This is a genomic window from Bacillus sp. FSL K6-0268 (assembly GCF_038005425.1).
In the GTDB taxonomy this organism is placed as follows: Bacteria; Bacillota; Bacilli; order Bacillales; family Bacillaceae_G; genus Bacillus_A; species Bacillus_A thuringiensis_S.
The window spans coordinates 3,065,343-3,172,500 of record NZ_JBBOTF010000001.1; the positions used below are offsets into that span (position 1 = coordinate 3,065,343).

Genomic DNA, 107,158 nt, shown 5'->3' on the forward strand with positions numbered 1-107,158 from the left:
AATTAAATATGAAACACTATCTGCACGACCTTGAAGATTTTCAGAAACCTTATTAAGGTCTTGCTTTGCTTTTTCTGGATCAAAATTACCATTTTGCAATCCGTTTATAACGCCTTGTGCATAAGTTGTTCCGACACGTATTGAACTAAAAACATTATTTACAGTTTGATTAATATTTTTAGCAATATTTTTATATCCCTCGCCATTCACTTGCGGTAACTCTGGAAGTGTTGGTATTTGCGGGATGGTTATATTCGGTAAGTCTGGGAACTTGGATGGATCTGGAAGTGCCAGATTGAAATCCAATGATGGATTCTTTAAGAAATCCGTAATTGCCGCGGCACCATCTAAACCTTTTTGCATTACCATTAAATTATTCTTAATAGTTCCTGGAGCACGTTGCAATGTTTCATCATTTCTCGCAAAGAATTTATCTAAATTCCCTAACGCTTCTTGCCCATCATTCATAACACTCTCTACAACCGGCAACTCTTTTTGCGCCACTTTCACAATATCTTCTGCTCGAGTCGCATCATCTAACGCCTTATCCATGAGTGTATTCATTTCTGGGAACTGCGCTTCTAACTTAAATACAAGATCTTTTACTTTTTCGATACTTGGTAAGTTTGTTTCTAAATCGATTCCAAGGTCATTGAAAATTTTAAAAATCTCACCGTTTGCTGTTTTTACAAAGTTTTTACTAATTTCTTCTGTAATACCTGATGCACCTTTTGCTGTAATCTTCGGTGCAATCGCGTTTACTTTTTCATTCACATAATAATCCAGTTCTGGTTTTTTCGGATTTTCATCCAGAACAGTTGCAATTTTTTCAGAGAAGTCTTTTGGAATCGTAATACTTGCATAATAATCCCCACGCTCAACTCCGTAAATTGCTTGTTTTTCATCTACAAATTTCCAGCCAAGATTTTTGTTTTTCTTAAGGGAGTCTACAATCTCTTTCCCGATATTAATGTCTTTCCCTCTTAAATTAGAACCTGCATCTTGGTTAGAAACTGCAATGGGAACCTCTTTTGTATTTCCATACGGATCCCAAGAAGCTTTAATGTTAAACCATGCATATAACGATGGTAAAATCATTAATCCTAAAACAATAACAATTGCAGCCCAATGTTTGGCTACATTCCGTAAATCTGTCTTATAAATACGCCAAATCTGTTTCATAGAAGTTATCACCTAATTATATATTTTTCCTTCTTTAGAAAATGATACATACATTTTGCAATTATATCACTTTCTACATCGTGTATTAACCAAAAACGTACTATTTTTTCCCATTAACTTTCACTTACTTCATTATATAACGAAGTGAGTGAAAGTATGAATACAAAATGACCAAATCGGTTTTACATTCAATAATAACAAATATATATGAAATGTCATAAAAAATACAAGTGTTTTCTCTTGGAAATACTTGTATTCCTAAAAAAAATCCTCACAGCTTTTATTCTCTGTGAGGATTTCTTCTATTATATATCCAATTGAACCTCTACACCGAAATGATCTGAAATTACATTTCTGTTTGTACCATTAAAAATAACTTTTGAAGAATGAACCTTTTTACTTTGGTTACACAATATTAGATCGATTCGCAAACTATGTTTATTTTCATCCCAACCAGCAATCTCGCCTTGGACGGTCGTTCCTTCATCCTTCTCTATTGCTAATTCATATGTGTCATACAACCCTTTTTGCATCATATACTCATAACCTTCGCCTTTCAATCGAGCATTGTTATTAAAATCTCCCATTAAGAAGGCGAGCTTATTGCTATCTACACGCTCCATCAAACGATCGACTTGACCTTTGAATGACTCTTCTTCATCATTCCACCAACCGAGATGGCAAGAGTAAAACGTTACATCCTTACCATTATAAGCAAGTGTTGTACTTACAATTTTACGCGTTTTCCAATACGTTGTATCCTCGTTTTCTGAAATAAAGAACGTATCTTCTTTTATAATATTATGCTTCGTTATAATCGCTAATCCTTCTTCATACACGTCATAACCAATATGAGAGAAATCCCAAGTAATATTGTAATCTTTTACATGTAGCGCTTTTAACTCTTCTAATAGTAAAAGTCCAAAATTATCTTCTTTCTTGTTACCGCATACATTTTCAGCTTGTATGGACTGACTTACTTCTTGCAATGCGATGACATCGTACTCTTCTTCTTGAATTACTTTAGCAAGGTATTGTATCTTTTCTATTTGATTCTCTTCTTGCCAAGAATGACAGTTTAAAGTTAGCAATTTCATATTATTACGCACCTAACATATCTTGAATGTCTGACTTTAATACGTCAGCTTTCGGACCATATACCGCTTGTACACCTTTATCTTTTACAATAAGCCCTAAAGCACCATTTTGTTTCCACTGTGCTTCTGGTGCAACAACATCTAAGTCTTTTACTGTTACACGTAAGCGTGTCATACAAGCATCTACGTCAGCAATATTTTCTTTTCCACCTAATAAATCGATAACTTTTGTTGCTAATGAACCGTCTTGTACATTTCCTGTTCCTTCTGATGCCTCATCTTCATTATCAATATAGTTACCTGCACGCCCTGGTGTTGGTAAATTGAATTTTTTAATTAAGAAATTAAATAGTGTAAAGTTAAGACCGAAGAACACTAATGAAACAATAACAAAGTTGATTAAGTCTCTTGTTAAACCTGCATTAACCATCATTGGTGTACGAGTAATTAACTCAATAAATCCAAATGCATGAACACGTAAGTTAATTAAATCAGCTAGCGCGAATGCAAGTCCTGTTGTAATAGCATATACAACATATAATACTGGAGCAATAAACATGAACATGAATTCAATTGGTTCTGTTACACCTGTTAAGAATACTGCTAATGCTGCTGATAAAAACATTGGTTTATATTTTGCACGCTTTTCTTTATCAACGTTACGGAACATCGCAAATGCAATCCCCATTAACGCTGCTGTTGAGCCGATAACTTGTCCAGCTTTGAAACGAGCTGGTACAACGTTATTTAATAAATCGTTATATGCCTTCGTATCTCCATTTGCTAATAAATTATTTAAATCTGTAATCCATGCAAGCCATAATGGATCTTGTCCTGCTACAACTTGTCCAACTTTTGAACCAGTTAGCATCGTATATGTTCCGCCTAGCTCTGTATAGTTCATCGGAATCGTTAACATATGGTGTAAACCAAATGGTAATAATAAACGCTCTAACGTTCCATATACAAACGGTGCAACAACTGGTGCACTATCTTTTGAAGCTGCAATCCAGCGACCAAATTCATTTAACCCACTTTGGATGAATGGCCATAGAAGTGATAATACAATCGCAGTAACTGTAGACCAAAGAATTACAACGAATGGCACAAATCGTTTTCCATTAAAGAATGCTAATGCCTGTGGCAGTTTATTATAGTTATAATATTTGTTATATAGATTAGCTCCTAAGAAACCTGTGATAATCCCCACGAAAACTCCCATGTTTAATGCTGGTGCACCAAGTACAGAAGTAAAATAATCTTTTACAAGTAAATCTCCTGCTATTACTGAAGAAACTGTCGCTTTTGAATCCGCTAACATTTGAGCGTTTACGCCAAATATAGCTCCTGTAATTCGGTTTGTTAAGACGAATGCTAATAGTGCTGCAAATGCACCGCCTGCACGATCCTTCGCCCAAGATCCCCCAATTGCTACTGCGAATAAAATGTGTAGATTTGTAATGATTGCCCAACCGATGTCTTCCATTACGCGAGCAATTGTATGAACTGCGTTAACATCCCCAGCAGACATCCCAATTAACTTACCGATGGAAATCATTAAACCGGCTGCTGGCATTACAGCTACAACAACTAATAACGCTTTCCCGAACTTTTGCCAAAAATCAAAAGACGTAATTTTCATCTGTTCTTCCTCCCCTTTATTTATAACAACATAATGATTTAAATTATAATTTCTGTTCCCTTTATGAAAACGATTCCTTATATTACTTTATTTTTATCCTTTACGCAACCGTTTTCATAAATCTATTTTAATAAAAGCGTTTTCACTTTGCAATAGAAATTTATTTTTTTTCATAAAAAAAGATGCTCAAAGAGCATCCTTTTTTATTATGAAATGCGATAAACCCTTGTTTCATAAGGTTTTAAAGCAATTGTTGTTACTTCTTCATGTTCCGCAACTTCATAGTTATTTAAAAGCAAACGTTTGCGTTCTAGTGCAAATGAACCCTCATTATACACAGCTTCCTCTTTTGAGATATTACTAATTACAATGACTTTTTCATCCTGTAACGTACGTGTATATGCATAAATTTGTGGATCGTCTTCTAAAAGTAAATCGTACGTACCATAGTTCAGTACATCGTGCTCTTTTTTCAGGGCAATCATTTTCTTATAGAAATTGAAAATAGACTTTTCTTCATTTTTTTGCTTTTCAACATTAATTTCTTTGTAATTTGGATTCATGCTAAACCAAGGTGTACTTGTTGTGAAACCAGCATTCATCTCATCATTCCACTGCATAGGTGTACGTGAATTATCGCGGCAAGAAGCCCATATAATCTCCATCATATCTTGATGTGGTACGCCCTCTGCAATTTTCTCGCGATATAAATTTTTAATTGCTACATCATCGTAATCTTCAATATTTGGTAACTGAACATTTGTCATACCAATTTCTTGGCCTTGATAAATAAACGGTGTACCGTGCATAAAGAAATACATCGCCCCTAGAGCTGTTGCACTTTCACGCCAATATTGTTTATCATCTCCCCATGTTGAAACGATACGTGGTTTATCGTGATTCTCAATATATAAAGCGTTCCATCCTTTATTTTCTAATCCTTTTTGCCATTTCGTTAATACTTTTTTCAATCCTACAACATCAAGGTCTTTCTTCTTCTCTGCATCCCATAAACTTAAATGTTCAAACTGGAATACCATATTGAACTTACCTTGCTCTTCTCCAACCCAAAGCTCAGCATCTTCAATCTTAACGCCATTTGCTTCACCAACAGTCATAATATCGTACTTAGAGAATGTATTTTCTTTTAGCTCTTCTAATAAAGGTTGAATACCTTTCACATTCATATGTTTATCAAAAGATGGCACATATTTTAACTCTTTTGGATTTGGCATATCCTTAAAGCCTTCTTCTTTTTTAATATGACTGATTGCATCAACGCGGAAACCATCAATACCTTTATCAAGCCACCAATTAACCGTATCATATAGTACTTCGCGAACTTCTTTATTCTCCCAGTTCAAATCTGGTTGTTTACGTGAGAATAGATGTAAATAATATTGTTCTGTTTCTTCATCATATTCCCATGCCGAACCATTAAAAATACTTTCCCAGTTGTTTGGCTCCGCACCATCTTTACCATCATGCCAAATATACCAATCACGCTTCGGATTATCTTTAGATGAACGTGATTCAATAAACCATGGATGTTCATCACTCGTATGATTAATAACTAAATCAATAATAAGCTTCATATCACGCTTATGAACTTCATCTAGTAAAGCATCAAAGTCTGCCATTGTACCAAACTCATCCATAATATCTTGATAATCACTAATATCATAACCATTATCATCATTAGGCGACTTATACATTGGACAAATCCAAATTACATCTATACCTAAGTCTTTTAAATAATCCAGTTTTGCAATAATACCTTGTAAATCTCCAATACCATCACCATTTGAATCCATAAAGCTTCGTGGATAAATTTGATAAGCAACTGCTTCTTTCCACCATGTCTTATTCATAGTCCTTCTCTCCTTTTGCATCCCATCAGAATTTTATGCAAACGTTTTCGTAACACTATCATAACAAAATATGAACAGTTTGCAACTGTTTTCATTGAACTCTATGTAGATTCTTTATTCTTATGCTTTATTTATTTCTCACAAAGGTAAATCTCATTCTCCACCTCTCCTTGTCCACGCGTATTACAGACATTTTTCATATATTAATAAAAAGCTCTGATTATTTTGGAAAGGAGTAAGAAATTGAAGCAAACAAAATTAACAGGTCGTATCGTTGTTCCCACAGATCCTGACTACAATGTAGCCCGAATGAATTTAAATTTAAGTATTCCAAAACTCCCTTGTATTATTGTTTTTTGTCAAAATAACAAGGATATCTGTAACGCCTTAAAATGGGCACGTGAACGTCATATACCATTTCGATTAAGAAGTGGACGTCATAGCTATGAAAATTTTTCTCTTTTAAATAGAGGACTTATTATTGATGTGAGTGAAATGCATCGCATTACTGTTAATACAGAGAAATTAACAGCAACAATTGAGGCTGGTGCAAATCTTGGCACTGTTTATAAAGAACTTTGGAATTACGGTGTTACAATTCCTGCTGGTACAAGTGCAAGCGTTGGAATTGTTGGATTAGCACTTGGCGGTGGTATTGGTATGCTTTCACGCTTATTTGGATTAACATGTGATCAATTAATGGAAGTGGAAATGGTACAAGCGTGTGGAAAATTTGGTGCAAAACCCATTCGTGCAAATGAACAAGAAAACTCTAACCTTTTTTGGGCATGCCGTGGTGGCGGTGGTGGAAACTTCGGAATTATCACTTCCTTAACTTTTCGAGTCCACCCCGTAAAAAATGTATCAATTTTCTCAATTACATGGGAATGGGAAGACTTTATTGCTGCATTTCAAGCGTGGCAAAACTGGGCACCTTATATAGATGAACGTCTCACTTCATCGATCGAATTATTCGCCAAGCAACGAAATAAAATCGAAGCACAAGGCGAGTTTGTCGGTTCTCCCTCTGAACTCCATTCCCTATTATCCCCTCTTCTTGAAACTGGCAGCCCCTCTCTCTTTATAGAAGAAGTTCCTTATATAAAGGCTGTCGAATTTTTTAATGGCGGTAACATCCCTGAAAATTTCAAGCGCTCTGGTTCCTATGTCTATAAACCTATTCCCCTTAAAGGCATTCAACTCATGCAATACTTTCTTTCTCATGCCCCAAATAAAGATGCTAGTATTTGGCATCAATCGCTCATAGGTGCTGTTGAAAATATTTCGCCGAATGAAACGGCTTATTTTCATCGTAAAGCAATTATTGCCCAAGAATACATTACCTCTTGGAAATGCGATGATGAAGAAAATCGAAATATACGCTGGGTTAAAGATTTACGAGAAAGCTTAGATCCTTATACACTAGGTGACTATGTGAACTGGCCCGATATCGACATTAAAAATTGGCAAACTAGTTATTATGGCTCTAACTTTCACAGATTGCGTAAAGTAAAAACTATGTATGATCCTTGTGATGTTTTTCATTTCCAACAAAGTATTCCTCCTTTTCATACGTGAAAAAGAGGATAACATAAAAAAATCATCCAATATACCGTTACCTCACAGTATGTTGGATGATTCAAGTTGATTTTCTATATCGTTTCAAATTCTTGCTCCTACTCATAAACTTTTACTTACAGATTAATTGTATTTCGTATCATTTTCATGCAATGAATGTAATTTAATATTTGGTACTTTATCTTTTTCCATACCTCTATTATAAGAAACAGGAACTTGAAATTCGAATTGCTTTGTCTCATGTTTTTGTAAATAGACTGGTTTCGGTACTGGATAGCTTTTTGAATTCTCGTTTGCATTATCATATAAAACAACTTTTAATGCTTGTGAATGATTACGATAATTTTTTAAAGTAACAATGCACTTCGGTTGGATATTATCTCCATTTTTCTCCATTCTACACTGGCTATCTTCTTTTTTATATTCTATTGCTTCTACCCCTGTTTTTCCTGCATAGTACCATGTTTTATTCAATGTCTGGAGGATTGTATTTAAAATAAACGGCATCATTACAATAAAAATACTAATGCCTACTACTTTTATCTTATTCATTTTTCTAAATGTACTAGACTCCTTTTTTCCTAGCCATTTTAAAAATAATATAAATGCAATTACATGTAGTATGAAAGAAACAATCAATATATTTGAGACTTTATAATCCATATAAACATACGTATGTATCGGAACCTTATAGACATTGAATAGTTTTTCCCCAATTAATTCATTATCATTTGGAATTTTTAATAATAACAAAACCCCTATACTGTAACAAATAGCTACTAATCGATCATACTCAATACGAATCATTCTTTCTCCCCTTCACTTTGTTTTTTATTATCGATTTTAGCTATTATTACCATACTATACAATCTTTTTATAGAGGATAACGTAAAAAAGTTCCTTATAAATATATAAAGAACCTTATTAATATACATTATGAATTAAAAAATCAATATACAATTTTCACATTGAGATTTCTTCAAAATATGTTGGATTGTGTATTGTAATTTTTTTATCTAAAATTGTAACAATGCTATCATTTTTTAATTGTTTTAATACGCTGCTAACTGTCTCTCGAGATGTTCCAGATATTTTGGATATTTCAATTGTTGTAAGTGGACATGAAATTACAATCTTTTCCCCACTCTGTTCTCCTAAATCCTGCATTAAATAATTTAACGTTTGGATAACACGATCTTGTGCATTAGGAATTGTAATATTTTGCACTCGATTTTCATTTAATTTTAATATAGATGATAATTGCTGAACAACGTACATCAATTGCGTTCTGCTGGATTTTACCATATCTTCAAAGATTACCGTTGGAATATAATATACCTCCACATCCGTCATTGCTTCTGCTGTATAGTTATATCCTCTGTCTGTAAACATACCACCATAAGGAAAAATAGAATACCGCTTTACATAGTCATCGTATAATAAGTTCCCATTTTGATTAACCCGCTCTAACTTTACAAAACCATCTAACATGAAGTAAATTCTTTCCCTTGAATCCCCTTCTAAAAATAAAAATTGACCTTTTTTATAAGTTCGCCAATAAACAAACTCTGTTAAGCCTTTCAATTTTTTTTCTGTTAAATGAGCAAATAATTCGAACTGCTTTAAGTCTTTCACTACGTTCCGTCTATTCATAAAATTCCCTCTCTCTTGCTGTATGTTGGAGCGAAAAATCAAGAAAGCGTATTCAATTTGAATTTTATCATAATTAACTTATATATTCAGATTTCATCATGAAAACTTTATGAACAATGAGTACAAAAAATATTGTAACTACTCAGCTTCTTCAAATAAAAAAACAGGCCAAATACATGTTTCCGATTCGAAAACATGAAAAGAAAATACTCCAATCAGAGAAAGAATCTATGCCAAATAGAGAAATTCTCTTATGAAGTCGTGTTATTCCAAGGAACCGTTCTAGTTTCTATGACTTGGTTTATCGCTTGTAAGACCGATTGTTTTTGTTTTTTCATGGTACTCATAAAGCTTCGTATCTGACAAAAAGATTCTGCGCCTTTCTTACTTCGGAAAGTCCCAGACACTTTCTGTTTTACTTTCGTCATCCGAATATCCCGTTCTGCTTGATTGTTATCAAATGGAATGGCTGGATGTTCTAAAAACGCTAGAATTCTGTCAGAATACTTGACGAAGCGATTCCATAAATTTTGAGAAGGCGTCTGCTTTCCTTTCTTCTTTTGTTTCGTGGAAAGAATCTGTTGTTCTTTCAATATGGATTGATACATAATAAACAGATTCTTTTGCGTCGCTTTTGGCATGGTACCTTCGGATTGCTTTTTCATCGTCAACGCTTGCGTTAGAAATTTCTGCATCTGTTGTGCCCATTGTTCTCCAGTACTATCTATAATTCCTTGTAAATCTCGTAAGAGATGGGCATTACATAAAACGTGACGACAATCTGTATACGCATCATACGATTTCCAACCATCATGCATCGCAATTCCAGAAAAAGATGGCAAGATTTCTCCAGCATCCATTGCTTCTTTTCCACGTTTTTGATGAATATGTTGCAATGTCACCTCCGGTGTACTGGCAGTATGTAACCATTGTGTTTTGTTTTCTACACGCATACCAGTTTCATCAAAATGGACAACAGGAGACTGCAGAATCTTTTCCTTTACTTCTTTTATGAATGGCTGCAATTGAGAAGCGAAAGCCTGTGTATGATTTACCAGGGTTCCTTCGCTTATAGAATGTCCAAAACAATCCTGAAAGAATTCTTTTGTTCGCTTCAAAGAAATGCATTGATAATGCGTTAAATAGGGAATCAGTCTTTTTATATTTGGACCATATTGAACAGGACGAGATACTGTCGAAGGAAATTGGGCTTCTTGGATAGAATGGCAATGTGGGCATTCTTTCTGTTCTACTTTATGTTCTGTCACTTCGATCTGAATAGGTGGTAAGTCATACACTTGGCGAATGCGATACCCTTTTACAGGCTCGTGGTTCAAGGAAGTATGACAACAAGTACAATATGTAGGAGAATGTGTAATCGTATGATCTGGAGTCGCTGTCAAACCAAGAGTATGTCCCTTGTGGCCCAACTGGCCACCCGTTTGACGATGAGACGGTTTGCGCAAACTTTTTGTAACGGGCTTACCCAAACCATCTGTAGAAGGTGGCTTATGACTATTTTTGGAGTTTTTTTTTGAAGCATTTTCTAGTTCTTGTATACGTTTTTCTAACTTAGAAAATGTTTCTTCAAATAAAGAAATAACAGCTTCAGGTCCTTTTTTATATGTATCTAAAATAATTTTTCGATCGACCATAAGATTCACCTCCCCTGTTTGATATACTCAGTATTTACAAATGGGAGGCATATGAAACTAGTAAAATTTAAAAAAGACACCGAAAGGTGGCTGAGTAGTTACAAAATATTAATAAATAAAAAGAATGAAGTTATTAACCTCATTCTTTTTTTTACTACTAAGTAGCGTACATAATAATTTAAACATACATGCATACATTCTGTTTTGAAATAATAGTACCAGCTTTTTCTTCTAGTGCTTCATATACTTTTTCTAAAGACGTAATAATTGTTTTTCTTTTTGGATTTGTATTAACAAAATTAATAGCAGCTTCAATTTTTGGAAGCATGCTTCCCGCAGCAAATTGTTGTTCTTCAATATATTCTTCTAATTGATTCACTGTGACATGCTCTAATTTTTTTTGATTCGATTGATTATAATTTACATACACATGATCAACTGCAGTTAAAATAACGAGCGTATCGGCATCTACTAATTCTGCTAATTTCTGCGCAGCGAAATCTTTATCGATAACCGCTTCAGTTCCTTTTAACCCTTCTTCGGAATCAATTACTGGAATTCCACCCCCGCCAACAGCTATCACTATGTTTCCATCTTCCACCAAAGAATTAATCACTTTATGTTCATGAATACTTACAGGCTTCGGTGATGGAACAACACGTCTCCATCCTCTACCAGCATCTTCTTTAAACACTGCTTTTGTTTCATCCATTAATCTTCTGGCCTCTTCTTCTGTATAAAAAGGACCAATTGGTTTAGTTGGATTTTTAAATGCCTCATCTTTTTTGTCCACAACAACGCGCGTTATAACCGTTGCTACATCTTTTTGTATATTCCGTTTTTTTAATGCCTTTTCAATCGCATTTTCCATCCAATATCCAATCATCCCTTGGCTCATTGCCCCACAAGTATCTAATGGCATTGCAGGTGTCTTTTCCGTTTCTGCAGCTTTTTGCTGTAATAAAATATTCCCCACTTGTGGGCCATTTCCATGCGCAATTACTATATCCACATCATTTTCCATTATTTTCACAAGTTGTTCCGCCGTTTTTTCCAACGCTTCTTGCTGCGCTCCCGCAGTAGCTTCTCCAGACTGTATCGCATTTCCCCCTAGTGCAACTACAATTTTTCTTCGTGCCATATTTCAGCCCTCCAGTTCATTTCGCTTTCACAGCGCTTTATAAAGTAATACTGCCTGTAATTAATCCATAAATCGCAAAGAATGCTAAAGCACCAATTGCTACGGATGATGCTAATTCCACTCGAGTAAATATTTGCTTCGAACTCTTTTGCTTTTGAACATTGTAAAAAATAAAAATACCTGGCGCATATAAAGTCATTGTTAATAATAAATACTCTAAACCAGCTGCATAAACTAACCACACACCATAAATACTTGCTATCAAACCAATTATTATATTTTTATTTCGATCTACTTCTTCAGATTTTAAGCTATGCTTCAGTTGATAAAATGCTGAAAAAGCATATGGAATTAAAATGGCTGAAGATGCTAAAGAGAATGCAAAGTTATACGCCTGATCAGAAACGACGAATGTTAACAAGAATATTTGAATTAAACCATTTGTTATCCATAATGAATTTACTGGAGCCTTATTTTTATTTTCTTTTGCGAACCATTTTGGAAATACTCCATCTTTAGCCGCTAAATATGGAATTTCAGAAGCGAGCAAAGTCCAACCTAACCAAGCACCTAATACAGAGATGACCAAACCTAAATTTATAAAGATAGCACCCCATTTTCCAACAACACTTTCAAATAAATAAGCCATAGCTGGATTTTTCAAACCAGCAATATCTGCTTGCTGCATAAGTCCAAGAGACAATAATGTGATTAAAATGTAAATGATGAGTGTACCAATTAAGCCAATAACCGTTGCTTTCCCTACATCACTTCTATTTTTTGCTCGACTGGATAAAACAACCGCCCCTTCTACCCCAATAAATACCCATAGAGTTACAAGCATTGTACTTTTAACTTGGCTGCCAACTGCTCCCCATGAAAAAGAACCAGTTTGCCCCCAAAATCCATCTAAGAATGTATCAATATGAAACGCGAAGATTCCTATGACAATAAATACAAATACAGGTACTAATTTTGCGATTGTAGTTACTAAATTCACAAGTGCTGCTGATTGAACTCCACGTAAAATTAACATGTGAACACACCACAATAATACGCTTGCACCAATAATGGATTCTACATTTTGACCGCCTTCAAAGATCGGGAAGAAATATCCTAATGAAGAAAATAATAATGTACCGTAAGCTACATTCCCAAGCCAAGCAGATAGCCAGTATCCCCACGCACTATTAAATCCCATAAAATCACCAAATCCTGCTTTTGCATAGCTAAAAATACCACCATCTAAATCTGGCCGTTTTACAGTTAGATTTTGAAAAGATAATCCAAGTGCAATCATCCCAATTCCTGTTATAACCCAGCCAATAATAATGGCTCCAGCACCAGCACCTTTTGCCATATCACTCGCTAAATTAAAGGCTCCACCGCCAATCATAGACCCAACTACAAGAGCCGTTAGTGTAAACAACCCTAATTTCTTATCTTCACCCATTCCACTCACCTGTTATGAAGTGACCTTTGTCAATAGTTTTTCACCCATAATATTTTTCTTGATGGCATACAAAAGCTTCAGAAATAAGATCTATCGACAGTTAACCACTCTGTTATTCGTGGATTGGTTACCTCAGGTTAATGGTTCGTCGTTAGGCTCTTATAATCTCACTGCGTGGATCACACCTTTTCAAATTCTAATAAATAGCTTGTTTATCAGAATTTCAGCCATGCCAGAAGAGGTGAGTCATAGATAGCCAGACCTGTAATTCACTATCTCTGAAGCTCATCTATGCCATCAATTGATACCTTTGATTTCTAACTATGAATCAATCAACTTCATATCCTTCCCTCTTTATTTTCGGTGAATTTTACCTGTTTCTAATCCCCATATAAAACACCCCAGTTCTCTTGCGATAGCTGTAACGGCAACATTTCTAGGCTTCCCTTGATATATCATGCGATAATATTTTCTTTGTAACCTTTCTACAGCCTGATCCGCATAAGCAATCACTTCGCTTCGTTGCCCTTTTTGTCTTGCTTTCACTCGCTTCGATTTTAATCCGATTGCTCCTTTTACCAACGCATTTGCACATTCTACAAGAGTAGACCTAACGGTCGAATTTCCTTGTTTTGTAATCGAACGTCGACTGATTTTCTCTCCACTTGAGCTTTCGCTTGGCGTCAATCCTACATAAGCCATAAATGCTTTAGCCGTGGGAAAACGAGTGAAGTCTGCAATTTCCACATGAACAGTCATTGCCGATGTTGTATCTATACCTTTTAAGCATCTTAACTTTGCGATTGGTTCTTCGTACCTTTCACGATGAGATAATTCTTCTAATCTCAAACTGAACCGCTCAATTTTATCGACTAGAACATCATACTGTAATAGGTATTCGCCTAACGTTTCTTTGAATAATCCTTGTAGATCAAGATTCTTTAACCATTTCATATAAGCGATTGTCCAGCTTGATTTCCCTTCATACACATAGCCATGTCTTAAAAGGAATGCTTTTATCTGTTGTTTTATTTTTTTCAAAGATGTTTTAAAATCACCTAACATGCGGATATACTCTTTCACGGCAACATCCTCTTCTTCTGGAACATATACTTCTTTATAGGTGCCATTTGCTAAATTAAGAGCAATCATTTTGGCATCGAATTTATCATTTTTCACCATTTTGTTTTTTGATGAACTGTACATTGTTGTGGGAGCTAAAATATCACAATCAATTCCATTTTGTTCAAGAAGATTATGAAGTGAATACCCTAAACAACCAGCCTCATATCCAGCTTTAATTTTTATATCTTCACCATATTTTGTTTTCAGTTTCTCAACGAATTTTTTTACGAGAGATACATTTGAAGCACATCGTGCTTCTCTTACAATTTCCCCAGTTGTTCCGTGTAGTGCACATAAGCTAAAACTTTCCTTGTGGACATCCATCCCAATATATATTATATTTTCCATAGTGGCCTCCTATTATCATAGGGTATAACCCCATTCATAATGTTTTCATTCATTATTATGGGTTAAAATCCCTGACTTGATAATCTAGGAGGTCACTTCATATTATCTCTCTTTAATTGCAATAACAATACAAAAGCAATAGTGAATGATAGTGTCTAAAGGAGGAGAAAGAAGAAAGGAAGACTCCCTTTCTTCTTTACTCCATGTTTCCTAAAGTAGCTGCCATAACCGCTTTAATTGTATGCATTCTATTTTCAGCTTGATCAAATACTTTTGAATGTTTACTGCGGAATACTTCGTCAGTTACCTCCATTTCTTTCAACCCATATTTCTCGTAAACTTCTTCGCCATACATCGTTTCAACATCATGAAATGCAGGTAAACAATGTAAGAAAATCACGTTTTCATTCCCTGTTTCTTTAATCATTTTCATATTTACTTGATAAGGTCTCAATAACTCGACACGTTCAGCAAATTTTTCTTCTTCCCCCATAGACACCCATACATCTGTATAAATTACATCTGCATTCGCAACAGCTTCTTCCACATTACTTGTTATCATTACCTGTTCATTATATTTTTTTGCTAAATCAATTACTTCTTGTGCAGGCCATAAAGATTCTGGTGTGCAAATACGTACATCCATTCCAACGATTGCTCCACCAACTAGTAAGCTATTAGCAACATTATTTCGTCCATCTCCAACGTAAACGAGCTTCACATTTTTCAACTTCCCTACATGTTCTCTAATTGTTAATAAATCTGCTAGTGTTTGTGTTGGATGCCACATGTCTGTTAATCCATTCCAAACTGGCACACCAGAATTTTGTGCTAAAGATTCTACAGTCTCATGATTAAATCCACGAAACTCAATTCCGTCAAACATACGCCCTAACACTTTTGCTGTATCCTCTACGGATTCTTTTTTCCCAAGCTGAATATCACCTTTCCCTAAATATTCAGGATTCGCCCCTAAATCTGTACTTGCTACTGTAAATGCACAGCGCGTACGAGTGGAGGTTTTTTCAAATAAGAGCGCTACATTCTTATCTTCTAAATAATGATGCGGGATACCATTTTTCTTTTTCTCTTTTAATTCTGCTGCCAAATCTAGAAAATATAACAATTCTTCTTGTGTAAAATCTTTTTCTGCTAGAAAGCTTCTTCCTTTTAAATTTGGTCTAGTCATTAACATACTTCATCCCTACTTTCTCCGTTATTTATACTAAATATCTTTACGAACAATTGGCATACTCATGCAACGTGGACCCCCACGACCACGAGATAATTCCGAACTTAGCACTTCAATTACTTCTATACCGTGCTCCCGTAATAACGTATTGGATACATAGTTGCGATCATATGTAACAACTACACCTGGTGCGATTGCTAATGTGTTCGAGCCATCATTCCATTGTTCACGAGCAGAAGCAATTACATCTCCTCCTCCACATGGAATAAGAACTAATTCACTTAAGCCTAATACCTCTTTTAATGCTTCCATTAAAGAAGTACGATGTGTAATTTTAAGAGTTTCCTCATCTGATCCTTTTTCTAAAATATAAATATTCATATTCCCTTTTGGCCCTTGAATGGCTGGATGAATTGTAAACTTGTCATAATCAACCATTGTAAATACTGTATCTAAATGCATAAATGCTCGGCATTTTGGAATTTCTATTGCTAACACTTTCTTAATTTTATTTTGTCGGCTAAAGAGATTTTTAGCTAAACGTTCAATTGCTTTAGCTGAAGTACGAGCAGACACTCCAATCGCAATTGTTTCTTCATTTAAAATTAGCTCGTCGCCACCTTCAATTGGAAATTTATAATCACGATCTAACCAGATTGGTACATTATGTTTTGCAAATCTTGGGTGATATTTAATGATGTACTCCATGAATAATGATTCACGTCTACGCGCTGGTTCTCTCATCTTATTTATCGTTAAGCCATCGCCCACGCTAGCTGCTGGATCACGAGTAAAATATAAATTAGGCATTGGATCTAAGTAAAACGGATAATGATCTTCCATTAATTCATATAAATGTGTCTTCTTACTTGTTTCAATTTCGTTTTTCCGTACACCGCCCATAATTTTTTGAATTAATTCTTCATTTGAAAAGGAAAGTAAATATTCTTTTAAAGTTTGATGTGCAACATTTACGTCAGCCTGTCCTTCTTTTAAAATACGATCAACAAATTCTTCTCGAAGTTTTTTATCTACTAACGCCTCAGCGGCTAGTTTTTCTAAATAAAGAACTTCAACACCCCGATTGCGTAACGTTTGTGCAAAATAATCATGCTCTTTTTGAATAATTGGTAAGTATGGAATATCATCAAATAATAATTGCTGCAAATAATCTGGCGTCAAGTTTTCCACTTCTTTACCCGGTCGTTTTAATAAAACCGTTTGTAATTCCCCAATTTCTGAAGTAACATGTATCGGATGTTTCATTTGTTGTACCTCCTTTTAAATATGTTTGATGTCTTACAAGTACATAATAAATGCTCTGCACTTTCATCTTTGTGAAAGCATCCACATTATCATTGTGAAATATTAAACAAGTTATTTTTTTAAAATCATACGAATTTGTATTTTTATAACAAACTCTCTCGCTTTTTCAATAAAAAACACATATATTACGCATATATGTTGAATATTCAACTTCCGTATTTAAACAAAAATCCTGTTTTTAATTTTATTAAAAACAGGATTTTTACATCTAAATAATTAAATTTAATCTTTCTTCTATAATCTCCCTATCTGATTTCGACTGTGAAATTATAAGGCATGTATCATTTCCACATATACATCCTATTTTTTCTTTCCAATCTAACTCATCAAATAAAACACCAATAACATGTGCATTACCAGGTAATGTTTTAATAACCATTAATTGATCTACACAATCAATTTTCACAACAACTTCTCGTAATTTTTTCTTTAACTTTATATCAGTTTGTAAATGCTCTTCTGAGAAAACTTTATATATCATTAATCCTTCTTGAGAAGGTACCTTCGTTAAGTTTAACTCACGAATATCGCGAGAAACCGTAGCTTGTGTTACTAATACATCTTTTTTTGCTAACAATTCTACTAATCTTTCTTGCTTATCTATTTCATACTCCTTTACAAATTGTTTAATTAACCGTTGTCTTTTTTCTTTTTTCATAAAAGACACCCCTTTTAATATTATAGCTCGCTATAATTTTCATCCGAAAGGGAGAGAAAAGAATGTTGCGGAAACGTTCATAGTTTAACTGTAAATATTAAATCAAACTAAATAAAAAAGAGAAGAACAGCATTCTGTTCTTCCTTTTACATTGAAAATCGTTCAATTGTTTGTTTCAAATCAGTTGCTTGCTTCTCTAAATCTTTTAATAATTGATCGATTACTATCATATTTTTAGACTGTTGTAGCGTCACACGCGCCACTTCTTGCGAACCAGCTGACGTTTCTTCAGCAATTGCTGCTACAGCTTTTGTTTGTGCTCCTGTTTGATGAATGTGGCTCACTTGTTCATTCATATAACTACTAATTTGCTGAGTTGCATCGGCTACTTCCATAACACTTGATGACATTTCTTTTAAAATTAATTCCGTAGCTTCCCCACGTTTCGCCTCTTCTTTAGCTATTTTCACTTGTTCTGTCATTTTCATTGCAACTTGTTGTACTTCATCTTGCATATTCCGTAATAAATGAGATATGTTTCTTGCAGAATGATCACTTTCATCAGCAAGTTTACGTACTTCTTCCGCAACAACCGCAAAACCTCTTCCATGCTCTCCTGCGCGAGCTGCCTCAATAGAAGCATTTAGTGCTAATAAATTCGTTTGGCTAGCAATCGCACTCACAACAGACACAATATGTTCTACTTGTTTCATTCGTTCTTCTAACTTCTGTACATTTTGCATTGAATCTTCATTTTCTTTTGCCAATGTTTGAATACCTTGAATTAAAGACGTAAAGACACGAGTACTATGCCCTAAAGCTTGAACCATTTCTGAAGACAACGTATCAGACTGCTTCGCTTTTTCTTCTACTTCACTTGCAATAGACGTCGTTGTATCAACAGCAGAAACAATTGCTTGAATTGATGCTGCTGATTGCTCAGCGCCTGAAGAAATCTCTGCAAGAGTCTCAGATACACCTTGCGCTTGTCTCGTTGCTTCTCCTGTTTGTTTTCTAATCTGCTGTACTTGATTGTTTGTATAAGAAAATGTTGTATCAATATTTTTTACCATGCCCCTTAAGTTTCCTAACATCATATTAAATGCAACACTTAAAGATTTAATTTCATCATCTGTCTTCGGTAATGGAACATCTTCACGAATATCACCCTCAGCTGCTTTTCTTGCCGCTTCCTCTAACTTGCGAAGTGGTTTAATTAAAAATACGGCTGCTCCATATGCTAAAATTCCAGACCATACTACCCCTAATAACATAACGATAATATTATATACAGTTTGACTTACATAACTTTGAAAATAATCGTATATCACGTAAATAAAAAATATACTTGTTGAATATGTAATAAAAGCTAAAACTGTAGTGAATAGCATAAGTTGTGTACGTAATCCAAAAGAAAATGTTTTTCTTTCTTTTTCCATCTTCCCTTTCCCCCTCGTATATTAATATTTAAGCCCTATCTCAGGCTTAGTTTTTCTCTCTAATAAGAGTCCAGTAATAAAGAAAATACTTGGACGTCTCAAGATATTTCTAGATAATGGTCTTAGGATCATTTGGGACAATTCTGTATTCCCCTGTGGATTTACCACACGAAAAGAGTGTTTCTCAGTGAACGCGCGGGGCTCCCTACTCGCAGGCTGAGCAGCCTGATCCTCGAACCTAGATGTTAGTAGCTCTAGGGCGGCTTTCGATTCAGGACTAGCTCTTATACACGAGGTTGTTGGTCGGCGTACACACTAGAGATATCTCGAGACGTCCAAGCAATGATTCTAAATCGAAAGGAGGTCTCTTACGTGAGATTATTTGTTGGTCTAGATGTAAGTTCGTTTGATATGAAAGTTTGCTTTTTAAATGGTGAAGGAGAAAAGCTAGATTCTTTTTCAGTCAGTAATGACTTACCAGGTGCACAGGTACTTAAAGAACGATTATTACAGTGCACAACCAATCAAGAGGTTGAAACTTTAAAAATCGGCTTAGAATCTACATCTGTTTACAGTTTTCACCCATCCATGTTTCTCCATCATGACGAAGACTTAAAAAGATTTGGCACAAAGGTATTTCTTCTAAATCCAAAACAAGTCGCAAACTTCAAGAAAAGTTATTCAGACATGAATAAGACTGACGAAATTGATGCCTTTGTCATCGCTGATTATTTACGATTTGGGCGAAATCAAATGTCCATCGTGAAAGAAAGTCAATACGTGGCATTACAGCAATTAACAAGAGCTCGTTATCAACTCGTTAGAATGTTGACAAAGGAGAAACAACATTTTCTACAACACCTAAGTTATAAATGTAATACGTTCTCACAAGAAGTCGATTCTTCTATATTTGGTAACGCCATGATGGAATTGTTCCTTGAAAAATTCAGTCTAGAAGAGCTAGCTGACATGCCTTTAGAGGAACTCGCTGAGTTCCTACAGGAAAAGAGTAAAAATCGATTTGGTGACCCGAAATGTGTCGCATCAACCATTCAAAAGGCTGTTCGCACGTCGTACCGTTTAGATAAGGTGGTAGAAGACTCAATCGATATTCTTTTAGGAACATCAATCGAAATCATTCGTACCTATCAAAGACAAATTAAAGAACTAGAAAAATCTATTAAGCGGATCATGGCTGGATTAACGCAAACATTAGAATCCATTCCTGGAATCGGGCCTATATATGCCGCTGGTATTATCGCTGAAATTGGCCAAATCGAAAGATTTGACGATGAAACCAAAATCGCAAAATATGCCGGGTTATATTGGCGTACATACCAGTCTGGCCGGTTCACCGCTGAAAATACTTCATTATCTCGTAATGGGAATCATTACTTGCGGTATTACTTAGTTGAAGCCGCCAACTCTGTAAGAAAGCATGTATTGGAATACCAAGAATATTACGCAAAAAAGTATAATGAAGTACCAAAACATCAACACAAACGTGCACTCGTTCTAACCGCAAGAAAATTTGTGCGATTGGTGGATGCGCTACTACGTAATCACCAACTCTTTACGCCTGAAAGGTGTGTGAAAGTGTGACATAAAACTTGTCATCGCTACCTTTCAATCAATTCCAGTATTTTACATGCGGTGCTGGTCTAGTTTCGTGATGTCTTTTTTAAGCAATTTGTCCTTTGATAACTTCAAAATATATTATTTTTCAGTTGACATACTACCGCAGGTCTTTTTATAAGCAATATAAATACTACCTATATATTATTATCCATATTTTCATTATAGAAGGATATAGAGATTTTAAAAATCATTATTTCTTTGAATATCAAATTGCACGAAAAAAATAAAGGATTCTGACAATTTATGACTAATAACAGAAATACGGGGCAACATTTGTAAAATATATTTTTAACTGGGGGTTTTGTATGATTCAAGTTCGAAATCTAGTAAAATCATTCGGTTCACTTGATGTGTTAAAAGGAATTGATTTAGAAGTAAAAGAAAAAGAAGTTGTTGTTTTAATTGGTGCCAGTGGTTCTGGTAAAAGTACATTACTTCGCTGTCTTAACTTTTTAGAAATGTACGATGAAGGCGAAATTCACTTACAAGGTGAGCGAATTGATCCAAAGCATTCAAATTTAAATAAAGTCCGTGAAAATGTCGGTATGGTTTTTCAGCACTTTAACCTCTTTCCTCATATGACCTCACTAGAAAACATCATAGAAGCACCTATTCATGTAAAAAAATTAGAGAAAGCAAATGCACAGGATATTGGAAATCAACTTCTCCAAAAAGTCGGCCTTCAAGATAAAGCGGATGTAACTCCTCATCTTCTTTCAGGTGGTCAAAAACAGCGCATTGCCATTGCACGAGCTCTTGCAATGAGCCCTAAGATTATGCTATTTGATGAGCCTACCTCAGCTTTAGACCCTGAACTTGTTGGAGAAGTATTGCAAGTTATGAAAGAACTTGCTGAAGAAGGGATGACAATGGTTATTGTTACTCATGAAATGAATTTCGCAAAAGATGTAGCTGATCGCGTCATCTTTATGGACGATGGAAAGATTGTAGAAGATGCTCCGCCAGCACAATTCTTTTCAGCTCCATCACATGAACGAGCAAAACAATTTTTACGTAACGTTTTATAATGTAACTTCTGTTTCAAACGAAAAGGAATACATTCATACGGTGCACAACTAATCATCCAAATAAAATATTTCAATAACATACTGAAAAACATCCGTATGATCAATATATAGGAGGGGTTTTATGAAAAGAAAACTATTAACCATTGTTGCGAGCATTACACTATGTACATCCTTCATACTAGGAGCTTGTAGCAAAGAAAGTTCTACTACTTCATCAAATGGTGAAAAAGAATTTCGCTATGCGATGAGTGGATTATACAAACCTTTTAACTATAAAGAAAATGACGGCAAACTTGTCGGTTTTGATGTAGAAATCGGTGAAGCTCTTGCTAAAAAGATGAACATGAAGGCTACGCCAGTTACAAACCCATGGGAAACGCTAATTCAAGGTCTTCAAGCGAAGAAATATGATGTAATACTGGGTAGTATGGCAATTACAGAGGAGCGCTTAAAAGCTGTTAGTTTCTCAAATCCGTACTATCGCTCTGGCGCCCAAATTTTTGTAGCTAAAAAGAATACCGCTATCTCTTCTCCAGAAGATTTAAAAGGTAAGAAAATTGGTGTTGTAAAAGCTAGTACCTTTAAAAATCTTGTTGCAAAATATACAGATCAAATCACAGAATATGACAGTGATATTACTGCTCTTATGGATTTAGAGCCTGGGCGTGTTGACGCAGTAATTACGGATCAAATGGTTGGTCTACGTATGATAAAAGAAGGAAAATCGAATATAAAAGAAGCCGGAAAACCATTAAATCTTGATGAAATGGGAATTGCTATTCGCAAAGATAATAAAGAAATGGTTGAGAAAGTAAATAAAGCGTTAGATGAAATCATTAAAGATGGTACGTATGATAAGATCAGTAAAAAATGGTTCGGACGTAATATTCTTGGTGAAGAGGAAAAAACGAAGTAAGTAAGTTAGCCATTCAAAAGATTCATAAACAGTGCCCCACTGATTAAGTGTTCATTTTATGTGGGGCATTTCATTCTCTACTAAAATCTATACAATATGAGGTGAAACGCATGTTTGAAATTTTTATCTCTTCCTATCCCACACTCTTAAAAGCTACTATTGTCACATTACAATTAACATTAACTTCCCTAGTACTCGGTTCATTAATTGGATTATTATTCGCTTTCTTTCGAATCTCTAACAATAAAGTTTTAAATAGTATCGCTCATGTCTACATTGCTATTATTCGTGGTACACCTTTAATTGTTCAAATTGCCATTCTCTATTTTGGAATTACATCTGTTGTTGTTTTCACCCCTTTTTGGGCAGGAGCAATCGCTTTAGCAATTCATAACGGTGCATATATTACGGAAATTTTCCGTGGATCTATTCAATCCGTTGACCGAGGACAATTAGAAGCAGCTCGCTCTTTAGGCATGCCTTATCCTTTAGCTATGCGACGAATTATATTACCACAAGCATTTCGTCTGTCTCTTCCTCCTCTAGGAAACCAATTTATTATCGGATTAAAAGATTCTTCACTTGTTGCTTATGTAGGAATGTCCGAATTATGGGGATCGGGTTTATCAATTGCAGCAGGTAACTTCCAACAATTAGATACTTACATAATCGTTGGTGCATACTATCTCGTACTTGTTCTTCTATTTACTTATTTTGTTAATCTTTTAGAAAAACGATTACAACGAAAAGAAACTAACTCCTTCCAAGTCAATAAAAAGAACAAAAAGGAAGTTTCTTTATAAGAAAAAGCAAGCCTGAGATGGCTTGCTTTTTCACTGCAAAAATATATTAATTTTTACTGATTTATTTTTTTAATACTCTCTTTTTCTTCTATATGTTCCTCACGATATGAAATATTATGAGGGTCTAAGCCATTTCCTAAAGAACCGTAGAAATGCTCTCTATGCGGATCAACTAATTCACTTCCGTGATAATACACACGTGGTGTATTCCAAAGTGCTGCCAATGCTTTTGTCATCGGCATTTCGTGATAACGTTCCGGCCACATTTCTTTAATCTTCTCTTTTACTAACGGATAGTATTTAGAGCTCATAGCAGGGAACAGATGATGTTCTGTATGATATGAGAAATTGAAATGCAAAACGTCTACCCAGCGCGGCACTGTTACTGATAAGCAGTTTGCTAACGGATCATTTACTGGAACAATTGGATTTAAGCGGTGATTTGTTGCGATATATGCCATTACAATAAAGTTAGCAATTAACAACGGAATGACATATGCAAATAACCATTTTCCAGGTCCCATAATAAACAATAAACTAATCCAAACTGTCCAAGGCAAAAGAAGTTGAAGCCATACAGATTTTTGATTGGATGACTTGAACTCTTTTATAAAATGAAAGAACATTCGAGTCGAATGCAATGTAAATTGAATTGTTAGTGACAGAAAACTAAAGAATGAACGTACATGTAGAGGCATACGATATACCCAACTCAAAAACTTACTCTTCTTAAGTTTCTCAAGTGTCGGCCATGCATCCGGATCATTCTCTTCATGCTGTGTATGAACATGATGCGTTGCATTATGCCACTTTCTCCAAAGCTTTGGCCCTGTTGATAATGGCATAAATGCAATCGCTCCTAAGAAGTCACGAAGCCATGCCTTTCTTACAACAGTTCCATGTAAAATTTCATGCCCTAAAAATCCTAGTGAAGCAAAACATAATCCAAGAACAATCGCAATTCCTAGATTCGCCCACACATTCAATTCAAATACACCAATCGATATTAATCCCGACAATGCCACAAGCAAATAAGCCAATCCACCAAATAAACGAGTAGGCACTGGTTTAAATGCTTTTTTCGGCAAATGTGGTGATACACGTGCTGCATACCACCCAAATGTATGAAGCTCCTTCATCCTTTTGCCCCTTTCTTATGCCGCGCCTTGCGCAACTTACATATATCAATTCTTGCTTCCAGATTGATTTTACTAAATGATCCAAAAAGCATGTATTATAAGGAAAATATACTCACTCTATCGTCACTTATTTTTCGCTTTTATTATCAATGAAAAACATTTCTCTTTTTACTCTCTATCAACCTTTCCACATGATGAATCATAACAATAGAATTTCTATATTGTCAACAACTTTTATGACCTAGTAATAAAAGTTGGTTATATTTTTATAATCATACTTTATTTCACTAAAGAAAATGTATATATTACATAAGGATTTATCCACTATCTATAGACATTTTCTTAAACGCCATAGACCCTATCTCATTCAATAAATCTCTATGTAATCAACAAACAGAATCACTTGAATTTAGTTTTATATAAATCCTACTTCTTCATAATGCCCCACCTAATTAATTATATCAAAATAATTTATAACCTCTTTTAATAAAAATAGACTTCTTCTAAAACAACACACATGAATTTCATATAATATGGAAATATTAAAAGGAAAATTGTTCTAAAATCAGGAGGTTTCAGCAATGACAAGTGATACATTTCCACAACTGCCGCTATCTTATTGGATTGAATCTACTCAGTTTCCTACTTTCCCTCGTTTATCCGAAAATATAAAGGCGAAAGTTGCTATTATCGGTGCTGGTATTACAGGTATTACTACTGCCTATTTACTTGCAAAAGAAGGCATCGATGTTGTTTTAATTGATTCTGGTCGTATTTTAAACGGGACGACTGGGCATACAACAGCGAAAGTAACAGCACAACATGATCTTATTTATGATGAATTAATAAATCACTTCGGTGTAGAAAAGGCCGGGCTTTACTATGAATCAAATAATCAGGCTCTACAATTCATAAACGAAACTGTTCAAACATATAAAATCGACTGTAATTTCTCAAATGAAGATTCATATTTATATACAACTACTGATAACGGATTAAGAAATTTATCGAAAGAATATGAAGCTTATCAAAAATTAAATATACCTTGTGATTATGTTCAATCTCTATCGATTCCTATTCCAGTACAATCTGCACTTGTCATGAAAAATCAAGCACAATTCCATCCCCTTCTTTATTTAAAAACACTTTTAGAAAAGTTTGTGGAGATGGGTGGAAAGGTCTACGAACAAACAACAGCTATGGATGTGGAAAAGGGAGATTATCCACAAATAATTACAAAAGAGGGCCATCATATCACTTGTGAATATGTTGTCTCTTGTTCACATTTTCCTTTTTATGATGCGAATAGCTTTTTCTTTACGCGAATGTACGCAGAACGCTCCTACGCTCTTGCAATAAAAGCCAAAACAGATTATCCAGGTGGCATGTATTTAAGTATTGATGATCCAAAGCGCTCCTTACGCTATATAACAAACAATGGAGAGAAATTAATTTTAATTGGCGGAGAAAGTCATAAAACAGGACAAGGAATAAATACGATGCTTCATTATGAAGCACTCTATTCTTTTGCTGAAGCAACTTTTGGAATAGACGAGGTTCCTTATAGATGGTCAGCACAAGATTTAATCACTCTAGATAAGCTTCCTTATATCGGACATATTAACGAAAGAAATCCAAATATATTTGTTGCAACTGGATATCGCAAATGGGGAATGACAACTGGAACTGCTGCCGCTCAGCTACTGAAGGACTCCATCCTAAAAGTCCACAGTCCCTATAAAGAACTGTATGCACCATCACGCTTCCATGCAAATCCAGATATAAAAACGTTCCTCTCCCAGAACATTGATGTTGCGAAACATTTAATTGAAGGAAAGATCGAAACCGCATTACGTAAGCCAGAAGATCTCGAAGTTGGTGAAGGATCTGTCGTACATGTTAACGGTAAACGAGCAGGTGCTTATAAGGACAAAGAAGGAAAATTACATATCGTCGATACAACTTGTACACATCTCGGCTGTGAAGTTGAATGGAATAATGGTGATTGTACCTGGGATTGTCCTTGCCATGGTTCTCGTTTTTCAATTGAAGGAGACGTTCTTGAAGGTCCAGCAGATCAACCGTTAAAACGAGTTGATAATGAGTGAACAAATAAAGAAGTTCAACATAATTACTGTTGAACTTCTTTATTTGTTATAAAACCTTTTCAGATAAATTTCAACACAGGGAGGAAAATATTAACATTAAATGAAATAATATATTCATCTACAAATTAAAAAGGGGGGGAATATTATGCAACCTTCAGCTCCACCTCATCTAGAATCTACAGAAACTATCTTTTCAAGCTCTATTACAAAACTTGTTGTTTTTATTTGTTGGCTAGCCATTTTAGCTGATGGATATGATTTAGGTATTTACGGTGCCGTTCTACCAATGCTCCTAGAAGACAAAAGCTGGGCGCTATCACCATCGCACGCTGGCACAATTGCAAGCTATGCTTTATTTGGGATGTTTATTGGGGCTATTCTAGTTGGAACGATTACAGATCTAATTGGACGTAAATGGACGCTTATATGCTGTTTAGCACTTTTTTCTATCACAATGGGTTTAGCGGCTATCGCTCCTTCTCCTGAGTTATTTGGATTATCTCGATTTATAGGAGGAATCGGATTAGGCGGTGTTATCCCAACAGCTTCAGCACTTACTGTTGAATATTCACCCAAAAAAAGGCAATCTTTTATTTATGCTCTTATGTTTACTGGCTATCCTTTAGGTATCGTGTTAGGTGCTATTTTGTCTATATTTATGTTAGAAGATTTCGGATGGAGAATTATGTTTGGTATCGGAATGATTCCACTACTCCTCATTCCTTTCATTATTCGCTATTTACCTGAGTCCATTCAATTTTTATTATCACGTAATCGCCAAGAAGAAGTGAACCAAATTCTTAATCGTTTTCCAATTGAATTTCATGTGAAAAATAAAACTCATCAAGCTCCATCTACTATACAAAAGAAAAATGGATTTACTACGTTATTCTCAAAAGAATACATAAAAGCAACGCTACTTTTTTGGATCACTTATATAATGGGAATGTTTTTAATATACGGTTTAAACACTTGGTTACCACAGATGATGCGCCAGGCAGGATATCCTCTTGGGTCTAGTCTGTCATTTCTACTTATGCTAAATATTACCGCAGCTATCGGCGCATTATTCGCTGGAGCAATTGCTGATCGTATAGGAGCAAAAATTGTTATTAGCATCTCTTATCTTATGGCAGCTATATGTATCGGACTATTAACAATCAAACCATCTGTTACAATCATTTATCTTTTAATTGGCCTTGCTGGTATTGGATCAGTCGGTATTACTCAAATATTAAATGCATATGTAACACAATACTTCCCATCACATATCCGAGCTACCTCCTTAGGCTGGGGACTGGGGCTTGGCCGAGTTGGTGCAATTGCTGGCCCAATTCTTGTCGGTATTATTATGACAATGCAATATGACTTAGCATGGAATTTTTACTTATTCTCCTTTGCAGGTCTTATCGCAGCTATATCTGTTTTCTTCATTCCTACAAAATAAAAAGGGCACAAACTTACTTGTGCTCTTTTTCATATGCTTCAAACAACATATCTCGAAACAATGTATTTAAACTCTCAATATCGATTCCTGATCCCTTTTCAATTCCTTTTACATATTCCTGATAGTAATGAATTTGTTCTTCTAAAAATTGATTTAGCACCTTAATTTTCAATCCAACATCTAATTCAGTACCTGCTTTTTTCTTTATTAACAACTTTTCAATTTCATCTAATACGCTACGTTCTAATGATAATTCTGTAATCAATCGGTCAAATTCTACAGGAGGTAAAGTCGTTTTCTCTTCTAGCCACTTACAAGCTAAAATGGGACGTAATACATAAAAGTACTTTTTCAGCTTTACATTCTCACCTTGCAAAAATTCACGATAATTTTTCGACGCCATATGTAAATAATGATATATCGTTGCTTTTGGATCAAAATTCTTCTCACTCATCTGTTGAAGTAGTTCTGGAAAATTAGAGTTTTTCGAATAAAAAATTGGTGATCGAATCCACTCAAGTAAAGCAGGATTCGACTTCGCGAATAGTTGCAATGCCTTTTTAATATCCCAACCACTTATATCTAAATCATCGCTAATTGGATATTCAATTACATCTCGTTTATCATGAATTGATAAATACCATTCTACTGGATGTATATAAATAAACCTAACATCATAATCGCTATCTTTCGATGGAAACCCCCAAGCACGACTCCCTGATTCCACCGCAAATAAAATTTTCACATCATTCTCTTTTTCAATTCTTTCTAACTCCAACTCGATTTTCTCTCTCATTTCATAACAACTCCATTTTTTGATTATTTCCTTGGAAATTCGACAATACACTATTAATTTTACTACATACTAAAAAAACTGTCAGAAATTACTGACAGCCTAATGAAACGTCTATTGTTGCTTTTCAATTACAGTAGCAGCAATTCGTTCAAACTCTTTTTGAATCTCCTCTTTATATGCATCTACTATTGAAAAATCCATAGCAGCAATATAAATTCGTTCTAATTTATCACGAACCGATTTTGCTTTCGCTAAGAAAGACATCGCCTCATTCATTTTTGCTTTATATTGAATGGAGACATCACGAATTTCCTTCGCATATTTCTCATCCGTCCCTGGCGTAACAATAAGGGCATACATATCAATAATTTCATCACCCTCGCGACTTGGAAAATATTCATGTGGTGCGGTGCTATCAAAAATTGCAAATCCTAATTCTCTTACGATAACCATATCAAGACTATTCGGGTCAAATCCGCAATGATATACTTCAACTTCAAACCCTTTTTCCTCAGCTGCCTTAGCTAACTTTTTGAGCATCGTTGATTTTCCAGAGCCTGGGCGCCCTTTTATAAAATAACGATGTGGTAACCCTTCTGTTAAATTAGGAACAAAATCAACTGCTCCTTTCGGTGTAGCAGCTCCTAAAAAACGATGTTTTACAAGCGATTGTCTCCCGCTTTTATCTGCAAATAATTTCTGGATTAGCTGATTGGTTAGTTCATTTGCTTTATTAAAATCTATATTATCAATATATATCTTCTCCCACTCATCATGTATAACCAATGCCTCTTTAAAACGTGCGTAAGCAGACTGAAAAGCTTTGCTTGCTTCTGAAACAAATCTTTCAATTTCTAACTTCTGCTTTCTTAGTTTATCTGAGTCCCAAGCAATTCCTAAATTTATATACTCTTCAACAACTCCTGGCATTTTTGGCTCAATAACATGCGGCGATGTCCCATCAACAATTCCTACTTTTAATTTTGGGATAATTACACCATCAACCGATTTATTATCAGAAGAACAATGTAACAATTCAATATCATATCCTTTTTCAATCCATTCACGACCTATTGCCTTTATTAAAGAAGATTTTCCCGTTCCTGGGCCACCCTTTAAGATAAATAATCTGTCTAATCCTTTTAAATTCTCTTCGTATAAATTGTGAAATCCCCTAGCTGTATTACCACCAGCATAATAATTTAATACATTTCCTGTCACTGCACTCACTCCTTCGCAGCATTCTATTTACATAACCTACAATATGCGAGCAGCTTTATTTGGGTGAATACCTATTTTGTATTGCACGAAAAAAGGAAATGAATTACAATTTAACTATCGGAAAATTCCGTTTTCAAAAAAACTGAATACTTCTTTATCAAGAGAGGCAGAGGGACCGGCCCTTTGAAGCCCAGCAACCTCAGTTTATACAAACTGAATAGGTGCTAATTCCTGCAAAATGCATTGCATTTTGGAAGATAAAACTCAACTAGCATGTAAAGCTCACCTTTCTTGATATTGAAGGGTGAGCTTTTTATTATTTGAAAAATATATATTGGAGGTATGTAAAATGAAAGTAATTGATTTATCGCAAACATTTGAAAATAATATGTCTCAATTTCCTGGAACACCTAAAATACAACTAGAAGCTGTTACAAGTGTTGAAGAATCAGGCTATCAAGTTACAGATTTTCATTCTGTCGTTCATGTTGGCACGCATTGTGATGCTCCTGCGCATTTTATTTCAGGCGCAACGATCATCGATCAATTACCGCTGGATCAATTTGTAGGTGAAGCTGTTCTTATAGATGTAACACATATTCAAGAGCGAAAATTACCTAAGGCAGTATTGCATAATACTGACATAAAAGAAGGTGATATTGTTATTTTTCATTCTAATCTATCCACCAAATGGAATACAGAAGCTTATGAGAAAGAAGCATTTTATCTTTCTGAAGAATTAGCTGAAGAATTAGTTCAATTAAAAGTAAAATCTATCGGTTTAGATTTCATTTCTCCTGATGAAGTCACAACAGAAACATCACCGATTCATCACATATTACTAGGGAATAATATTTACTTAATTGAAAACTTAACAAATCTAGATGCTATCGAAACAAAACGTTTCTTTTTCTCAGCCGCACCTTTAAAAATTAAAAATAGTGACGGTGCTTTCGCAAGAGCATTTGCTGTTATATTTTAAACACAACCTATAAAGTGAACCTTTAATCAGTGGGGGTTTTGTTCATCCCACACCTAACTTCTTTGCTTCCGCTGAATTTTGAGGTGGGGGTCTTACTGCCCGGCAAATAGCGGGATTAAAAAAAGCAAAGGCCACTACTGGTCTTTGCTTCTATATTTTCTATTTAAATTAAGAAAGAATTGTTCCACACGGGGACGCACCCAAGCTAAACAATCTATCTCTTTCTTCTTTGTGCAAGCTATCTCTTCTCCATCTACCATTTCAACAAGTTCTAGTTCTAACAGTTGCCTCGTGAATGCTAACATATTCACTTCTTCAGATGGATACTCTTCTTTTAATTTCTCCTCAATTTCTCCCAATAAAAAACCGTCACGCATCATTGCCAATGCATCAATCCAAAGTGGCGGCATTTCATATTTTTCTCCTGTAATTGTATCTTTTACAATATAATTCTTTTGCTCTTTTCGAAATTGAATCGTGTGTAAACATACAGTCGAATTTAATGTTAATTCCATCATACCACCTCTTTCATAATATCTGCATAGAAAAAAGGATGCGCGTGCACCCCTTCTTATCTTTTCATAACACTACTGAACCGTTACATGAGTAATCAATCTCATGTCGATATTTTCCTCCATTATAAACGAAGTATTTTATAAAAAAAACCCTTCTTGAAACATTTTATAAAATGTTTATATTTACACAACAAGAACACTTTTCTGAAAAATCTTTTCTCCCAATACATTAAACGGTCGGCAGAAAAATTTCTACTTTCGTTCCTACTCCTAGACTACTTTGGATTGTGATACTCCCTTGATGTTCCTTAATAATTTTATATGTAATCATTAATCCAAGTCCTGTACCAGTCTCCTTTGTTGTGTAAAATGCCTTGCCGATTTTTTCCAACTTTTCATTCTCTATACCAAATCCTTGGTCTTCAACAGAAATACACAAATGTCCTTGCGTTTTTTGATATGCACGGATATGAATTTCTCCGCCCTCTGGCATTGATTCTATTCCATTTTTAATGATATTTAATAACACTTGTTTTAATTGCTTATCATCACCGTTTATAGCCGGTAAATTCCCATCTACTTGTAAATGACATTTAACTCTATATTGCATTGCATAACTTTCCATTAGATGCACAACATATAGAAGGATGTCTCGTATATTACACCTTTCATAATTTGTTGGCTTTGGTTTTCCTAACAACATCAATTCACTAACAAATCCATTAACCCTTTCAATTTCTTGTAACATAATGTCGTAGCTCATCGTATCAGCTGGATTTCTTTCTTTTTGCATTTGCGTAAACCCTTTTAACGCTGTTAACGGATTTCGAATTTCATGGGCAATTGTTGTAGACATAGTTCCAATCACAGCTAAATTTTCCGTCTCTTTCATATTGTTCATCATTTCAACCACTGTTCTTACATAAGATTGAAATCGTTTTAATAAAGAATGTGAAATAATGAAATAGAATACACATAAAACAAGTGGAATTACCACTTTTAAATCTTGTAATAGCAATGTGAAAAATACGTACTTTCCAATTACACTAAAGGAAACTAAATAAAAGTATTTTCTATTCACGAAAACTGGGGCAAATAAAATTAATAACATTTCTACCATACTACCATGTTCAAAAGGTCTATCCGTTCGCAAATAAATCATTAAATTATTAACAAGATTGATAAACATGTACCCAAATAAAAATAAATATTTTACAGAATATACATACCCTCTTTTTTGAAGGTATATAGAAATAGGAAATATTGCTATTACAAATATAGGCACACCTATCCCAAGACTACCTTCTGGCCAACCTACCGCTGTTCCACTAATATTCATAGCAGGATACACAAAATAATATATAGCGTCATATAAAAAGAATATAATATAGAATAATAATATAAATACCTTTAAGGCTCTTCTTTCTTCATAAATCAAGCTCTTGTATTTGTTCATATAAAAACTCCCCTTGATCGATACAAAAAACTTTCATTGTTATCTCCTTAAAGTATAAGTATGAAATTGCTTTCAGGGCAATATTTAACCTTATAATACTAAAAGGAAGGAGATCTCTCCTTCCTTTTGGTAACAAATTACACCCATCTTACCCTGTCATGTAACAATCCATCAGTAAAATTATTATGCCCCATTACAAAATCCTTCATATATAAATTTAAATACTCACCGTACTTACTTTCTGTATTTAATAACAACTCCTCGACGTAATAAGCACCTTGTTCAAATCGATCTAAAAGTAAACTGGACAAGCCCGCATAAATCCCGCACCCTACCTGAAAATACGTTGCATTCGTTTTATATTTACGAAAAACTTGGCTACTATTCATCACATTATACATATATGTCTCACTATTTTCATAAACGAGTAACACACCGACCAAGTCCTCTCCAGCAACCTCTTCTTCCGCTGGATTAAACACTTTACGATTCCAGTTCCATAAATCTTCTACTTGGTCTAAATTCTGTCTAATTATATTTGTTGTATACTCATTAATTCGGTAAAGAAAACCAACTTCCATATTAAAGTTTTTCCCTAAAATTAATACTTCCTCATGTGGCATTAAACAACCATAGAATTCTTTTTCTCCCAACTTCACTTTATACTCTGAAGCATATACATCTTCATAAAAGTAAAGAGGACGATGTTGACTCATATACATCGGATAACTCCAGATTGCTTCATCTAAAAATCGCTCTACTGCCCATGAAGCATAAAGTGTATGTGGCTTTATAAGCGCTATATCATTCAAAAACGACGTGTCATGTTCTACAATATAACATGCTCTTGGCCTTTCATTTGGTCGTTCCTTCATAAGTTCAACAACCATCCATTGAACAACACCTGGATTCATACCTGAACCTATAATCGCTTTTGTATTTGTAAATTTCTCTTTCTCCTTCTCAAACCTTGTATATCTTTCCGTAAGCTGAAAGCCGATTAAGCTATCGTCCTGATCTACGGCCTCATTTTCCAAGGCTGAATTAATATAACAAATTCCTAGTTCATTACAGCAGCTTAATACTCTAATTGTATCTGCTCCTGAAACATCAATCACAACACTCGTTCTTTTTTCTTTTAAATGTTGTTTAAATTCCACTACATTTTGAAGGTTTATTTCATATAAATATAAGCGACCTTTCAAATTCGAAAACAACTCATCATAATAAGTCCTATCTTTTTGTTTTATATCCACCAAATGAAATTTGGCATTCTTTAATACTTCATAAATTGGATCTTTTTCATTTGCTATCGCTTGATTTAAAATTGCTAAAACTGCTTTTGCTGCTCCACCAGCACTACCAAGCAATGTAATTGATAACGAATTCGGAAACTGCTCCACAAACAAAACCCCTTTAATAAATTAGTTGAGCAGCTCCTCCTCAAAAAATAAATTGAATACATAAAAAGATAGCTCGTACATATTTCTTTATAAAGTAGTGCAAAATTATTTTTAAAAGATCACACTATAATATATTTATATTCAATTCATTTTTCCCCTCATATCCAAATTAAACTAAATAAATAGGCTCGACCTTTTCTTCTGCATATAAAAGAAAAAGCCAGCCCTTCCAACTAATCTACGGACAATGGACGGATTTTACATGTTGAATATTCACATACATTTTTGCATCACGTGCTTTTGATATTTCAATATGACCTTCATCAATTTTCGCCATTTTTCCAATTTTATTGGACTCCTCACCTAAATCGAACACCATAATTTTCCCTGTCATTTTAATAAGCTGTTCTTCAAACGTTCTAGCTAACGTAATATTTAACGGATTTACGGGGAGTTCATTTTTATTGAGGGCATACGGTACTTGGTTTTCTTTATACGGAATTAACCATTTTAAATGCTTTAAAGATATATATACCGTTTTATAAACCGGACTATAAAAAACAATATAATCGTTCATCACACTTGTAACATAACCATGTATTGGAGCATTTCCTGCTACATAAACTTCTGTAAAAATACCTTTAGAAGTACTTAATACTTTTCTCAAAGAAATTGAAGGGGATTCCCTCTTAATTACAGAATCAACATCTGGTTTTGATATTTCTTCGTCATATGTTCTTAAAAATTTATAGTATTGTACATGATATAAAGATATATATACGTAATCTTGTCCATTGTAAAGAACAACGATATCATTTCCTACATCAATTAATACACCTTTAAATCTTTTTTCACCGATTAATTTAACATATATATTTTCTCCAATACTTTTATTCAACTCATTCATCTATATCCTCCTTCCTATGAATATCAGCTTTCCTATCTTCCGTTTCAAAAAAAATAATCAGGGCAATGTTTTGTCTTAATAGTAAGTAATTCCTTTTCATACTATCGAAATAAGAAATTGTTCTTCTCTTTCCCTCATAATGCCCCTCTTATTTATTAAACATTATTCATCTTCATTCTTTTTACATTTCACTACTTGACTCACACTCTTAATATGATAATTAATGATATAAATGACTTCATCGCAGTTTACTAGTGTAATACATTCTTCATGCACTTCACTTAATAATCCTTCCACACATTCTGGACCGCCACGATTAATCTTTACCCACTTATACTTCAAGTCACGTAATACATCGATAAAAGTATCATCATCAGAGCAGAAACATGAAACATAGGAATCGCCACATTTACTTTCTTTCACTTTCTTAGCTAGACTCTTCACATGTTTCAATTGGTAATATACTAATTCACCAAGAGGAAGTTGTAATGTAAGGTAATCTCTCCCTAACGATACAAGTACCCCCACTCGACTCTCTGGTCCACGAAGATTTACTTTTACAGTCTCACCGACTAAGCATTTAATTTGCTCACAGCATAATATACTTTCCAAATTTGTATCCTCCTTTCTTATTATCTTCCTCTACTTGACTGTCTTTGTGCGCGAGCTCGACCTGAATTATCGCTACTACTTTCCTTACTATTACTATCTTCGCTCTCATCGCTCTCTCCGCATGCTAATGCATTATAGTTAACACTTTTAATATGCTTTATTGCAATTAATATAACTTCTTCTTTTACAATTAATGTAACGAAGTCACAAGAAACATCTTGTAAAATGCCTTCCACTTTCTCTGGACCACCGCGATTAATTTTCACCCAGCAATATTTGAAGCTTAGAAGTAGTGCTTCAAAGTCGTCTGCACATTCGCAATCTTCCCAATCACAATCACTTGATCCACAGTCTTTTGCATTTTTCGTAATACTTTTCAGATGGCTAAGTTGATAGTAATAAAGCTCACCTTTTTCATTCTTCAATACGAAGTAGTCCGGACATACTGATATTATTGTTCCTTGTAACTACTCAGCTTAATTAGGAAAAAGGGCATACCAAATACATGTTTTCATTCGAAAACATAAAAAAGAAAAGACTCCAATAAGAGAAAGAATCTAAATCAAACAGAGAATTTCTCTTATGAAGTTGTGCGATTCCAAGGAACCGTTCCGGTTTCTATAACTTGTCCTATCGCTTGTAAGACAGATTGTTTTTGTTTTTTCATGGTACTCATAAAGCTTCGTATCTGGCAAAAAGATTCTGCGCCTTTCTTACTTCGGAAAGTCCCAGACACTTTCTGTTTGACTTTCGTCATTCGAATATCCCGTTCCGCTTGATTATTATCAAATGGAATGTCTGGATGTTCTAAGAATGCTAGAATTCTGTCAGCATATTTGACGAAGCGATTCCATAAATTTTGAGCAGGCGTCTGCTTTCTTTTCTTTTTTAATTCTGTAGAAAAGACTGGTTGTTCTTTCAATATAGCTTGATAAACAGTAAACAGGTGCTGTTGCTTTACTTTTGGCAGATTTCCTTTGTATTGTTTTTTCAGCGTTAAAGCTTGCGTGAGAAATTTCTGCATCTGTTGCGCCCATTTTTGCCCCGTACTATCTATAATTCCTTGCAAATCTCGTAAGAGATGGGCATTACATAATACATGTCGGCAATCTGTATACGCATCATACGATTTCCAACCATCATGCATCGCAATTCCAGAAAAAGACGGTAAAATTCCGCCCGCATCCATTGCTTCTTTTCCGCGTTTGTGATGAATATGTTGCAATGTCACCTCCGGTGTACTGGCAGTATGTAACCATTGTGTTTTGTTTTCTACACGCATACCGGTTTCATCAAAATGGACAATAGGAGACTGCAGGATCTTTTCCGTTACTTTTTTTATGAATGGCTGCAATTGAGAAGCGAAAGCCTGTGTATGATTTACCAGGGTTCCTTCGCTTATAGAATGTCCAAAACAATCCTGAAAGAATTCTTTTGTTCGCTTCAAAGAAATGCATTGATAATGCGTTAAATAGGGAATCAGTCTTTTTATATTTGGACCATATTGAACAGGACGAGATACTGTCGAAGGAAATTGGGCTTCTTGGATAGAATGGCAATGTGGGCATTCTTTCTGTTCTACTTTATGTTCTGTCACTTCAATCTGAATAGGTGGTAAGTCATACACTTGGCGAATGCGATACCCTTTTACAGGCTCGTGGTTCAAGGAAGTATGACAACAAGTACAATATGTAGGAGAATGTGTAATCGTATGATCTGGAGTCGCTGTCAAACCAAGAGTATGTCCCTTGTGGCCTAACTGGCCACCGGTTTGACGATGAGACGGTTTGCGCAAACTTTTTGTAACAGGCTTACCTAAACCATCTGTAGAAGGTGGCTTATGACTATTTTTGGAGTTTTTTTTTGAAGCATTTTCTAGTTCTTGTATACGTTTTTCTAATTTAGAAAATGTTTCTTCAAATAAAGAAATAACAGCTTCAGGTCCTTTTTTATATGTATCTAAAATAATTTTTCGATCGACCATAATATTCACCTCCCCTGTTTGATATACTCAGTATTTACAAATAGGAGGCATATGAAACTAGTAAAATTAAAAAAAGCCACCGAAAGGTGGCTGAGTAGTTACTGTTCCTTTTTGAGATTCTGGACCACCCCTGTTTACTCTCACAAAAGATCCAATTAAGTCTTTCAGAAAATCACAATGAAATAAACTCACGAGAAAACCCCTTCCATTAATTTATAAGCTTTTGCACTGATAGTATATGTATCTGTACAGGTTACGTTCTCTATGTTTGTCCTAGCTAGAAAAAAATATGCTTTTAACATGGTAGACTACTACCTATCAAAAATATAAGAAATTCTGCGTGCCCATTAGGATTTTGATACATTTAAACAAAAATCCCGTATGAAGATACATTTCTGCATATCTTCATACGGGATTTCCCAAAGTTTAGTCTTCGTCTTTAACATCCATATCTTCTGGAATTGGTTCATTTAATATTTCTTCCACTAACTGCTTATATTTCTCCATTTGTTCTAAATGTGTATTGAATTGTTCTTTATTTACTAAATATTGCTCTCCATCGAATAGCGCACGAATTTTCTTTTGCTGAATTAACTCTTCAATATACGATTTCGGTAAATTCAAATACTCCGCAGTCTCTTCTACTGTTATATACAATGCGTTCATTCCTTTATTATTTTTTCATCTATACTGTATCTTACTTTACTTTATTTTTGTAAACAAATAAAAAAGATTTTGTAAATGCAGTTCAAAAAGCAGGTAGATGCATTCCATATATTGTATAGTATTATATAGTAAGAATTTTTAAATATAGAATGGTATTACCCATTTACACAAAGGAGAGTTAACATATGGCTACTCGTCACATCATTACAATGTTAGAAAAAACACTACAAGTTGAAACAGAAAACACAATTTCTCATTTGAATGTATCTTTATCTGATCGTTTTCTTTCTCAAAGCACAGCAATACATGAAAACAATTGTTATCATACAATTGGTGAATGGTACAAAAATCATTTCTTATTCCAACAAGATGATTTCCTTTGGGCTAAATATGCTTTCTATGACGCATATTGTGAAGCCATCAAAAAACAAGGCCATCTTACAAAACGCGTCCGTCAAATATTAGAATCATTGGCTCGAAAACATGGAAAACAATATATTGCTTCTATACTAAATATGCCATTTCCTAATGAACGCGCTAAAGGGACAGCGTAATTTAGCCATGTTCTGCGTAAGCAAAACATAGCTAAATTGTTTTCTAGGATGCTTTACCAATAAAATGTTCATATCATATGAACTGATGAAACCGGTGTCATTATAATGATTGAAAATATAGTAAACAGGAAAACCCCCACGTACATCTCTCATCCATTTGAATAGAGAAGTATGTGGGGGTATACTTGTTCCTTATTATTTCATCATCTGTTTAATCAGTTCTCGATTTCTCTTCTTAAATACTTCATTATGAGAAGAAACCATTCCGTACTCACTTGCATCTGGTTGGATAAATTGCTTTGCTTTATTCACAGCATTTCCAGCATCTTGGAATGCACCTGCAATTAAGTGTAGTTTCCCTTCGTGCTTTAAAATATCTCCAGCAGCATATAATCCATCTACTGAAGACTCACTATTTGCATTACCTGCAATATAATAATTATCTATAATCGCAACGTCTAACTCACTATTTTCTAATAATGTAATGTCACGTTCATATCCATGATTAATAATAACTTCATCAATAGGTAAATGAGAAACCTCACCTGTTTCATGATTTGTCAATTCTACATATTCGATCGCTTCATGATTATCACCAGCAATGAGTTTTGTAATCGATGTATTAAAGAAACACTCCGCCGAGCTGTTCAGCAGTTGTTTTACTTGTGCTTCATGACCAGATAATTCTTCTTTTCTATATGTTACATACACTTTTTTCGCAATTGGTTCTAATTCATTTGCCCAATCAACCGCAGAATTTCCTCCGCCGGAAATAATGACCGTCTTACCTTTGAAACGCTTTAAAGATTTCACTGTATAATTTAAATTAGATACTTCAAATCGCTCAGCACCTTCAATTGATAACTTTTGAGGTTTCAATATACCACTTCCAGTTGCGACGATAACTGTTTTTGAAAAATGTTCTTCGCCATTGCTTGCTTTTAACGTAAAAGTGCCATCTTCGTTACGAATAATCGATTCTACTTTTGTATTTAATACCACTTCTGGCTTAAATGTTAGCCCTTGCTGTACAAGTTGTTCAATTAATTTATCACCTGTAACTGGCAGCAGCCCTCCTACATCCCAAATCATCTTCTCTGGATAAACATGTATTTTTCCACCTAACTGTGGTTGAAATTCTATTATTTTCGTTTTCATCTCTCTGAGTCCACTATAAAAAGCTGAATAAAGCCCTGCAGGTCCTCCGCCTATCACAGTTACATCAAACAATTCTTCTTGATTCATTCGTGTCACTCCTCAGCTACTAGTCATTGATTATCATTCTCAATAAAATATAACCTGTTTCCGCAAAATTTACAATCAAAATTACTATTGACAATACACCTATATAAAATTATATTATTTAAAGAATCAATAGTGATAATCATTATCAATTTGTTAATAATTAGCAAATTGAGATTACATCTTCTTTCATTAATATGGTTAATACTATATTATAAAATCTCATATTCAAGATTTTTAATAAATTATTTTGCATTACCACTACTCTTTCAAAAAGATTACAGTTAAACAAATTATTGTATACACATATCATCTATGTTAAAGGAGAAAGACGATGAAAAAGTTATTTATTTCACTAACAGTTCTTTTCGTTCTTGTTATGAGTGCTTGTAGCAATGGCTCTACAGACAAAAAGAACGATGCAAAAGGTAGTAAATCAGAAACAATTACATACCAATCTGAAAATGGTAAAGTAGAAGTTCCTGCAAATCCAAAACGCGTTGTTGTATTATCATCATTCGCTGGTAACGTAATGTCATTAGATGTAAATCTTGTTGGGGTAGATTCATGGTCTAAACAAAACCCACGTTTTGATAGCAAACTTAAAGATGTTGCTGAAGTATCAGATGAAAATGTTGAAAAAATCGCTGAACTAAATCCAGATTTAATCATCGGTTTATCAAATATTAAAAATGTCGATAAGTTAAAGAAAATCGCTCCTACTGTAACATACACTTACGGAAAAGTTGATTACTTAACACAGCATTTAGAAATTGGTAAGTTATTAAACAAAGAAAAAGAAGCAAAAACTTGGGTTGATGACTTCAAGAAACGTGCACAAGAAGCTGGTAAAGAAATTAAAGCAAAAATCGGTGAAGATGCAACAGTTTCTGTTGTAGAAAACTTCAACAAACAGCTTTATGTATACGGCGAGAACTGGGGCCGCGGAACAGAAATCCTGTACCAAGAAATGAAATTAAAAATGCCTGAAAAAGTAAAAGAAAAAGCATTAAAAGAAGGTTACTACGCATTATCTACTGAGGTATTACCGGAATTTGCTGGTGATTACTTAATCGTAAGTAAAAATAAAGAGACTGATAACTCATTCCAAGAGACAGAATCATATAAAAACATCCCAGCAGTAAAAAATAATCGCGTATATGAAGCAAACATGATGGAATTCTATTTCAATGATCCACTTACATTAGATTTCCAACTAGACTTCTTCAAGAAGAACTTTCTTGGTAAATAATACAAACATGAGGAATTCTTAATTTAAGAATTCCTCTTCCTTTATTCTATGAACAGAAAAGATGTGAAACGAATGACAAAAGATCATGAAAATCCACGTTCTATAGCTTTTACATACAAACTAATTTTAAGCTTAATTGCATTCTTTCTTATTTTTATGGTTGCAATGGTATTAGGTGCTGCAGATACTTCGATAAAAGATGTATGGTTAGCACTCACTTCCTCCGCTAAAGGAGACAAAATATCTATTATTCGAGAAATACGTTTACCACGTGAAGTTGCTGCTATTTTTGTAGGAGCTGGATTAGCCGTTTCTGGAGCGATTATGCAAGGATTAACACGAAATCCACTTGCAGATCCTGGTTTATTAGGGCTATCTGGTGGAGCAAATGCTGCGCTTGCACTGACACTTGCTTTCAATCCTTCCATCAGCTATCTTTACTTAACATTAGCTTGCTTTATCGGTGCGGCAATTGGCGCAATCATGGTATTTGGAATTGGTATGGTGAAAAAAGGCGGCCTTTCTCCTCTTCGAATTGTATTAGCGGGCGCTGCAGTTTCCGCATTTCTACTCGCAATTTCAGAAGGAATCGGCATTTATTTTAAAATTTCACAAGATGTATCACTTTGGACTGCTGGGGGCGTAATTGGAACAACTTGGAGCCAATTAAAAATTATTATTCCAGTCATTTCAATTAGTATCTTTATCGCTATCTTACTAGCAAAAAAATTAACAGTTCTTAGTTTCAGTGAGGAAGTGGCTATTGGACTTGGTCAAAAAATTATTGTTATTAAAACTATTTTATTTATCATTATTATCTTACTTGCAGGTGCATCTGTAGCGCTTGTTGGAAATATGGCATTTATCGGTTTAATGGTACCTCACATGGTACGCCCAATTGTCGGTCCAGATTACCGATTTGTTATACCGATGTCAGCAATTGCTGGAGCTTCCTTTATGCTACTTGCAGATACAATCGGACGTACTATTAACGCTCCGTACGAAACACCAGTTGCGGCAATTGTCGCGATTGTAGGGTTACCATTCTTCCTATTCATTGTACGTAAAGGAGGAAAAACATTCTCATGATGCAATCTATTCTAAGAAAACAACGTCTTATTATACTCGCTTTACTAATACTGACCATCACCACCATTGTAGTTGGAATGGGACTTGGTTCAGCATCTTTATCTTATGATCGACTACTCCCAACATTAATGGGACAAGGGACTTTTAAAGAGGAGTTTGTTTTATACTCTTTAAGACTACCTAGAATTGTGATTACATTATTAGCTGGTATGGCTCTCGCTTTATCAGGGGCTATATTCCAAGGAATTACTCGAAATGATTTAGCTGAACCTGGTATTCTCGGGATCAACTCTGGGGCCGGTGTTGCTGTTGCTATTTTCTTTTTATACTTTCCAATAGATGTAGGTTCATTTCTTTACTTACTACCAGTCGTTGGATTTATCGGGGCTTTTCTGACAGCTGTTCTAATTTACGTATTTTCATATAGTAAATCAACTGGGCTTCAGCCAATCCGACTAACATTAACCGGTATTGGTTTTTCATTTGCACTATCTGGAATGATGATTGTCCTTATTTCATCCGCTGATCGTATGAAAGTGGACTTTATCGCCAAGTGGATTGCCGGAAACATTTGGGGAGATGACTGGGTCTTCGTTTTAGCAATGCTCCCATGGTTAATCGTATTAATTCCGTTCGTTTTCTATAAAGCAAATCGATTAAACATTCTAGCATTAAACGAGCCAGTCGCAATCGGTGTTGGAATTGAAATTGAAAAAGAACGCAGATACTTATTAGTTGCAGCCGTTGCGCTTGCAGCTGCAGCTGTTTCCGTAACAGGAGGAATTAGCTTTATCGGACTAATGGCTCCTCATATCGCGAAATCTTTAGTAGGTCCAAGACATCAAATTTTCATGCCTATTGCCGTTTTAATCGGCGGATGGCTATTGCTATTAGCAGATACAATTGGCCGAAACATCGTTGAACCTAACGGCATCCCAGCAGGTATTGTCGTTGCTTTAATTGGGGCTCCTTACTTTATGTATTTGTTGCTTAAGAAAGCGTAAAAAACACCCTCAAGATCTTTTCTTGAGGGTGTTTTTGTTTCATTCTACTGCTGCCCATACCCTTCAAACTTCTTCGCCAAATTCTCCATCTCATCTTCTGGCAAAAGCTTCGGTTCTCCGACGCTTTTCGTTTGATAATAAATTTGAGCACAAAACTCAATCTCTTCTGCAACAGTAAACGCCATTTTTATATTATTTGCACCAGCAATTAAACCGTGATTTGCAAGTAGCACAGCACGACGATCAATCATGCCTTCAAAAGCAGCATCCGCTAATTGCTTCGTACCAAATGTTTCATACGGTGCACAGCGAACATTCGGGCCTGCGAAAGCAATTAAATATGAAACAGCAGGAAGCTCCCATCCTAATGACGCAATCGTCTTTGCGTAAGGAGAATGTGTATGCACAAGCGCATTTATATCTTCACGATTTCTATAATAAATAAGATGCATATCTAGTTCGCTTGATGGCTTTCTCTCTCCCTCTACCACTTCACCATCTAAGTTTAATATAACTACATCTTCAGGTTTTGTTTCATAATACTCTAAACCACTTGGACTAATCGCAACAAGACCTTGTTCGCGATTGAAAATACTAATATTACCCCCAGTCCCCTTTGTTAAACCACTAGAGATCATTTTCTTTCCATACGCTACAATTTCTTCTCTTTCTTTTTGTAATAACATATACATCCCCCTAAGTATGAAGCTTATGATGACTGACTTTTATATTTATCTATTTATTGAAATAGCTTTTTTAAATTCTCCGTAAACGGTGCCTTTACAATCCCTTTTTCTGTAATAATCGCTGTTACATTTTCATATGGAGTAACATCAAATGCTGGATTATATACTTTACTTTCTTTCGGAGCTGAATATTGTCCGAAACGATTAATCACTTCAGAAGCATCCCTTTCTTCAATCGGAATTTCTTTTCCTGTCGGTGTTTTTAAGTCGATTGTTGGTGTTGGCGCTGCTACATAAAACGGAATGTTGTAGTATTTAGCTAAAATAGATACGCCTAATGTGCCAATTTTATTTGCTACATCACCGTTTGCTGCCACGCGGTCACATCCAACGATTACAGCATCGATTTTTCCTTGTGACATGACCATAGCTGCCATATTATCCGTAATGACAGTAACATCAATTCCCGCTCGCTGTAGTTCTAATGCTGTTAACGTTGAACCTTGTAACCTAGGACGAGTTTCATCTGAATAGATTTTTAAGTCCCATCCTTTTTCTTTCGCTAAGTACATTGGTGCTGTCGCAGTACCATACTTAGTCGTCGCTAACGCACCAGCATTGCAATGTGTTAATACTCCCATTTCATCATGGAATAATGTTAATGCATGCTCTCCAATTTGACGATTAATTTCTTCATCTTCTCTATGAATCTCTTTTGCCTCTTCTAGTAATCTGTCTTTCAACTGGACGATTGATAAGTGCGCGTTCTCTGTCGCTACCGCTTCCATTCTTTCAAGTGCCCAGAATAAGTTTACTGCCGTTGGCCTTGATGTTGCCAAATATGCACATACCTTTTTGACTTCCTCTATAAAGTCTTCCATCTTACTTTGAATAACTTCCTTTGTTCCTAAATACACACCGTACGCTGCCGAAACACCAATTGCTGGTGCTCCTCGTACTTTCATTACTTGAATGGCATCCCACACACTTTCAGCTGTCTTGAAAGATTCATAGACAACCTCATTCGGTAATAATGTTTGATCTAATAAAACTAAAGCATCATCTTTCCACTGAATGGGTATTAATTGCTCTTCCATCATATTCTCCCCTTACTTCGCGTAGTGCATTGACTGTTCTTTTAACGTTTCTACAAAACGTGTACCCGTTCTATATTGATTCGCTCGTAAAATAAAACTCTTCGCTACTTGAAGACAAATTCGCTCCGCTCTAGCACGTGCTTCCTCATTCTCAATACAAGTAATATCTTTTACTTTCGCTAATCCAACAATACGGCGAATTAATTCCAGACCTGTCACTGCAGCCGTATCCTCTAATACAGATTGTAAATATACTTCGCTAAAGCCTTCTTCCTTCGCCATAATCTCGGTCACATGAATATCCCAAGCATCTAAAAACTTCTTCTTAAATAAATCAATTACCTCTACCATCGTAGTTTGTAACCAATCCATATACGTATCTTTCTCCGCTCCAGGTGGCATCGTTGCATCTGCATTCACCCAAGCAAACATTAAATTCGCCATTACATTCCCAACGTCATATCCCATAGGTCCATAAAAAGCAAACTCAGGATCAATAACCTTTGTAGAATCATCTCTTACAAAAACAGAACCAGTATGTAAATCACCATGAAGTAATGCCTGTGCATTCGTCATAAAAGAAAATTTACGTTTCGCTACTTCCATACGAAGCTCTTTATCACTATAAATATGTTCCCTAATCCATCCCTCATTTAACGGAAATAACTCATTACGCTTATTATGATTGGTAAATGGTTCTGAATATACGAGGTCCTCTGTAATCTCACATAATTCAGGATTTATATAATTCTTCACAAGTTCCTTCTTCTCTTTATGATTCATTACAACATCCGATGTTAATAAAAGTGTATTTACCATAAAAGTAGTTAAATCATCCGCAAGCCTCGGAAATATTTGATGATTTATAAGTGCTGTACGTAATATTGTGTGATCCGATAAATCTTCCATTACGCAACAATTCATCACACTATCAAATAAATACACCTTAGGAACAAGTCCGGGTGCTAACTCATCCTCTAACTGCAAAACATCTGATTCTATACGAATACGGTTTGTCGACAACTTAAACTCATCTGAAATGCGAGCTGTATCCCCAGCTTGCTTTACGATGACTGACATGTTCTCTTTTTCATCCCAAACGCGGAACACATAATTTAAATTGCCATCACCTATTTCTTTACACTGTAACTCCTTTGCATGTTCAAACTTAGACAATTTCTCTTTCACATATGCAATCACATCTTTAGCTTCCATTAAAAAATACTTCGTGAACTTAGACATGGTTTCCCCTCCACACTAATTGTAAGCGTTTTCTAAAAGCTATAAAAAATAATAGGTTGAATTTTTTCATCCTATAAATATGTATTCTTCTTTTTGAAAGATATATCTAGGTTTTATTATATCTTGTTAGCACTTTGAGTCAATGTTTCTAACTATCATCTTAATATACTTCCTAATTATATATTTGAGATGACAAAAATTGTTCAAAAAATTTCCGATTCATTTTATTTTATTTATCACAAAATTCTTTGTAAAATAGAAGTAAGCAGTTCCTTTTCAAAACCACAACTTCTAAGAAATATTTCCTTCCTAAAAAATTAAACTTACACACTATCTCTAACATACACACTAAACTTTTCAAACACTCATCTAAAATTTATAGACTTAAAATTACCTTTCTATTCCCTGATAGCCTTAATTGAGAATAAATATTAATTAAATTGGAATAAAGTTGGTTTATTCGCTTGACAAAATAACCAATTCTATATGATAATTAATATCGAATTAGAATTATTATAGTTAATTAAAAAATATATTTTATGAGCACACTATTTTTTGATGCTCAAACCAACATTTAGGAGGAATTTTAACATGTTATTAATCGGCACAGAAGTAAAACCGTTTAAAGCTAATGCTTACCATAATGGAGAATTTATCCAAGTTACTGACGAAAGTTTAAAAGGAAAATGGAGTGTAGTTTGTTTCTACCCAGCTGACTTCACATTCGTTTGCCCAACTGAACTTGAAGACTTACAAAACCAATATGCAACTCTAAAAGACTTAGGCGTTGAAGTATACTCTGTATCTACAGACACTCACTTCACTCACAAAGCATGGCATGATAGCTCAGAAACTATCGGCAAAATCGAGTACATCATGATCGGTGACCCAACTCGAACAATCACTACAAACTTCAACGTTTTAATGGAAGAAGAAGGTCTTGCTGCTCGTGGTACATTCATCATCGATCCAGACGGCGTTATCCAATCTATGGAAATCAATGCTGACGGTATCGGCCGTGACGCAAGCATTCTTGTTAACAAAATTAAAGCTGCTCAATACGTACGTAACAACCCAGGTGAAGTTTGCCCAGCTAAATGGCAAGAGGGTTCTGCAACACTTAAACCAAGCCTTGACCTTGTAGGCAAAATCTAAGGAGTTCGATCAAAATGATACTAGATGCAGATATAAAAACACAACTATCCCAATACCTTCAGTTAATGGAGAACGATATTTTACTTAAAGTAAGCGCAGGAGACGATAACGTATCTAAAGATATGTTAGCTCTAGTAGACGAATTAGCTACTATGTCATCTAAGATTACAGTAGAAAAAGTTGAATTAGAGAGAACACCAAGCTTTAGCGTAAACCGCCCTGGTGAAGACACTGGTGTCGTATTCGCTGGTATTCCATTAGGACACGAATTTACATCATTAGTGTTAGCTTTACTACAAGTAAGTGGACGCGCTCCAAAAGTTGAACAAAAATTAATCGATCAAATTAAAAACATTCAAGGCGAATATCATTTTGAATCTTATATCAGCCTAAGTTGTCATAACTGTCCTGATGTTGTACAAGCTCTTAACGTAATGAGCGTTCTTAACTCTAGTATTACACATACTATGATTGATGGCGCTGCATTCAAAGAGGAAGTAGAAAGCAAAGACATCATGGCAGTACCAACTGTTTACCTAAACGGCGAATCTTTCGGAAGCGGTCGTATGACACTTGAAGAAATTTTAGCTAAAATGGGTAACGGTCCAGATGCATCAGAGCTTTCTGATAAAGATCCATACGATGTTCTTGTTGTTGGTGGCGGCCCTGCTGGTGCAAGTGCAGCAATTTACGCAGCACGTAAAGGCATCCGCACTGGTATCGTTGCTGAGCGCTTCGGTGGTCAAGTAATGGATACTATGGGCATTGAGAACTTCATCAGCGTAAAAAAGACTGAAGGTCCTAAGCTAGTAGCAAGTCTTGAAGAGCACGTAAAAGAATACGATATCGATGTAATGAATCTACAACGTGCGAAACGTTTAGAGAAAAAAGTACTTATTGAAGTGGAACTTGAAAACGGCGCTATTCTGAAAAGTAAGAGCGTAATCGTTTCAACAGGTGCTCGCTGGCGTAACGTTGGCGTACCGGGTGAAGCTGAGTTCAAAAATAAAGGTGTAGCATACTGCCCACACTGTGACGGTCCATTATTCACTGGAAAAGACGTAGCAGTTATCGGCGGAGGTAACTCTGGTATTGAAGCAGCTATCGACTTAGCAGGTATTGTTAAGCACGTAACTGTTCTTGAATTCATGCCAGAATTAAAAGCTGATGCTGTATTACAAGAGCGTCTTAACAGCTTACCAAACGTAACTGTTCTGAAAAACGTTCAAACGAAAGAAATTACTGGTACTGATAAAGTAAACGGTATTTCTTACATCGATCGTGAAACTGAAGAAGTTCATCACGTTGAATTACAAGGTGTATTCGTACAAATCGGTCTTGTGCCAAACACAGACTGGTTAGGCGAAACAGTTGAACGCGCTCGCGGTGAAATCGTAACAGACAAGCACGGCGCTACAAACGTACCAGGAGTGTTTGCTGCAGGTGACTGTACAAATAATCCGTACAAACAAATCATCATCTCTATGGGTTCAGGTGCAAACGCAGCTTTAGGTGCATTTGATTACTTAATTCGTAACTAATAAAAAAACAGGTGCCTTAGCACCTGTTTTTTTTACCTTAATGTATAAACTAAAAACCTCTCATTCCCATTCTTCTCATAAGCACCTGGCAATCTAACTTCTTTCTTCAGCTCAAACGCAGTCTGATTTTCTAAGAAGAAAATATAGTCCTCAGAAGGATAATATAAAATAATATCCACTTCTCTCCCCGTTTCTTCTACCGAAAGCAAAATGTTATTTACTACATTCATAAACACTTGTACAGAAAATGGATTAAAAAAATAAAACCTATTATCATGCGGATCAATCTCATATTCCTGCGCTAAACAACATTGGAACTGGATTTTCCCCTTACTGTTTCGTGTCTTTCGTGCATAACGATCTCGATTATCCATCGCTTCTTTATAAAACTCTTCATTCATTTCAATTCCAACTGCTGATGCACCACATTTATGATGCATATAAAAGTTTAATCTTCCTTTTCCGCACCCAAAGTCTACAATTCGGTCGCTACTTCGTATTTCATATTGATTCAGTAACTCATCTAATCCGCTATAGGGCGTCGGTTCATAGCGGTGATAATGCATAGACTTGTTAAACCCCTTTTGCTCACCGACTGTTTTTATATGTAAAACTGCATCGTAATATTGTTCGTTCATTCGTTTTCTCCTATTAAAAAATGGTACTTATTATTATACACCATGTACTGGAGATTCATTTTTAATCAAATTAATAGGTACGTGAAATTATATTAACGATTTTCTTAATATATCTATCGTAACTTCAAATATATCAACGATTTTTCAAATATATCGATTTACCGACAATCCACGACAAAAAAACAGGAGCTCTCTAGCCCCTGTCTTCTAACACTTTCAATACAGTTTGTTTCAATATTTCTACTCCATCCATAATACAACTATGATCAAACCTCATATACGGATGGTGTAATCCAGGTTGTAGGTCTGCTCCTAGTCCAAGCATGACAGCTTTTAAATGTGGTCTTTTCACTGTGTAATAATGGAAATCATCGCTTCCTGTCGTATAGAGAGGTCCCGTACATCTCTCTTCCCCATACACTTCGATAATACCTTTACGCATAAAGCGCTCTGCTTCTTCGGAAACCTCTGCTCCTGGTGCAAGATCCATCCATTCATATGAAGTTTTCGACCCCATCGATGCAGCTGATTCTATTACATGCTCAATCTTTTCCTTTAATTCTTCTAATAGTATATTACTCTCTGCTCTTACATCTAAACTGAAATGACCATTTCCCGGAATGATATTTAAATTATCGCCACCAGCTTGGCATCTCGTCATTTTTACTGAATAGGAACTTTGCGGTGGCAACCAAATATTTTTCAAACCGATATTAATCATGGAAATGACATCAATTGCATTCACACCTTGGTGTGGTCTCGCCCCGTGTGCATCCTCCCCATGAATCATCCCCTCTAAAAATCCAGCTGCTCCATGGCGAATAGATGAGGCTCCTTGTTTCAAAGATAGTTCTTCAATCGGTCTTAGATGGACACCAAATAAGAAATCAGCATCATCTACAGCACCTTTCTCCACCATCTTCAAAGCACCATTACCCTTCTCTTCTGCCGGCTGAAAAATAAACCTAACCGTACCACTTTTCCATCTCATATTTTTCAATTGTAAAATAACTCCCATTACAATGGTCATATGAGCATCATGACCACATGAATGGTTCGCTTTAAATTCTCCATCTACTTCTTGCCAAAGTGCATCCATATCAGCACGAATCGCAATAACTGGATTCCCGCCTCCAATCTCAGCAATTACACCTGGACAATCATCAAATGTTCTATATGAAATTCCTTCTTCTTTTAAAAAGTCAGTAATATACGCTGTCGTTTCATATTCTTTCCAACTTACTTCAGGGTTTTCGTGTAAATGCTGAAAAATCTCCGTTAAGCGCTCTTGTAGTTCTAATGTTTTCAACGTTCCAGTCTCCTTCCCAAATTATAAACCATCAGGTTAATTATACTTATGAAAAACAGATGTTTTTATGAACATATTGAATTTTAAGAAAAAAGTCAATTGTTTATTTTTAAATACGATCGACAACTCACTTCATAACGATAGAACATTCCTTATTTTCTGTTTTTATGTTGACGCTTACATAAACTTTTAGTTATCATAACCTAATAAACGTCTATTTTACGACAATTCTAAAAATACAAACAAACATACGTAACAAGGAGGAACTTTATGAAAAAAGAAATACCTTTTGGAATAGCGATTATCCCTATTATCATTACCGTTGCAGTTATGATGGTTACAATTGTTGTATTAAAACAAAGCCCTCACGTTCCACTTATTATCGGTACAACCGTTGCTTCTATTGTCGCTTGGCGTTACGGTTACAAATGGAATGATCTTGAAGAAGCAATGTATAAAGGGATTCGTCTTGCATTACCCGCTATCGTCATTATTATTCTTGTTGGCTTAACAATTGGTGCTTGGATTGGCGGTGGAATTGTCGCAACGATGATTTATTACGGTTTAAAACTTTTAACTCCATCACTATTTTTAGTTTCCATTACTGTCATTTGTTCTATCGTTGCATTAGCGATTGGTAGCTCTTGGTCTACAATGGGTACAATTGGTGTTGCTGGAATGGGAATTGGCCTAAGTATGGGAATTCCAGCTCCAATGGTTGCTGGTGCCATTATTTCAGGCTCTTATTTTGGCGATAAAATGTCACCGCTTTCAGATACAACTAACTTAGCCGCAGGATTAACAAATACAGATTTATTCGCACACATTCGTCATATGTTATTTACTACAGTTCCCGGTTTAATTATTACTCTTATCGTATACGCGGTCTTAGGAAGAAGCTTCGGCGCTAACAATATTGATGCGAAGAGCATCGATCAAACGTTACAAGTATTGCAAAAAAACTTTGTTATCTCACCTTTCCTACTCATTATACCCGTAGCCGTTATGGTATTGGTCGCTAAAAAGGTTCCTGCCATACCAGCCATTCTCGTCGGTATTATTTTAGGATTCTTATCACAAGTCTTTATTCAAGGTGGTTCTGTCTCAGCATCTGTCGGTGCACTCCAAGCTGGATTTGTTATAGACACTGGAAACAAGCTAGTAGACGAACTATTTAACCGCGGTGGCTTAGATTCGATGATGAATACAGTCTCTATGACAATTGTCGCTATGACTTTCGGAGGAGTATTAGAACATACAGGTATTCTTCGCTCAATTGTAAATCAAATTTTAAAGTTAGCGAAATCAGCAAAAGGGCTTATCGCTTCTACTATCGCATCTTGTTTTGCAACAAACCTTACTTGCTCTGAACAATATATTTCAATTGTTGTCCCTTCAAGAATGTACGCAAATGCATACACAGAAAAAGGACTACATTCAAAAAACTTATCCAGAGCATTAGAAGATGGCGGAACATTAACTTCTGTCTTCGTTCCTTGGAATACGTGCGGTGTATTTATTCTCGCTACACTTGGCGTAGGTGCATTTGAATATGCTCCTTATGCTATTTTGAATTTCATCGTACCTATTATCTCAATCATTTATGATATAACAGGTTTCACAATTGTAAAACTATCAGACATTGAAAAAGCAGAACTGCTAAAGAAACAAAAAGCTCAACTAGAAGCTTAAAAATAGCGGTAAATTCAGTTCATATAGTGCGCGAGGTCGCCCTTGTTGATAGGGCATTTCCTCGCCGCAAATATGAGCATACCCGTAATCAACTAATTTCTTTAACAACCTTTCTGTCGATCTTCGAGTCACTTGTAAGTACTCAGAAAGGTCAGCTGCTGTAAATTTCAATGACGGATGCGATTGACTAAATTGAATAATTTTTGACAAGTTGGCCGGACTAAGCTTCGTTTCCTTCGCTATTTTCATTAGTTCCGGATTATCATTTTTCAAACTTTGTACTCTCTGTTCTTTCGGGAATGGACCAAACAAATCTTTATCACTTGTTAGTATATAAAAACAACGATCTATTGGATTATTCTTTGCAAAACTTTGAGCAATTTTTGCATTTTGCTCCGCTTCTTTCACGGTTTTTCCATAACCAAATCCAATAGCTATCGTTCCTTCTACACTCGCAAACAAGTTATCTATCGCATTTGTTTTAATAATTGATTCGATATCACCACGAGTTGTATACAAAATGCATGTCATTTCATCCACTTGTTTAAATGAACCACGTAGTTCTTTTGAAATGACATCTAGTTTTTCAAGCAAACTCGTTCGTAATTCTAAGGACGAAATAATACAAGTACCAACAGTAGCTGAATAGCTTTTTGCTAACTCAGCTTTTATTTTTGCATCTTTTAGCCCATGTATAATGGATTGTGTTGGATCAATCATACGCTCTGAAGGAACACCCATTTTTTGAAGCTCGTCGTAAACAGCGTGAATACTAGTTAAAGCTAAATGAGCTTCTCCAGATTGATATTTAGCTACATGAAAATCGATAACTCTATTTATTTCATCTTTACTCCACAGCATATTTTCATAATCCAACACTTGCGGACTTTCTTTTATACCGATATCATGGAACACATTTGTAATAAACGAGCGGTCTACTAAATCGATGGAAATGTTATGTGGTTGAATACTTTGATGATACATGATAGAAAGAATGGAAGATGCGACAGTTGTCTCGTCTTGCTGTAAGTATGTACTTGGAATTCGTAATTGTTCTCTTACTTCTTTTGCCATATAATAAGGTAAAGCACCTGAGAAAAAGATGACATCACAAGGCTTTAGACACTTTAATAGTTCAGAAGATTCTGCCGGATGAAGGTAAATATAGGAATCAATTTCTATTCCTTCTAATTTTTGAGCAATAGGAAAAAGGTTATCCATAAACTCCTTTGAACCGACAACTGCAATTTTTATCATCATTTTCTCTAACTCCTTATCATTAATTAACGACTATTTAACGTCAACTATATCAAATGTATAAAACTATTGTAAAACAGGAAGGAGTTTCTATTCAATGAAAATTACAGCTATTCATCTTTACGCAATTCGTTTACCGCTTCGCAGTCCGTTTGTTATTAGTTATGGCTCTTATTCTGATATGCCCTCTATTATCGTCAAAATGGAAACAGATGAAGGTATTATCGGTTACGGTGAAGGCGTTGCTGATGATCACGTCACAGGTGAATCATGGGAAAGTACTTTCCATACTTTAAAACATACGCTAACCCCTGCTCTAATCGGGAAAAATCCAATGAATATCGAAAAAATACACGACATGATGGACAATACAATTTACGGTGTTCCAACAGCGAAAGCCGCAATTGATATTGCTTGTTTTGATATAATGGGCAAAAAACTAAATCAACCTGTATATCAATTAATTGGTGGGCGCTATCATGAAGAATTCCCTGTCACTCACGTTTTAAGTATTGCCGATCCTGAAGATATGGCTGAAGAAGCTGCTTCTATGATTCAAAAAGGTTACCAATCTTTCAAAATGAAAGTTGGTACGAATGTAAAAGAAGATGTGAAACGTATTGAAGCTGTACGAGAACGTGTAGGAAATGACATCGCTATTCGCATTGATGTAAACCAAGGCTGGAAAAATAGCGCGAACACATTAACAGCACTGCGTTCATTAGGACATTTAAACATTGACTGGATTGAACAACCTGTTATCGCGGACGATATTGATGCCATGGCTCATATTCGTTCTAAAACAGATCTCCCGCTTATGATTGATGAAGGACTAAAAAGTTCTCGTGAAATGCGCCAAATTATTAAATTAGAAGCTGCCGATAAAGTGAATATAAAACTAATGAAATGCGGCGGCATATATCCAGCTGTAAAGCTCGCTCATCAAGCTGAAATGGCCGGCATTGAATGCCAAGTGGGATCAATGGTCGAATCCTCTGTTGCCTCTTCCGCAGGATTCCATGTCGCTTTCTCAAAGAAAATCATTACGAGCGTAGAGCTAACAGGACCATTAAAATTCACGAAAGACATTGGAAACTTACATTACGATGTACCATTCATTCGCTTAAACGAAAAGCCGGGACTCGGCATTGAAATAAACGAAGATACACTACAAGAACTAACCGTCTTTCAAGACGTTGTACGCTAAAGGAGGACTATCATATGACGGTTCTATACGAAGGAACATTAAAACAAAATAACGAATCATTTCACGTTACATTACTATCACTAGAGCACATCGAACAAATTTTATCACTACAAAACATTGTAGTTGAAGCACTAGAAGATAAAAATCGTTTACAACCACTCTCACAAGAAGAATTTCAATACATTCTAAAAGGAAACGGCATGATGATCGGTGCTTTTATCGAAAACGAACTCATCGCATTTCGCGCTCTACTCGTCCCGCCTATCGATGATGAACATTTAGGGCTTGATATTGGTTTGCCAGAAAGTGAACTACACCGCGTCATCTATCAAGAAATCTCAAACGTTCATCCGAACTGCCGAGGAAATGGTATGCAAAAAATATTAGCAAACGTCATCATGGACGAATTGCAAAAAGAAGATAGCAAATATGATTATGTATGCTGCACCGTTGCTCCTTTTAACATCCCGAGTTTGAAGGATAAATTTGCGCAAGGGATGGAGATTGCTGTGTTGAAGGAAAAGTATGGTGGTAGTCTGCGGTATGTTTTTGTGAAGAAATTGCGCGGAGATAATGAAAGAGATTGGACGGATATTCAAAGTATTCTAATGAGTGATGCTAGTGGACAGCAGGCTTTGCTTTTGGAGGGGTATCGTGGGTATGAGATGGAGAAAACAGCAGATACTTTCATTGTGAAGTTTGGGCGATAATCTATATACTCGAAAAAAGGAGATGTCTGCTGTGACCTCTTCTCTTTTCGATTTGTTGAACAATCCTGTAGTAAATGAAATTATATCAACGATTTTTCGAATATATCTATCATAACTTACAATATATCAACGATTTTTCGAATATATCTATCAAAACTCACAATATATCAACGATTTTTAAAATATATCTATCAAAACTCACAATATATCAACGATTCAACAAGAAATATCGATTTACAGACAAAAATCGATATCCCTTCCTAAACCGTCATCTTCCAACTAGATAACGCTAACCAATTCTCCATTTCTTTATAATCAGGCATTATCTTCCCGACAAGACGCCAGAAAGATCGATCATGATTTAAATGAACCATATGACACATTTCATGAACAACTACATAGTCAATTACTCGCTGTGGTGCCATTGCTAGCTTCCAATTGAATGTTAGTTGTAAATTCGAATCGCAAGTACCCCAAGTACGACTACTATCTGTAATACGAATAGAACGTGGTTTTGTTTTGAAATTACTTTGATGCGCTTTAATACTCTTCTCTACTAAAGATTTACACTGCTTATAGTAAAATCGTTTTAAAGCTTGCTGTATTTTCTCATCCTTTAGCTCTTTTACATAAATATGTAACTTATCCCCTTCAAAAATCGCATTGTCTTGCTCAATACTTGCATCTTGGGAAATCTGTATCGGATACGTATTCCCTAAATACAAAAAGCCTTCTCCTTGATCGTAATCCTTTTCCTGTGGTCCACGCGCTCGCTCCGCCATTTCCTTACGAGTTGTCTGAATCCAATCCCACTTTTCCTCTAGCAACTGGACTAAGTATTCAACAGGTGTCCCTTTCGGAGCCTGCACTTCCACATTTCCATACGAATCCACAAAAAGACGCACGGACTTTTTCTTCTTATAAGTTATATGAAAATTAATTGTCTCACCTAAATATGTATGTACCATTTCATCACCTAGCATAGTATTTTTACAAATAAAAAAGAGTAGGATACGAACGTCCTACTCTACCTATTATATCATTTACTGCTTTAACGAACTCATTATCCTCTATACTTTACACCTAATCCCTTAATGAAATTCCTTGCGTATCTATCGCCGCACTCTTTGTAATTTTTATGACCTTTTTTTCTTAATAGAGCGCCTAACTCTCCTTTTGTTACCGTAACGCCTACGCTATCTAATATATCAAGTACATCCTCACTCGTTAAAGATAGTGCGATTTTCATTTTCTTTAGAAGAAGGTTATTGGCACTCTCCTTACTCTGTACAGGTGCAGGCTGCCCTGGTTTCGGATCTTGCTTTCCTCTTTTTAAAGTAATAAATCCATTGAAAAATGCCTCTAACATCATCATATCGCATGTTTTTACGTACTCATCTTCGATTACATCCGCATCTTCAGCTTCATGCTGAGGAGCTCTCTTTATTTTTGTAAGCATATCAACTACGTCTTCTTTCGTTACTTCCATCCCGCCGAGTTTAAAGATTTCCACCATATCTATATCTCTTATATCTAAAGCGTATCGTACTCTTTTTAATATATCGTTGTTGCTCATTGCCATTGGGTTTCCTCCTGAAATGTTGATTATTTATTCAGCAGTTAAAGTTTATCCTATAACGTGCTTTAAATTATCATGTTTAAATCTAACCTTTTAGTTATTGTCCGCTAAATTAATACTTTAACATTTTAAAGATATGTTTTATAGTCTTACCCGAACTTTTCTCTATCATTGTATCTACAGAGCTCTTACGTGTTTTTTATATGCCTTTAAAAAGATTTCTCTCTTAACATTAACTAAAAGAAAAAAACAGTGCTTTGATTTCTCAAATACACTGTTCTTTTCCAGCTCTACGCTTATTTTCAACTCACTCATGTCATACACTACATATGAAATGATTTAACTGCTTAAAAGTTAAACCGTCTCACTATCCTGAGCAACACCAACACTATCCTCAAACTTATCCAACAAAGCACGCACCTCATTGGTCGATTTCGTACTCATCAATTGATTTCTCAATTCCGCAGCTCCTGGGAAGCCCTTCACATAAATTTTGAAGAAGCGGTGAAGTCCTGTGATTGAGCGTGGCAGTACTTCTGCATATTGATCTTGAAGATCAAGTTGTAGTCTTAAAAGATCTAGATGCTCTTTACTGCTATGCTCTCTTGGCTCTTTTTCAAAAGCAAATGGATTTTTGAAGATGCCTCGTCCGATCATTACACCATCAATGCCGTATTTTTCAGCAAGTTCCAGTCCCATTTTACGATCAAGGATGTCTCCATTGATTGTTATTAACGTATTTGGTGCGATACGGTCACGTAATTTTTTAATTTCCGGAATTAGTTCCCAATGCGCATCTACTTGGCTCATTTCTTCTCTTGTGCGTAAATGAATAGAAAGGTTCGCAATATCTTGTTTGAAAATGTGCGTTAACCAATCCTCCCACTCACTTAACGCTTTAAAGCCAAGTCGTGTTTTTACGCTGACAGGTAGTCCGCCTGCTTTTGCAGCTTGAATAAGTTCTGCTGCAACGTCTGGACGTAGAATAAGACCACTACCTTTTCCTCTTGATGCTACATTCGGTACAGGGCAGCCCATATTAATATCAATGCCTTTAAATCCTAACTCTGCCATACCAATACTCATTTGACGGAAATATTCAGGATTATCTCCCCAAATATGTGCCACCATTGGCTGTTCATCTTCTGTAAAAATTAAACGACCACGTACACTTTTCATACCTTCTGGATGACAATAGCTATCTGAGTTTGTGAACTCTGTAAAGAATACATCTGGACGACCAGCCTCACTTACTACGTGACGGAAAACAACGTCTGTCACATCTTCCATTGGTGCAAGTACGAAAAATGGTCGTGGTAATTCACGCCAAAAATTATCTATCATTTCAAATTCAAATCCTCTCACTATGAATACAATTTCAAAATCTCAATTTATAATTTGTGAAAATCAGCAATATTTATTTTAACTAAAATCGCTTATGAATGGTATTTTTGTAAACCAAAAAGCAGATGGTATAGATTTTCCTATATCAACTGCTTTCCTATTATACTAACTTAAGCCAAGCCACACACTCCACATGAGTCGTATGCGGGAACATATCAACAGGCTGTACTTCCTGTGTTTTATATCCGCCTTCTTCTAGTACTTTTAAGTCACGTGCTAATGTTGCTGGGTTACACGATACGTATACGACGCGGTTTGGCTTCATGTCGATGATTGTGTTTAGTAATGCTTCGTCACAGCCTTTACGCGGTGGATCTACGACCATTGTGTCGGCGATTACGCCTTCTTTGTACCATTTTGGAATGACTACTTCTGCTTCTCCTACGCCAAATTCAGCGTTTGTCATGTTGTTTAGTGCTGCGTTTCGGTTTGCGTCTTCGATTGCTTCTGGGACGATTTCAACGCCGTACACTTTTTTCGCTTTTTGCGCTAGGAATAACGAGATTGATCCGATTCCGCAATAGGCATCGATTACTGTTTCGTTACCATTTAATTTTGCGTATTCTAACGTTTTATCGTATAGCACTTTCGTTTGTTCTGGGTTTACTTGATAGAATGAACGTGCTGAAATCGCAAATTTAATGTCACCGATAAAGTCATAAATATATTCTGATCCGTACAGTACTGTCGTTTTATCTCCGAAAATTACGTTTGTACGCTTCGTATTTACGTTTTGAACGATTGATTTTACTTCTGGGAATTTCGCTGCAATTTCTTCAACGATTGCTTTTTTGTTTGGCAATTCCGCTGTACGCGTAATGAAGACAAGCATAATTTCCCCTGTTACTTGTCCGTAACGAGCCATTACGTGACGAAGTGTTCCTTTGTTACGCTCTTCGTTATACGCAGTGATACCGTGCTTTTCACAAATACGTTTTACTTCTTGAATTAATGTATCGTTTTCTTCTGCCTGAATTAAGCATGATTCCATATTAATGATGTCATGCGTTCCTTGGCGATAAAAACCAGCTACAAGCCCACCTTCACGTTCTCCGATTGGTACTTGTGCTTTATTGCGGTATACCCACGGGTTCTTCATGCCAAGTACAGGATGAACAGGAACATCACCTAGTCCTCCGATACGCTGCATAACGTCACGTACTTGTTTTTCTTTCGCTTGTAATTGTCCTTCATAAGTTAAGTGCTGAAGCTGACAACCGCCGCACTGATTATATACTGGGCATTCAGCATCTTTACGATATGGACTTTCTGTATGAAGCTTCATTAAACGACCAAATGCAAAGTTTTTCTTCACTTTAATAATTTTAATTTGCGCTTCTTCACCTGGTAATCCGTTTTTAACGAAAATAGGATAGCCCTTTACTTTCGCAACACCGGCACCATCATGTGTTAAATCTTCAAATACTACATCTATAAACTCGTTTTTCTCAACTGGTGGCGTCATTTTAGTACTCATTTTCCGACCTCTCTTTTTCATAACACTGCGTTACATTTTATCATACTTATATGGTCTTTTTCTATTGGAAGAAAAAAAGCTATTGACGATACTTCTCTGTTAATGTTACGCTACTACTAATTTAATACGGACGATGTTACCTCATATATACTTGATAATATGGATCGAGAGTTTCTACCCGGCAACCTTAAATTGCTGGACTATGGGGAAAACTAATGAATATTAGCCTATGCGCAAAAAAGGACTCATATTGATTAGCTTTCTCTCATAGATGAAAGTGAATCCATATGGGTCTTTTTTTATTTTTATTTTTCTAAAAGGTCAGACATCTTACGTATGACATAAAACCTCGTTCTTTTATTTTTAGTAATATAACGAGCGTTTTATGTACAAACTTTATACGAACTTCTGAAAGGGGCAACTACATGCAATATGTAATGAGCATTATCGGTATTCTTGCCGTGTTAGGTTTATGTTTTGCTTTGTCAAACAACAAAAGTAAAATCAACTTCCGTGCAATTGCAATTATGATTGGTTTCCAAATTTTAATCGGTTGGTTTATGTTTGCTACAAAGGTTGGTCAACAAATCATTATTTTCATTAGTAAAGTTTTCAACAAACTAATTAAACTTGGTACGACAGGTGTCGATTTTCTCTTTAATGGAATTCACAGAGATTTTGTCTTTTTCTTAAACGTATTATTAATTATCGTATTTTTCTCAGCACTACTTTCAATCTTTAGTTATTTAGGTGTTTTACCATTCATCGTTCGTGTTGTCGGCGGTGCAATTTCAAAAATTACTGGTTTACCACGCGTTGAGTCATTCCACGCAGTAAACTCTGTATTCTTCGGTTCAAGTGAAGCGTTAATCGTCATTAAAAACGATTTACAGCATTTCAATAAAAATCGTATGTTTATCATTTGTTGTTCTGCGATGAGCTCCGTTTCTGCTTCTGTTACAGCATCATACGTAATGATGTTAGATGCAAAATACGTACTAGCAGCTCTTCCGCTAAACTTATTCTCAAGCTTAATCGTTTGTTCGTTATTAACACCAGTTGATACGAAAAAAGAAGATGAAGTGATTCAAAAATTTGATAGAACTCTATTCGGAGACAGCTTTATCGGCGCAATGATTAACGGTGCGCTTGATGGTTTAAAAGTAGCTGGTATCGTTGCCGCATTAATGATCGCCTTTATCGGTGTGATGGAAGTTGTAAACTACGTAATTAGTGCAGCTTCAGGCGCAATGGGACATGCTGTTACTTTACAACAAATCTTCGGTTACGTACTTTCTCCATTCGCATTCTTAATGGGTATTCCAACTCAAGATATTATCCCAGCTGGTGGTATTATGGGTACGAAGATTGTTTTAAACGAGTTTGTAGCAATCCTTGATTTAAAAGACACAGCTACAACATTAGCTCCACGTACAGTTGGAATCGTTACAGTATTCTTAATTAGCTTCGCAAGTATTAGCCAAATTGGTGCAATCGTTGGTACAATCCGTGCCCTTTCTGAAAAACAAGGAAGCGTTGTTTCTAAATTTGGTTGGAAAATGCTATTTGCATCAACACTTGCTTCTATTTTATCTGCAACAATCGCTGGATTGTTTATTTAATAAAAAATCACCTTACTTTAACGAGTAAGGTGATTTTTTTGATTCTTTATGAAATCGAGTGAAATTCAACTGCTTCTTCTGTATTGATAATCCTATCTTTATATATACCTTTTATTGAAATGTAAATGATAGATTTGTTTATGTTTTTTAACTTTCCTAATGAAAAATGATAAAGTAATCCATCGCTTTTTAAAGTCCACATCTTCCCACTCCATGGACCAGTAGCTTTTTGTTCATTCGACGCCTTTATTTCACCTTCATATTCGCATTCTCCTAAAGGAGTTTTAATTATATTCTTCTCTGTATCAATTCGAATATTTTTAATTAGCTTCAAATTTTCATCAGAGAGAATTTGAATTTCATGATCTTTCTGTTTAAAAAAGAGTTTTCCGTCTTTGGTATTTACATATTCTGCATTATTCATTTTATCTATCATAAAATCATATTCTTCTTTTGTAATACCTAAGTTTTGATGATAAGGAAACGTTTTTTTCGGTATAATTTCTTCTTCGGCATACTTCAAATACCAATCTAAATTATTTGTAATACTATCGCTCATTTTATTTCCTATTTTCTCTAATTTCTCTTTTATCTCATAAGGAAATTCTAGTGTCATAATATCCGCCGTCACTTCCGCATTCATAAGATGCGATGGAATATACTCTTCCACACTATTCGCTTTACTCACTTCACTTTGGCAACCAACTATAAATAGTGATATGAAAAAGATATATATTATTTTTTTATATTTCATTTCTATTCTCCACTCCATACATTATTCTTACTTAGTTTTATAGCGGTTTTTATTATAGTATAAAATCTTTATATTTTAATAAAATCCATATCTGTATGCAAAATTGCATATCAATAAGTCTTCTTCTTACTTTAAAATTAGCTTAAATTACTTTCCAAATTATACAAATAACAAGTTTAAAATGTTATAATTTTTAAAAAACATTGGAGGATATTATGAAAGCCCACGCAATTTTCGATTTCTTACATTTACTAGTCTTAACGCTGAAAAGCTATTATGTATGGGGAATGCCTATCTATGTCTTCATTATTCCTCTTATCTTTGTAGTTGGTTATATCATTATTAATTCTAATAAGAAACAAAAAAATACATCTATTCAAAGTCACTAATCTATTACCTTAATAGCCTCCTAAAAATCATATTCCCCTCATTTTCTTCAAATGATATGATGAACAAGGGTATATCCCCACCACTCTTATAGCGGTGGGGATTTTAATGTCAATATGCAACATACTACACAATAGAAGGTGATTTTCATGAGAAAATACGCAGCAATTGCTTTATGTACGTCTGCCATTCTAGCAGGCTGCAATACTAGCAATGTAAGCCAAGAACCTAAAAAAGAGAAAAAGGTTCAAGAAGTAGCTAAACAAAAAGAGACTGTACAAGAACAAGGTAAAATTTCTTATACTCCCATCACATACGAATCTACAGACACTACTATTCATATGACAGATATAAAAGATAATTTAACTGAAGTACAATATAAAATTTGGCGCACAGCTGATGGCAAGGAAAGTGCTAAATCTTTTTCTTCTAAAGAAAAAGAGAAGCAATTCACACTTCCTTTTGATATAAAGGAATTTGAAGGAAAACGCGGTGAGTTCCAAATTGAAGCAACAGGAATGAAAGAAGATGGGAAAACAATCCCGCTTACGAAATCTACTATTACTTTCGAACAAAAGGTTCCTGTTCTTATGTATCACGCAATTGATGATTATCATGGTCAAGGTATTAAAGACTTATTCGTATCACCAGCTAACTTTGAAGCACAAATGAAACATTTAAAGGACAATGGTTATACGCTGTTAACGTTTGAACGCTGGGGCGATATAAATAAAGTAAATAAGCCGATTTTCGTTACATTTGATGACGGTATGAAAAATAATATGAATGCATTTCGCGTTTTACAAAAGCTAAAAGATGATACTTTTAAACCGGCAGCAACAGAATATATGATTGTTGATAACGTTGATGTAGAAGGAGCATTGTCTACTTCTGAAATAAAAGAAATGGTTGATTCCGGCATTTTCTCGGTGCAATCTCATACTGCAACACATGCAGACTTACCGAAAATTACAAACTATGAGGAAGAGTTAAAAGGTTCAAAAGAAAAACTAGAAAAAATAACAGGTAAGCCTGTTATCGCGATTGCTTATCCATTCGGTCATGTAGATGATAAGGTTGTTACAGAAACGAAGAAGTATTATCAATTTGCGACGACGACAAAGCCTGGGCAATTCATTACGAAGGGTGAACCTGATGAATTGTTAAAGATGAAGCGCGTTCGTATACACCATACAACGACTGTAGAGCAGTTTGCTTCTTCAATTAAGTAAATATAAGGGCTCAATACATTTTGAGCTCTCTTTTTACTTTATATTTATATATATTTTTAGAATTTTCTTGTATTATATATAGTAAGAAATCTTTCAAATTAAAGGAGATTATACATATGTCATTTGAACAAACGTTAGAGAAATATGCTGCTCTTGCAGTTAATGTTGGTGTTAATATTCAACCTGGACAAACTTTATCAATTAGTGCACCTCTTGAAGCTGTACAATTTGTACGCCTCGTTACAGAAAAAGCATATAAATCTGGTGCAAAACACGTATATGTAGATTGGAATGATGAGACGTTAACACGCTTAAAGTTCGATCTAGCTCCTGAAGAAGCTTTCGCTGAATTTCCATCTTGGAAAGCACATGCTCGTGAAGAATTAGCAAAAGAAGGCGCTGCATTTATGTCTATCTATGCAGAAAACCCTGATTTATTAAAAGGTGTAGAAGCATCGCGTATTGCAACAGCTCATAAAGTAGCTGGAGAAGCAATGAAAGTATACCGTGATTACGTACAAGCAGATAAAGTAAGTTGGTGTGTCATTTCTGTTCCTACGAAAGAATGGGCTGCGAAAGTATTCCCTGACGTAGCGCCAGAAGAACAAGAAGCAAAGTTATGGGATGCTATTTTCAAAGCTACTCGTGCTGATTTAGAAAATCCTGTAGAAGCATGGAAAGAACATGATGAAACATTACATACAAAAGTGGATTACTTAAACGAAAAGCATTATAAAGCTCTTCACTATACAGGTCCTGGAACAGATTTAACAATCGAACTTCCAGAAAAACATGTATGGGCTGGTGCTGGTAGCTTAAATGAAAAGAACGTACCATTTATGGCTAATATTCCAACTGAAGAAGTATTTACAATGCCACTTAAAACAGGTGTAAACGGCCAAGTTTCTAGTACAAAACCGTTAGTATTTGCAGGTAATATTATCGATAATTTCACGTTAACATTTGAAAACGGGCGTATCGTAGACTATAAAGCTGAAGCTGGTGAAGAAGCTTTAAAACATTTAGTAGAAACAGATGAAGGTTCTCACTTCTTAGGAGAAGTAGCTTTAGTACCTCATGACTCACCAATTTCAAACACAAATGTTTTATTCTACAATACACTATTTGACGAAAATGCATCTTGCCACCTTGCAATCGGAAATGCTTATGCATTTAACTTAGTTGGCGGAAAAACAATGTCTAAAGAAGAACTTGCTGAAAACGGCGCAAACGCTAGTATCACACACAACGACTTCATGATTGGATCAGCTGAGCTTGATATTGACGGTATTACTGCTGATGGCAGACATGAGCCTATCTTCCGTAAAGGTAACTGGGCGTTTTAAATTTATTACCATAAAGAAACACATTGGATTATCCAATGTGTTTCTTTATTTATTTGGTTTCAATTCAAATTTTATCGTTCTATTTTCATGCGTAAACTCCGGTCTATATGTAGCGATATACGTATTTTCTTTCGCTACGTCAAATAGCATGATATCTTGAATTTTTTCATCTGGTGCTAACTTTTTACTAATAAAGCTATCAGGGTTATTATATTCTTTAAATCTTGTACCTTTCTTATCGGTAATCTCAAATTCATAAAATGCAAAAGGTATTTCCTTTTTACTATTATTTTCCACTTTGAAAATAACCCCCAAAATCTCTTCTTTCTTTTTATCCTCATCATAATCCGGATATCCTAATTCAACTGAATCGATAGTTACTTGCAAACCATCTACGTCTACTGTCTCCCCTATTTTATACACTTTATCTTGAACATCTTCTTGTTTACTTTCATTACTATCTTTAGTCTCAGTGCAAGCACTTAAACTAAAAGCTATGCCAAAAATTAAAACAATTTGACTCACCTTTTTTAACATACTCTTTCCTCCACATAAGACAATATTTCATATGTATCATAACAAAACGCTTTACTCTTTCTTGTCATATTTTGTCGTATTAATTGCTAACTGCACAAATAGAAAAAAGCTATCTTCTACAAAAGATAGCTTTCATGATGCCGATGAAACCTTAAGCCCAATGACACCCAAAACAATAAAGAGAATACAAAATGCTTGGAATAAGCTAATATGCTCTTTAAAAAAGTACACACTAATGATTGTAATAAGTAACGTTCCAACGCCAGACCAAATGGCATAAGCAATACTTAAATGAATCTTTTTAACGACGATAGCAAACACGCTGAAACAAATTCCATAAAATACGAAAATAAGTACACTTGGAACGAGCTTTGTTAAACCATTTGATAGTTTCATCGCAATTGTTCCAGCCACTTCAAAAATAATTGTAACAAGTAATAATAGCCAATATACCATACTAGAATCTCCTTCTCTGTTACCTTATAGAGATTCTAGTATACTACTTATAGTCCTAATGAAATATATTTAATTTCTAAATATTCCTCGATGCCGAAATGGCCTCCTTCACGGCCGATACCACTTTCTTTAAATCCACCGAATGGTGCTTGTGCAACTGATGGAAGACCATCGTTTAGACCAATAATACCGTACTCTAGCGCTTCACTAATTTGGAATGCTTGGCTAATGTCTTTCGTGAAAATATACGCAGCTAAACCGTATGGTGTATTATTTGCACGTTCAATTACTTCATCAACTGTTTTAAATTTCGCAACTGGTGCCACTGGCCCAAATGTTTCTTCATTCATACAAAGCATCGTATCATTTGCCAACCCAATTACAGTCGGTTGAATGAAATGTCCCTCTAACTCTGCGACCTTTTGACCACCATATAAAACTGTTCCACCTTTTTGAATAGCATCTTCAATATGTTCTTGTACTTTTGAAACTGCATTCTCATCAATAAGTGGCCCGACAGTCGTTCCGTCACCGAAACCGTCTCCTACTTTCAACTGCCCTACTGCCTTTTGGAACTTCTCTACAAATACTTCGTATACTTCTTCTTGAACGAATACTCGGTTTGTACATATACACGTTTGTCCTGCATTACGGAATTTCGAACCAATCACCGCTTCTACTGCTTTATCTAAATCTGCATCATTCATTACGATAAACGGAGCGTGTCCCCCTAACTCAAGCGAAACTTTTTTCATCGTTTGCGCCGCACTAGCCATTAACTCTTTCCCGATTTCCGTTGACCCTGTAAAGGACACTTTTCGAACGCGACCATCTTCCATCCATGTATCAGCAATTGCTTTTGCACTACCTGTTACGATATTGATTACGCCCTTTGGAATATCTGCTTCATGGGCTAATTCAGCTAATTTCAATGCAGTTAATGGCGTTTGACTTGCTGGTTTCACAACGGCTGTACAGCCTGCTGCAAGCGCTGGGGCTACCTTTCTCGTAATCATAGCAGCTGGGAAGTTCCAAGGTGTAATAGCTGCCATAACGCCAACTGGTTGCTTCATAACTAAAATGCGCTTATTCGGATGAGAAGCAGGAATCATTTCACCGTATACGCGTTTCCCCTCTTCTGCATACCATTCAACAAAACTGTTTGCATAATTTACTTCACCAAGCGCTTCTGCAAACGGCTTTCCTTGTTCCTTCGTCATAATCGCTGCGATCTCTTCTTTATTTTCATCAATAAGCGTAAACCACTTTTTTAACTTCGTGGCACGATCTGCTGCCGTTAACTTAGACCACGTTTTAAAAGCTTCATGTGCAGCATCAACAGCTTGCTTTGCCTCTGTTACTCCGCCTTTTGGTACAGTTGCAAATATTTCCTTCGTCGCAGGATTATTTACTTCAATTTGTTCTTGTAGTGTAATCCACTCACCATTTATATACATCGCCTTTTTATCTATACTTACGAAAGTCGCCTTTTTATCCAATGTTTTCTTCCTCCTCTATGAACTTCTTAATTTTCCTAGTAGCAGCAGATTGACTAATTTGCAAAAACTCAGCCACTTTATAACTTGATCCATACGTTTTATACGCTTTAAGAATAATATTTCTCTCTACCTCTTCCAGCATTTTATAAAGGCTTTGCCCCGATTGTTCAACTGCAGCCTCTTGCATAGAGAGTGGCAAATCCTCTACCGTTACAACATCATCGACAGTAATAACAATTCTCTCAATTACATTCTCTATCTCTCTATTGTTTCCTTCCCACGGATATCCGACAAACATTTGTAATGTACCCGGTGCTAGTTTCACATCACGTCCGTACTTTTTATTAAAGTGCTGCAAGTAATGATAAATAAGCGGTAAAATATCTTCTGTTCTTTCCCTAAGCGGGGGAATTGCAATTGGAATGACATTCAGACGATAGTATAAATCTTTCCGAAATGTTCCTTGTTTCACCATCTCGCTTAAATCTCTATTTGTTGCCGCCACAATTCGAACATCTACTTTTTTTAATTCTCTTCCGCCTATAGGACGAAATGTTTTTTCTTGCAATACTTGCAAAAGCTTCGCTTGAATTTCAAGCGGCATTTCACCGATTTCATCTAAAAAAAGAGTTCCTTTATGCGCGGATTCTAATAGTCCCTTTTTCCCTTCACGATTCGCACCTGTAAAAGATCCACCTGAATATCCAAAAAGCTCCGATTCAATTAAATTAGTTGGTAATGCCGCACAATTAATTTCATAGAAACTTTCATGCTTACGGTGACTCACTTCATGTAAATAGCGTACTAATCGACTTTTTCCTACTCCAGTCTCGCCTAAAACGAGAACAGTACTATCCACTACAGATACTTTTTTGATTGTATCGACTATTTTTTGCATAGCTAGACTTTTAAAAATAAGTCCTTCATGCTCATATGTTTCTCTTAATTCTTTTTTATATGTTTTTAGCTGATTATCCATTTCCTCTACCTTTTGACGTAATTGATAGAGTTCAGTAAGGTCGCGAGAATAACTAATCACTCTTCTTAAATTTCCCTCATCATCAAAAACAGGCCTTGTACGAACGTGTAAATACTCTCCTGATTTTGTAGTTTGAACGAGTTCAATTGGCCTCTTTTTTTCAATCACTTCTAATGTCGCTGATGGATAAAAGATTCCATCCTTTTGTAGTTCTTTTACATGCTTACCAACTAACTCTTCTGCAGCTAGTTGGTAGTGCCTTTCACATGTACTATTTACACGTACAACGATCCCTTGCTCATCTGTAACAAAAATTTCGTCAAACGCATATTCAAATACATCTTTTAAATCCATTAACACTCGTTCCTTTTCTGCAACCATCCTAGCCACCCCTAACTTCAAATCCATCGATCCACTTCACTATCTTTATTATAAAGTGAATTTTCTGCATTTAATATAGAGTCAGCTAGAATGTTTGCTATTTATACTTCAGTTTTTAAACGCGAGCGATGTTCGTTTGCTCATAACAAGCTTGCAATGATTCTTCAATTATTGTTAAACCTTCTTCAAGTTGCTCATCTGTAATAACTAAAGGCATTAACACACGGATAACATTTCCATACGTTCCTGCTGATAATAAAAGTAACCCACGCTTATTTGCTTCTGCACATAGATTAGCCGTTAACGTTTTGTCAGGTGCTTTCGTCTTACGATCTTGAACGACCTCAAATGCACACATTGCTCCTAACCCACGCACATCACCGATGCAATGATATTTATTTTTCATCTCTTCGAATCGGTTCATTACGACTTTTCCTAATTCTATCGCTCTATCATTTAATTTCTCATTTTCTATTACATCGAGAACAGCTAATGCAGCTGCACATCCTAATGGACTTCCTGCATACGTTCCACCAAGTTCACCTGGTGCAGATTCATTCATAATTTCTTTACGTCCAATGACACCACTTATCGGTACACCAGCCCCTAATGATTTAGACACTGTAATTAAATCTGGAACGACATCATAGTGATCAATTGCAAAATATTTTCCTGTACGACTAAAGCCTGTTTGTATTTCATCCGCTACAAATAAGATGCCGTTCTCTGAACAAATGCGGCGTACTTCTTGAACAAATTTCTTACTTGGGACGATAAATCCACCTTCCCCTTGAACAGGTTCCATTACAACAGCTGCAATTGTTTCTGGTGCTACTTCCGATATGAAGAAGTTCTTAAACTCTTCAATAATAAAATCATCATACTGCTCTTCCGTTAATCCCTCTGGGCGACGATATTCGTATGGAAATGGCGCTTTATATACTTCTGGAGCAAAGGGACCAAACCCAAATTTATATGGCTTCACTTTACTTGTCATCGTCATTGTCATTAATGTACGACCGTGGAAACCTTTAGAAAATGCGATAATACCAGGTCTCTTCGTATATTTACGAGCGATTTTCACCGCGTTCTCAACTGCTTCTGCACCACTATTTAAAAATAGGACTTGCTTATCGAAACTTCCTGGTGCCAATGCCGCAAGCTTTTCTGCTAATTCAATATATGGCTCATACATCATGACATTAAATCCAGTATGAATGTATTGATCGACTTGTTTATGGAGCGCTTCTTTAACCGTTGGATGACAATGCCCTACGTTAATTGTCCCGATTGCTCCTGCAAAATCAATGTACTGATTGTCATCAACATCTGTTACAAGAGCACCATTTGCAGATTGTACAAACGTTGGGATGCCGTTACTTACTCCTTTTGGTACTATATTTTGACGGCGTTCTAATAAAGATGCCGCTTTCGGTCCTGGAATTTGTTCATTTACTTTAGCAAATTTTTTTGTGTTCATTGCGTACCCCATCCTTTTCTTTACATTGTTTTCTCTTCTTATTGCAAAATATATGCCAACTTTCCTTTCTAGCATTTATCCTATATTCTTTGTATCCAGGCATAAAAAATAAGTCTATAAAGACTCATTAAGAGTCTTTATAGACTTATTTTCCTTACACATTAGACTTTTCTTTCTCCCAGAAAAACTCACCCGATTGAGAAATAAACTCTCCAACAGAATCTAACACTAAATCAGCAAGTGGTTCTAATGTTGGACGGTCTCCCGTACCAGATAGCACCCCAATTGCATAGCAATCACCACCATTTTTAGCTAAATGTAAATCAGTTGGCGTATCTCCAACAACCGCAACCTCACATGATTCTAAATTAAATTTCTCACAAAACACTTCTATAATCTTTTTATCTGGTTTTTGCGCAAGGAATGTATCCGAGGCTATAATATAATCAAAAAAGTTCTCCAACTTATATTGTTTTAAAAATAATTCTGTTGGTGCGAAATCATCCGCCGTGACAACCCCTAATATAAATCCTTTATCTTTTAATGCCTGTAACACTTTCGGTAAATCTGCTGTCATTTTCATATGCGAACGATGCTCATACATAAGGGAAAATAACTTCTCACTTACCCAATGATGCATCTCTTCTTCTCTAGCAGACTCAATATAATTACAAAGCCCCTTCGCTACATCAAGGCTTGTTCCAGCAGCTATTGCACTCCTCGGATTAACAAATGCTCCCTCTACACCAATCTCTTCTAATAAGGTCTGCCCTATTGTACTTGGTAAATGATATAAACTTATACATTCAGCTACAAGTTCTTCAGCTACTTTTATCCAAATTGAATGAAAATCCATTAATGTCCCATCTTTATCAAATAGTATTGCTTTTACCTTCTCCATAGCATCCTACCTCTCGTTTCTTATCTCCTCCAGTGTATCAATAAAATATGGATGTAAAATAAAAGAATTGTAAAAATACCATAAAAATCAAACTAACTCCCAATTTACAATTCATTTTAACAAAGTAAAAAAGGATGCCTTTACAAGGCATCCTCTTGATGTTCAGGAACAAATAGTTCTAAACAATGATATATATTTTCAAATTCCATCGGTGCATCTCCACCATACTCACCATCTAAATTAATCATTAGTTTATCTGGTGAATGTACTTTAATTCGGTTCGCTTGTGTATATAACACTTTTGGATTATTAATATGTTCACCACGTTGTGCTTGTGTTGCTGCTTTAATTAAATCAGCGATAGAACCTTTTTTCAGTACTAATAGGTCAAATAACCCATCGTTAATAGATGCATACGGTGCTACCTTTTCAAATCCACCTACTGAACGAGTATTCGTAATTAAAAACATCGTAATTTCTTCTTGTAGTAACTTTCCATCATACTCAATTTCAACATATGTCGGATGCAATGATGGTAACATCTCGATACCTTTTAGGTAATAAGCAAGTTGTCCTAATACTGTCTTTAACTTACTCGGTACTTCGTATGTTAATTCTGTAATACGACCGCCACCAGCGATGTTAATAAAATATGTATTGTTCGCTCTACCGAGGTCTAATGGCACTGTTTTTCCTTCGCAAATAATATCTGCTGCCTCTTCAATAGAACGAGGTACACCAATCGCACGTGCAAAGTCATTTGTCGTTCCAACTGGAATAATTCCAAATTTCGGGCGGAATTCATGTCCAACTAAACCGTTTACTACTTCATTTAATGTACCGTCGCCACCAGCGGCAATAACAACATCAAACTTACGATCCGCAGCTTGCCTCGCCGCCACAGTAGCGTCTCCAGGACCCGTTGTCGCATGACAAGATGTCTCATAGCCAGCTTGTTCTAATTTTTGTAATACTTCTGGTAAGCTCTTCTTAAATAGCTCACGCCCAGAAGTAGGATTATAAATAATTCTTGCTCGCTTCATCATTTATTAGCACAGGAAATTTCTTTATGCATCGAAAAAGAACATACCGAACTTCTATTCAGTATTCCCATGCCTACCTCCTCTCATCTTGCTATCCTTCTTTTATCCCGCTCAAACAGGCAGTAAGAACCCGATTCGTGTAGTCCATCAAAAGTAAATATTCATTTCAATGGTTTTGTTTTATTTGACCAAAAAATTTATCCCGCTATTTGTGGGCAGTAAATGCCCGATTGGTGTGGGCTAATAATCAGCTTTGGATGAACCTCCCACTGATTAAAATTTCACTTTATTTCTATCCATTCTTCCATAAAAATTTACATATAACGAATAATAACTATCTATTATTTCATGAGATGAAAAAAAACCTCTATGTTTAGATTTATCATTATTCCCACCTTTTTGCAACTATCATACCATAGTTGCTATACAAACATTTTTCCACTTTTGACAGTTAATCAAACGTTTGTTTAAACGATTTTGTCTCATTTAAACAAACGTTTGATTAACCTAGAAAAACACCCATGTACGGGTGTTTTTCTGCTTAATCTTTAAAAGTCACTACTATTATCGCTTATTAATCTCTTCAAGTAAGATTTTGTTAACAAGCGGTGGATTTGCTTGTCCTTTTGTAGCTTTCATAATTTGACCAACTAAGAACCCAATTGCACGGTCTTTACCGTTTTTAAAGTCTTCGATAGATTGCCCATTATTATCAAGAATTTCTGTTACAACTTTACGAAGTGTACCCTCGTCAGAAATTTGAACAAGACCTTTCGCTTTAACGATTTCTTCTGGGTCTCCACCTTTTTCGATTAATTCATTAAATACTTTCTTCGCAATTTTAGAAGAAATTGTACCTTTTTCAATTAATTGAACCATTTTAGATAAACCAGCAGGCGTTAATGCAACGTCTTTTAATTCTTTTTGTTGTTTGTTTAAGTATGCAAGTACTTCACCCATTAACCAGTTCGATGTTAATTTCGCATCAGCACCGTCTGCAACAGTCGCTTCAAAGAAATCAGACATTTCTTTCGTTAATGTTAATACGTGTGCATCATAAGCTGGTAAGCCAATTTCTGCAACGTAGCGAGCTTTACGCGCATCTGGAAGTTCTGGAATAGAAGCTCGAACTGCTTCTTTCCACTCATCGTCGATGTAAAGTTCAACTAAGTCTGGCTCCGGGAAGTAACGGTAATCGTCAGATCCTTCTTTCACACGCATTAAGATTGTTTTCTTCGTTGCTTCATCATAACGACGTGTTTCTTGTTGGATGATACCACCAGATAACAGTTCTTTTTCTTGGCGCACTTGCTCGTGCTCAAGACCTTTTTGTACGTAAGTGAATGAGTTTAAGTTTTTCAGTTCCGCTTTTGTACCAAACTTCTCTTGTCCAACTGGACGAAGAGAAATGTTCGCATCACAACGCAGAGAACCTTCTTCCATCTTACAATCAGATACACCAGTATATTGAATGATTGATTTTAACTTCTCTAAGTATGCATATGCTTCTTCTGGCGTACGCATATCTGGCTCAGATACGATCTCGATTAAAGGCATACCTTGACGGTTGTAGTCTACTAATGAACCATCAGCTGTATGCGTTGATTTACCAGCATCTTCTTCTAAATGAAGACGTGTAATACCGATACGTTTCTTTTTACCGTCTACTTCGATTTCAATCCAACCATTTTCACCAATTGGCTTATCAAATTGAGAAATTTGGTAAGCTTTCGGATTATCTGGATAGAAATAGTTTTTACGGTCGAACTTCGTTTCCGTTGCGATCTCACAGTTTAATGCCATTGCAGCTTTCATTGCAAAGTTAACTGCTTCTTTATTTAAAGTAGGAAGTACCCCTGGGTATCCTAAGTCAATTACACTTGTTTGTGTATTTGGCTCCGCTCCGAATTCTGTTGGACTCGCAGAGAAAATTTTCGAATTTGTTTTTAACTCAACGTGAACCTCTAAACCAATAATTGTTTCTAAATTCATCTATGCTCGCCTCCTTACAGACTTGCTTTTTTTGTATGATAGTCTGTTGCTTGCTCAAACGCATGTGCAACGCGGTAAATTGTCGCTTCATCGAAGTGTTTACCAATGATTTGTAGACCAAGTGGCATGTTGTTAGCACCGAATCCACATGGAACTGAAATCGCTGGAACACCCGCTAAGTTTACTGGGATTGTTAAAATGTCATTTGCATACATTGTCATTGGGTCGTCAACTTTTTCTCCAACTTTAAATGCCGGAGTTGGTGTTGTTGGTCCAATAATAACATCATAGTTAGCAAATACATTTTCAAAGTCATTTTTAATTAATGTACGTACTTGTTGTGCTTTTTTGTAATATGCATCATAGTAACCAGAGCTAAGGGCAAATGTACCAAGCATAATACGACGTTTAACTTCATCACCGAAACCTTCACTACGTGTGTTTTTGTAAAGATCTAATAAGTTATTTACATTATCAGAACGAACACCGTAACGCACGCCATCAAAGCGTGAAAGGTTAGCAGATGCTTCAGAAGAAGATAATAAGTAATACGTTGCTAGAGCGTATTTAGAGTGCGGAAGAGATACTTCCTCCCAAGTTGCGCCCATACCTTCTAATACTTTTAAAGCAGCTAGTACTGACTCACGAGCTTCTTCGCCAACACCTTCGCCTAAGTATTCTTTCGGTACAGCAATGCGTAAACCTTTAACATCGCCTGTTAAACCAGCTAAATAGTTTCCAACTTCAACATTTGCAGAAGTTGCATCCATGCGGTCAATACCTGAAATAGCTTGTAATAAGTATGCATTGTCTTCTACTGTACGTGTAATCGGTCCGATTTGGTCAAGTGAAGATGCGAATGCTACTAATCCGTAACGAGATACGCGTCCGTAAGTTGGTTTTAAACCTACAACACCGCAATATGCAGCCGGCTGACGGATAGAACCACCCGTATCAGAACCTAGAGAGAATAGTACTTCTCCCGCTGCTACAGCTGCTGCAGAACCACCACTAGATCCGCCCGGAACGTAATCTAAGTTCCATGGGTTTTTCGTAGCGTAGAATCCTGAGTTTTCATTTGAAGAACCCATTGCAAACTCGTCCATGTTTAATTTACCGATTGTAATCGTGTCAGCAGCTTTTAGCTTTTGCACAACTGTCGCATCATAAATTGGATCGAAGTTTGCTAACATTTTACTCGCACAAGTTGTACGAAGACCGTTAGTTACAATGTTATCTTTTACACCAATTGGCATACCGAATAATAAACCATTATCTTCAGCGCCGATTTTTGCATCTAATTCTTTCGCTTTTGCACGTGCATTTTCTTCATCTAATGTAAGAAAAGCTTTTACGTTATCTTCAACATCCGCAATACGTTTGTAAGATTCTTCTACTAAATCCGTAACGGAAATTTCTTTGTTGTTTAATTTCTTATGTAACTCTGATACTGAATGATCAAATAATGACATCGAAATTCCCCTCCTCTATTCTAATACTGCTGGAACACGGATTTGATTATCTTTGTGATCCGGTGCATTTTTTAATACTTCTTCGACTGGTAAACCTTTTTCTGGTACATCTTCACGCATAACATTTTTCATAGTTAATACATGAGTTGTTGGTTTTACATCTGTTGTATCTAATTCATTTAACTGTTCTGCAAATGTAACAATTGCATCTAGTTGTTTTTGAAATTTTTCAGCTTCTTGATCAGTAATTGCAAGACGTGCTAAATGTGCTACGTGCTTTACATTCTCAACGGAAATTCTTGACACGGCTAGGCCACCTCCATAATATATCGTTCAATCTACAATACTATTGATGATACCAAATTTTCAGTACTTCAAGCAAGTCAACACACGGCACTTACGCCATTTTTACATAAAAAAAGAAAGGCAAATGCCTTTCTTTACAATTTACTCTTTATCTAACGGTTTATTTTTCGGAAATCTCTCGTTATCTTCTTCATTATCACGAATTGTTTTTTGTAACACAAAACAAGACATCGTTAAAAATAGTGTTCCAATTAAATAGTATCCTTTTACACTAAGCGTTTCATCTAACGTATAAATCCCAATTAGCATACCTGAAAGCGCACAAACAAATGAAGTCCATGCTAAAAATGTGAACGCTTGCGTATTACGTCTTCTCATCGTTCTCCCCCTCGTTAGCTGTATACCCATTATAGATAAGTATATTTACCATGATGGATTTTTATGTAAATTCTAGTTTTATATTTATAAATCTATCATAAAAGAATACTATTTTAAAGAAAGTTTTCTGTCTAATCTGAAAAAAACAATCTAAACAATTGGTTTTTCAGATTACCTTACTGTTCGCTATCTACTTTCATTCATAAAAAAAGACCAGGAAAACTCCTGGTCCATTACTCTACTTAACAAACATTGGATTCTACGTTATACAAAATTGGAAGGTACAGAATTAGGGTTCGTTTGTTAAGTAGATTATATGTTGAACGAACTAACAGCGGAGGGGTTCCTTCTGTTAGTCCATTAAACCCAATCATTATTTTACGATTTTTTCAAGCTCCTCAAGTGAAAGGTCAACTGAAATTGAACCATCATTTGTTTCTTTCTTAATTGCATCTGTTACTTCTTTTGAATGATATAATTCAATTACTTTTTTCAGTGTTGGATCATCTTTATCTTTCGTACGAGCTGCGAAAATATTAATATAAGGCTTCGCATTTTCATTCTTTGGATCTTCTAAGAAAATAGGATCCTTCGCTGGATCTAATCCAGCTTGACCAGCAACACCGTTATTAATAACTGAAGCTGCTACATCTTTTAATACACGAGGTGTTTGCTGTGCGATAACCGGCGTGATTTTTAATTTCTTCGGATTTTCAGCAATGCCGCTTGGATCTCCAAATAAGCCAAAATCTTTTTTAAGCTTTAATAATCCAGCTGCATCAAGAAGTTTTAATGCACGTGCTTGGTTCGTTGGATCGTTTGGAATTGCAATTTCTGAACCATCTGGGATTTCATTTGCTTTCTTATATTTTTCAGAGTATAAACCCATTGGTGCAATTTGCGTTGTACCAACAGCTGTAATATCTAACTTATGCTCTTTTTTAAATTGCTCTAAGAAAGCAATATGCTGGAATGAGTTTAATTCAATATCTCCATCAGCTAACGCTTTATTTGGCGTTGTGTAATCAGAGAACTCAATCAGTTTAACTTTAATCCCTTCTTTTTCAGCTTTTTTCTTCAAAATTTCCCAAGCGTCTCCATCCGTTCCAGTTACACCGACGCGAACTACTTTTTCTTTCGCTCCTGCACCCGTGTCTCCACTTGAGCAGCCGCTTAATGCTGAGATTCCTACAATCGCTGATAATGCAAATGCTAAAATTTTCTTCATTTTCTTTTCCTCTCTTCCTTTTTATGATCTGCGTAACAAGACTTTCGCAAAGTAGTTTCCTAAATTTTGAGCTATCTGTACGAGAATAATAAGTAAAACAACCGTTACGAACATAACCGATGTATCAAAACGTTGATAACCATATGTCATTGCCAAGTCACCAAGACCGCCACCACCGACAAGCCCAGCAACTGCAGAAAATTCAATTAAACCAACTGTCATAAACGTGACACCTAAGATTAATGGTGCTAACGCTTCTGGTACAAGGATTTCAAAAACGATTCTAATTGGCGAGGCGCCCATTGCTTGCGCTGCTTCAATTACTCCTTTCGGAACGGAAACAAGATTTGTTTCAACCATTCTAGCAATACCAATTGATGCGACTAACGTCATCGGGAAAATTGCCGCTGCTGTTCCAATCGTCGTTCCAATAACGCTTCTTGTTAGTGGGCTTAAAGCTACTAAAAAGATAATGAATGGCACCGGACGAATTGTATTAATTATGATGTTAAGAATAGAAAAGACCCATTTATTTTCTAAAAAGTTTCCTTTTCTCGTTACATATAAAAGTAAACCTAGAGGTATACCCAGAATTGTAGCGAATATAAGTGTTACAATTACCATTAAGAGGGTATCTCCCGTCGCATCTAGTATGCGCGGCCAAAATATACTCCAATCAACTCGCATGAGCTTCTACCTCCTTCAGCTGCACTTGCAGTCTTAGATGTTGTAATGCTTTTTGAATTTCCCTCTGCTCACCTTGCAATTCTACAAGCAGATTTCCAAATAGCACATTTTGAAGTTCAATAATATTTCCGTACAGTACATTTACATCAACGTTATAGTTTTTTGCGATATATGATAGTACCGGCTGTCCTGTCTCCTCACCAGTAAATGTTAGACGATAAATTTGACCACCATTTTGAATTTTCGCTAGAACACTTTCTGGTAAATGATCATTAATAACAGAACGTACAAAGTTTTGAGTCGTCTTTGTTTTTGGTTGCGTGAAAACATCAAACAGTTTTCCTTCTTCAATAACTTTTCCCTTCTCCATTACAGCTACACGGTGACAAATTTCTTTCACAACATGCATTTCATGTGTAATAAGAAGAATTGTTAAATTGTATTCTCGATTTACTTTCTTTAATAAGTTTAGAATTTCTGTCGTCGTTTCTGGATCTAAGGCTGATGTTGCCTCATCACATATAAGAATATCTGGCGATGTCGCAAGTGCTCTAGCAATACCAACACGCTGCTTTTGTCCCCCTGATAGCTGTTCTGGATAATAGTTTGCTTTATCTTCTAACCCTACAAACCTCAGCAGTTCATTCACTCGTTCCTTTATCTCGTTCTTTGGCAATTTCGCTAACTTTAATGGATAAGCAATATTCCCAAACACTGTTCTTGAATTAAATAAATTAAAGCTTTGAAAAATCATTCCGATTCTTTGTCTTAGTTTGCGTAATTCTTTCGTCGATAATGATGTAATATCTTTATCATCTATTGAAATCGTTCCTGCCGTCGGTCTCTCTAACATATTTACTAAGCGTAATAATGTACTCTTTCCAGCTCCACTAAAACCGATAATGCCAAAAATTTCGCCTTTCTCAACTGATAATGTTACATCCTCCACCGCATGAACAAATTGCCCAGCTGATTCATACACTTTACTTACATTGTTAAAAGAAATCATTTTTCCCCCTCCTATATGCTGTAAAAACTTAAAGTAGAGCTTTCGAGGTAAAATAAAAAGTGCCCTCCTTCTTATCAACCATAAAGATAAGAAGGAGAGCACTTATATGTACTCGTTCACATCTTCTCATCTTCCAAGCCTTTATATGGCTTGCTGGAGTTAGCACGGTATTAAAAAACCCGTTGCTGAGGTATCGTAGGGCCAGTCCCTCCACCTCTCTGGATAAGAATGTATCGATTTAATTGTCGTTTAATTAATTCTCATTATAGAACTCAGAATAATAAGAGTCAATACATTTTTTAGAAAAATATTAATTATTCCTTTATTAAAATTTTCAGATGAATATTCATCTGAAAAATAGTAACTTTCAAGGTTATTTAAAATTCTTCTTCCTCATATTTTTAAACAGGAGAATCCTCTCTACAAATTGAATAAATTTATTTGAATATGAAACTCGGAGGAAGATAAATATATGAAAACAGCTCTTTTACTCGTCGATATTCAAAACGATTATTTTCCAAATGGAAAGATGGAATTGCGTAATCCAGTAGAAGCAAGCGAATATACTAATCAGTTATTACAACACTTTAGAACAAACAGCGAACCTATTTTTCATATCCAACACGTAGCTATAAAAGATGAAGCTACTTTTTTCCTACCTAATACAGAAGGTGTACATATTCATGAAAGCGTACGTCCACTTAGAGAAGAAACAGTTATAGTCAAACATTATCCAAATAGCTTCCGAGAAACTAATCTTCTAGAGCAATTAAAACGTTTAAATATTGAACATGTCGTTGTATGCGGGATGATGACTCATATGTGTATCGATGCAACAGTAAGGGCTGCATTCGATTTTGGCTTTCAATGTACCGTTATACATGACGCTTGTGCTACAAAAGACCTTTCTTTTAAGAACGCTACTATACCAGCTGTTTATATTCACAATACAATTTTAGCTAGTTTAAATGGCGTATATGCAAATGTAATAAGCACGCAAGAATTTTTAGCTACATAAAAAAACACTCCTTTCAGTGAGCAAAACTGAAAGGAGTGTTCCTTGTCGAACCATAGATTTTCTTTCAAATTGTATTATACAGGAAATTCTCAAAATGAATACTAAAAAATATGACTAATAAGTCAACTTTTCTCATCATTTTATTTCTGTTCACATGTTTATCACGCTATTAATAGGTTTTAGCTCATTCCCTTCGAACGATGGTAATATATAGGATTTCAATTTTAAAAGGAGCTCTTCACATTCTGTGAAGAGCTCCTCTACTATTTCTTATAAAGTTTCAGAAGTAGTTTTTGCTTGCATGTGAAGTGCTAAGTAATCAGGTCCACCAGCTTTAGAGTCTGTACCAGACATGTTAAAGCCACCGAATGGTTGGTAACCTACGATTGCACCAGTACATCCACGGTTGAAGTATAAGTTACCAACGTGGAAGTCTTCGCGTGCTTTTTCAATATGGTCACGGTTGTTAGTAATAACAGCACCTGTTAAACCGTATTCCGTATTGTTTGCAATTGCAAGTGCATGATCGAAGTCTTTCGCTTTACAGAATGCTACTACTGGTCCGAAGATTTCTTCTTTCATTAAGCGAGCATCTTCTGCAACGTCAGCAACGATTGTTGGTTGGATGAACCAGCCTTTAGAATCGTCTCCTTCGCCACCTGCTAAGATTCTACCTTCTTCTTTACCAATTGCAACATAGCTCATTACTTTATCAAATGCAGCTTGGTCATTAACAGGACCCATGTTTGTACCTAATACTGCTGGGTTAGCAACTGTTAATTCTTTCGTTAATTCAACAGCACGATTTAATACGTGATCGTATACATCTTCATGGATTACTGCACGAGAACATGCAGAACATTTTTGTCCTGAGAATCCGAATGCTGATGCAACGATAGACTTAGCTGCTAATTCAAGATCTGCTTCTTTATCAACAACGATTGTATCTTTACCGCCCATTTCAGCGATAACACGTTTTAACCAAATTTGTCCTGGGTTTACTTTCGCTGCACGCTCATAGATACGGATACCTACATCACGAGATCCCGTGAAGCTTACGAAACGTGTACGAGGATGATCTACTAAGTAGTCACCAACTTCAGAACCGTTACCTGGAACGAAGTTTACTACGCCAGCTGGTAAGCCAGCTTCTTCTAATACTTCCATAAATTTCGCTGCTACTACAGGAGTTGTACTAGCTGGTTTTAGTAATACTGTGTTACCAGAAACTAAAGCAGCTGTTGTCATACCTGCCATAATTGCGAATGGGAAGTTCCAAGGAGAAATGATAACACCTACTCCTAATGGAATGTAAGAGAAACGATTATATTCAATTGGACGGCTTTCTACTGGAATACCGTCTTTTAATTTTAACATTTGACGACCATAATATTCCATAAAGTCGATTGCTTCTGCTGTATCAGCATCTGCCTCATTCCATGGCTTACCTGCTTCTTTTACAAGAATAGCAGAGAATTCATGTTTTCTGCGACGAACGATTGCTGCAGCACGGAATAAAATGTCTGCACGCATTTCTGGCTTTGATTTTCTCCAAGTTTGGAATGTTTCATCCGCTACTTGCATTGCTTTTTCAGCTAACTCACGGCTTGCTTTTGAAACACGACCAACAAGTTCCTCTTTATTTGCAGGGTTTACAGAAACAATTTTGTCTTCTGTAGTGATTTTTTCTCCCCCAATAATTAATGGATAGTCTTGTCCAAGATAAGATTCTACTTTCTTTAAACCTTCTTCAAACGCTAATTTGTTAGCCTCCACTGAAAAATCTGTAAATGGCTCATGTTTGTATGCTACTACCATTTTTTTTAGCCTCCCCTTAGAAAAACGTTTACATTTTACAACATTATTCTACACGATAATTTAGATTTATTCAAATATTCCTAGACTTATATTTTAAAAATTAATAAATTTTTAAAATATAATAAAAAAAGAGATTCATACATGCGTATGAATCTACAAAATATGAGTATATTCCAAAACATTTTTCCCGATCAATAATATAGTAACTAATAAAAATAAAGTCCTTACATATCCAACACCTTTTTGAACCGCAAACTTCGATCCAAAATAAGCACCTAAGATCATTGATAATCCCATGATAATACCGTATTCAAAATGAATTATGTCTAAAAATAAAAAAGTAATTAAAGATACAATATTACTAACAAAGTTCAAAAGTTTTCCAGATGCTGCCGCTTGAATAAAATCCAAGCCAATTAATAAAAATGCAAAAATTAAAAACGACCCTGTCCCTGGTCCAAAAAATCCATCATAAAATCCTATCATTAAAATAGCAAAGAAAAATATTAATGTTTTTCTTTGCGTCATCTTCTTATAGGTAGACACACTTCCCCAATTCTTTTTTGCAATAATATAAATAGCAATAAATACCAACATTACAAGTACTAATGGGCGTAAAATATCCGATGGAATAAATTTTACTACTAAAGCGCCTGCAACAGCTCCAACAATAGTTAACGGGATTAACTTTCCTACAATTTTAAAATCAACTTTTCCTGATCGAATGAAATACATCGCACTCGTAAACGTCCCCATCGTTGCCGCTAATTTATTCGTTGCAATTGCCGAAGCTGGCGATAAGCCAACAAACATAAGCGCCGGAAGCGAAATTAACCCTCCTCCTCCAACAACCGAATCAATAAAAGCTGCTAAAAAACCGAATGCAATTAATAAAATAATGACTTGAAAACTTAATTCTTCCATGAGCTTTACCCCTTACCCCTATTATTTACAACATTTTAAATTATAACAAAATTGCATAAGAAAAAAAGCTGTTCCTTAGAGGAACAGCCTTCATATTTAATCTAAAATTTTCACAAGTGGTTCATCTTGTTTTGCTTCACGTATAATAATGGCTTCTGGGCGTTCTACAGATTTAATCGTTACTTGTACTTTCATATAATTCGGGAAGTATTCCATAACAAGCCCTGCCACATATTGTGTAAAACCAACTATTTCAGCTTTTCCATTAAATTGGACAGGAATATCAAGCTTCATTTCTCTTAATTCATCATCTCTATACATACCCGTACCAATAACAGCTGTATAGTCGCCTTGGAAATAATCGCTTAGTTTTGCCTTAAAGTTGGATACTCTTGCAAGATCTTCACGTTTATTATCTGTTTTCGCTTGCTCTGATGGGAACAAATAATATTTTTCATTAATTTGTTTCCAATCTTCAACCGTTTCACTACCTTTTTCAACATTTGCATAAGAAACAAAATTACCTGGCACAAGTGACGCCTTCGGAGCCTGACGATAAATTGCAAATGTTATCGGAAGGTTTTTTGTTTCAGGATCTTTTTGATGCATAAACTTCAAGACTTCTTGCGCCATTTTTTTCCCTTCAGCTAACATTTTTTCATTCGAGATTGTAGCTTCACGTGGGTAACCATGTTCTTCATTATAATAATGCACTGAATTCATTGCTAATCCAACTACAATGCCGCTACGCTCATCTTTGTCGCCGTTTTTCACATAATAATCATGCTCTAAAATATTGGAAATATATATTGGATTTTTTTTGTTTTTTTCTTCTAGTATTTCGGATCCTTCACCTAAAGCTGGATTTAATCCTATGTTTGGAAATTTAACTGCATCTTTTTTTAATGTATCTTCTAGTTCTTTCTGTTCAGCATTTGTACGCTTTCTTTTAACAAGCATTTGTACATATTGAGCCTCTAGAGTATCTCCGCCTTTAAAGAAATGATCTTTCGTACTAAATGATTCCTTCGCAATACGCATTAATCCTGTTTCAAATTCATCTATATCAAGACGATTATTTACTCCTTGCACGACTAAACCACGTGCCTTTCCACCATAAAATGGAATAGTCGTCTTATAATATTCATCCGACATAGCGTATTTTGGGACAACTGATTGTTCTTTTGCTTTCCCCGATTTCTCAGACACTTTTTCATCTTTGTCGGCACCTGCACTACACCCACTTACAAGTAGGCCAAGGCTTAATACCGCTAATGCTATTTTTTTCATGGTAAGTTTGCACCTCTTACTTATTTAGCTCTTGTAAGAACCTCTCTTCATTCCAAACCTCAACATTATGTTTCTCCGCTTGTGCTAATTTCGAACCAGCCGATTCACCTGCAACAACCAAATCTGTACTCTTACTAACACTTCCTGTTACTTTTCCACCTAATGCCTCAATCTTCTTCTTCGCTTCACTTCGTCCCATAACTTCTAGCTTACCTGTTAAAACAACCGTTTTTCCTGCGAAGTAAGATTCAACATTTTGTAAATCTGCAATTTTTATACCTTTGTATGTCATATTCACGCCATACTCTTTAAACTGCTGTAATAACTCTAATACATCTTCATTATCAAAATATGTCACAACAGATTGAGCCATTTTTTCGCCAATTTCATTAATTGCTTTTAGTTCTTCTTCTGTTGCTTTTACAAGCTCATCCATCGTTTCAAAGTGCTCTGCAAATGTACGTGCTGCTTTCGCTCCAACGTGTCGAATTCCAAGACCAAATAATAATCGCTCTAACGAGTTTTCTTTAGAATTTTCAATTGCTTGTATTAAGTTTGTTGCTGATTTTTCACCAAAACGTTCTAACTGTAATAACTGCTCTTTCGTTAATGCATATAAATCAGCAAATGTACGAATATAATCTGCATCAAAAAGTTGTGTAATGACACGTTCTCCAAGCCCATCAATATTCATTGCATTTCTTGAAACGAAATGAATTAATCCTTCGCGAATTTGAGCTGGACAAGTTGGATTTATACATCGAAGTGCTACTTCTTCTTCTAAACGAACAAGTTCACTCTCACATGCTGGGCAATGCGTTGGCATGCGGTATTCTTCTTCTTCACCAGTACGCTTATCAAAAATAACGTTCACAACTTCAGGAATAATATCTCCAGCCTTCTTCACAACAACGTAGTCACCAATTCGAATGTCTTTTTCACGAATTAAATCTTCGTTATGTAAAAAAGCACGACGAACGATCGTACCAGCAACTCTCACTGGCTCTAGCTCTGCAGTCGGTGTTACAACCCCTGTTCGGCCAACACTTAATTCAATGCCTGTTAATCTCGTTACAACTTCTTCAGCCGGGAATTTATAAGCAATCGCCCATCTTGGACTCTTCGCTGTAGTTCCTAGACTTTCTTGAAGAGCAACATCATCTACTTTTATAACGATTCCATCAATCTCATAATCAAGATGCGGACGTTTTTCTTGCCATTCTTCTACATAAGCTATAACCTCTTCGATTGTTTCACATGTACGGCGATTTGGATTTGTCTTAAATCCGAGTTCACCTAGGAAATCAAGCGATTCACTGTGCGATGGAATTGTTTTTTCTTCTACATTCGCAAGACCGTACACAAACATAGATAAGTTACGCTTCGCTGCAATTTTCGGATCAAGTTGACGTATTGAGCCTGCTGCCGCATTACGCGGATTCGCAAATACATCTTCTCCATTTTGCTCTTTTTCTTCATTTAGTTTAACAAATGAACGCTTCGGCATATAAGCTTCGCCTCGTGCTTCTAACGTTACTTCTTCATTTAAACGAAGTGGGATAGCTTTAATCGTTTTTAAATTTTGAGTAATATCTTCACCCGTTACACCATCACCACGTGTCGCCCCTTGAATGAAGCGTCCTTTTTCATAATGAAGCGAAACGGCAAGCCCGTCAATTTTTAATTCACATATATATCTTACATTCGCATCATCAATTCCTTGACGTACTCTTCTGTCGAAATCACGTAAATCTCCTTCGTTAAATGCATTTCCTAAACTTAACATTGGTGACTTATGTGTTACTTTTTCGAATATATCAAGAATAGTTCCCCCAACGCGAACGGAGGGAGAATCCTCACTCATAAACTCTGGGTTCTCTGCTTCTAATTTTATAAGCTCCTGCATATTACGGTCATATTCCGCATCAGAAACAGAAGGATTGTCTAATACGTGATATTGATAATTAAATGTATTTAACAAATCACGCAGTTCTTCTATACGTTTTTTTGCTATCTCTTTTGACATATCCTCATTCCTTTCTATTGTTTCGTCACAGGTGCAAATTTTGCTAACAAACGTTTAACACCAATCGGGCTTGGGAAGGCAATATCTAATTCTTTTGCATCACCTTCACCTTTTACACTTACAACTGTACCGATTCCCCATTTTTGGTGGGAAGCTTTATCGCCTACTGCCCAGCCAATTTGCTCACCGCCTGTCGTCTTAGCTGCAGGACGCGCGAAAGCTGAACGAGAGCGTGTTGTGGTTGTCATTTTACTGCTACTTGCTGTTCTGCCTTTTGCACCAAACGAATTTTCACGCTTCGGCGCTGTTTCATTTAATGATTCCACTAGTTCTGTCGGGATTTCTGTAATGAAGCGAGACGCAGCGTTCATACTTGTTCTACCAAATAAAGTACGCATTTGCGCATTAGATAAATATAGCTCTTCTTCTGCACGAGTAATACCTACATAAGCAAGACGACGTTCTTCTTGCATTTCATCCTCTTCCATAAGAGAACGAGTATGAGGGAATATCCCTTCCTCTAAACCAACAATAAAGACAACCGGGAACTCTAATCCTTTCGCTGAGTGCATCGTCATTAAGATAACTTCTTCACCAGCAGTTGGGTCTTCATCTACACGATCAATATCAGCAACAAGTGCTAAATCTGTTAAGAATGCAACAAGACTCTTATCTTCGCTTTGAGATTCAAATGTTTGCGTAACAGATAAGAACTCGTCTAAGTTTTCTAAACGACCTTCCGCTTCTAAAGAACGCTCATTTTTCAACATATCGCGATAGCCTGTTTTTTCAATAACTTCTTCTACTAATTCTGTAACAGATAAATACTCTTGCATATTTACCCAGTTGTGTAATAAACTTGCGAATTCTTTTACTGCCTTTGTAATTTTTGCACTTACTCCAACATGCTCAATCTCATCAAATACAGCAGTTAATGAAATTCCGTTTTGCACACCATAATTAATAATTTTATCAATAGAAGTCGCACCAATACCACGCTTTGGCATGTTAATAATACGTGCAAAACTAATTTCATCATCTGGATTACCGATTAAACGTAAGTACGCCAAAATATCTTTAATCTCTTTACGGTCGTAGAACTTCGTACCCCCGACAATTTTGTACGGGATGTTAGATTTAAGGAAAATCTCCTCGACCATACGAGACTGAGCATTCGTACGATATAGTACTGCAAAATCAGTGTATTTTCGTTTCCCCATTTGAAGATCGTCACGAATTTTTTTCACAACAAAATATGCTTCGTCCTTTTCAGTTGCAGCACGATAATACGAAATTTTGCTCCCAACTTGATTGTCCGTCCATAATTTCTTCGGTTTACGATTCGTATTTTTTTCAATAACAGCATTCGCTGCATTTAAAATATTTTGTGACGAACGATAGTTTTGTTCTAACAAAATTACTTGTGCATTCTCATAATCTTTTTCGAATGACAAAATGTTAGAAATATCTGCACCACGCCAGCGATAAATAGACTGGTCAGAGTCACCTACAACGCAAAGATTTTTAAAACGCGCTGCCAAATGTTTAACAAGAAGATATTGCGCTTTATTCGTATCTTGATACTCATCAACGTGAATATATTGGAACTTACGCTGATAAAACTCCAATACTTCTGGAACACGTTCAAATAGCTGAATCGTCGTCATAATTAAATCATCAAAGTCTAATGAATTATTTTTCAAAAGACGTTTTTGATACTCTGTGTATACATCGCTCGTTAATTTTTCATATGGATCAGCCATTGTAATTTTTTTTGCATATTTATCCGCAGATAACAGTTCATTTTTCGCATTACTAATACCCGCTAAAATAGAGCGCGGCTCAAATTTCTTCGGATCAATATTGCGCTCTTTCATAATTTTTTTGACTACCGTTAACTGATCACCTGAATCTAAGATTGTAAAGTTACGATTAATGCCAATACGATCGATATCACGTCGTAAAATACGTACACACATAGAGTGGAACGTCGAAATCCAAATATCTTCTGCTTCTGGTCCCACAAGTGTATCAATACGCTCGCGCATTTCACGAGCTGCTTTATTTGTGAAGGTAATAGCTAATACATTCCATGGTGCTACACCTTTTTCACCAAGCAAATACGCAATACGGTGTGTTAACACACGTGTTTTACCACTACCTGCACCTGCCATTAATAGAAGTGGTCCATTCGTTGTTTGTACTGCTTTTTGTTGCTGTGGATTTAAACCGTTTAATAACTTATCTGTCATACTCATATACGCCTGCACCTACTCTCCTTTTACTGCTTTAACTGTTTTTAACGCCGATTTTATATCATCATAAATAATATTTCCAACAACTACTGTATCAGCATATTGTGCCATTTCTTTCGCCTGTTCTGCATTAGAAATACCGCCGCCATAGTATAACTTAGCTTGTTTCAATTCTGCTTTTACATTTTTAACAAGTTCAACTTCTCCATACGTACCGCTATATTCTAAATAAAATATCGGTAAATGTAATAACTTGTCTGCTAAACGAGCATATGCAATAACGTCATCTTCTGTTAAATCACATTTCGCATCTGTAAGCTGGGCTACTTTCGCTTCTGGATTTAAAACACAATACCCTTCCATAAAAATTTCGTCCCAGTCCATAATATCCCCAAATTCTTTCAATGCCTCATGATGAACACCTGTTACCCATTCTACTTTTCGGCTATTTAACACACTTGGGATGTAATAAAAATCAAATCCTGGTGTAATTGCTTCTACATCAGAGACCTCTAATACACAAGGAACAGCATATCTACGAATGCTAACTAGCATGTGTAATACGTTATCAATTGTAACCCCATCACTTCCGCCTACAATAACCGCATCAGTTCCAGACTCACAAATCATTTCTAAATGTTCATCGCTTAACTCCTTATTTGGATCAAGCTTAAATACATGTTTCCATCCGGAAATATCGTACATGAAAACACCCTTCCTTTTCTCTAGTTATATCTATAGTTCTGTTTAAAATAACAGTTAGTTTTCATCTTGTTTTTTAAATATTTTTCAAAAAGAATGATTTAATTTCATCTTCTTTTTATGCATTCTTTCATTATAACAAAAAAAGCTACTGACACACACGCCCATTCCAACATCTTTTTCAACGTCAAATGTTGGATTACATATCCCCAAAATCACACGGGATACTAATAAGAGAAGTAGTATTCACTATTTCAATTTTCATAAAAAGGAGTGTTTTTCTAATGAAGCAAAACATCGGGACAATAAACGCTCTAATTCGAATTACACTTGGGCTTGTCCTCTTCGGATGTAGTGCAACTAAACTTGTACGCAAGCCATGGTGCACTTGGTCTAACATTTTTCTATGGATTGGTGCAATGAAAGTTGCAGAGGGAATTGTTCGCTTCTGCCCTATTGTTGAAGCGTGGAAGTTTGGAAAATACATGAATATGGGTGCATTTAAAATGCCTAGCATGAATTTTACTGAAAAAGGACATGCTAAAGAAGAAGTGAATCAAACTTCCTCTCATGACAAGCCAAAGTCAAAAGGAAGTTATGACGCTTCTGACAAAGAGATTGAGTCAGCGATTGAAGAAATAATCCTGGCAAAACCGCTTTGAATCATTTGTCACGATGCAAGATGCTCTCAAAGGGACTTAGCTGCTGCAGTGAGCGGTTAAGTCTTCTTTATTTTACCATAAAAACAGAACGTATATTCCCTTTTTAAGCTTAAAATGTATATAAAAGATATCAATCAATAAAATTCAGAAAATTAGGTGCATACCTCTTGCTTAAAATGATATAAAAGTGATATCATTTTTATATCAGGAGGCGATCATATGAAAGAAAAACAAGTATTTTATGTAAATGGTTTTCTCGGTATTATTGGAATTTTGATTTTAGCGGCTATCGGTGTATTTTTCCTTGCACAAGAAATTTTTATAGGAGCAGCACTAACTATTGTATTAGCCGCAATTCTCGCTACGGGTATCGGGATTGTTCAACCAAATCAAGCGAAAGTTATTACGTTCTTTGGTAATTATTTAGGAACAATTCGTCAAAACGGTTTATTTTTAACGATTCCGTTCGCATTCCGTCAAACTGTATCTTTACGTGTTGAAAACTTTAATAGTAAGAAATTAAAAGTAAACGATGTTGAGGGAAATCCGATTGAAATTGCAGCTGTTATCGTATATAAAGTAGTTGATTCTGCAAAAGCAATGTTCGGTGTTGAACATTACGATCGATTTGTAGAAATTCAAAGCGAAACGGCAATCCGCCACGTCGCAACAAAATATCCATATGACAATTTCCAAGATGAAACTTGCATTACGTTACGCGGAAATACTGAAGAAATCTCTGAAGAATTAAAACGTGAGTTAGAGGCACGTCTTGAAATTGCTGGTGTAGAAGTATTGGAAACTCGTTTAACGCATTTAGCTTACGCAACAGAAATTGCCCATGCAATGCTACAACGTCAACAAGCAAAAGCAGTATTAGCTGCTAGAAAAGAAATTGTTGAAGGTGCTGTGAAGATGGCCAAAGATTCAATCCATATGTTAGATGAAGAAGGCGTACTGGAACTCGATGACGAGCGTAAAGCAAATATGGTAAACAACTTATTAGTTGCCATCGTTTCAGATAAAGGTGCGCAACCGGTTATTAATACAGGAAGCCTATACTAAAGGGTTGTAAATCATTATGGCTAAAAAGAAAAGCTTTCCATTACGTATTGATCCTGAATTACACGCAGTCATCGAAAAATGGGCGAATGATGAGTTTCGTAGCGTCAATGCACACATCGAGTATTTACTTCGAGAAATGGCAAAGCAAAAAGGAAAATTGAAAAAAGATAAAGATGCATAAAAAATCCCGCTGAGAAATCAGCGGGATTTTTACATATTAGCTTCTCGTCATCTCATGCCCAATTGCACGATATCCTATATCACTTCGGTAAAATAGACCATCACTCTCAATTTTGCCGATTTCTTTATACACCTTATCTTTCGCTGCTTGTAAACTGTCCGCCTTACAAGCAACAAATAGTACACGGCCGCCATTTGTTACAAAGTCACCATGCTTCATGGCTGTACCTGAATGGAAAACAATTACATCTTCCAGTGCATCTAATCCTTTAATAATGTCACCTTTTTTATATGCTTCCGGATATCCTTTCGAAGCAAGTACAACACCAATTACCGCTTCCTCTGACCACTGTAACGTTAATTCACTTTCATCTAATACCGCGTTACATACATCAACTAAATCATTTTCTAAGCGAGGTAATACTACTTCCGTTTCAGGATCACCAAAGCGTGCATTAAATTCAATTACCTTCGGGCCATCATTTGTTAAAATAAGTCCCGCATATAAAATTCCTGTAAACGAACGGTTTTCTGCAATCATTGCCTTGGCAGTTGGATGTAATACCATTTTTATTGCCTCTTGAACTGCTGATTCTGGAATTTGTGGTACTGGAGAATACGCACCCATTCCGCCTGTATTTGGACCTTTATCACCATCAAAAGCTCGTTTATGATCTTGCGCAATTCCCATCGGATGCACAGTTGTTCCATTTACAAATGCCATTAATGAAAATTCTTGTCCATCTAAAAACTCTTCAATAACGACCTTCTTGCTCGCTTCGCCAAACTTCACATATTGTAGCATCTCTTTCACAGCTTGTAATGCCTCTTCAAGCGTCATTGCTACCGTTACACCTTTACCAGCAGCTAGGCCGTCAGCTTTAATAACGATTGGCGCACCAACTTTTTGAATATACTGTACTGCTTCTTCATAGTCTGTAAAAGTTTCATATGCCGCAGTTGGAATATCATATTTTTTCATCAATTCTTTTGTGAAAGCCTTACTACCTTCAATAACAGCAGCCGCTTTATTTGGGCCAAACACACGAAGTCCCTCTTCTTTAAAGCGATCAACAATTCCATTCATAAGTGAAATTTCTGGTCCAACGAAAGTTAATTCAACCTTATTCTCTTTAGCAAATAAAACTAATGCATCAAAATCATTTTCATCAATATCAACTGGTGTTGCAACATCGCGCATACCTTCATTACCTGGTGCTACATACACCTTTTCTACTTTTTCAGATTGTGCAAACTTCCAAGCTAAAGCATGCTCACGCCCACCGCGGCCAATTACTAAAACATTCATATTTCATCCCCCAATAATTAAATAAGTACAAACTAGAAGCTATGCTCCTAGTTTGCTTTCTCATATCAATAAAAGTTTAAAAGGAGGATCAAGAGAACCGAGCTGGTCTAGGCGCATTTGCCAGGAGGACACGGAGTGTAGCTTTCCTACATGAGTACCGCACTGGCATTGCAACGACGACTTGCGAAGGTTATCTCGACCGGACCTTTTAAACATCCATATCAATAGAAGTTTAAAAAGGAGGATCAAGAGAACCGAGCAGGTCGAGGCGCATTTGACTGGAGGACACGGAATGTAGCTTTCCTACATGAGTACCGCACTGGCAATGCAACGACGACATGCGACAGTTATCTTGACCGGACCTTTTAAACATCCTCTACTAGTGTTTGAAATGACGTACGCCAGTGAACACCATCGTAATCCCATACTTATCCGCCACTTTAATAGAATCTTCGTCACGGATTGATCCGCCTGGTTGAATGATTGCTGTAATCCCTGCTCTTGCTGCTTCTTCTACTGTATCTGGCATTGGGAAGAAAGCATCAGATGCAAGTGCGCTACCTTGTGCTTTTTCACCAGCTTGTGTAATTGCGATTTTTGCAGAACCTACACGGTTCATCTGTCCCGCGCCTACACCAACTGTCATGTTATCATTCGCTAAAACAATTGCGTTTGATTTCACATGTTTTACAACTTTCCAAGCTAGTTTTAAATCTTTCCACTCTTGCTCTGATGGTTCACGTTTTGTCGGAATTGAAATTGTACTTTCATCTAATGATAACGTATCTTCCTCTTGAACGAGAAGACCACCTTGTACAGAAGTTAGTTTTTTGCTTGCACTTGTCGCTTTTTCAATATTTACAGTTAGTAGACGTAAGTTTTTCTTACTTTGCAATACTTCTAAAGCTTCTTTTGAGAAAGAAGGTGCAATAATGATTTCTAAGAAAATTTCGTGTAACTTTTCTGCTGTAGCTTTATCAATTTCACGATTTGCTGCAATAATTCCACCAAAGATTGATACTGGGTCTGCTTCATAAGCGCGTGTGTATGCTTCATGAATATCAGTACCCACTCCAACACCACATGGATTCATATGTTTTACTGCTACTACTGCTGGCTCTGTAAATTCTTTTACAATACTAAGTGCTGCATCTGCATCGTTAATATTGTTGTAAGATAATTCTTTACCGTGTAATTGTTCTGCGTATGCAACAGAAGAAGTTACAGCGAATGGTGCTTTATAGAAGGTTGCTTTTTGATGTGGATTTTCTCCATAGCGTAAATCTTGTTTTTTCTCAAATGTCACTGTTAATGTTTCTGGGCTTTCTTCACCCATTTGCTCTGTTAAGTAGTTAGAGATTAACGCATCATATGCCGCTGTATGACGGAATACTTTCGCTGCTAATTTACGTTTTGTTTCTTCTTTTACTTCACCGTTCTCATTCAGTTCTGCTAATACAACATCGTAATCTACTGGATCTACAATTACCGATACAAATTTATGATTTTTCGCAGCAGAGCGAATCATTGTTGGACCACCGATATCAATATTTTCAATTGCATCAGCAAATGTTACATCAGGCTTAGCGATTGTTTCTTTGAATGGGTATAAGTTCACAACAACAAAATCAATTGGCTGCATACCTAATTCATTCATTTGCGCTACATGCGTTTCATTATCGCGAACTGCTAATAGACCACCATGAATGTTTGGATGTAATGTTTTTACGCGGCCATCCATAATTTCTGGGAACCCAGTTACTTCAGAAATACCGATTACTTGTAAGCCATTTTCTTCTAGTAATTTTTTCGTACCACCTGTTGAGATAACTTCGATCCCTTGTTCTAGTAAACCTTTAACAAATTCTACTACTCCTGTTTTATCTGAAACACTTACTAATGCACGCTTTTTCATTTATCCTTCACCCCTGGTTGTATGTTAGTTAACAGTTGGTTCTTTCACAGATTGAACAATTTGATTCACTGTATTTACGTATAATTTATGTTCAACTTGTTGAATTTTCTTTTGTAAGCTTTCCCTCGTATCCCCTTCAGAAACAACCACTGCTTCTTGCGCAATAATTGGCCCTGTATCCATACCTGCATCTACATAATGAATCGTTACTCCAGTTACTTTCACACCTGCTTCTAACGCTTGACCAACAGCATCTTTCCCTGGAAAACTCGGTAATAGCGATGGATGAATATTAATAATCCTCCCGCCGTAAGCTTCTAGTAGAGTCGGTCCAATTAAACGCATATATCCAGCTAAAATAACATAATCAATTTCATACTCTTCTAGCTTCTTTAATATTTCTTTTTCAAATGCTTCTTTTGACTCATATGCTTTCGCTGAAAAAGCGAAACATGGAATATGATGATAATGTGCCCGTCCAACAGCACGTGCTTCTGGTTTATCACATACTAATAAACTAATATCTGCGTCTAATCTATTTTCTTCCACCGCATTGATGAGAGATTGAAAGTTAGAGCCGCTTCCAGAAGCAAAAACTGCTAATCTACTCATAGTGCTGTGCCCCCATTGAAGGTAACGCCAGTCCCTTGTACAGTACGTCCAATAATACGAGCTGTTTCTCCTTGCTCTTCAAGAAGACGAACAATATCTTTTGCCTCTTCTTCCTTCACTGCTACTACCATACCAATACCCATGTTAAAAATATTGAACATTTCTTTCTCTTCTAGTTTTCCCACTTCTTGAAGTAAACTGAAGATCGGTTGAATTTTCCAAGATCCTAATTCAATTTCTGCACCGATTCCTTCTGGTAACATACGTGGAATATTTTCAATGAATCCGCCACCTGTAATATGCGCCATACCGTATACTTCATATTTCTTCAATAGTTCTAAAATAGGTTTGACATAAATTTTCGTTGGTTTTAATAATTCTTCACCAAGAGGTAGTTCTAAGCGTCCGTAAATGCGATCTAAAGATAGTTCTCCATCTTCTAGTAATACTTTTCGTACTAAAGAATAACCATTACTATGAATACCGCTAGATGCTAAGCCAATTAATACTTGACCAGCTTCAATTTTTTCACCTGTTACAATTTTCTTTTTATCAACAATTCCAACTGTAAAACCAGCTAAATCATATTCTTCCGTAGAATACATTCCTGGCATTTCAGCTGTTTCTCCACCGATTAATGCACAACCAGCTTGGCGACAGCCCTCTGATATACCTTTGACGATGTTTTCAATTTTACTAGGTTCAGCTTTACCACAAGCAATATAATCAAGGAAGAAAAGCGGCTCTGCTCCTTGGACAACAATATCATTTACACACATTGCTACTGCATCAATACCAATTGTGTCATGTTTATCTGCCATAAAAGCGAGCATCAATTTCGTTCCCACGCCATCTGTTCCAGATACTAATACAGGTTCTTCTAATGCAAATTTTGATAGATCAAACATACCTCCAAAACCGCCTAAACCGCCTAGTACTTCTTTTCTCATAGTTGTTTGTACGTGTTTTTTCATGCGAGATACCGCTTCATATCCAGCTTCAATATCTACTCCTGCTTGCTTATATGCATTCGCCATCGTTATTTACACCTCGTCTTTTAATTTCTCCCCATCCAGGGCGGGCTATTTTAAGAAAGGAGCTAGCTTCTACATCAAAAGAAGTAGAAGCTTTTTTCACTTTTCTTATTTCATACTTTCTAAAAGCTCTTGCTCATAATCATAAAGAGCTGTTGGATAGTCCCCATTAAAATAAGCCATACATAGACCGCCATATTTCCCTTCATATGGACGCCCAATTGCATCTACTAATCCATCTTCGCTTAAAAATGTTAAAGAATCTGCTCCGATCATTTCACGGATTTCTTCTACTGTATTATTTGCTGCAATTAATTCTTTTCTCGTTTGAATATCAATGCCATAAAAACATGGATACTTAAGAGGTGGTGAAGCGATTCTTACGTGAACTTCTGTCGCTCCAGCTTCACGAAGCATACGAACAATTCGTTTACTTGTCGTTCCTCTTACGATAGAATCGTCAATCATAACAACTCGTTTCCCTTCCACTACACCTCTTACTGCTGAAAGCTTCATCTTAACCCCTTGCTCACGCAGTTCTTGAGAAGGCTGAATAAAAGTACGTCCAACGTAACGATTTTTAATTAATCCTAATTCATACGGAATGCCTGTTGCCTCCGCATAGCCAATCGCTGCTGAAATACTAGAGTCTGGTACACCAGTAACAACATCCGCTTCAATAGGAGCTTCCGCTGCTAAACGTTTTCCCATATTTTTACGCGCTGCATGAACGTTAACACCAGCAATATTAGAATCTGGTCGTGCAAAGTAAATGTATTCCATACTACAAATCGCATGTTCTACATCGTTTGTAAAACGATCTACGTGAATTCCTTCATCATTAATGATAAGTAATTCACCAGGTTCTACATCGCGAATGTATGTTGCACCTACTACATCAAAAGCACATGTTTCAGATGCTACAACGTAAGCATCCCCCATCTTTCCAATTGAAAGCGGACGGAATCCATTTGGATCTAACGCAACGATCATTTCATTTCCAGTTAGTAAAAGATACGCAAACGCACCTTTCACTTTATTCAGAGCCTCTTTTACACTTTCAATTAAAGAGTCTTTCGTACTACGTTTAATAAGATGTAAAAGTACTTCTGTGTCTGAACTTGTTTGAAAAATACTTCCCTCTGCCTCTAATTCACGGCGAAGCATTTTTGCATTAATTAAATTCCCGTTATGAGCTAGCGCCATACTATGATCAGAAAAACGGAACAACAATGGTTGAACGTTAGCAACTTCACTTCCACCAGCTGTTGCATATCGTACATGTCCGATTGCTGATTTTCCATTTAATCCTTCTAGCTCGCCTCTTGAAAACACTTCTGATATTAAACCTAACCCCTTGTGACCGACAATTTTCTCACCATTATTTACGACAATGCCTGCGCCTTCTTGTCCACGGTGCTGTAAACTGTGCAATCCGTAGTATGAAACTTGTGCTGCATTTTCATGCCCCCAAATTCCGAAAACGCCACATTCTTCGTTTAACCCCTTTATTTCAGCAAGCATGGGATTGCCCCTTTCCAAGCCTTTCTCATTTCATCTACATTTGCTGTAAGTAATACTTCATTTTCTTCATTATGAATTGTTACTTCATTTGTACTTGTTACTTCTCCAACTTGGATTGCTTCTACCGCTTTCTCAAACGCCTCTTTATTTTCACGTTTTACAGTAATCACGAAGCGAGACTGTGATTCAGCGAATAATGCTGCTGTTGCTTCTCCATCTAATTTCACAGTAGCACCTAAGCCTTTAGCACCAATTGCACTTTCTGAAATCGCAACTGCTAAACCACCCTCAGCAACATCATGTGCAGATTGAACAAGACCAGCTTGAATTGCTTCTAATACTTGTTTTTGGCGTTTTAATTCTACATCTAAATCGATACTTGGTGATTGCCCGAAGATTTTACCGTGAATCATTTTCTGTAATTCACTTCCGCCAAACTCAGCTTTCGTCTCACCGATTACATAAACTAAATCGCCAGCTTGCTTAAACTCTTGTGTTGTTACATGTTTTAAGTCATGTACAAGTCCGACCATCCCAACAGTTGGTGTTGGATATACAGCTTCGCCACTACGCTCGTTATACATCGATACGTTTCCGCCGATAACTGGTGTTTGTAATGTGCGACAAGCTTCACTCATACCGTCTACTGATTTCTCAATCTGCCAGAAAATCTCTGGTTTTTCTGGGTTACCGAAGTTTAAGCAATCTGTAATTGCAAGTGGCTCCCCGCCAGAACATACGATATTTCGCGCTGCCTCTGCTACTGCAATTTTACCGCCCATTTCTGGATCTAGATAAATGTAGCGAGAGTTACAATCTGTCGTCATTGCTAATCCTTTTTCTGTACCGCGTACACGTACAACTGCAGCATCTGAACCTGGTGTCACAACTGTACTTGTGCGAACTTGGTAATCGTATTGATCGTATACCCACTCTTTACTTGCAATTGTTGGTTGCTGTAATAGAGCGAATAACGCTTCTTTATAATTTTCTACTTTTGGCGTTTCCATTTTCATTGCTTGGAATTCAGCAAAGTATGCTGCTTCTTTTGATGGCTTATGATAAATTGGTGCTTCTTCTGCTAAAGCATCTGCTGGAACTTCAGCTACCTTTTCACCTTTATGGAATAAACGAAGCATTTTATCTTCTGTTACTTTCCCCATCGTAACTGCTGCAAGACCATACTTCTCAAATAAATCTACTATTTCTTGTTCTCTACCTTTTTTCACAACAATTAACATACGCTCTTGTGATTCAGATAGCATCATTTCATATGGTGTCATTCCTGTTTCACGCTGTGGTACATCATCTAAGTACATTTCAATACCCATTCCTGCTTTACTTGCCATTTCTGCAGAAGATGATGTTAAACCAGCCGCACCCATATCTTGAATTCCAACAAGTGCATCAGATTGAATTAATTCTAAACACGCTTCAATAAGAAGTTTCTCCATAAATGGATCCCCTACTTGAACCGCTGGACGTTTCGCTTCTGAACTTTCAGATAGTTCTTCCGACGCGAATGTTGCACCGTGAATACCGTCACGACCAGTTGATGCTCCTACGTACATTACTGTGTTACCAGCACCGTGCGCTTGCCCTTTTTTAATGTCTTCGTGGTTAATCAAACCTACGCACATTGCATTTACAAGTGGATTTCCTTCGTAACATGGATCAAATTGTACTTCGCCGCCAACAGTCGGAATACCGATGCAGTTACCGTATCCTGCAATTCCTGCTACTACTTCTTCGAATAAATATTTCACACGTGGTGACTGTAATTCACCGAAACGAAGTGAGTTTAATAGAGCTACCGGACGTGCTCCCATAGAGAATACGTCACGAATAATACCACCAACACCTGTTGCAGCTCCTTGATATGGTTCAATAGCTGAAGGATGGTTATGACTTTCCATTTTAAATACAACTGCTTGATTATCACCTATATCTACAATTCCAGCACCTTCTCCAGGTCCTTGCAGAACACGCTCACCTGTCGTTGGAAACTTACGAAGAACTGGTTTTGAATTTTTATAACTACAATGTTCAGACCACATTACAGAGAATAATCCTGTTTCTGTATAATTTGGCAGACGACCTAAAATCCTTTCAACCATGGCAAACTCTTCGTCTGTTAGCCCCATTTCCGCATATATACGCTCTTCTTTAATTTGTGTTGGATTTGGTTCAAGCATTAACGACATATGTTTCCCTCCACTGTTTTAAGATAGATTGAAAGACTTTTAACCCTTCAGCACCGCCAAGTAATTCATCTACAGCACGCTCTGGATGTGGCATCATACCAAGTACATTTCCTTTTTCGTTTACAATACCAGCAATATCTGAAACGCTACCGTTAGGATTTTCTACGTAACGGAATGCGATTTGATTATTCTCTTCTAATTGTTTAAGAGTCTCTTCGTCACAATAGTAATTCCCCTCACCATGAGCGATTGGAATATTGATTATTTCATTTTTTTCATATTGTGATGTAAACATCGTTTCATTATTTTCAACACGCAACTGAACAGTGCGACACATAAATTTTAAGTTTTCGTTTCTCATTAACGCTCCTGGTAGTAATCCTGATTCAACAAGAATCTGGAATCCATTACATACACCTAAAATCGGCTTTCCTTGCTCAGCAGCTTTTTGCACTGCTTTCATTGCATTAGCAAAGCGAGAAATAGCACCGCAGCGTAAGTAGTCACCATAAGAAAATCCACCTGGTAGTAGAATTGCATCATATTCATCTAAATTCTCTGTATCGTGCCAAACGTAATCTACTTCTTCGCCAAGCTCATCTTTAATTGCATGGAACATATCGACATCACAGTTCGAACCCGGAAATACTATTACGGCAAATTTCACTGTGCGACAACCTCCTCAACTTCATAACGGAAGTCTTCCATTACAACGTTCGCTAATAGTTTTTCACACATTTCTTTTACCTTGCTATCTAAATCAGATACAGATTTATCAATTGTTAGTTCCATGTACTTTCCGATTCGAACGTCTTGTACTTCTGTAAATGAAAGACTATGAAGTGCTCCTTTTACTGCTGTTCCTTGTGGATCTAATACGCTTTCTCTTAATGTTACATATACCTTAACTTTATACATGTGAAATTCCCCCTAAACGTTTTAAAATCTCTTCATAAGCTTCTGTTAAATTTCCAAGATCACGACGGAATACGTCTTTATCAAACTTTTCATTGCTCGTTTCATCCCATAAACGGCAAGTATCTGGTGAAATTTCATCCGCTAAAATGATTTCTCCTTCTTCCGTTACACCAAACTCTAATTTGAAATCTACTAATCTTACACGACAGCTTGCGAAATGATCAATCAACACTTGATTGATTTGTAGAGCCATATCTCGTAATACACTTACTTGCTCTGGCGATGCAACGTTTAATACACGAATATGATCTTCCGTTACAAGCGGATCTCCTAAATCATCATCTTTGAAGTAAAATTCTACGATTGGTTCTGCAAGTACAGTTCCCTCTTCCATTCCTAATCGTTTTGAAAGACTTCCTGCAATTACATTTCTTGTGACAACTTCTAAAGGAATAATACTCACTTTTTTAACAAGTTGTTCTGTTTCAGATAACTTCTCAACAAAATGTGTTTTAATTCCCACTTCTTGTAACTTTCTGAACAATAAAGTTGTAATTTCATTGTTCAAACGACCTTTTCCTGTAATCGTCTCTTTTTTCTCCCCATTGAAAGCAGTCGCACTATCTTTGTACTCTACCCAAACCATATCTGCTGATTCTGTACGATAAATTCTTTTTGCCTTACCTTCATACAGCAATTCTAGCTTTTGCATTTCGCAAGCCCCCTGTAGTTTGAAAAATGTGAATAATGTTTTTATAAATAATGGCACAGAATGACTCTATTCTGTGCCATATGAAATTTTACGCTTCGTTTAATCCAAGGCGTTCAAAGATTGTATCAACGTGTTGCATGTGATGCTCATAGTTGAAGCATTCATTAATTTCTTCTTGTGTTAACTTGCTTGTAATACGCTCATCAGCTTCTACAAGCTCTTTAAATTGTACTTGTGTTTCCCAAGCTTCCATCGCTTTAGGCTGTACGATATCATAAGCTTCTTCACGTACCATACCTTTGTCGATTAGTGTAAGCATTACGCGCTGAGAATAAATTAAGCCGTATGTTCTTGTCATATTGCGTTTCATATTCTCTGGGTATACAGTTAAGTTTTTAACGATATTACCAAAGCGATTTAACATGTAATTTAACGCGATTGTAGCATCTGGTAAAATTACGCGTTCTGCTGAAGAGTGAGAAATATCACGCTCATGCCATAATGGAACATTCTCATAAGCTGTCATCATATAACCGCGGATAACACGAGCTAAACCAGTCATATTTTCAGATCCAATTGGATTACGCTTATGCGGCATTGCAGAAGAACCTTTTTGACCTTTTGCGAAAGCTTCTTCAACTTCACGTGTTTCACTCTTTTGTAAACCACGAATCTCAACTGCCATCTTTTCGATAGATGTTGCGATTAGTGCAAGTGTTGACATGTAATGAGCATGGCGATCACGTTGCAATGTTTGTGTTGAAATTGGTGCTGCTTCTAATCCTAAGTTTTCACAAACATACTTTTCTACGAATGGATCGATATTTGCATATGTACCAACCGCACCAGATAATTTACCAACGCGAACTGTATCAGCTGCTTGCTTGAAACGCTCTACGTTACGTTTCATTTCTTCATACCAAAGACCAAGTTTTAAACCAAATGTTGTTGGTTCTGCATGAACACCGTGTGTTCTTCCCATCATGATTGTGTATTTATGCTCTTTCGCTTTGTTAGCTAAAATGCTTACAAAGTTCTCTAAGTCTTTTAATATGATTTCATTCGCTTGTTTTAAGATGTAAGATAATGCTGTATCTACTACGTCTGTAGATGTTAAACCGTAATGAACCCATTTACGTTCTTCGCCTAATGTCGGCGTTTCTGATACAGCACGAGTGAATGCAACTACGTCATGACGTGTTTCTTTTTCAATTTCATAAATACGATCAATATCAAATGATGCATGTTCACGAATTTTTTTAACATCTTCTTTTGGAATGTCGCCAAGCTCAGCCCATGCTTCACAAGCTAAAATCTCAACTTCTAACCACGCTTTAAATTTGTTCTCTTCCGTCCAAATCGCACCCATTTCAGGGCGTGTATAACGACTAATCATCTTTTTCCCTCCAACAGTTGTTCTTGATGGTCCCAAATATGCAAACTCTTCGCTTTTTCTAGAGCAACTTCAATATTATCATTTAAAATATTAACATGCCCCATTTTTCGCTGTGCTTTTGCTTCTTCTTTTCCATACAAGTGTAAATAGCACCCGGTTAGTCTATTCACTTGTCTTAGGACCCCTTCTATATGTTCGCCTAAAATGTTTACCATGACAACTGGTTTTAACAAATTTGTTTCTCCTAGAGGTAAATTACAGATTGCTCGAATATGTTGACCAAATTGGCTCGTTTCACATGCATCCTGTGTGTAGTGTCCTGAATTGTGAGGTCTTGGTGCTAATTCATTAATGTAAATCTCACCATTAGCTGTAGCAAACATCTCTACAGCTAGTGTTCCCACAAGTTTTAATTCATCCGCAAGTACCTTTGCATAAGCAATTGCTTTTTGAGAAAGCTCTTCTGTAATACGAGCTGGAACGATAGATTCATGCAAAATGTTATTTACATGAATATTTTCCGCTACTGGAAACACTTTCGTTTCACCACTTACACTACGAATCACAATAACAGATACTTCTTTTTCAAAAGGCACCCATTTCTCTAAAATACACTCTGCTTTATCCACAAGATTTCTTGCTGTCTCAACATCAGCCTCACTTCTTAAAACAACTTGCCCTTTCCCATCATATCCACCTGTCGTCGTTTTTAAGACGGAAGGGAATGATAACTCAGCAATTGCTTCTGTAAGCTGATCTTGATTTTGAACTAATCTATACGTTGCTACTGGTAACCCAGCCTTCTCAATTCCATTCTTTTCTGTAAAACGATTTTGCGTTTTATTTAACAACTGACTACCTTGTGGCAAGTAAGCATGTTTTTCAAGCCATTGTAAACATCTATAATCAATATTCTCAAATTCATATGTGACAACATCACTTATCTCTGCTAAATGCTGAATTGCCTTTAAATCGTCATACGGTGCAACGATTTCAATATCAGCAACTTGTGCACATGGTGAATGCTTTGTAGGATCTAAAACAGCAATTTTATATCCCATCTCCTTGGCTGCCAATGCCATCATTCTTCCTAGCTGGCCGCCTCCAATAATGCCGATTGTTTTTCCAGGTAAAATGATTCTCGTCATACTAGCTCACTACCTTCGCGCACATCTTTTTCAATCGTTTCTCGTCTCAATTCTAATGCATCATGTATATCATCATGGAATGATCCAAGTATTTGTGCAGCAAGTAATCCAGCATTCGTTGAACCGGCTTTACCAATTGCAACAGTTGCAACTGGAACCCCCCCTGGCATTTGGACGATGGATAATAATGAATCTAAGCCGTTTAATGCTTTTGATTGAACTGGAACTCCAATTACAGGAAGATTTGTCTTCGCTGCAACCATTCCTGGTAAATGTGCTGCTCCACCAGCTCCAGCAATAATAACCTTCAATCCACGTTCACGAGCCGTCTCTGCATATTCAAACATATAATCCGGAGTCCGATGAGCGGATACAACCTTTTTCTCATACGGTATATTTAATTCATCTAAAATGTCACAAGCATATTTCATTGTTTCCCAGTCTGACGTACTTCCCATTATGACTCCAACTAGTGATTTCATATTAGAATCCCCCCCGATTCAAATAAAAAAAGCCTGAAATAGAACAGTTTCTCTTTTACTATGAGAGAAAGCGCTCTACTCAGGCATACGTATCCCTTGTGAATAGAAAAATACCGAGTGACTTTCCCTCATAGTCTAACGAATAACGGTCGTTAGGTAGAGACTTGCAGGCCATATCCCCGCGATTATATGAGGTCTTATATTATTGTTTCTATGGCTATATTAACAATATTTCATAAACGATGTCAATAAATAATCGAATGTTTTTTTATTAGTAGTCAATAACGTTCGTGTTTTAGTTATATTCAAAAGAAGAATTGCAACTATATGCAAGAAGAAAAGGGAATTAGAATATATATTTCTAGAGATCTATTTACTTATAATCGTTTATATAGTACTTCAGTATGTTTTAAATCAAAATATGTACACTCTTGTATTCTACACATCAATAGAACTTTTATTATAACGATTTAATTTCTAAGGAGGATAAACATGAAAGAAAGAACTACGCTATTATCCTATTTATTTTTTCTATCGCAGTAATTGTTGTAATTATTGAATACTTATTTATAGCATCTCATTATTTAAAATATATACTTATGATAGAAATAATGTGTCCTATTTTAAAAGTCTCTATTTCATTCTTTTTTCGTCTTTAGCGTTATTAAATTTATGGATTATAACATTCGGTAAATAAAAATAAACACAAAAAAACCTAAGTCGAAACGACTTAGGTTTTTGCTTGGCGACGTCCTACTCTCACAGGGACAAGGTCCCAACTACCATCGGCGCTAGAGAGCTTAACTTCCGTGTTCGGTATGGGAACGGGTGTGACCTCTCTGCCATCATCACCAAACTATGAAGGCATATTCCTTCAAAACTAGATAACATTTGCTACATATTATATGGTTAAGTCCTCGATCTATTAGTATTCGTCAGCTCCACATGTCACCATGCTTCCACCTCGAACCTATCAACCTGATCATCTTTCAGGGATCTTACTAGCTTACGCTATGGGAAATCTCATCTTGAGGGGGGCTTCATGCTTAGATGCTTTCAGCACTTATCCCTTCCGCACATAGCTACCCAGCTATGCCCTTGGCAGAACAACTGGTACACCAGCGGTGCGTCCATCCCGGTCCTCTCGTACTAAGGACAG

93 protein-coding genes, 2 rRNA genes, 4 pseudogenes and 4 riboswitches (2 of these 103 only partly in view) are annotated in these 107,158 nt (G+C 36.0%); of the genes and pseudogenes, 26 read left to right on the top strand and 73 right to left on the bottom strand.

Annotated features, from left to right (window positions below; genetic code table 11):
• The 4 genes from MHI28_RS15755 to MHI28_RS15770 form a co-directional block, all read right to left on the bottom strand.
• Positions 1-1,182, bottom strand: partial view of a YhgE/Pip domain-containing protein gene (locus MHI28_RS15755; protein ID WP_000810077.1) — the 5' end (the start) only. The gene continues 1,764 nt to the left of window position 1, outside the view; only the first 1,182 of its 2,946 coding nucleotides appear in the window; the start codon lies at positions 1,180-1,182; its stop codon lies off the left edge, out of view.
• A gap of 305 nt (positions 1,183-1,487) precedes the next feature.
• Entirely contained in the window at positions 1,488-2,279 is a 792-nt protein-coding gene (locus MHI28_RS15760; RefSeq protein ID WP_000771991.1) for an endonuclease/exonuclease/phosphatase family protein, read from the bottom strand.
• Between the two features lie 4 nt (positions 2,280-2,283).
• Complete coding sequence (locus MHI28_RS15765; protein ID WP_000705569.1) at positions 2,284-3,921, bottom strand: PTS transporter subunit IIBC; 1,638 nt, start codon at positions 3,919-3,921, stop codon at positions 2,284-2,286.
• 206 nt (positions 3,922-4,127) lie between these two features.
• Positions 4,128-5,792, bottom strand: a complete 1,665-nt coding sequence (locus tag MHI28_RS15770; protein ID WP_001044700.1) for a glycoside hydrolase family 13 protein — start codon at positions 5,790-5,792, stop codon at positions 4,128-4,130.
• A 243-nt stretch (positions 5,793-6,035) separates the two neighbouring features.
• On the opposite strand from MHI28_RS15770, the gene MHI28_RS15775 reads away from it, so the two are divergent.
• Positions 6,036-7,370 (top strand): FAD-dependent oxidoreductase, encoded by a 1,335-nt coding sequence (locus MHI28_RS15775; RefSeq protein WP_000814907.1) that lies wholly within the window; start codon positions 6,036-6,038, stop codon positions 7,368-7,370.
• A gap of 123 nt (positions 7,371-7,493) precedes the next feature.
• On the opposite strand, the gene MHI28_RS15780 is transcribed toward MHI28_RS15775, so the two are convergent.
• From MHI28_RS15780 to MHI28_RS36165, 11 genes and pseudogenes are all read right to left on the bottom strand, one after another.
• A complete protein-coding gene (locus MHI28_RS15780; protein ID WP_000619191.1) occupies positions 7,494-8,177 on the bottom strand; it encodes a hypothetical protein in 684 nt (227 codons plus the stop codon).
• A gap of 156 nt (positions 8,178-8,333) precedes the next feature.
• On the bottom strand, positions 8,334-9,023 hold the full coding sequence (locus MHI28_RS15785; protein ID WP_001081906.1) for a Crp/Fnr family transcriptional regulator: 690 nt from the start codon (positions 9,021-9,023) through the stop codon (positions 8,334-8,336).
• 251 nt (positions 9,024-9,274) lie between these two features.
• Entirely contained in the window at positions 9,275-10,678 is a 1,404-nt protein-coding gene (gene tnpC, locus MHI28_RS15790; protein ID WP_100910632.1) for an IS66 family transposase, read from the bottom strand.
• Between the two features lie 178 nt (positions 10,679-10,856).
• Positions 10,857-11,819 (bottom strand): carbamate kinase, encoded by a 963-nt coding sequence (gene arcC, locus MHI28_RS15795; RefSeq protein WP_000113954.1) that lies wholly within the window; start codon positions 11,817-11,819, stop codon positions 10,857-10,859.
• Positions 11,820-11,856: 37 nt separating this feature from the next.
• Entirely contained in the window at positions 11,857-13,272 is a 1,416-nt protein-coding gene (arcD, locus tag MHI28_RS15800; RefSeq protein WP_340828072.1) for an arginine-ornithine antiporter, read from the bottom strand.
• Positions 13,273-13,626: 354 nt separating this feature from the next.
• The gene (locus tag MHI28_RS15805) at positions 13,627-14,745 is read right to left on the bottom strand and encodes an IS110 family transposase (RefSeq protein ID WP_277548338.1); all 1,119 of its coding nucleotides are present in this window, start codon (positions 14,743-14,745) and stop codon (positions 13,627-13,629) included.
• 196 nt (positions 14,746-14,941) lie between these two features.
• Positions 14,942-15,940: an ornithine carbamoyltransferase gene (gene argF, locus MHI28_RS15810; RefSeq protein WP_000930286.1), complete on the bottom strand. Its 999-nt coding sequence runs from the start codon at positions 15,938-15,940 to the stop codon at positions 14,942-14,944.
• A gap of 30 nt (positions 15,941-15,970) precedes the next feature.
• Positions 15,971-17,203: an arginine deiminase gene (arcA, locus tag MHI28_RS15815; RefSeq protein ID WP_000682331.1), complete on the bottom strand. Its 1,233-nt coding sequence runs from the start codon at positions 17,201-17,203 to the stop codon at positions 15,971-15,973.
• 268 nt (positions 17,204-17,471) lie between these two features.
• Positions 17,472-17,921 (bottom strand): arginine repressor, encoded by a 450-nt coding sequence (gene argR / locus MHI28_RS15820; protein WP_000711826.1) that lies wholly within the window; start codon positions 17,919-17,921, stop codon positions 17,472-17,474.
• A 146-nt stretch (positions 17,922-18,067) separates the two neighbouring features.
• Positions 18,068-18,640 (bottom strand): annotated as a pseudogene (locus MHI28_RS36160) (methyl-accepting chemotaxis protein); the annotation flags it as partial.
• Positions 18,641-19,009: 369 nt separating this feature from the next.
• A pseudogene (locus MHI28_RS36165) lies at positions 19,010-19,360 on the bottom strand (HAMP domain-containing protein); the annotation flags it as partial.
• 372 nt (positions 19,361-19,732) lie between these two features.
• Here MHI28_RS36165 and MHI28_RS15830 point away from each other — a divergent pair.
• The 4 genes from MHI28_RS15830 (at position 19,733) to MHI28_RS15845 (ending at position 23,745) form a co-directional block, all read left to right on the top strand.
• The gene (locus tag MHI28_RS15830; protein ID WP_100909797.1) at positions 19,733-20,962 is read left to right on the top strand and encodes an IS110 family transposase; all 1,230 of its coding nucleotides are present in this window, start codon (positions 19,733-19,735) and stop codon (positions 20,960-20,962) included.
• Between the two features lie 341 nt (positions 20,963-21,303).
• Positions 21,304-22,026 (top strand): amino acid ABC transporter ATP-binding protein, encoded by a 723-nt coding sequence (locus tag MHI28_RS15835; RefSeq protein WP_000616926.1) that lies wholly within the window; start codon positions 21,304-21,306, stop codon positions 22,024-22,026.
• 121 nt (positions 22,027-22,147) lie between these two features.
• Positions 22,148-22,942, top strand: a complete 795-nt coding sequence (locus MHI28_RS15840) for an ABC transporter substrate-binding protein (RefSeq protein ID WP_000823756.1) — start codon at positions 22,148-22,150, stop codon at positions 22,940-22,942.
• A gap of 47 nt (positions 22,943-22,989) precedes the next feature.
• Positions 22,990-23,745 carry an amino acid ABC transporter permease gene (locus tag MHI28_RS15845; protein WP_003255986.1) on the top strand — a complete coding sequence of 252 codons (756 nt, stop codon included), beginning with the start codon at positions 22,990-22,992 and terminating at the stop codon, positions 23,743-23,745.
• 53 nt (positions 23,746-23,798) lie between these two features.
• Here the strand turns inward: MHI28_RS15845 and MHI28_RS15850 are convergent, their stop codons facing one another.
• Positions 23,799-24,884 carry a fatty acid desaturase family protein gene (locus MHI28_RS15850; protein WP_000661228.1) on the bottom strand — a complete coding sequence of 362 codons (1,086 nt, stop codon included), beginning with the start codon at positions 24,882-24,884 and terminating at the stop codon, positions 23,799-23,801.
• 581 nt (positions 24,885-25,465) lie between these two features.
• Here MHI28_RS15850 and MHI28_RS15855 point away from each other — a divergent pair.
• Together MHI28_RS15855 and MHI28_RS15860 are read left to right on the top strand one after the other, a co-directional pair.
• Entirely contained in the window at positions 25,466-26,992 is a 1,527-nt protein-coding gene (locus MHI28_RS15855) for an FAD-dependent oxidoreductase (RefSeq protein ID WP_000199973.1), read from the top strand.
• A gap of 145 nt (positions 26,993-27,137) precedes the next feature.
• Complete coding sequence (locus tag MHI28_RS15860) at positions 27,138-28,439, top strand: MFS transporter (protein WP_001183106.1); 1,302 nt, start codon at positions 27,138-27,140, stop codon at positions 28,437-28,439.
• 13 nt (positions 28,440-28,452) lie between these two features.
• Here the strand turns inward: MHI28_RS15860 and MHI28_RS15865 are convergent, their stop codons facing one another.
• Positions 28,453-29,235 (bottom strand): nucleotidyltransferase domain-containing protein, encoded by a 783-nt coding sequence (locus tag MHI28_RS15865; protein ID WP_001208229.1) that lies wholly within the window; start codon positions 29,233-29,235, stop codon positions 28,453-28,455.
• A gap of 111 nt (positions 29,236-29,346) precedes the next feature.
• Positions 29,347-30,456 (bottom strand): PRK06851 family protein, encoded by a 1,110-nt coding sequence (locus tag MHI28_RS15870; protein WP_000147466.1) that lies wholly within the window; start codon positions 30,454-30,456, stop codon positions 29,347-29,349.
• 151 nt (positions 30,457-30,607) lie between these two features.
• A riboswitch (SAM riboswitch) is annotated at positions 30,608-30,720 on the top strand.
• 85 nt (positions 30,721-30,805) lie between these two features.
• Here MHI28_RS15870 and MHI28_RS15875 point away from each other — a divergent pair.
• Positions 30,806-31,438: a cyclase family protein gene (locus MHI28_RS15875; RefSeq protein ID WP_340828073.1), complete on the top strand. Its 633-nt coding sequence runs from the start codon at positions 30,806-30,808 to the stop codon at positions 31,436-31,438.
• 134 nt (positions 31,439-31,572) lie between these two features.
• On the opposite strand, the gene MHI28_RS15880 is transcribed toward MHI28_RS15875, so the two are convergent.
• From MHI28_RS15880 to MHI28_RS15920, 9 genes and pseudogenes are all read right to left on the bottom strand, one after another.
• Positions 31,573-31,953 carry a hypothetical protein gene (locus MHI28_RS15880; RefSeq protein ID WP_000424116.1) on the bottom strand — a complete coding sequence of 127 codons (381 nt, stop codon included), beginning with the start codon at positions 31,951-31,953 and terminating at the stop codon, positions 31,573-31,575.
• A 229-nt stretch (positions 31,954-32,182) separates the two neighbouring features.
• A complete protein-coding gene (locus MHI28_RS15885) occupies positions 32,183-33,409 on the bottom strand; it encodes an ATP-binding protein (RefSeq protein WP_001046097.1) in 1,227 nt (408 codons plus the stop codon).
• Between the two features lie 137 nt (positions 33,410-33,546).
• Entirely contained in the window at positions 33,547-34,812 is a 1,266-nt protein-coding gene (locus MHI28_RS15890) for a hypothetical protein (RefSeq protein WP_000434723.1), read from the bottom strand.
• Positions 34,813-35,050: 238 nt separating this feature from the next.
• Positions 35,051-35,719: a DUF2642 domain-containing protein gene (locus MHI28_RS15895; RefSeq protein WP_340828074.1), complete on the bottom strand. Its 669-nt coding sequence runs from the start codon at positions 35,717-35,719 to the stop codon at positions 35,051-35,053.
• Between the two features lie 162 nt (positions 35,720-35,881).
• Complete coding sequence (locus MHI28_RS15900; protein WP_000443832.1) at positions 35,882-36,331, bottom strand: hypothetical protein; 450 nt, start codon at positions 36,329-36,331, stop codon at positions 35,882-35,884.
• Between the two features lie 20 nt (positions 36,332-36,351).
• Positions 36,352-36,786 (bottom strand): spore coat protein, encoded by a 435-nt coding sequence (locus MHI28_RS15905; protein ID WP_340828446.1) that lies wholly within the window; start codon positions 36,784-36,786, stop codon positions 36,352-36,354.
• A 125-nt stretch (positions 36,787-36,911) separates the two neighbouring features.
• On the bottom strand, positions 36,912-38,315 hold the full coding sequence (tnpC, locus tag MHI28_RS15910; protein ID WP_340828062.1) for an IS66 family transposase: 1,404 nt from the start codon (positions 38,313-38,315) through the stop codon (positions 36,912-36,914).
• Between the two features lie 99 nt (positions 38,316-38,414).
• A pseudogene (locus MHI28_RS15915) lies at positions 38,415-38,507 on the bottom strand (spore coat protein); the annotation flags it as partial.
• A gap of 234 nt (positions 38,508-38,741) precedes the next feature.
• Positions 38,742-38,981, bottom strand: coding sequence for a helix-turn-helix domain-containing protein (locus MHI28_RS15920; protein ID WP_001998970.1), 240 nt, complete (start codon positions 38,979-38,981; stop codon positions 38,742-38,744).
• A gap of 185 nt (positions 38,982-39,166) precedes the next feature.
• On the opposite strand from MHI28_RS15920, the gene MHI28_RS15925 reads away from it, so the two are divergent.
• Entirely contained in the window at positions 39,167-39,535 is a 369-nt protein-coding gene (locus MHI28_RS15925; RefSeq protein ID WP_000235474.1) for a hypothetical protein, read from the top strand.
• 195 nt (positions 39,536-39,730) lie between these two features.
• On the opposite strand, the gene MHI28_RS15930 is transcribed toward MHI28_RS15925, so the two are convergent.
• Positions 39,731-40,780 (bottom strand): NAD(P)/FAD-dependent oxidoreductase, encoded by a 1,050-nt coding sequence (locus tag MHI28_RS15930; protein ID WP_001070938.1) that lies wholly within the window; start codon positions 40,778-40,780, stop codon positions 39,731-39,733.
• A gap of 331 nt (positions 40,781-41,111) precedes the next feature.
• Here MHI28_RS15930 and MHI28_RS15935 point away from each other — a divergent pair, with 331 nt between their 5' ends.
• The 3 genes from MHI28_RS15935 to MHI28_RS15945 are packed head-to-tail and all read left to right on the top strand — an operon-like array spanning position 41,112 to position 44,122.
• Entirely contained in the window at positions 41,112-42,029 is a 918-nt protein-coding gene (locus MHI28_RS15935) for an iron-hydroxamate ABC transporter substrate-binding protein (protein ID WP_000732570.1), read from the top strand.
• Positions 42,030-42,077: 48 nt separating this feature from the next.
• Complete coding sequence (locus MHI28_RS15940) at positions 42,078-43,118, top strand: FecCD family ABC transporter permease (RefSeq protein WP_002153558.1); 1,041 nt, start codon at positions 42,078-42,080, stop codon at positions 43,116-43,118.
• Complete coding sequence (locus tag MHI28_RS15945) at positions 43,115-44,122, top strand: FecCD family ABC transporter permease (RefSeq protein WP_000983742.1); 1,008 nt, start codon at positions 43,115-43,117, stop codon at positions 44,120-44,122. The genes MHI28_RS15940 and MHI28_RS15945 overlap by 4 nt, the downstream gene beginning before the upstream one ends.
• A 44-nt stretch (positions 44,123-44,166) precedes the next feature.
• Here the strand turns inward: MHI28_RS15945 and MHI28_RS15950 are convergent, their stop codons facing one another.
• The 3 genes from MHI28_RS15950 to mtnK are packed head-to-tail and all read right to left on the bottom strand — an operon-like array spanning position 44,167 to position 47,147.
• Positions 44,167-44,808 (bottom strand): L-fuculose-phosphate aldolase, encoded by a 642-nt coding sequence (locus tag MHI28_RS15950; RefSeq protein WP_000926560.1) that lies wholly within the window; start codon positions 44,806-44,808, stop codon positions 44,167-44,169.
• Positions 44,809-44,861: 53 nt separating this feature from the next.
• Positions 44,862-45,905, bottom strand: coding sequence for an S-methyl-5-thioribose-1-phosphate isomerase (gene mtnA, locus MHI28_RS15955; protein WP_000392488.1), 1,044 nt, complete (start codon positions 45,903-45,905; stop codon positions 44,862-44,864).
• A gap of 12 nt (positions 45,906-45,917) precedes the next feature.
• The gene (gene mtnK / locus MHI28_RS15960; RefSeq protein WP_000033215.1) at positions 45,918-47,147 is read right to left on the bottom strand and encodes an S-methyl-5-thioribose kinase; all 1,230 of its coding nucleotides are present in this window, start codon (positions 47,145-47,147) and stop codon (positions 45,918-45,920) included.
• Positions 47,148-47,738: 591 nt separating this feature from the next.
• Between mtnK and ahpC the strand changes: the two genes are divergently transcribed.
• Both ahpC and ahpF read left to right on the top strand, forming a co-directional pair.
• Positions 47,739-48,302: an alkyl hydroperoxide reductase subunit C gene (gene ahpC / locus MHI28_RS15965; RefSeq protein ID WP_000924420.1), complete on the top strand. Its 564-nt coding sequence runs from the start codon at positions 47,739-47,741 to the stop codon at positions 48,300-48,302.
• A 14-nt stretch (positions 48,303-48,316) separates the two neighbouring features.
• Positions 48,317-49,843 carry an alkyl hydroperoxide reductase subunit F gene (gene ahpF, locus MHI28_RS15970; RefSeq protein ID WP_340828075.1) on the top strand — a complete coding sequence of 509 codons (1,527 nt, stop codon included), beginning with the start codon at positions 48,317-48,319 and terminating at the stop codon, positions 49,841-49,843.
• Between the two features lie 32 nt (positions 49,844-49,875).
• On the opposite strand, the gene MHI28_RS15975 is transcribed toward ahpF, so the two are convergent.
• Together MHI28_RS15975 and MHI28_RS15980 are read right to left on the bottom strand one after the other, a co-directional pair.
• The gene (locus MHI28_RS15975; RefSeq protein ID WP_001005634.1) at positions 49,876-50,481 is read right to left on the bottom strand and encodes an SAM-dependent methyltransferase; all 606 of its coding nucleotides are present in this window, start codon (positions 50,479-50,481) and stop codon (positions 49,876-49,878) included.
• Between the two features lie 193 nt (positions 50,482-50,674).
• Positions 50,675-51,790, bottom strand: a complete 1,116-nt coding sequence (locus MHI28_RS15980) for a M20 peptidase aminoacylase family protein (protein ID WP_000853510.1) — start codon at positions 51,788-51,790, stop codon at positions 50,675-50,677.
• A 270-nt stretch (positions 51,791-52,060) separates the two neighbouring features.
• Here MHI28_RS15980 and nhaC point away from each other — a divergent pair, with 270 nt between their 5' ends.
• Positions 52,061-53,482 (top strand): Na+/H+ antiporter NhaC, encoded by a 1,422-nt coding sequence (gene nhaC, locus MHI28_RS15985; protein WP_340828076.1) that lies wholly within the window; start codon positions 52,061-52,063, stop codon positions 53,480-53,482.
• On the opposite strand, the gene MHI28_RS15990 is transcribed toward nhaC, so the two are convergent.
• Positions 53,471-54,742, bottom strand: a complete 1,272-nt coding sequence (locus tag MHI28_RS15990; RefSeq protein WP_000972801.1) for a hypothetical protein — start codon at positions 54,740-54,742, stop codon at positions 53,471-53,473. The two genes, nhaC and MHI28_RS15990, sit on opposite strands and share 12 nt — an antisense overlap.
• 94 nt (positions 54,743-54,836) lie before the next feature.
• Here MHI28_RS15990 and MHI28_RS15995 point away from each other — a divergent pair, with 94 nt between their 5' ends.
• Together MHI28_RS15995 and MHI28_RS16000 are read left to right on the top strand one after the other, a co-directional pair.
• Positions 54,837-55,946, top strand: a complete 1,110-nt coding sequence (locus tag MHI28_RS15995; RefSeq protein ID WP_000704500.1) for a mandelate racemase/muconate lactonizing enzyme family protein — start codon at positions 54,837-54,839, stop codon at positions 55,944-55,946.
• 14 nt (positions 55,947-55,960) lie between these two features.
• Positions 55,961-56,656 carry a hypothetical protein gene (locus tag MHI28_RS16000; RefSeq protein WP_000217542.1) on the top strand — a complete coding sequence of 232 codons (696 nt, stop codon included), beginning with the start codon at positions 55,961-55,963 and terminating at the stop codon, positions 56,654-56,656.
• Positions 56,657-56,916: 260 nt separating this feature from the next.
• On the opposite strand, the gene MHI28_RS16005 is transcribed toward MHI28_RS16000, so the two are convergent.
• The 4 genes from MHI28_RS16005 to rlmD form a co-directional block, all read right to left on the bottom strand.
• Positions 56,917-57,624, bottom strand: coding sequence for a M48 family metallopeptidase (locus MHI28_RS16005; protein ID WP_000233759.1), 708 nt, complete (start codon positions 57,622-57,624; stop codon positions 56,917-56,919).
• Positions 57,625-57,719: 95 nt separating this feature from the next.
• Positions 57,720-58,238, bottom strand: coding sequence for a YehS family protein (locus MHI28_RS16010; RefSeq protein WP_001251723.1), 519 nt, complete (start codon positions 58,236-58,238; stop codon positions 57,720-57,722).
• A 351-nt stretch (positions 58,239-58,589) separates the two neighbouring features.
• A complete protein-coding gene (locus tag MHI28_RS16015; RefSeq protein WP_000566702.1) occupies positions 58,590-59,579 on the bottom strand; it encodes a tRNA dihydrouridine synthase in 990 nt (329 codons plus the stop codon).
• A 160-nt stretch (positions 59,580-59,739) separates the two neighbouring features.
• A complete protein-coding gene (gene rlmD / locus MHI28_RS16020; RefSeq protein ID WP_000105037.1) occupies positions 59,740-61,116 on the bottom strand; it encodes a 23S rRNA (uracil(1939)-C(5))-methyltransferase RlmD in 1,377 nt (458 codons plus the stop codon).
• 121 nt (positions 61,117-61,237) lie between these two features.
• Positions 61,238-61,339, top strand: a riboswitch (purine riboswitch).
• A gap of 202 nt (positions 61,340-61,541) precedes the next feature.
• On the opposite strand from rlmD, the gene MHI28_RS16025 reads away from it, so the two are divergent.
• Positions 61,542-62,738, top strand: a complete 1,197-nt coding sequence (locus MHI28_RS16025) for a NupC/NupG family nucleoside CNT transporter (RefSeq protein WP_001200494.1) — start codon at positions 61,542-61,544, stop codon at positions 62,736-62,738.
• A gap of 46 nt (positions 62,739-62,784) precedes the next feature.
• Here MHI28_RS16025 and MHI28_RS16030 read toward each other — a convergent pair whose 3' ends face one another.
• A complete protein-coding gene (locus MHI28_RS16030; RefSeq protein WP_000875598.1) occupies positions 62,785-63,492 on the bottom strand; it encodes a hypothetical protein in 708 nt (235 codons plus the stop codon).
• Positions 63,493-63,707: 215 nt separating this feature from the next.
• On the opposite strand from MHI28_RS16030, the gene MHI28_RS16035 reads away from it, so the two are divergent.
• The 3 genes from MHI28_RS16035 (at position 63,708) to MHI28_RS16045 (ending at position 66,457) form a co-directional block, all read left to right on the top strand.
• The gene (locus tag MHI28_RS16035; protein ID WP_000643592.1) at positions 63,708-63,881 is read left to right on the top strand and encodes a hypothetical protein; all 174 of its coding nucleotides are present in this window, start codon (positions 63,708-63,710) and stop codon (positions 63,879-63,881) included.
• Between the two features lie 147 nt (positions 63,882-64,028).
• Positions 64,029-65,111, top strand: coding sequence for a polysaccharide deacetylase family protein (locus MHI28_RS16040; RefSeq protein WP_001233739.1), 1,083 nt, complete (start codon positions 64,029-64,031; stop codon positions 65,109-65,111).
• Between the two features lie 116 nt (positions 65,112-65,227).
• Positions 65,228-66,457: an aminopeptidase gene (locus MHI28_RS16045; protein WP_000007349.1), complete on the top strand. Its 1,230-nt coding sequence runs from the start codon at positions 65,228-65,230 to the stop codon at positions 66,455-66,457.
• 45 nt (positions 66,458-66,502) lie between these two features.
• On the opposite strand, the gene MHI28_RS16050 is transcribed toward MHI28_RS16045, so the two are convergent.
• From MHI28_RS16050 to MHI28_RS16115, 14 genes are all read right to left on the bottom strand, one after another.
• Positions 66,503-66,994 (bottom strand): DUF4352 domain-containing protein, encoded by a 492-nt coding sequence (locus MHI28_RS16050; RefSeq protein ID WP_000915102.1) that lies wholly within the window; start codon positions 66,992-66,994, stop codon positions 66,503-66,505.
• A 132-nt stretch (positions 66,995-67,126) separates the two neighbouring features.
• A complete protein-coding gene (locus MHI28_RS16055; protein ID WP_000263262.1) occupies positions 67,127-67,450 on the bottom strand; it encodes a DMT family transporter in 324 nt (107 codons plus the stop codon).
• Positions 67,451-67,497: 47 nt separating this feature from the next.
• Positions 67,498-68,949 carry an NADP-dependent succinate-semialdehyde dehydrogenase gene (gene gabD / locus MHI28_RS16060; RefSeq protein ID WP_000358137.1) on the bottom strand — a complete coding sequence of 484 codons (1,452 nt, stop codon included), beginning with the start codon at positions 68,947-68,949 and terminating at the stop codon, positions 67,498-67,500.
• Positions 68,942-70,309 carry a sigma-54 interaction domain-containing protein gene (locus MHI28_RS16065; RefSeq protein WP_000225147.1) on the bottom strand — a complete coding sequence of 456 codons (1,368 nt, stop codon included), beginning with the start codon at positions 70,307-70,309 and terminating at the stop codon, positions 68,942-68,944. The genes gabD and MHI28_RS16065 overlap by 8 nt, the downstream gene beginning before the upstream one ends.
• A 115-nt stretch (positions 70,310-70,424) precedes the next feature.
• Positions 70,425-71,789, bottom strand: a complete 1,365-nt coding sequence (gabT, locus tag MHI28_RS16070; RefSeq protein WP_001093004.1) for a 4-aminobutyrate--2-oxoglutarate transaminase — start codon at positions 71,787-71,789, stop codon at positions 70,425-70,427.
• Positions 71,790-71,943: 154 nt separating this feature from the next.
• Positions 71,944-72,690: an HAD family hydrolase gene (locus tag MHI28_RS16075; RefSeq protein ID WP_000416657.1), complete on the bottom strand. Its 747-nt coding sequence runs from the start codon at positions 72,688-72,690 to the stop codon at positions 71,944-71,946.
• Between the two features lie 140 nt (positions 72,691-72,830).
• Complete coding sequence (locus MHI28_RS16080; RefSeq protein ID WP_000977680.1) at positions 72,831-73,736, bottom strand: diacylglycerol kinase; 906 nt, start codon at positions 73,734-73,736, stop codon at positions 72,831-72,833.
• A 561-nt stretch (positions 73,737-74,297) separates the two neighbouring features.
• Positions 74,298-75,725, bottom strand: coding sequence for an Asp-tRNA(Asn)/Glu-tRNA(Gln) amidotransferase subunit GatB (gatB, locus tag MHI28_RS16085; RefSeq protein ID WP_001047684.1), 1,428 nt, complete (start codon positions 75,723-75,725; stop codon positions 74,298-74,300).
• 14 nt (positions 75,726-75,739) lie between these two features.
• Positions 75,740-77,197, bottom strand: a complete 1,458-nt coding sequence (gene gatA / locus MHI28_RS16090) for an Asp-tRNA(Asn)/Glu-tRNA(Gln) amidotransferase subunit GatA (protein WP_000051441.1) — start codon at positions 77,195-77,197, stop codon at positions 75,740-75,742.
• Between the two features lie 15 nt (positions 77,198-77,212).
• On the bottom strand, positions 77,213-77,503 hold the full coding sequence (gene gatC, locus MHI28_RS16095) for an Asp-tRNA(Asn)/Glu-tRNA(Gln) amidotransferase subunit GatC (protein ID WP_000086999.1): 291 nt from the start codon (positions 77,501-77,503) through the stop codon (positions 77,213-77,215).
• A 141-nt stretch (positions 77,504-77,644) separates the two neighbouring features.
• Positions 77,645-77,881, bottom strand: a complete 237-nt coding sequence (locus tag MHI28_RS16100; protein WP_001254393.1) for a YiaA/YiaB family inner membrane protein — start codon at positions 77,879-77,881, stop codon at positions 77,645-77,647.
• Between the two features lie 373 nt (positions 77,882-78,254).
• The gene (locus MHI28_RS16105) at positions 78,255-79,109 is read right to left on the bottom strand and encodes a MetQ/NlpA family ABC transporter substrate-binding protein (protein WP_000721588.1); all 855 of its coding nucleotides are present in this window, start codon (positions 79,107-79,109) and stop codon (positions 78,255-78,257) included.
• A 21-nt stretch (positions 79,110-79,130) separates the two neighbouring features.
• Positions 79,131-79,796 carry a methionine ABC transporter permease gene (locus MHI28_RS16110; RefSeq protein ID WP_001261865.1) on the bottom strand — a complete coding sequence of 222 codons (666 nt, stop codon included), beginning with the start codon at positions 79,794-79,796 and terminating at the stop codon, positions 79,131-79,133.
• On the bottom strand, positions 79,786-80,805 hold the full coding sequence (locus MHI28_RS16115) for a methionine ABC transporter ATP-binding protein (protein WP_000622964.1): 1,020 nt from the start codon (positions 80,803-80,805) through the stop codon (positions 79,786-79,788). The genes MHI28_RS16110 and MHI28_RS16115 overlap by 11 nt, the downstream gene beginning before the upstream one ends.
• A 123-nt stretch (positions 80,806-80,928) precedes the next feature.
• Positions 80,929-81,034: riboswitch (SAM riboswitch) on the bottom strand.
• 243 nt (positions 81,035-81,277) lie between these two features.
• On the opposite strand from MHI28_RS16115, the gene MHI28_RS16120 reads away from it, so the two are divergent.
• Entirely contained in the window at positions 81,278-81,823 is a 546-nt protein-coding gene (locus tag MHI28_RS16120) for a cysteine hydrolase family protein (RefSeq protein ID WP_000844924.1), read from the top strand.
• Positions 81,824-82,093: 270 nt separating this feature from the next.
• On the opposite strand, the gene pruA is transcribed toward MHI28_RS16120, so the two are convergent.
• The 6 genes from pruA to MHI28_RS16150 form a co-directional block, all read right to left on the bottom strand.
• Positions 82,094-83,641, bottom strand: a complete 1,548-nt coding sequence (gene pruA / locus MHI28_RS16125; RefSeq protein ID WP_000259555.1) for an L-glutamate gamma-semialdehyde dehydrogenase — start codon at positions 83,639-83,641, stop codon at positions 82,094-82,096.
• 153 nt (positions 83,642-83,794) lie between these two features.
• The gene (locus tag MHI28_RS16130; protein WP_000391975.1) at positions 83,795-84,565 is read right to left on the bottom strand and encodes a TSUP family transporter; all 771 of its coding nucleotides are present in this window, start codon (positions 84,563-84,565) and stop codon (positions 83,795-83,797) included.
• A gap of 96 nt (positions 84,566-84,661) precedes the next feature.
• Positions 84,662-85,855, bottom strand: coding sequence for a CamS family sex pheromone protein (locus MHI28_RS16135; protein WP_000717037.1), 1,194 nt, complete (start codon positions 85,853-85,855; stop codon positions 84,662-84,664).
• Positions 85,856-85,871: 16 nt separating this feature from the next.
• Positions 85,872-87,881, bottom strand: a complete 2,010-nt coding sequence (gene ligA / locus MHI28_RS16140) for an NAD-dependent DNA ligase LigA (RefSeq protein WP_340828077.1) — start codon at positions 87,879-87,881, stop codon at positions 85,872-85,874.
• A 14-nt stretch (positions 87,882-87,895) separates the two neighbouring features.
• Positions 87,896-90,139, bottom strand: a complete 2,244-nt coding sequence (gene pcrA, locus MHI28_RS16145) for a DNA helicase PcrA (RefSeq protein ID WP_340828078.1) — start codon at positions 90,137-90,139, stop codon at positions 87,896-87,898.
• Between the two features lie 12 nt (positions 90,140-90,151).
• Positions 90,152-90,841: a heptaprenylglyceryl phosphate synthase gene (locus MHI28_RS16150; RefSeq protein WP_000272084.1), complete on the bottom strand. Its 690-nt coding sequence runs from the start codon at positions 90,839-90,841 to the stop codon at positions 90,152-90,154.
• 281 nt (positions 90,842-91,122) lie between these two features.
• Here MHI28_RS16150 and MHI28_RS16155 point away from each other — a divergent pair, with 281 nt between their 5' ends.
• From MHI28_RS16155 to MHI28_RS16165, 3 genes are all read left to right on the top strand, one after another.
• Positions 91,123-91,500: a YgaP family membrane protein gene (locus MHI28_RS16155; RefSeq protein ID WP_000812342.1), complete on the top strand. Its 378-nt coding sequence runs from the start codon at positions 91,123-91,125 to the stop codon at positions 91,498-91,500.
• Positions 91,501-91,719: 219 nt separating this feature from the next.
• Positions 91,720-92,565 (top strand): SPFH domain-containing protein, encoded by an 846-nt coding sequence (locus MHI28_RS16160; protein WP_000660674.1) that lies wholly within the window; start codon positions 91,720-91,722, stop codon positions 92,563-92,565.
• Between the two features lie 16 nt (positions 92,566-92,581).
• A complete protein-coding gene (locus MHI28_RS16165) occupies positions 92,582-92,746 on the top strand; it encodes a toxin-antitoxin system HicB family antitoxin (protein WP_001085171.1) in 165 nt (54 codons plus the stop codon).
• 36 nt (positions 92,747-92,782) lie between these two features.
• Here MHI28_RS16165 and purD read toward each other — a convergent pair whose 3' ends face one another.
• The 12 genes from purD to purE all read right to left on the bottom strand — a co-directional run bounded on the left by purD (position 92,783) and on the right by purE (position 105,999).
• A complete protein-coding gene (purD, locus tag MHI28_RS16170) occupies positions 92,783-94,054 on the bottom strand; it encodes a phosphoribosylamine--glycine ligase (RefSeq protein ID WP_340828079.1) in 1,272 nt (423 codons plus the stop codon).
• 379 nt (positions 94,055-94,433) lie between these two features.
• On the bottom strand, positions 94,434-95,969 hold the full coding sequence (gene purH / locus MHI28_RS16175; RefSeq protein WP_000745432.1) for a bifunctional phosphoribosylaminoimidazolecarboxamide formyltransferase/IMP cyclohydrolase: 1,536 nt from the start codon (positions 95,967-95,969) through the stop codon (positions 94,434-94,436).
• Positions 95,970-95,993: 24 nt separating this feature from the next.
• Positions 95,994-96,581 carry a phosphoribosylglycinamide formyltransferase gene (gene purN, locus MHI28_RS16180; RefSeq protein WP_000088568.1) on the bottom strand — a complete coding sequence of 196 codons (588 nt, stop codon included), beginning with the start codon at positions 96,579-96,581 and terminating at the stop codon, positions 95,994-95,996.
• Entirely contained in the window at positions 96,578-97,618 is a 1,041-nt protein-coding gene (gene purM / locus MHI28_RS16185; protein WP_001262447.1) for a phosphoribosylformylglycinamidine cyclo-ligase, read from the bottom strand. Before purM ends, purN begins: the two co-directional genes overlap by 4 nt.
• Before the next feature lie 105 nt (positions 97,619-97,723).
• Positions 97,724-99,139 carry an amidophosphoribosyltransferase gene (purF, locus tag MHI28_RS16190; RefSeq protein ID WP_000879026.1) on the bottom strand — a complete coding sequence of 472 codons (1,416 nt, stop codon included), beginning with the start codon at positions 99,137-99,139 and terminating at the stop codon, positions 97,724-97,726.
• Complete coding sequence (gene purL / locus MHI28_RS16195) at positions 99,124-101,343, bottom strand: phosphoribosylformylglycinamidine synthase II (protein ID WP_000055594.1); 2,220 nt, start codon at positions 101,341-101,343, stop codon at positions 99,124-99,126. Before purL ends, purF begins: the two co-directional genes overlap by 16 nt.
• Positions 101,327-102,010, bottom strand: coding sequence for a phosphoribosylformylglycinamidine synthase subunit PurQ (gene purQ / locus MHI28_RS16200; RefSeq protein WP_000666782.1), 684 nt, complete (start codon positions 102,008-102,010; stop codon positions 101,327-101,329). The genes purL and purQ overlap by 17 nt, the downstream gene beginning before the upstream one ends.
• Complete coding sequence (gene purS, locus MHI28_RS16205; RefSeq protein ID WP_000278823.1) at positions 102,007-102,261, bottom strand: phosphoribosylformylglycinamidine synthase subunit PurS; 255 nt, start codon at positions 102,259-102,261, stop codon at positions 102,007-102,009. Before purS ends, purQ begins: the two co-directional genes overlap by 4 nt.
• The gene (gene purC, locus MHI28_RS16210; protein WP_001170545.1) at positions 102,254-102,973 is read right to left on the bottom strand and encodes a phosphoribosylaminoimidazolesuccinocarboxamide synthase; all 720 of its coding nucleotides are present in this window, start codon (positions 102,971-102,973) and stop codon (positions 102,254-102,256) included. Before purC ends, purS begins: the two co-directional genes overlap by 8 nt.
• Positions 102,974-103,061: 88 nt before the next feature.
• The gene (gene purB, locus MHI28_RS16215; RefSeq protein ID WP_000625687.1) at positions 103,062-104,369 is read right to left on the bottom strand and encodes an adenylosuccinate lyase; all 1,308 of its coding nucleotides are present in this window, start codon (positions 104,367-104,369) and stop codon (positions 103,062-103,064) included.
• Positions 104,366-105,517, bottom strand: a complete 1,152-nt coding sequence (gene purK / locus MHI28_RS16220) for a 5-(carboxyamino)imidazole ribonucleotide synthase (protein ID WP_000196768.1) — start codon at positions 105,515-105,517, stop codon at positions 104,366-104,368. The genes purB and purK overlap by 4 nt, the downstream gene beginning before the upstream one ends.
• Positions 105,514-105,999, bottom strand: a complete 486-nt coding sequence (gene purE, locus MHI28_RS16225; RefSeq protein ID WP_075312044.1) for a 5-(carboxyamino)imidazole ribonucleotide mutase — start codon at positions 105,997-105,999, stop codon at positions 105,514-105,516. The genes purK and purE overlap by 4 nt, the downstream gene beginning before the upstream one ends.
• A gap of 111 nt (positions 106,000-106,110) precedes the next feature.
• Positions 106,111-106,212: riboswitch (purine riboswitch) on the bottom strand.
• A gap of 279 nt (positions 106,213-106,491) precedes the next feature.
• Between purE and MHI28_RS16230 the strand changes: the two are divergent.
• A pseudogene (locus tag MHI28_RS16230) lies at positions 106,492-106,696 on the top strand (hypothetical protein).
• A 43-nt stretch (positions 106,697-106,739) separates the two neighbouring features.
• On the opposite strand, the gene rrf reads toward MHI28_RS16230, so the two are convergent.
• Positions 106,740-106,855 (bottom strand): 5S ribosomal RNA (gene rrf / locus MHI28_RS16235).
• Positions 106,856-106,904: 49 nt separating this feature from the next.
• Positions 106,905-107,158 (bottom strand): 23S ribosomal RNA (locus tag MHI28_RS16240); it runs 2,668 nt beyond the window's last position.

What these genes read in the sequence shown, in the direction of transcription:
- gabT (WP_001093004.1), bottom strand. Translation starts at nt 71,789, where the DNA reads ATGAACACAAAAAAATTTGCTAAAGTAAATGAACAAATTCCAGGACCG.
- MHI28_RS16105 (WP_000721588.1), bottom strand. Translation starts at nt 79,109, where the DNA reads ATGAAGAAAATTTTAGCATTTGCATTATCAGCGATTGTAGGAATCTCA.
- MHI28_RS16005 (WP_000233759.1), bottom strand. Translation starts at nt 57,624, where the DNA reads ATGGTACATACATATTTAGGTGAGACAATTAATTTTCATATAACTTAT.
- purD (WP_340828079.1), bottom strand. Translation starts at nt 94,054, where the DNA reads ATGAATGTTTTAGTAATTGGCCGCGGTGGGCGTGAGCATGCTTTAGCT.
- arcA (WP_000682331.1), bottom strand. Translation starts at nt 17,203, where the DNA reads ATGAAACATCCGATACATGTTACTTCAGAAATTGGGGAATTACAAACG.
- MHI28_RS16035 (WP_000643592.1), top strand. Translation starts at nt 63,708, where the DNA reads ATGAAAGCCCACGCAATTTTCGATTTCTTACATTTACTAGTCTTAACG.
- purS (WP_000278823.1), bottom strand. Translation starts at nt 102,261, where the DNA reads ATGTATAAAGTTAAGGTATATGTAACATTAAGAGAAAGCGTATTAGAT.
- purE (WP_075312044.1), bottom strand. Translation starts at nt 105,999, where the DNA reads ATGAAATCACTAGTTGGAGTCATAATGGGAAGTACGTCAGACTGGGAA.
- MHI28_RS16030 (WP_000875598.1), bottom strand. Translation starts at nt 63,492, where the DNA reads ATGAAATATAAAAAAATAATATATATCTTTTTCATATCACTATTTATA.
- ahpC (WP_000924420.1), top strand. Translation starts at nt 47,739, where the DNA reads ATGTTATTAATCGGCACAGAAGTAAAACCGTTTAAAGCTAATGCTTAC.
- MHI28_RS15850 (WP_000661228.1), bottom strand. Translation starts at nt 24,884, where the DNA reads ATGAAGGAGCTTCATACATTTGGGTGGTATGCAGCACGTGTATCACCA.
- gatB (WP_001047684.1), bottom strand. Translation starts at nt 75,725, where the DNA reads ATGAATTTAGAAACAATTATTGGTTTAGAGGTTCACGTTGAGTTAAAA.
- argF (WP_000930286.1), bottom strand. Translation starts at nt 15,940, where the DNA reads ATGTTAATGACTAGACCAAATTTAAAAGGAAGAAGCTTTCTAGCAGAA.
- mtnK (WP_000033215.1), bottom strand. Translation starts at nt 47,147, where the DNA reads ATGTCTAAGTTCACGAAGTATTTTTTAATGGAAGCTAAAGATGTGATT.
- MHI28_RS16075 (WP_000416657.1), bottom strand. Translation starts at nt 72,690, where the DNA reads ATGGAGAAGGTAAAAGCAATACTATTTGATAAAGATGGGACATTAATG.
- MHI28_RS15990 (WP_000972801.1), bottom strand. Translation starts at nt 54,742, where the DNA reads ATGATGATAAAAATTGCAGTTGTCGGTTCAAAGGAGTTTATGGATAAC.
- MHI28_RS16120 (WP_000844924.1), top strand. Translation starts at nt 81,278, where the DNA reads ATGAAAACAGCTCTTTTACTCGTCGATATTCAAAACGATTATTTTCCA.
- mtnA (WP_000392488.1), bottom strand. Translation starts at nt 45,905, where the DNA reads ATGGAAGAGCAATTAATACCCATTCAGTGGAAAGATGATGCTTTAGTT.
- MHI28_RS15880 (WP_000424116.1), bottom strand. Translation starts at nt 31,953, where the DNA reads ATGGAATTAACATTAAATTCGACTGTATGTTTACACACGATTCAATTT.
- MHI28_RS16100 (WP_001254393.1), bottom strand. Translation starts at nt 77,881, where the DNA reads ATGAGAAGACGTAATACGCAAGCGTTCACATTTTTAGCATGGACTTCA.
- purF (WP_000879026.1), bottom strand. Translation starts at nt 99,139, where the DNA reads ATGCTTGCTGAAATAAAGGGGTTAAACGAAGAATGTGGCGTTTTCGGA.
- MHI28_RS15840 (WP_000823756.1), top strand. Translation starts at nt 22,148, where the DNA reads ATGAAAAGAAAACTATTAACCATTGTTGCGAGCATTACACTATGTACA.
- purM (WP_001262447.1), bottom strand. Translation starts at nt 97,618, where the DNA reads ATGGCGAATGCATATAAGCAAGCAGGAGTAGATATTGAAGCTGGATAT.
- MHI28_RS15805 (WP_277548338.1), bottom strand. Translation starts at nt 14,745, where the DNA reads ATGGAAAATATAATATATATTGGGATGGATGTCCACAAGGAAAGTTTT.
- MHI28_RS15930 (WP_001070938.1), bottom strand. Translation starts at nt 40,780, where the DNA reads ATGAATCAAGAAGAATTGTTTGATGTAACTGTGATAGGCGGAGGACCT.
- MHI28_RS16050 (WP_000915102.1), bottom strand. Translation starts at nt 66,994, where the DNA reads ATGTTAAAAAAGGTGAGTCAAATTGTTTTAATTTTTGGCATAGCTTTT.
- MHI28_RS15760 (WP_000771991.1), bottom strand. Translation starts at nt 2,279, where the DNA reads ATGAAATTGCTAACTTTAAACTGTCATTCTTGGCAAGAAGAGAATCAA.
- arcC (WP_000113954.1), bottom strand. Translation starts at nt 11,819, where the DNA reads ATGGCACGAAGAAAAATTGTAGTTGCACTAGGGGGAAATGCGATACAG.
- MHI28_RS15770 (WP_001044700.1), bottom strand. Translation starts at nt 5,792, where the DNA reads ATGAATAAGACATGGTGGAAAGAAGCAGTTGCTTATCAAATTTATCCA.
- MHI28_RS15925 (WP_000235474.1), top strand. Translation starts at nt 39,167, where the DNA reads ATGGCTACTCGTCACATCATTACAATGTTAGAAAAAACACTACAAGTT.
- MHI28_RS15945 (WP_000983742.1), top strand. Translation starts at nt 43,115, where the DNA reads ATGATGCAATCTATTCTAAGAAAACAACGTCTTATTATACTCGCTTTA.
- MHI28_RS16080 (WP_000977680.1), bottom strand. Translation starts at nt 73,736, where the DNA reads ATGATGAAGCGAGCAAGAATTATTTATAATCCTACTTCTGGGCGTGAG.
- arcD (WP_340828072.1), bottom strand. Translation starts at nt 13,272, where the DNA reads ATGGGTGAAGATAAGAAATTAGGGTTGTTTACACTAACGGCTCTTGTA.
- purH (WP_000745432.1), bottom strand. Translation starts at nt 95,969, where the DNA reads ATGAAAAAGCGTGCATTAGTAAGTGTTTCAGATAAAACAGGAGTAGTA.
- MHI28_RS15940 (WP_002153558.1), top strand. Translation starts at nt 42,078, where the DNA reads ATGAACAGAAAAGATGTGAAACGAATGACAAAAGATCATGAAAATCCA.
- MHI28_RS15835 (WP_000616926.1), top strand. Translation starts at nt 21,304, where the DNA reads ATGATTCAAGTTCGAAATCTAGTAAAATCATTCGGTTCACTTGATGTG.
- gatA (WP_000051441.1), bottom strand. Translation starts at nt 77,197, where the DNA reads ATGTCATTATTTGATCATTCAGTATCAGAGTTACATAAGAAATTAAAC.
- MHI28_RS15860 (WP_001183106.1), top strand. Translation starts at nt 27,138, where the DNA reads ATGCAACCTTCAGCTCCACCTCATCTAGAATCTACAGAAACTATCTTT.
- MHI28_RS15765 (WP_000705569.1), bottom strand. Translation starts at nt 3,921, where the DNA reads ATGAAAATTACGTCTTTTGATTTTTGGCAAAAGTTCGGGAAAGCGTTA.
- argR (WP_000711826.1), bottom strand. Translation starts at nt 17,921, where the DNA reads ATGAAAAAAGAAAAAAGACAACGGTTAATTAAACAATTTGTAAAGGAG.
- MHI28_RS15785 (WP_001081906.1), bottom strand. Translation starts at nt 9,023, where the DNA reads ATGAATAGACGGAACGTAGTGAAAGACTTAAAGCAGTTCGAATTATTT.
- purL (WP_000055594.1), bottom strand. Translation starts at nt 101,343, where the DNA reads ATGTCGTTAATGCTTGAACCAAATCCAACACAAATTAAAGAAGAGCGT.
- pruA (WP_000259555.1), bottom strand. Translation starts at nt 83,641, where the DNA reads ATGGTAGTAGCATACAAACATGAGCCATTTACAGATTTTTCAGTGGAG.
- MHI28_RS16025 (WP_001200494.1), top strand. Translation starts at nt 61,542, where the DNA reads ATGCAATATGTAATGAGCATTATCGGTATTCTTGCCGTGTTAGGTTTA.
- MHI28_RS16135 (WP_000717037.1), bottom strand. Translation starts at nt 85,855, where the DNA reads ATGAAAAAAATAGCATTAGCGGTATTAAGCCTTGGCCTACTTGTAAGT.
- MHI28_RS15935 (WP_000732570.1), top strand. Translation starts at nt 41,112, where the DNA reads ATGAAAAAGTTATTTATTTCACTAACAGTTCTTTTCGTTCTTGTTATG.
- MHI28_RS16055 (WP_000263262.1), bottom strand. Translation starts at nt 67,450, where the DNA reads ATGGTATATTGGCTATTATTACTTGTTACAATTATTTTTGAAGTGGCT.
- purB (WP_000625687.1), bottom strand. Translation starts at nt 104,369, where the DNA reads ATGATTAGTCGTTATACACGCCCTGAAATGGGTGCGATTTGGACGGAA.
- MHI28_RS16155 (WP_000812342.1), top strand. Translation starts at nt 91,123, where the DNA reads ATGAAGCAAAACATCGGGACAATAAACGCTCTAATTCGAATTACACTT.
- MHI28_RS16130 (WP_000391975.1), bottom strand. Translation starts at nt 84,565, where the DNA reads ATGGAAGAATTAAGTTTTCAAGTCATTATTTTATTAATTGCATTCGGT.
- MHI28_RS16040 (WP_001233739.1), top strand. Translation starts at nt 64,029, where the DNA reads ATGAGAAAATACGCAGCAATTGCTTTATGTACGTCTGCCATTCTAGCA.
- tnpC (WP_340828062.1), bottom strand. Translation starts at nt 38,315, where the DNA reads ATGGTCGATCGAAAAATTATTTTAGATACATATAAAAAAGGACCTGAA.
- MHI28_RS15975 (WP_001005634.1), bottom strand. Translation starts at nt 50,481, where the DNA reads ATGAACGAACAATATTACGATGCAGTTTTACATATAAAAACAGTCGGT.
- MHI28_RS16115 (WP_000622964.1), bottom strand. Translation starts at nt 80,805, where the DNA reads ATGATTTCTTTTAACAATGTAAGTAAAGTGTATGAATCAGCTGGGCAA.
- purC (WP_001170545.1), bottom strand. Translation starts at nt 102,973, where the DNA reads ATGCAAAAGCTAGAATTGCTGTATGAAGGTAAGGCAAAAAGAATTTAT.
- MHI28_RS15950 (WP_000926560.1), bottom strand. Translation starts at nt 44,808, where the DNA reads ATGTTATTACAAAAAGAAAGAGAAGAAATTGTAGCGTATGGAAAGAAA.
- MHI28_RS15855 (WP_000199973.1), top strand. Translation starts at nt 25,466, where the DNA reads ATGACAAGTGATACATTTCCACAACTGCCGCTATCTTATTGGATTGAA.
- rlmD (WP_000105037.1), bottom strand. Translation starts at nt 61,116, where the DNA reads ATGAGTACTAAAATGACGCCACCAGTTGAGAAAAACGAGTTTATAGAT.
- MHI28_RS15895 (WP_340828074.1), bottom strand. Translation starts at nt 35,719, where the DNA reads ATGAATGAGTTGAATAAAAGTATTGGAGAAAATATATATGTTAAATTA.
- ahpF (WP_340828075.1), top strand. Translation starts at nt 48,317, where the DNA reads ATGATACTAGATGCAGATATAAAAACACAACTATCCCAATACCTTCAG.
- nhaC (WP_340828076.1), top strand. Translation starts at nt 52,061, where the DNA reads ATGAAAAAAGAAATACCTTTTGGAATAGCGATTATCCCTATTATCATT.
- pcrA (WP_340828078.1), bottom strand. Translation starts at nt 90,139, where the DNA reads ATGAGTATGACAGATAAGTTATTAAACGGTTTAAATCCACAGCAACAA.
- MHI28_RS16110 (WP_001261865.1), bottom strand. Translation starts at nt 79,796, where the DNA reads ATGCGAGTTGATTGGAGTATATTTTGGCCGCGCATACTAGATGCGACG.
- MHI28_RS15875 (WP_340828073.1), top strand. Translation starts at nt 30,806, where the DNA reads ATGAAAGTAATTGATTTATCGCAAACATTTGAAAATAATATGTCTCAA.
- tnpC (WP_100910632.1), bottom strand. Translation starts at nt 10,678, where the DNA reads ATGGTCGATCGAAAAATTATTTTAGATACATATAAAAAAGGACCTGAA.
- purN (WP_000088568.1), bottom strand. Translation starts at nt 96,581, where the DNA reads ATGAGTAGATTAGCAGTTTTTGCTTCTGGAAGCGGCTCTAACTTTCAA.
- MHI28_RS16150 (WP_000272084.1), bottom strand. Translation starts at nt 90,841, where the DNA reads ATGTACGATATTTCCGGATGGAAACATGTATTTAAGCTTGATCCAAAT.
- MHI28_RS15920 (WP_001998970.1), bottom strand. Translation starts at nt 38,981, where the DNA reads ATGAACGCATTGTATATAACAGTAGAAGAGACTGCGGAGTATTTGAAT.
- MHI28_RS16065 (WP_000225147.1), bottom strand. Translation starts at nt 70,309, where the DNA reads ATGGTTGCAGAAAAGGAACGAGTGTTAATGGATTTAAAAGATGTATTT.
- MHI28_RS15780 (WP_000619191.1), bottom strand. Translation starts at nt 8,177, where the DNA reads ATGATTCGTATTGAGTATGATCGATTAGTAGCTATTTGTTACAGTATA.
- MHI28_RS15995 (WP_000704500.1), top strand. Translation starts at nt 54,837, where the DNA reads ATGAAAATTACAGCTATTCATCTTTACGCAATTCGTTTACCGCTTCGC.
- MHI28_RS16000 (WP_000217542.1), top strand. Translation starts at nt 55,961, where the DNA reads ATGACGGTTCTATACGAAGGAACATTAAAACAAAATAACGAATCATTT.
- MHI28_RS16165 (WP_001085171.1), top strand. Translation starts at nt 92,582, where the DNA reads ATGGCTAAAAAGAAAAGCTTTCCATTACGTATTGATCCTGAATTACAC.
- purK (WP_000196768.1), bottom strand. Translation starts at nt 105,517, where the DNA reads ATGACGAGAATCATTTTACCTGGAAAAACAATCGGCATTATTGGAGGC.
- MHI28_RS15865 (WP_001208229.1), bottom strand. Translation starts at nt 29,235, where the DNA reads ATGAGAGAGAAAATCGAGTTGGAGTTAGAAAGAATTGAAAAAGAGAAT.
- ligA (WP_340828077.1), bottom strand. Translation starts at nt 87,881, where the DNA reads ATGTCAAAAGAGATAGCAAAAAAACGTATAGAAGAACTGCGTGATTTG.
- MHI28_RS16010 (WP_001251723.1), bottom strand. Translation starts at nt 58,238, where the DNA reads ATGGCAATGAGCAACAACGATATATTAAAAAGAGTACGATACGCTTTA.
- MHI28_RS16015 (WP_000566702.1), bottom strand. Translation starts at nt 59,579, where the DNA reads ATGATAGATAATTTTTGGCGTGAATTACCACGACCATTTTTCGTACTT.
- MHI28_RS16160 (WP_000660674.1), top strand. Translation starts at nt 91,720, where the DNA reads ATGAAAGAAAAACAAGTATTTTATGTAAATGGTTTTCTCGGTATTATT.
- MHI28_RS16045 (WP_000007349.1), top strand. Translation starts at nt 65,228, where the DNA reads ATGTCATTTGAACAAACGTTAGAGAAATATGCTGCTCTTGCAGTTAAT.
- MHI28_RS15885 (WP_001046097.1), bottom strand. Translation starts at nt 33,409, where the DNA reads ATGAACAAATACAAGAGCTTGATTTATGAAGAAAGAAGAGCCTTAAAG.